Genomic DNA, 109361 nt, shown 5'->3' with positions numbered 1-109361 from the left:
GTTCCGCAATCCGGCATCGCGCTATGCGATCGTCGGCGTCTTCGTGGCCAAGGGCAAGGACGGGGTCAGCGTTGCCGTCACTGGCGCCGGCGATGACGGCGTCTTCCGCTCGAAGGAGATCGAGGCGGTATTGGCCAAGAACTTCGCGGCTTCGGCGCTGGAAGGCGTGAAGGTTTCGGCGAAGAATTTGATGACCGATATCCACGCCTCGGCCGAATATCGCGCCAATCTGATCGCGGTGATGGCCAAGCGCGCGGTGGCTGCGGCCAACGCCTGAGTGTTTGCGAAGGAGAATAGAAAAGGGGCCTTCGCGGCCCTTTTTCATGGAGTTGCGCAGGCATGACCGGTGCTACACGGCCTTGCCTTTGCGCCAAGCCAGATAACGGCGCAGGCCGGCTTCCCCGCGCGGCGTAGTCCACCGATGGTTCCAGGCGAAGGCGGGCCGCAGCAGCGGCGCCAGGAACTTCAGGATCGGCCTTTCGACCGTCACCTGCCAGGTCAGCTTGACATGGGTGCCCGTGCCCGACGGCGACAATTCTGCCCGCCACAACCCGTCGAAATCACCGATCGTCTTGACCCCGACGAGTTTGCCGGGATCCATTTCGACCGCCTCTACGATGAAATTCAATTCATAGGGCAGGGCGCCGCGCGCCCGGGCTTTGGCTCTTGAACCGACAACGCCCTTGCCCTTCTTGTCGAGCGGCACGACCTCTTTGTAGACATCGCCCCACCAGAGCGGCAGCAGCTCGGCGTCGGACAGCACGTCCCAAACCTCTTGCGGCGTTGCCCCCGGAATGTCCCAGCTCTCGTCGAAGCGAAAGACGTTGCTCGGCATGGTGTTTCGCCCTGGCTGGCGGAAACGCTTATTTTAGCCATAGCTTCCTTGCGTGACCAGTGCCGCCGCCGCCTCAGCCAGGGATCTGCCTGACATAGTAGCGCACCGCCTTTTTGCCGCCGTGGATGACCGCGTCGCCGACTTCGACAAAGCCGAGCGCGGCGTGAAATGCATCCGAGGCCGGATTGGGCGGTTCGGCGTTGACCTCGCAAGTGACGATGGTGTGGCCCGCGCGGGCGGCCTCCACGAACAGTTCGCCATACAGAAGGCGGGCATGGCCGCGGCCCCGCGCCGCACCGGCGACGACGACGCGGTCGACATAGACGAAGCGCTGGTAGCGCTCACGGAACCAGAGGAAGTTCGGACTGTCGTAGTTTGCATCCTGGTCGAAGGTCATGATGAAGGCTTCGAGCGCCCCGATGCGGCGGGCGTAAAATGCCTCGCCGAGCAGGAAGGACAGCCGCTCCGGCTCCAGCCACGACAGTTCGGCCGCATGCTCGTTGTTGAGCGCGAGGATTGCCGGTTCGTCTTCTGCCGAGACGCGGCTGATGACCGGAACGGCGGCGGCTGTCATGCCCTCACCGCCGCGATCGTCGCTGCCACCAGCGCCTGGTCGGTGACCGTGGTGCGGTATTCGCGGTCGAGGTCGGTGCCACCCATGCCGACTTGCGGGTTGCGGTAGGCCATCGCGCTCGGCACGTCCGAGAGTGCGGCGAAATGCATCTCCGTCAGCCCGGTTTTTTCCAGCACCTTGGCGATGTTTTCGGGGTCAAGCGCACCGCAGCCGAGGATGATGATGCGGTCGCCGGCCTGGCGGACCAGATCCGCCAGCAGCGCAGCCCCTTCCAGTGCGGTGTCGCGCTGGCCGCTGGTCAGCACGCGGCCCACCTTGCAGCGGACCAGCGCTTCAAGCGCCTCGGCCGGGTCGCGCGTCATGTCGAAGGCGCGGTGGCAAGTAACGTTCAGGGGGCCGGCCGCACGCACCAGTTCGCTCATGCGCTCCTCGTCGATGCTGCCGTCGGCGTTCAGGCAGCCGACGACGACGCCGGCCACGCCGAGGTCTCTGAGCGCACTGACATCGGCGAGCATCGAACGATATTCCGCCTCGCCATAGAGAAAATCGCCGCCGCGTGGCCGCACGATGACATGGAAGGGGATGGTCGCGCGCTCAAGTGCTGCGCGCACCGTGCCGAGGCTCGGCGTGATGCCGCCTTCGACCAGGCTGGCGCAGAGTTCGACCCGATCGGCGCCGGCGGCTTGCGCGGCCAGCAGGCCATCGATGCCTTCGACGCAGATTTCGATCAGCGGCAAGCGAGCGTTGTTGTCGGGGGTCAAAGGGGCCAATCCATTGCTGATTCCAGTCGCCCAAGCGGTAGCATCGGGCCGATAGCTGCGAAAGCCGGATAGTAGGCTGGACCTACGCCGAGGCCGGCCCTGTCTTTGACACCGGCGCCATCAGCACCAGATGGTAGGGAGCATCTTTTCGCCATTGTAGGCTTTGAACGACTCACTCAAACCCTAGTGGTCAATCGCTCGTCTGGTCAGTCCGCCCGCTTCCACGGAGCTTGTTGAATGCCCTTCCAGATCGACCCGGCGACGATCGAGGCCTATCTGGAAGTCATCACCATCAATCTCGTTCTGTCGGGCGATAATGTCGTGGTGATCGGCATGGCGGCCGCCGGCCTGGCGAAGGAGCTGCGCCAGAAGGCGATCATATCAGGCATTGCCGCGGCGGCGGTGATCCGCATCGTTTTTGCCGTGGTGGCTGTGGAGCTGCTGGAAATCTCTGGGATCATGCTTGTCGGTGGCCTGCTGCTGTTCTGGGTGTGCTGGAACATGTTCGGCGAATTGCGCTCCGCCGGGGACAGCGACGACGGCGCCGCTCCTGCGGCAGCGGCAGGGCGGCCGGCCAAGGCGTTGCGGACGGCAATCATCCAGATCATCGTCGCCGACGTTTCGATGTCGCTGGACAATGTGCTCGCCGTGGCGGGCGCGGCCAGCGACGACATGGATGCGCTGATCTTTGGCCTCATCCTATCGGTGGTCCTGATGGCGGTTGCCTCGACGCTGGTGGCGGCGCTGCTGGCCAGATACCGCTGGATCGGCTGGCTTGGTCTGGCGGTCATCGTCTACGTCGCCGGCAGCATGGTGCTGGATGGCGTCAGGCAATTGGCAGCGGTCGACTACCACGCGCTCGTTTTGCAAACCTCGGACCGCCAAGTCGTTGCGCAAACGCCCGCTTGACGCCCGACCTAGCGCCGCCGCCAAACGCTGCCGATCACCTGTCTGGCTGCGCTGGTGCCAAGCGGAGCTATGGCTTCGATGTATTCTATGGTTCGCAATACCGTATAGTGGTCGATCTTCTCGGAGTAGCGCCCCGGTTCAATTCCAGACCCATACAATACAGTAAATATGCGGTTTCTGGTGCTGTAATCATCCTCATCGAACGTCACTATCAACAGGCTGTTGTTTGCCCTTGACCAATTGGCGGCCGCCAAGGTGGCTTTTCAGCCAGACATCCGCATCGCCTATCGTGCCGTCATGCATGTCATTTGCGAGATTGGGAATCACGAAACTGACCGACGGCAGTCTGGTGTAGTCGCGGGGAAAATCGGTCAAAGGTCTGCCAAAACCCTTTGCGTCCGCAAACGATTCCCAAGGATTGTGTTTGCGCGGGGATCCGGCTTCGGCATAGCCGGCAAATGTCTTCCCGTGGGCATGAAGACGGGCGGCAAGGTTCGGCGCTGCGAAGCTATGCAAGCCATCGTCGTGGACGCCTTGTGTCGAGCCGCTAAAGAGCGCGAAATAATTGGGCTGGCTGGGATGGGCAACCCCATAGGAATTGTCAAACAGGGCGCCTCCCTTTGCCTGCTTTCTCAAATAGGCGGCTTCCTTTGTCTGGAAAATTTGATCAAAGGAATGGTTCTCCATGATGACGACAACGATGTGGTCGTATTTTGGAGGCCTCTTCGATGATGCAACCGCCATACCTCCTGACAGCGCGATGCTGCTCGCAAGAAGGACGACGGCGGACAAGAGTCGAAGCGTCCTGTAGCCACTTTGCCTACGCACGGAATTTCCCTTCCCACGATTCCGGTCTGCAAGATGCTACCGAAAACTACTGGCGCAACACCGTGTTCTTGGCGCCTGCTTCGACCTGATCAATCACCAGTAGCTTGACCGGGCCGGTGCCGATATTGGTGGCCTGATGCCACTGTCCGATCATCTCGACGATGAAATCGCCGGTCTGATAGGTGTTGCTCTTGCCGCTCTCGATACCCGTGACTTTCAGTGTGCCGGCCAGGACATAGGCATAGCGGGCAAACGTATGCTTGTGCACCGGCAAGGTCGCACCCGGCGCGATGTCAAAGGTGGACACCAGAACCTGGACGTTTTTCTGCGGCAAGGTGATCGGCTGGCCGGAGGCCGTTTCCTTGCGCGAGGCAAGCGGGGTCACCACCACAGGCGTGCCGCTGGCATCGAGCGCCCAAGCGGGGTTTGCAGATAGCGCGGCTGCGAACAGCAGCGACAATGCCATGATCTTTCGCATCGTTCCTCCCAAGTTTTGCTTCACCATCGCGTAGCCAGGATGCGCGCGCAAGCTGCGCCAAAGCATCATCCGCCCGCACCATCATCCATCATCGTATTGGTAAGCGCCTGATAGAGGCTGCTGCATGTTTGAGAGCGGGGACAGTTTTTCACGATGAGGATCGGCACGGCAGTCAATGCAGCAGCGATCAGGACTTGCAGCAAGAGAGGGACGGGCGCGAAGCGCTTGCCGAACAGGCCCCGGCAAAAGAAATAGAGACTTTGCGCCACGCATGCCCAGGCGAGAATGCGCAGCAGTTCGCTGGTCGCCTTCGCGTATGGCGTTATGTAGCCGTCGGGAAAGCCCAACATGCCAAGGTCGACAAGGCACCGCAGACCGAGCAGGCAAGACAGGCCCGCCCACAACAGGATGGCCGCGCGGATGACGAAAGTTTTCTGCATTCAACGCTCATAACCGTGGATGCCGCCGCCCGCCAAGCACTGCCGGGCGAGGCAAAGGCAATTTATCACTTGGTCGACCAAGCTTGCCTCGATGCGCGAGGCCGCTGGAAACGCGTGCAGCACGACGCCGGCACCGCGCGAAGGGCATGAAGCGGACGTAATGGGTCAAGCCGCGCCTCGGGGCTGGACCTTCAATCGATGATCGACGCGAAGATGTGTCCTGTCCCATTTCGGGAGAGAATTGCCGGCATCCATCTTGCACCGCAAGCTTCGCCGGTTGATCCCGGCCCTGATCGCTACTGCGATCAGGTGTAGGCTCGCCGGGCTTGAGGTGGTTGGGGTCTTCGCCCGGCGAGTTCTACTGCATTGAGCCGGTGCCATTGACGGCAAGCAAAGCAGCAGCGGCCCGACAGTAAGTTGGGGTGCATTCGACTGACCGTCGGGCCTGACCGGCTCGGGCGGGCGAGCCAGCTAAAGCAGACCCTAATATTAGCAACCCTGCAGCATAACCCTGTTCGAACGTTTTCCCCCGCTAATGGCTGTCCCGGTGGCCATCATCCATCTTTGCCATGCGCGCGCCTGGACGCAGCTTTCATCCGATGGAACGGGACGGGGACGGTACCCCCTACGCCTGCGACCACCGATTGGCTTAATTGCGTGGTTGCTAATATGCCGGTAAATTTGCGGTGCGGGAGGAACCCATAAGCCCACCGCAGTGGCCGGTGCGATGTTCGTCCCCGAAGGCTGCAAGCCGCACCGGCCATTCCCCTACGGAGGTGCCGCGCCTGTCTTTTGCAATACCGTCCAGAGCCATCCTGATGTCTGGACGGTCGATGCCGCCGCTGCAAAGAGTGATCAGGCAACGGGCCAGATGCTCGCGCGCGGCCGGCCTGCTCGCAACAGTCGTCTGGAATTCGGGTGAGTGTTGCCAGCTGTGTTTCTTCAGCCGTGCTGCGGAAAAGCGCAACCACGCGGCCTGCCAGCGCGAAGAAGACGGCGACGGAGGATGGCGCCTGGGCGAGATCAAACGTGCTGAGGATGCACACGCCAGATTCATCAAACCTATTTCACCGCGACGACCGTGCCCGCCGCATCGAGGCGACATCCGACCCGTGCCTGCCGAACCTCGATGCCGCCTTGCCTTGCATAGTCTATGCGCACCTCAATCGGTGCGGTGAGGGCGCCGCGACGATGTCGGCGCAGGGACCCTGCGCTGGCTACGTGCACACGCAAGGCACCAAGTGGCGTCGCAGCCGACATGATCGCCTGGCGGCAGACGCGAACCACGGCAGGCGGGGTGCCAGGTATCCCCGTTAACGGCACCTGAAGCCGTAGCATGGGATAACCTGTGGTGCCCAGGCCGAACATGTCGCGACCACCTTTGGAAGGCCTGAGGCTGCGTGGCAGGACGATTGCGTGTGGCGCGCCCTTGGTCACGACCAAGGCGGCCGTCTTCTTGCTGGCACCGACACTGGCTGGCCCCGTGGTACCCCCCAACGCAGTGCTCACTCCACCACTTGTCGTACCGCCGAGGTTGGTGCTGGCTCCAACGTTGGCGCCAAGCGATCCCGTGCCGACCGACCCTCCAACGTTTGCCCCCCCGATTCCGTCGACGCTCGCGCCAACGCCGACGGAGGCGCCGTTCGAGCCAACGCCCAGACCGGCGCTGACCCCGACACCACCGACGTTGCCTCCAACACCTAGGTCAAGAGCAGAAGCAGGCCCGATCGCAACTGCGATCGTCAATGCGCAAGCCAGATACTTGCGCATCACCATATTCCTTGTGCTGGGCGCAATGGCGCCCGCGTCGGGAGCAATGTGGCGGGCAGCGTAATCGTCGTCAGCCGAACGGGTTGCGATGACTTGCGGACCGCCACTTTGCGGATTTCTCGCCCCTGAGGTTCATGGGTTGATCGAGCCTGCTTCCTTGCGAGTGCAACGGTACCTGCGCGATCACTGGCGCGTGCTTTGGGAGCGGGCTCGGTGGTCTGAGCGCGAGGCGCATCGCGAGCTTTCAGCATGTCGATGTCGTTGCGCGCCGCAGTGAGGTCGCGGGCCAGGCCAACGGCCCTTTCGCGCTGTTGCTCCAAAGCAGCAGAAAGCCGGTCGACTTCCTCCTTTGCCGCGTCACGATCCTGGCTGGCAGCATTGAGATCGAGCGCGAGAGCATCTGCTCTCCCGCGTTCCAATACGAGCGCTTCGCCGGCTCGCTTTGCAGCGGCCTCGGCAACCTCGCGGCGCTGAATGCTGTCGAGTTGTGCAGCCGCAGCCAGTTTTCCGCTTACCTCCAGAGCATCGAGAGATTGGTGCGCCGCGGCAAGATCGCGTTCGAAGCGCTCAACTTTCTGCCGCTCCTCGTCAAGCGCGCGCCTCGCTCCAGACAGCGAAACCTCCGCAGCTTGGTGCGCTCCGAGTGCGGCGGCCTTTTCGCGGATAGCGAGAACGGCTTTGGCCTGCAAGCTTTCGACTTTGCGCTGCGCCATCGCCAGATCCCGCGCGAGCAGTTCGGCTCTTTGCTTCTGCTCTTCAAGGGATCGTCCCTGAAGAGCCGTTGCGTCTACAACAGCACGCGCCCGTACGCCTGCGTCGGCTGTGACGCGTCGCATCGTATCGAGTTCTTCGCGCGCTGTGCGAGAACCGTTGATGTCTGGTAGCGCCGCCAGCGGGAGCCCCTCGACTTTGGCGCGGCCCGAAGACGCTGCCGATTGCCTGCGCTGGACGGTCGTAACCGGACGCACGTCGAACCCGCTTCTGGCCTGCAGGCGATCGGTAATCAGCTTTGCCAATTCACTCTCACGCAGACCTGCGGCGGGAACTTGTCCAATGGCCGGAAGATCCAGCTTCCCGGCTGTATCGATCGTAAAAGCACGGTTAAGCTCCGCGCCCTCCGTAACGCCGCCGCGCAAGGCATCCCACCCCGAGACATTTACCTCGACAGTGTCTTGAGGGACGAGCTTGTCGTCAGTCTCCGACTGACCTCTTGCTGAAACAGCAAATAACAGGATGAGGCAGAACGGGATGAGGCTTATCGTGGCGCAGTGTGACCTCTCGCGGGCGCCATGAAACAAGGCTGCCACGGTTGAGAATTGTCGGTTGCCGCGGGGGAATGCAGGGCTGCGGCAATCCGCCTTCGGCCTCTGGGCACGATCCATGACTGGACCTCCACGACTCACCTGGCCACGCGCGATCCTTGCTTCGATCGGAGGCGCAAAACTCGTGCGCACCGCGTTGCCGGATTCCGCAACCACGGCGTGAGCCTAACAAAGTTGACCAGCAGTGGTGAGTACCAAATAGAGCTAAGCAGTATCACCAAATTGAGTTAATCGGTCGCTCAGTTCACTTGCAACTCTTTGGCGCGCCCGGCCTCACGGGTATGGCAGGTTTTCGGCGTGGCAAGTCTCACAACAGCCACAGCAGATACCATGATATCCTCACCAAAGGAGGAAACGATGGTTTCGGTTATTGCAAGTCAGCATCGGCAGATACCGGAAACTCAACTGAAAGCGGTGAAGCCAGAAACAGGCGAAGGATTTGCGCCAGGCAAGAGCGCCGACAGCGTTGGACATCGCGCCAAGGCAATGGTTGCCGAAACGGGCGACACGAGTTCTAGCGCTCAAGGAGCCGCCGCATCGAAGATCGCCAGAATGGACATCACAGTGTTGACGCCACCGCCCGAAGAAACACCTGCGGAGTAAAGCTAGGCCAGACGCGACCCAGAGGCGGCTGCCTTCATGGTGGTGGCTATGCATTGTCTCATTGCACCGGCAGAAATTCGGGCGCGCCTAGGACTAACTCGCCGACCTTGCGTCGCATGTCCTTGGCAAAAACACTATATCGCACTCGCAACAACGCGCGAGCGATAGGCAAGCGGCCAACAGGGCCGGTGAATTAAGCCGCTACTTCCATGCGATCCATGGAACGTCTGTGGCTCGGCGCCCTCCTTTGACACTGAACAAACAAGAGGGGCGCCGAGCCTTTACCGACGGCGCTTTGAGGGAAGCGCGCCGAGTAGTGAGTGTACCGCTCTCGCTAGAGTTGTGGGAATACAGCCTTTTGGACGATGGTCCGCAGCGAGCGCTGGTGAAGACGGCCGGCGCCGCAAGGGCGCTTGTTGGGGTGCCTTAGGTGGGGGGCGCCGGCCAGGGCGGAAATGGGGTCCGCCGCCAAGATAGGCTAACAGACGGGCCGCAGTTGCATATGGTGTGATCGCGGAAGTAAGGGCATGGCCGGCGAGTATGTCGCGCTGCCTGTAGCGCCAGACGGCACCGGCAAGCATCGGGGCGGCGATGTAGAGAGGTACCAAATGCAAGGGCCGCTGGAGGCTTATTGGACAGTAGGTTTGGGTATGAACTTGGTCGATTGTAAATCGTGGCCCAACTTTGTTGCCTGACTGGGCCTAAGTATAATCGGAACAACATCACCTTCGGTCGGGAACAGGAGTAGGGCGACACCGCCAACTGCTTCACTCATCGCTACCTCCCACTTGTCGATGGCGATTGCCGGTTTCTCGATATTGATCTTGCTTGCCATTGATTGCCCCTTGCCCAAGAGGCAGCATCGCGCAACCTGTGCGCGAACGCAAGCTTCGCCTCCCGCAAGGGAGAGCTTCCGGTAACGGCCCCCTTACGTCAGGTAAGGCGCAGATTAAGGAGATCACACCGAAACCGAAGAACCGCTAGGGTTTCCTTTGTTTCGTAAATTAACCTTGATCAAATGAGGTAGTGATCTCTCGCTGGCCATTACTTGCGTGACTGCTAAAATAATGAAACGCTCCGCCCATGTTGGGAATGGGGCGATGGAAGAAAGCCCGGGTAGATTTAGTTGCATTCTTGAACCGACTGGCGGTTGGATGGTTTGGGATGACGTCACTAGCGAGCCCGCAAGCTTGGGCGGGAAAATACTTATGGGCTGCACACGGGAGCGCGCCGAGTCTGCTCGTGACGTACTAGAGCGGATTTACAAAAACGGGCTGCACGCTCGACCGGCTGGCCACTCCCGCTATTGACGGCGGCTTCGGCTTCCGGGCCTTTCTTTATCCAGCGACGGCCAGACCAATGCCGACACCGATCTTACAGGCTGTCCCATCGGACTTGGCGAAACTCTTCTGGACCGAAGACGATTTCACCAACCTTCTTTCTCATATCCTTTGCAAACACCGCGTAGCGAAAACGCAAAGAAGCGCGGTTGACGGCGAGACCTCCAATGAGTTCCGTGGATTTCGTTTCGCTATCGAACACGAAATGGATCTCAAGCCTTTCGGTAAGGCGGGTCTGACCCGGATGAATAACGAATTCCGAATTTCCATATGACATCTGGCCTTCCGGCATTCGCTCTCGATGGACTCCCAAGACATGGTTCGGCCACTCAAGGTGAAAATTCGTGCGGATTTGCAACTCTAGGAATGGGACAAAAGCTGTGGCCTCGCCGACATTGTCCACCCAAAATTCCAAATGAAATTGGGCCTGCCACCCTGACGTTGAAAAGCGTCGCCATCTCGGTTTCACTTCGAGTTCTGGCACTGAAGCCCGCTTGAAAGCATCTTCTATATCGACATGCTCCATCACGTAGGAGGCGCCGCCGGAACGCTTGAAATACTGTTTCTGGTCGGCGGCTTCGCTGCGCTGCGGTCGTCTATCGGAACGGGGCACATCTATAACTAGATAGCCCACGCTTTGGCTTTGGGTGGACGCAAATCCATCGATCCGGATGCCGTCATTTTTGGGCTGCAGCAAATCGCCAACAGCGGAACTGACAGCGCTCAGCGCAGATTTCCAATTAGGCAAAGGGTCAAGGGCGCTCGCACAGTCGACTCCATCGTCGTTCCTTCGGCAGTCAACTCCAATCACCAAAACGCCGCCGGCCGAGTTGCTGAAGGCGGACAGTGCTTTTGCAAGCGCAACCCGACCGTCCTTGGTCAGTTGCCCTTGAGCATTGAAGACGGCACCCTGTTTGCCGACTGCGGGTGCCTTGAAATCGAGGGTCAGACCTTCCTGCGTTTAGAGCTGGATAGCCTGCTGCAAGAATGCCTCCTTGCCAGAAATGATATCGTCGAACTCCATCCCATTCCCCGAGGAAAGAACGCTTCTAACCCGCGCGAGAGTCCAGATGTCGTCGAGCGCGGGGAGCAAGAGGCACGGAATTTGCGACTGCATCATCGTATAGGGAGAGGAGCCAAATGATGCCTCAAGGTGGAACGACAGCGCGAAAAGTGGCAACACGGTACGTGCCAGAATGGCGCTTCAACAAGAGAACGTTTGAGCTTCCGTACCTCATGAAGCTCGGCAACATTGGCCGCCAGGAAGCGCTCGCTTTGATCGCTAGGCATAGGGGGGACAGAGACAAAATCACTGCCGAGCTGTTTTCGCAGAGAGGTCGATCACAATAGCTTTCGCTTCGGCGCTGTAGGGGACAGCGGCTGGCGGAAACGCGCGGCCTTGTGACCTCTATGTGGGCTTGTTCACATCCTGCTTCCCGGATCTGCCGGTATGTCTTTTTTAATTGAAGGCCTACCCGCGCCGGTCAAAAATCGGCGTTTCCCATTGCTTCTAAGGGAGCGGCTGCGATGGATGACGTGACGCTGAACGGCAAGGTGCATCCTTGTGTGGAAGTGGTAGAGGCCTGCGGCGAGTGGTTCGTCCGCGTGGTTGAGGAAGACCAAGAAGTAACCCGATGGTTCGAGATTGAATCTTTCGCTCTGGTCTTCGCGGAAGGCCAGCGGCGACGTCTAGGGCTTGATCGGTTCGCACGAATTTGAGCCGTTTTGCTACGGCCACGCCGCAAGCGCAGGAACCGCGACTGGAAGCCGACTTTCGAAAGCACTTATGGCGGGCGGCCCAGCGGCTTGGTTGCGAGGGGGACTGGCAGCGGAAGGCCGCTGGGCCTGACCGGCAGCGGCCTTGAGGATGGGCGCGCGTCCGGCTGGCTAATATATATACCTTTGCTAATATGATTGGGGCTTATCAGTCTGAACGATGGAAGCAGCAAAAGGTGGAGCACGCGCGTCCACTGGCGGGCGCCAGGACGCGCGGGACGCTTCGGCGGCGTAGGAGAGCGGCCGGCGGGAACGCGTGCTGGCGAGTCTCTGTTGCGTGCTGTTGCCCTACATTGTGATCGAGACATATGACAGCAGGTAAAGGATCGCCACGGCCGCCGTAGCGAGCACGACCAATACGCCAAAGCTGCTCATGCTTTCTCACCTCCGCTTCAAGTACAAGGCGCCGCTTGCCGCGGCCGGCGTCCTCTCCTTGGGGGCAGAATTGCCTGAACAGACGCCGACCTGGCGGTCCCTTGATTTGGGGCTCGCCGCATATACAAATCCGCTAATCTACCTCGAAAGGACATGGTGTGATCGCGTAAGGTCTTGCCAAAGCAGGAAGCGCCTGGGAATATAATCCGCATGTTGTACTTCGCGTACCCAGCGAGTACGATCAGCGGAAGGCGGGTGAGTCGTGACTCCCCGTCCCTCTGGCGATCAGTTTCAACGGCTTGTTGAGATACTGCTCCCGAGCGGAGGCGGTATCGTTATGATGTTCGAAGGATACTTCGATGAAAGCGGTGACTTTGATGATCATCCCGGCATCTTCTGCGTTGCCGGGTACTTCATCACTGCCGACGATGCGAAGATCATGGACGAAAAATGGGGTGCGGCCCTCAACAAGTATGGCGTTCCATACTTTCATATGGTCGATTGCGCTCATGGCAATCCGCCGTTCAAAGACGTCTCTATTGACGACCGGATTGAACTGGTTAAGGAGCTTATAGCTCTGATCAAGCAATATACACAAAGCGGCTTTGCGCTTTTGGCTGAGGCCGCCAGCTATGATCCTCCCCCAAATGATGCGCCCAATATATATACCTACTGTGCGGACGGATGTGTTAGCGCGCTACGTATGTTCTTGGAGCAAAACCGAATAGAGTCGAGCGTTGCCTATATTTTCGAGGCAGGCCATAAAAATAGACATAGCGCATACAATCACATTGCTCGCAAGCTGAAGCGCGAGACCGACTCACTGACATTCGCGGCCAAAGCGCAGGTGCGTCTACTCCAAGCAGCCGACCTTCTTGCGTGGCAATCCTGCAAATACGCAAAGGATTACTCATTTGCCAGGATGCGTGGCGACAGTCCTAAGCGCCGCCCCCGAAAAGACTTCGTCAGTTTAATGGAGCACGACCACACGTTTATGTACATGGGACCATCAAAGGCTATGGGGATTGAATTATGGCCGATGGAAAAGAGATCGCTAGTTACAGCGCAAATAGTCGTTGGCGATGATGGCCCTGTGCCTTACTGGCGCGAGGACGCGGACCCGACTCCGATATTCCCAGTAGATGAAACCTTTGGCTGGAGAATGGGCGGCGGGCGTATGGCGTACGTCGGTTTCAGCGGTTTCAAGCAATAGAAATTCGCCCTAGCGTTTGACGAACCACGACTGTTTGAGGCTGCTAGCGCTTTTCTAAAGGCGACGGCGCTTTTCAAGGAAAGCAATTTGCTCCCAATGGTTTATCCGGACAGTCTCAGTGTCGAGGAAGTGCAAGGCGATAAAATACTACGTGTCAACTTCGCGGACGGTGCCTCGATAGGGATTGATCTCTCACAAGAAACCATCGATCGGTTGAAAGAACTCATCGCGAAAGCGTAGCGTTTATTTCGCTTGTTTCACGGTCACTATTTTGCCGATTGCCCGTTCGAATGCCTCGCCACTTTCATCGGCTTCAAGCTCCCGAGCGGCTTCCTTAAACCGCTCGGATTGCTCTTTCTGACTAAGCTTTCCGGTCTTTTTTCCGGGCGGCTTTGGGGCGGTATTTGGATGGTCGCCAGACGCCATAGGGTGCCTCACCTTGCACTAGTCGTTTCATAGGTCAGGCGCTTGCCGACGACACCATCAAGGATGCGAGCGGCGCGCGCTTCGTCGTTCACGCCAAGGGCTACGCGCGAATTATGGCGGAAGTCGAATTCAGCGAGGTAGCGGTGAAGGTGCTTCTCGGCACAATGCTGATAGGTGCCGCGCATGCCACGCTTGAACACGCTGAAATAGCTTTCGATGTTGTTCGAATGGATAACGGCATCGCCTTCGTAGCGAACGTATTCGCCGCCAGTGTGCTTGGTGGTCTCATGGCCGGCGAAATGGTCCTTCATGCCGCCGTAGAGCTTGCTCTCGTCGGTGTAGAGGATGCTCTCGCGGTGAACGTTTTCAGTGACCAGCGCCGCGACATTGACCTTGGTTGCCTGCACAACATGGAAGGTGCGAACCGAACCGCCGCGCTCGACAAGGCCAACGATAGCGCGCTTGTTCGACGGGCCGGTGCGCCCGCTCTTGGTGAAGGGGCGACCGCTGGTGGTCACAGTGCGCTTCTCTTTGGTCGGGCCGTAATAGGTCTCGTCCGCTTCCACGATCATGCCGTTGCCACCAAGCGGGCCAAGCTTGCCGTCACGCATTGCCTCACGGATGCGGTGCGAGATGAACCAAGCGGTTTTCAGGGTCACACCAAGGGTGCGGTGAAGCTGGTTGCTCGAAATGCCCTTCTTGGACGAAGCGATAAGGAAGATCGCCTGTAGCCAATGGTTGAGCTTGACGTGGCTGGCCTCAAAGATGGTGCCGATCTTCACGGTAAAGGGCTTGCGGCACTGGTAGCACTTGTAGGTGCCAATGCGGGTGCTTTTGCCTTCCATCTTCGAGATGCGCTCGACGCCGCCGCAATGCGGGCAAGTAGGGCCATTCGGCCAAATCCTGGCCTCTACAAACTTGTAGGCGGCGGCTTCGTCGTGAAAGTGGCGGTCTGAAAGCACGGACATCGGTCTAACTCCTTATGGAATCAACCTATTCCGATCATGTGGGTACGTCAAGTATAATATTAGGAATATAATCCTTCGTTGCGGCGAGCCCCTTCAACGGAGATCGCCATTCCCCATGATCATGAAATATCCATTTGTCGAGGACACGCTCGGCAAGAAGCTCAAGGCCGGAACGGGTCTCTCGGTCGACTGCATGACCTGCCATCGAAGTGTGAAGCTCGACGTCAAAGCGCTCGTCGACCGCCTCGGCGAAGATCACGGCTGCATGTACTGGGATCTGATCAAGGTGCTATTTTGTCAGCCATGCCGGGAAGCCGGCCGCGGCGATCGGAACCTCGCCTTCACCAACCATGCCGTGACGCCGGACCAGCGGCGCTAAGCGAATGGGCCCCGGCGCCAGGGTTGAATGCGCCGGGGCCATTTCACCAAGTCCGCCGCAACTTTAGCGATATCTGATTCTTGACCTAACGTCAGGAACTTGACGAAGCCGCGCGGTCAGCAAGCCGCCTCCGGCTGCTCGGCTTGGTTGACTGACCGACTCGGCGCTATATCGGCGGCATGGGCAAGGGCTGGACGTTTCAACGGTTGATAGACGAGAAGATGACGGTGACGGCGCACTGTCATCACGCGCCATGCAACCATAGCCAGAAGCTCGACCTGCTGAATCTCCGCGACCGCTTCGGTCCAGAGGCGCCGGCAATGGCGGATGACCTCATTCCCAGGCTGAAATACGCCAAGTGTGGAAGCAAGAAAGTCGGGCCGATCTACACGCCTGATTCGCGGCCGAACGCATACGGCAGGGCAAAGGACGGTCCGTGACCGGGATCACGGAACCTAACGGCTGGTTCCGCTTTAATGGCCCCATGAGCACTCGCGGAACCATGACGCGGGCGTGGCGGTAGGGGAGCGATCGCATGACCGGGATGCCGGTGACAACCTACATCGTGAGCGTTTTTGAGGCGCCGCACTGGCGGACTGTCTTGACCACGACAGACATAAACCAGGCTCTGGCCAAGGCAAAGGAAATCGGCGACCAGGCGCGGGTCGAGCGGCGCGTTCAATACGGTGGATGACACGCCGTCAAAACCCGATTCTTGCGCAACCTCACCCCGGCTCCGCCGGCCACCAGCAGCCCGCCGCGTGCCCCCACGCGACGGACCTCTGATGGCGGCTACATCCCAAAGGAATCAACCGCTTGTAGTTGTATTGTGAACCGCGGGATCGCGTCAGCCTATGGTGTGATCGCGGAAGCACGAGGAGATCGGCAACAAGGTCAGGGTTGAGGAGATCACGCCGAAGGTGAACCGGCGCTAGGGCCAGCCAGCCACACGCGGGTCATTGGTCAGCACGGTTCATCGTCGTTCGGCTGCTATACCTACGCAGACTTTCTTCAAGCACGATGGCAGTCGAGATCGCGACACCTCTAGGACCAAACTTCCTTGTGGCCTCCAAAAGACCAAGCGTAGCTCCAGCAAATAATCTGCCGTCATTTGATGTTGATGGATCGTTTGCCGCCGACTGTAGATATTCGTCGACGTCGTTGTAGAGCGCATTGGGAGCCGGCATTTTCAGTTGAACAAGCTGATCAACCGTTGCCCTAGTTCGGCTCTCCCTCTCAAAAAACCAGAAGTAAGCCATGTAGCGAGCGATGCCGTGGAGGGCCAGCACCATTTGAGCCAACCAAATTGCGACAGTGGCAGCTGCGGCTACCACCAATGCTGCCGGCCAATCGTTCCAAATCGACGCTATGGCCAGGACGATCGCAAAATCTAGAATCGACCAAAGGATGATGCCTGCCCAAAAGCTGCGGCTCTCAGATGATTGAAATCGTGTCGCCATGATTGCTGCCGCTGTTAACCTCTCACCAGAATGATGACTAACAGGACTAGGACGCAACCTACGAGCCCGACCAAATGCCTTTGAGATTGCTGGATTTCGGGGATTCGGTTTCGCATCATTTCGAGGTCAGTGAGCATGTCGCGCTGGTTCCCGCGCATCCCCTGCAATTCACTCGCAATACTTTTGATTCGCTCTTCTATGGGGTCGGTCATTTCCGCAGCCTCACCCCAGCCCCGCCGCCATTCTCGGCGACGAACTCGACGCCGGCCAATTCGAGGGCGGCACGCAAGGCCGATTTGTCATGGTTCCGATCTCTTCTAAGCCTGCCAGCCTTTGTCGAAGCAAGACACGTCCAGTCAATTTCGACTAGCAGCAGACCGTTCGCAGGTAATAGCTCGCGCCGTCTATTATCATAAAGCCGGCGCTGCTCGCCCCGGTGCACACCGCTAACTGTTATTCGGTCCGGCTTGTCGAAATGTCTTATCGCCTCGCTACGCTGCCGTTCGCGATACTCGATAACTAGGGCGTGGTTGACGTAAAACGCATCTACCGGGAGACATCGCCGCATTCCTAGTCGTCCAGGATCTCCGCGCAAAAAATCAAAGGTGGCCTGACGCTGTGACTGACAACCTAGAAGCTCGTCGCACAGGTCAAGGACGTATGTCTCATCACTATCCTTTCGCACGTTTTTCCCTCTGCATTACCCGACATAGAACCGGGTCCAATGCCGACCCATTTAGCCCGCTGCCTCACGGAGGCGGGCTTCAGTTACAGCGGCGTGGCAGCCGCCCACAGGTCGGCGTAGGCGGAAATCTTGAGCGTTGTAACCTCGGCCGGGGCTACGGTTATGGACGCTGGCGACCTGCCGGCGAGATTCTTGAACGACTGGCTGACGTTCCAGACCTTGGCGTCGTCGACGATGATAAGCCGATCATGCAATAACCGTGGCGCCGTGGCGCGAGCCTCTATGGGTCGTCTGGCTCCATATTGGGCACCCCATCGATGTGCCGCCGGCGCGAGTGTCGCCACCGTCTTCGGTGAAAAGGAATCAGCCAGCAGATCGATCTTGACTCCTTCGGCCGCCATGGCGGCAAAGTCAGTCAAAACAGTATGATCCAGATACGGGTCCACGAAGAGCAGCCTTGACCTCGCCTCCTTCAAAACCTTGCCGATAGCGGTCATCGCGTCCATTGCGCGCTGCCGACAGCTAGGAAAGACCCAGAAGATGCTGCAGGTGCTGCCAGCTCGGCGCGCGCCAGCGCACGCTGCAGGAGGAGCCAAAAGGTGTTCGCGTAAATGTCTGGGTGCTTGCGATACCATTCCGAAGCATCCCTGACTGCAGCCATATCCATCAGGTTGCCGACCGCCTCGACCAGGGCAACAGCCTGGCTGGCCCATATCGCCTTCTCTGCGCTGTATACCGCCATCCCGGCAGGCATTGACTCGATATGGTGGCCGATGCGGACGTACAGTTCTTGCGCGTCGATCGATCGGGTAAGCATGGTCACCTCGACGCCTCTTGTATGTCACGTCCATATCGCATGGACCTAGCGGAGTGTGACAGGGAACCCTTGGAAATCAAACTGCCACGCCGGCCCAGAATCGGATCAGGCTCGCAGTTGTAGCCCACGGTGTAGCCCAAAGTCGAAAAGCACCCAAAATTCAAGGATGCTAAACTTTGTCTAAGTGCTTGAAAAGATTTGGCTCCCCGGGCCGGGCTATATGAGCCAAATCTAACCGCGTGGGATATACCAAATTATCTCAACGATACCAATGCGTTGCACCGTATCCCTCTGCTGACCACATTCTGCTGTTGTGGACCTCTCGCGGGATGAATGTGTACCGCAACGCCGTCCGCTTGCCAAGATGTGGCGGCTTCTCCCGCTTTGCCGCGTGTATGCAAACCTGATCTAGTAGGTTGTACGGTTTCGGTACGAGAGGGGTGCATCGATGGGCGAGGACGACGCGAAATTCTTCCAGCTTCGCAGGGAGGGGAGGACGTACCTCACCAAGGTCTTCACCCACGGCACGATCAATCCTGAAAAGCGACGCCTTGCCCACGGTGTCTTCGAGGGGACCGAACGCGCCTTGCTCGGCGAAATTGAAGGTGCCCTTTGCCTGCGGCTGACCGGTGAACAGCGGAAGACCCAAGTTACGGCGTTGGTCAGTCAGGATGACGCTTCGGTAAGGCGGGTGACCCTGCAAACGTTTCAAAGCCGTGTCGGGGACTGTACCAAGGCTATGCGAAAGATGCCTTCACGTTCCGTTCGGATGAGTTCGAAAAGCTCCTCGAGTTCTTGAGGCGGATCAAGTTCATAGACCTGTCTAACGAAGATCGATTTCAGGTTGAGGACATCTCTGTCACGGCTGGTCCAAAAATCATCACCGACGCCGCCGATCGCTCCCTGATCAACCGCATTAGGGGCATGGATGAGAGCCAGCGTGAGCAATTGTTCCGTTCGTTGCAGGCCAGTCTCTCACCTGAAGAGGTCAACCTTCTCTTAGGTAGGCGACAGGCGTTGGAGGTGTTCCAGGCCAGACTTGAGGACGGGACTTGGACGGAAGGCAGTTGGCAAGATTTTTTCGAAGCCCAGAACTGGGTTTTTGGGTACGGGCTCGACTACCGGATCATGCGCCTGTTTGATCGCGAATTGGTGGTTGGGACGGCGGGGACCGACAACCAGAACAAGCCCACGGTCGACTTCTTGATGAACTTTACGGACTACACGGTATTGGTCGAAATCAAACGGCCCGATACCGAGATATTCCAATCCCGGAAAGGCCGCTCTGGCACATGGCGGTTCAGTGTAGAGTTCATGGACGCAGTTTCACAGGTTCTTGAGCAGAAGGCCGAATGGATGGCTGCGGCCCAATCCAGCGACCGCTTCGACAAATCTGGGAAGCGTCGGCTAGAAGCGAGAACGCGTGACGCGAAGGCCATCTTGGTCATTGGCAGCCGCAACGAATTTGATGCCTCGGGCAACTTGAGGGAGGCGGCGTTGAAGCGTGATACGTTTGAACTGTTTCGGCGGGACACGCGAAATCTGGACATCATCACCTACGATGAATTGTTTGAACGCGCCCATTTCATCACGAGGAGCTAACGCAGGAGCTTACTTTTTGGTGGGCCGGGTCGGCGCGGGGGTGGTTGACGGTTTGCCGGCGTCCGGCTTACCGACGCCGCTAGGAACCCTCGGGGCCGGCGAGGGGCTGGGGGTTCCCCTATGGTCGTAGTTGGGAGTTGGTGGGCGTGCCATTAGGAGCGGTCCTCGTGCTTGTGTAGGCATGAAGTGCTAGAGAAATTACACCAAGGATAAATAGCACAAGCGCCGCGACATTGAGGAGCTTCGTTGTCCCTCGGAACGGGTTTCCACCGCTTTCATAGGCGGTAGATTTGATGACGCATTTGTCTAGCTTGTCGATTTCTCTCTGCGCATCCTCTGCGCCTGTGAAGTAGGACGTGATGTTTGACGATATGGCGGCGCCGAAACAAATCCACGAGGTGAGGAGGTAGCCACTTACGGCTGCGCTGCCCCCTCCAATCTTGTCCATGAAGACGATTGATATGCCGAGGGCACCGCTCGACACGCCCAACAGCGACTTGTCCAGGGTTGTTAGCTGGTCCGACCGCAGCTCAACCATAGCCGCGCGGTGCTTCAAGAGGTCTTCGAAGTACGCCTCCGACAGTTCGCCCTCTTCCTGCTGCATCACCTTGCCCCCTTGCTGTCTCGTCACAATTGTAGGAACATACTCCTAGATGGGGCGACACTCAACAGGAGGTCGTAGTGGTCAGATACAAGCACCCCAAGCAGCTACCGCAAGCGGATTTGCAGCGGTTCCTAGACGCCGCCGAAGGGCTCCATAAGAGCATCGTCAGTCCGCTGATATCGCCGACGTGCGACCACTACAGGTCCATGCAGACGCTTCATGAGGTGCTTTTGAGGACGGTGCGGGAAGTCACCGGGAAGGAAGTGGCTTTCATCCGGTGGAACGGGACGGGACCGGTGCAGAGGTAGCTTACAGCAGGAGGGCCATTTCCTCTATCGCGTCCCACCCATAGATCGAACCGGACTTGGTGACGATGTTGGCGCGTCGGGGCCGGTCCGAGAGCGGCAGGTTCATCGCGTGGACGATTGCCTTTGAGAACGTGTCGAATGGAACACCTTCAGCCCCCGGTTCCGGATACCAGGTGGCGGGCTCAATCAGTCTATGGGGCATTTAGCTTCCCTACCTTACAGGCCAGAAAGCTTGAGATGCTCCACGCGCCGTTCTGTTGGCATGACCCTACGCTCTTGCGCCGTGAACTCCTAACAAAATCGAATTGGGGCTGAAACCAGTGAAGCGCCATCAGGGCTCGCGGAGGTCAAAGGCGACGAACAATCCCAGCACGGTTGATGCTGAAACAATCATGGCCACCAACTCGCAGTCAGTCACGTGGAGGCGCGGGCTCCATTCGCGGATCAATTCGACCGTCGCCTTCACCGATATGATGTCGCCAGCTCGTGCGCTGTTAATGGCTTCCCGCACCAGCTCTCGGGCCGTGCATTCGGGTCGATAGTCGTTTTGAACGTCCATCCCAGCCTCCCCAAAGACAGATATCCAAGGAATAATCTTGTTCCACATTCGCGAGAAAAATCAATGTCCATATTCGCGCCAGGCAGTCGGCCCGAAAATTGCCGAAAAATGCGAGGGGTCGAACTCGACATTTGATGCAGCGCGATACCCCCCGCCGGGGCCGCGCCGCAAGCCCACGCTCGGCCATCGATAGGCCGCCTTTCGGTAGCGGGTAGCCTTGTAGCGGCTGGGAGGGCTGGACGGCCAAGACAGCGGGCAGACCCAAACGCCTCTCTACGGCTCGACCGGACTGGGCCGGCAATTGGGGATTTGTCTGCCACAACGTTCCGTGACATTGGACAGGGCCTATGCTTTGCCGTCCCCAATTTTTTCGGCATCTGTCACCGATGAGGATGCTCTTGGCGAACGCACAGCGATCTCCTCATAAAGGTAGCGAGCGAACATCGAGCCCGCGCCGAGCACCACCCACAAGGGCACCGCAATGGCACCGCCCAGCGCGGCAATGCCTGCGCTATGACCGCCGAAGACCGCAGCGCCAAGGCCGGCGACGGTGAGGCCCAATCGTTGCGCGTTGGAGCGGTTATCCCAACCGTGGCCCTTGATCTGCACCGCGACACTCTTCACGACCGGCCAAATGACCTTGCTGGAGAACGTCGCCTGCACCGCCAGCCTCGCCTTTTTAGGAGCGGACAAATCTGAGCGGCGAATGGCGAGAAGCTTCACCGCCCATGCCTGAAGCGCCCGACCTTCTGTGGCCGATACGCCTTGCGCGATGCGAACCGCCAGCTGGCGTGACTTCATTTCATTCATTGCGTGACCCCACTGCCCCCGCAGGGTCGTAGCAGAACCTCACCGCAAACGATACAGGTCCGCTAGGGTATAGCCCAGCGTACAGCGATGGCACCGTCCGAAAGAGTGTCCGTTAGGGTTGACATGCATCAACGGACAGTTTAGTCAACGTACATCATGCTAACGGACACCAAGGAAGTGCTATGTCCAAGACCATTCTCTATGCCCGCGTCTCGACTGTCGACCAGACGCTCGACCACCAGCGGACCCATGCGGAGGCCGCCGGGTTCACCATTGACGACGTAGTGGCCGACCACGGGGTCTCCGGTGTGAGCACCACGCTTGCCGAGCGCCCCGAGGGCCGCAGGCTTCGGGACATGCTGCGCCGGGGGGATACGCTTGTGGTGCGCTGGGTGGACCGGCTGGGCCGCAACTATCAGGACGTGTGCGACACCATTCGGGAGCTGATGCGCAAGGGCGTGGTGGTCCGGACCGTCATCAACAACATGACCTTCGACGGGGCAACGAAAGACCCGATGCAGCAAGCCGTGAGGGACGCGCTCATTGCCTTCATGGCCGCGACCGCCCAAGCACAGGCCGAGGCCACGAAAGAGGCCCAGCGGGCAGGCATAGACGCCGCTCGGGCACAGGAGGACCGCTACCGGGGCCGTAAGCCGAGCTACAGCCGAGCCACTCTACGGACCGTGAGCGAGATGCTTGCGCAGGGGGAGGGAGCGTCGGCTATCGCAAAGGTGTCGGGCCTAACTCGCCAGACGATCTTGCGCATCAAGGACGACCCGATCTCTGCGGAGCGGGCGCTTGCGGTTTGGGGTCTTTGATGGGGAAACACAGCAATGGTTGAGACAACGGCAATGGCTTTTCTGATAGGCTATGCGGCGCTCGGCGTCGGCGCTCTGCTTTGGAACTGGTTTCTGCGGTGGCTGTGACCGGCGGGCCGCTGCGGGGCAGACTGTTAGCTAGGAAGACAGGCAAAATTGCCCCGAATGCGGGCGTTGTAGAACTTCCCAAGTGACGGGGCCTTGAGAAGACCCTCAAACGTCCGTTGGTCGACGTTGCAGTATTGATACCATTTCGAGTTCAGCCGAAGCAGCAGCAGCTGGGTCGAGAAGCGGGTGTCCTGGAAGCAAACCCGCTTGATCAAACTGCTCTCGTCGGAAGTTGGGAGACAGGTAAACTTCGCGAGATCAACAGCCCCGACGTGCGTGCCCTGGACAACTTCGCCGGAGGCCGCGTCTCGCTCAATGTGTGAGCTGTCTACCAGCAGCGGGTCTTCCCCTACCGTGACTACGGCAAGGACCAACCCCCGTTCGTCAGTAAACAGAAACTTGCACTGTCCAAGACCTGTGCCCGCACAGTCGTACGTTTCCGGATACGCAGCACATACGTCCGGCCGGCCGACGCACTGCCCCTTCGGGAGGGTGGCGGGCTTCCATCCCCGGCTTAGGAGCGTTTGGCGGGCTTCCGGGTACGTCATCCCACTCACCAGATTTCCGGCCAAATCCTTAGCGACGGCAGGCTCCCCGGCACCGAAGCTTGTAAGCGCGAGAACGATAAGGGCGGAGGTGATCTTCAACATCATATCCTTCTGAACTGCGCCCCCTGAAGGGTGTCATGGCAAGGCCGTTCCTATATTGAGTAGGCGGCAACTGTGCGCCGCCCTCCTATTTCGGGCACAGCAGCGATGTAAACCCCTTGCAATACAAGGCTCCGCACTGGATTAGGGTTCCTGTGCCAAATAATGTAACGAATTCAGTGGCATAGTCGTTGACATTGTATCCGGATGGCCCCATATTGGCGCTACGCATACCCGAGTGGTGGGCTAGACCCGACCACTGAACCACCCTGAAGTCCAACCCGCTCAAAGCGGCCTCCGGCCCAAGAGCCCCAATCCAAAACCAGTTTGGCTGTACTGCGAACAGCCCGGTCGATTGCAGCCATGCCTGACGTGCCCTTAGGGGCCGCAGCGGGACCGTACGGGGCAAGACGATGATCCCCGGCCGAACCATAGAATGGAAGCGGGCTTGCACCCGGGACCGGCACACCCGCCGGATGTGCAAGTACCGCATAAGCCGCCAATCCGGATTAGTCTCCGGAGCGGGAGCGGAACCAAGGGGTTATTTTCCCCAAGGGGGAACCGTGAACCGGGCAGGTCAGGACGACACCCGGCGGCGACTAGACACCATCAAATCATGGTCGGGGAAACTCGACCTTTTTTCAACTCATCCATCCCTCTGTGCTTGGGGGCGGATACAAACATTAGGAGAAATGAATGCGAACATGTCGCGCTGCACACTGCGGCGCACCTACCACTTCCCGCTTCAGCCCGCACTGTCGGCGCCACAAGAGCCGACTACGGCGCCAGGGCGACGTCGAGCAGACCGCCATCAGGCGGAGTGAGCTTGCGCCCTACGTTGCCCGTGTGCGGGAACGTATCGCGAAGAACGCCCATAGTCCCCTTTGGGACCACTTGGATGCCCGCTGGGCTGCTCTGGCAAGCTCGGCAAAGGACACTGCCGGCAACCGGGTTCAAAGCCGATACCAGCGGCAGGCGGCGCATGAAGTGCTGAACCTCGACGCCGAATGCTCTGCAAGGGACATAGCTGTCACTGCCTTGGCGATGTTCATGTTCTGGAGCGAGAGACCGGAGCGGTTCCTGTCCGACGCCGCATTTCGCCTCCAGCTTGCGAAGCGGGTGCGGGCACTTTCCAGCAGGCATTCGGGCCTGCGCTACGACCACCGAAGGGGGGAACAGGAGCGCGTCTACCGGGAGCTTAGTCCCAAGTCTGGAATGATAGTCGCTCGTGATCTGGCCGCCGCTTTTGGGGGTGCCGGACTACAACTCGCAGAACTCGAAAAACGTGATCAAGAAAGGAAACAAGCAATGACCGATGAAATCAACCAAGCCCTTCGGGAGCTCGTGTGACGACGAGCCTCGAAGCACCACGAGACCAAATGTTCCGCTTTGAGCTGACCACTCAAGGCCCACTTCAGGAACTTGCGGATGACGTCGCGACGCTGGTCTTGACGCATGAACAGCGCAGTGGGTCCCGCAAACGTCAACGAAGGCCGGCAGACGCAAAGGCGTTCGAGAGTGCTGTAAACACCATCGTCGCCAATCTAGCCCACTACGCCCTGTTCCCGCCCGAGCAGGGCCGCATTACGCTGCCGCTGGGCCACCGCAAGCGGGCCACGGTTGGGAGGACCGTTGACGGCTTCGGCAAGCCTCTACCGGCTCTTCTAGGGGCGCTGGAGGCCGTAGGGGTGGTGACAGTGGCAAAGCCCCAGGAGGCCGGGTACGCCACTACAATCGCTCCTACGCCGGCGTTTGCAGGAGAGGTTCGGTCAAGGGGCATCAACAGTCCAGAATTCGTGAGAAGGACGGACCTGCCGGCGCTGGTCCTAACGCGGAAGGACCAATGGGGCAGACGAGAGCACGTCCCAATCCCGCAGACCGACGACGCTGCATCAAAGGCGGCACAGGTGCGGAAGTTCAACGAACGGCTTGCGGTTGCCGATTTCGCTTACGTGGGGAACCAACCCACTGACGCTCACGACCGAAGATTGGTCAGACGCTTCACGCTGCCTCCAGGCGCAAGATCCACGAAGCTTGTATACAGCGGCCGTCTTTTCGGAGGCTTCTGGCAGCAGATGAGGAGGACTGAACGCAGGCACATCAGGATTGGAGGCGAGTGGATTGGGGAACTCGACTATGGCCAAATGTTCCCTCGGCTCGCCTATGCCAAGGTTGGTGCTGCTCCTCCCGAGGGAAGCCCGTACGACTTGCCTGGGACTGAAGAGTTCACCGACGAACAAAGGCGTGCTGTGAAGAGCGGCTTCAACGCCTTCCTCTTCAAGGCCACGACAATGCGCAAGTGGCACCCGGACATCTTGCAAGGGTTGCCTCCGGAGTGGACGGCGGGTCGCTTCAAGCAAGCGATGTTGAGGAAGCATCCTCTGCTGGCACCGGTGCTCAACTGCGGGATCGGCTATGAGCTGATGTACACGGAGAGTGAAATCCTATGCCGTGTGTTGGAAAGGACTTTGCTGGAGGACTTCGCCGTTCTTCCTATCCACGATGCTGTTTTGTTACCGGTCACTAAGGCGACAGTGATTGCGGAGATCATGGCAGAGGAGGCAGAACGAGTATCGGGATCACGTATCAGGGTGGCCCTCAAGCGTAGCCTTTAGGTGGTGTTTACTGTGTAGAGAGTGGGGGAGGAGCGTCTCCCTACACCTCTACAACCCTCCACTCCCCCCATCTATCTTCCATTGTGGGACCCGTAAGACAGCAGCTAGTGGTCGGCTTTTCAGCTGCCGGATGGATCGCGTTGGATTGAACTGGTTCCACGCGGCGCGAAGAAACAAGTCCACCGCATTCTGTATCTGCCAACGCGAAACGTCGGATAGAGCGTCTCGCAGATATGATACTGATCGTCCGGGGCGGCTTGGACGCGATCCCTCGGGATGAACCACTCCCCCGTTGGCGGATCGTTGCGGGAATAGGGCTGCGGTTGTTTGACGTAGTATCCTTCTCTACTCGATCTGACATCATTGGGATCGACAGGGTGACAATCTCGATTGCCACAACATCGCCAATGAAGAACGGGGTCAGTCTTGGCCGTGTACCAACCGTGAGCATTGGCATCGCCGGCCAAGGTAATGGCGAGCAAGGCCAGACGCAGCTGCAACCGCCCCATGGATTTGAGCCCCTCAACTCTAAATCCTACGTATCATATTAGTGATCGCTAATCAATTGACAGAGGTCGCCACCGGCCGACGCAATGGTCCCATTTGGTCGCTTTAGCACTAGCTAAAGGAACGCTTGCGACTGTACAATATCCAATAAAGGAACGCTGCGTAGGTGCTGCATATTCCGGCAGCATGGGCTTTGTCTGCCCGTGGTCGTTGCGGGTCAGTTGTGGTGGCCGTGACCGTTGCGCTGTGAGGTGAAAATTATGGGGCGTTTCACTCTTCTTCTGCCTGTGCTCGGATTTTGGCTCGCGGCGTTTGTTACGCCTTCAAATGCTGAAGACTATACCAAGCCCGGTCCGTTTGCGGTTGGTCTCCAGAAGTTCACGTTTTCCGATACGTCCGGCAGCCATTCCATGGCAGCCATGATCTGGTATCCTGCCGCTGGTCCCGCGCCAGCCCCCACCGCGATCCTGCATGAAGCGATGGATGCGCCGGCAGCGACCACCGGTCCCTATCCGCTGGTAGTCGTGATCCATGGGCTTTCAGGCGTCGGCTCCATTTTCGGTTCGGTAGGTCGGCACCTCGCGTCCCATGGCTTCGTCGTAGCGGCTGCCGATTACGATACCGGCCCTTTCGATGATGACGGAGGTTTCTCGGCAGATCGGCATCTGGTCTGGTTGCTCTACAATCGCCCGGCCAATGTGGTGCGAGTGATTGCCTATGTCGACGAGTTGAGCGTCTCGGGTGGAAAGCTCGCCGGGGTCGTCGACACCTCTCGCATTGGCGTCTGGGGATTGTCTACCGGTGGTACCACCGCGTTCCAGGCGGCGGGCGCACAAATCGACCTAAAGGCGCTGGATACTTGGTGTGCTGCAAACAAAGAGGATAGCGGAGCTACTGAAGCCTGCCAATTCGTCGGCCACGAGCAAGCCATCGCGGCGCACTATGGCGTTGCAGATCCCTTTGCGGCACCAATGCCGCCCATTTGGGACAAGCGCGTTTCGGCTCTCGTCGCCGCAGCTCCGGGCGGCGAGCTGCACGCGTTTGGAGACAAAGGCATTGCGGCGGTCAGGCTGCCGACGTTGATAATGTTCGCTTCCGACGACAGGGTTGTCTCGCCTAAACTCAACGCTTTGTGGGCGTATGACGGCATCGGTAGTGCAGACAAGGCATTGGCCGTGTTTGACCATGGCGGGCATACGTTGTTCATGAACCCATTGAAGCCCAACTTCTATGAGGCGACAGCACTGGCCACCGCGTTCTTCCTCGCCATTCTCAAAGGCAGCTCCGAGGCCAGCACAACGCTGACGCATGATGCGGTAGCGTTTCCGGGCTTAAGCTATCGGTCGACGCTACACTAAAAGGACCTCCGCGAGGCGTGACAAGGATCACATCGCTGGTTCGGGCGCGAAAAAGCAATTCTCATCCTCTTCGGCGGGATGCAGACATATGTGAAAATTGTCGTCGCCGGATGGGATTACCGCATCGTACGGCACGAAGTAGCGGTTCTGATGAGTGACTTTTGGATGGTCGCCTGGTCGCAGGATAATCACGTAGCCATCTGGCCGGGGCGTCACAGTTGAACCGGCAATTTTCCCGCAGTCCCCAGTGACGGGATCGCCGTGGCAACAAGCGGGTGGATAGCCCCAATTCCGAGCCGGGCCGTGGGCTAACGCCGCGCCTCCCTCCAGCGCAGCAGCCGTGGCGATCACGCCTGCAAGGCACGTCACCTGTCTTGTCCCGACCGCATGCATTGATTGGGGGCCGCCTCAAGGGCAACTGATGTCGTCAAGGTCATCATACACCATTAGCCTGCACTAATATATGCTGGAAGTGGCCACCTGTTGGGTGTATCTTCCTCCTTATCGGCGGAGGGATGCCGAAATGCGGGGTTTATTCGCGAGCTTCCTAATCTTGTTATGTGCCGTCACAACAGCGAACGGCGGTGCGCTCCACGACGCGGCCAAGAGCGGCGATCTCAAGGCAATCACGGCGGCGCTTGATGCTGGCGCCGACATCGAGGAGCAGGAGAAGGGAGCAACACCGCTCTTCCTCGCGGTGCGCAGCGGCCACGTCGAGGCAGCGCAGCTGCTGATCAAACGCGGTGCCGATGTCAACAAAGAAGCGAAGCTCGGCCGGCCAATAACCGTGGCCGTGCTGAAAAACGCCGCCGACATGATCCGGCTGCTACTGGCGCATGGTGCCGACGCCAACGGCAGGACGCGGGGAGAGCCGATGCTGACCCTCGCGGTTGCCAATGGCTGCCTCGATTGCGTCAAGGTGCTGGTCGAGGCAGGTGCTGACGTCAACGCCATCTGGGTCCAGGGCGATGCCAATCAACGGCCGGGCATCATCACGGCCTATCATCTCGCAAAGCACGACGACCATCAGGACATAGCCGCCTACCTTCTGGCGCATGGCGTCGTCATCCTGAAGCCGGAACCGATTTCCGGCCGGCTCGCGAAGGGCGACCCCCCCAAAGGCGCGGCCTTCTTTGCCACCACGTGCGCCCCCTGCCATGTCGTGCGGCCAAAAGATAATTCCACCATAGGGCCGAACCTGTGGAACGTCGTCGGACGCGACAAGGCCTCGACGAACTTCGAGCGCTACTCCAAGACCCTGCTGGCCTTAGACGGGACCTGGACATACGAGGACCTCAACGTCTTCCTCGCCGGACCCACGCTCACCACGCCCGGGGTGAACATGGACTTCCGAGGCGTGCCCGACGAAGCCGACCGGCTGAACGTGATCGCCTATCTTAGAACGCTCGCCGACACACCGGTGCCACTGCCGTAGGGGTGTGCGTTTAGCACGGCCATGTGTAAGTTGATCCTCACCCTTGCCTTCGTGCTTACCTGTGGCCCTGTGTCCGCAGCAGAGCATTGGTTTGCCGAGGACGGCGACACGCTGTGGCATGACAAGAAACGAATTCAATTGCTCGGTTTTGATGCCCCCGAACTTTCGCAGGCGTGTTTTGATGCCGCTGGCAAAATCTGGCCCTGCGGCAAGTATGCGCGTGACCACGTTCAACATCTTATTGCCTCGGGCGATGTATCTTGCATCATCGAAGGCAAGGACCGTTATGACGACGACGTCGGCGTCTGCTTCGTGGGAGGCATCGATGTCGGACGGGACCTGGTGAAACACGGATTGGCGGTAGCCGACACTCGATACCTTGCCGAGGAGCAAGAAGCCCGCATTGCCAAACGCAACTTGTGGGCAGGGAGCTTTATCAAACGGCGATAGCAGCTACGGGCGTCCACCCCCCGATCCATACCCGCCGGGATCAATGCGATTAGTCTCATGGCTTCCTCAACCCCACACCCGGGCCACCACCATTCTCGGCAATGAACTCAACGCGAAGACGACGGGAACCTGGCCTTCAGAGCGTGCTTCGGGTCCGAGCGGTGCTTCCTACCAGCCGGACCCGCGAAGCCCCTCAAACCGCCCCGACCGGACATAGAACAGGGCCTATTGGCTTTTGCCAGTCAGCCCCAGGGCAGCTTTGAGCGCCCGCTGGGCTACCTCCAGCATGGCGTCTTGTCCATGACCATAGTCCTCTCCGACGCTCCCCGACGAGTGACCAAGCACGATGTCTTGATCCGCCTTTGAGACACCAGCCAGCCGAAAGCGGTCCTTCATAAGGTGGCGAAGGGAGTGCGTAGTGACTTTGGGATCGGTGACCACTACCCGAACGTGCTTGCCAAGGGCAGCGGAAGCGGAGGATGCACCATTCGGCCGCCCGTACGCAGGGAACAGCATCGCCGAACCGCCCGCAGCCTTCACGGCCGCTTTGGCAGCATCCAGCGCAGTGCCAACCAACGGGACACGACGTCGGGACACGGCGTTCTTGATGCGCCTGTCATCGTGCCACTCAACCGTTATGTGGGGGATGGCATGGTCTAGGCGAACGTCCGACACCCGCAAACCCGCCACCTCCGCCAGACGGCACCCGGTACCCTCAAGCATCTGCCAAATCCGCTGGAGGGCAGGGTTGGCAAGGAACAGGATGCGGGCCGTCGTGTGTTTCAGCTCATCGGCCTGGAAGGGGCGGCGCCTGTCCCTGTCGGGTTCAGCCTTGTCTTTCGGGGCGGCCTCAAGGTTCATGAAGGGGTTAGCCACGCCGGCTAGGTCATATTCCCGGATTGCGTGGTTCACGACCGCGCGGACCACATTCAAATAACGATCTACGGACGACGCCTTGCGCCCATCCGCCATATGGACGCGGACCTCTTTGGCATCTTCACGCTTGAGGCTCGCCAACGTCCGATCACGTTGGAGCGCCTCGCTCACCAGCTTGAAGACGCGATCCAACTCCATAGTCTTCTTAGCGTCATCTCCCACGCGTTCTTTGAGATAGAGCTTCCGGGCGTCCTCTATCGTGGGGGCAGGGCGGGACAGCTTATCCCTGCCAGAAAGGATAGCCACGGCGCGGCCTTCCACCGGGTCTTCGCCCTGTTCGGACCTCGATAGGTAACTCTCCCGGATCACGTCAGCGGCATCGGGGTGGCTTCCGGGCAGCGTACGGCCGCCAATGTGGACCATCGTACACGCCAGCTCTTGCGCCCGCAGCTCTGCCAGCCTGTGCAACTCCATGGGCGTGACCGTAGATAGGTCAGGCCCGCCGCTCCGCCGCCGCGTCTCGGCCACGAGCCGCTCAAACTCACCGCTGACCTTTGGGTAGTTGCGCAGAGCCTCTCGCTCTGTAGATCCGAGAAGGCGCTTGAACTCCCCCTGTCCGAGGAGCGGCGCTACGTCGCGGGGAAGCCTTCTACGGTAGTGCCAAGTGCCAGCTTTAGTCTTGAGAACGTTCTTCAATACAAGCCCCATTGTGGACCTCCGGTGTACCGGAATGTGGACCGCTAGAAAAGGCTCGGCCTTGAAAACGTTGAGAAATATGGACTTTCGTGTGGAAAGTGGCTCCCCGGGCCGGATTCGAACCAGCGACCAACCGGTTAACAGCCGCTTCAGGGATAGCCAACCAGACCGCATTACCGGTTGGTCAAACGGCCAAAGTTGCCTTATTTTGGAAGGGTTTTATCTTGGTCATTGCATATTAGAGCACACTAGGGCTACATAAGCAGGAGGGTTCGATTGTAGCCCTGATGTAGCCCGGAGGCTCCTATGCCGAAAGTTTCCCTGACGGACTTCAAGGTAAAGAGCCTCAAGAAGGCCGCGCCAGGTAAACGTTATGATGTGATGGACGCCGACGTGCGCGGGCTCGGGATTCGCGTCAATGACAAGGGCGAGCGAACCTTCATCTTTTACAGCCGCTTCCCTGGTAAATCGGCGCCGGAGCGCAGGGTTATCGGCGAATATGTCGAACCTGATGATGCCGGCCACCACCCCGCGATGTCGCTATCAGCCGCCCGCAAGAAGGCTGGCGCATGGCGCGACCTGATAAAGCAAGGGATCGATCCGAAGGCGTTGGYCGATGAGGAACGGGCCGCTGCGGCCAAGGCAGAGGCCCAAAAGCGCGACCGAGCTTTTGAAACCATCCTTGACCGGTTCATCAAAGCCCGGCGCCGGGATGGAATCCGCAAGGCCGACGAGGACGAGCGCGATCTCAACCGCGAATGCTTGCCGAAATGGAAGGGCAGGGACGTCGCCACCCTCACCAATGCCGACATCATGGAGGTGGTCGTGCCGATCTATGCGCGCGGCAAGCAGCGACAGGCGCTCAACATCGCGCAGAAGATCGGAACGTTCTTTGGCTGGTGTGTAGATGACGACCTCATTACCGCGTCGCCATACCGAGCAAAGAAGGTGCGCACCACGATCGGCGAGAAGTCATCAAGGGACCGGGTTCTGACCGATGCCGAGATCAAGGCGCTCTGGAAGGCCACCGATGGCACGGCCAAGGGCCTGGGTGCTGTTGAGTGCGCGTTCTATCGGTTGTTGCTGCTGCAAGGCCAGCGCCTAAACGACATCGCGCAAGCGTCATGGTCCGAAGTCGACTTGGAGCGGAAGACATTGACCGTGCCGGCGGCGCGCTTCAAGTCCGGAAGGGATCATGTCGTGCCGCTGACCGACGAGGCGGTGGAGATCATCGGCAAGTTGCCGAAGTTCAAGAAATGCAATTGGCTCTGCTCGCTCGACGGCGAGGGGCCGGTGACAATCGGCCATAAGGTCAAGCTGCGGATCGATGCCGCTATGCTCGCGGCTCTGCAGAAGGATGACCCCGAGGCAAAACTGCCGGCCTGGGTCAACCACGACATCCGCCGAACGGTCAGAACCCGGTTGTCCGAGCTCGACGTCATGGACGAGGTGGCCGAGGCTGTCATCGGGCATGTGCCTACGGCGCTCGTCAGGACTTACAACCAATCAGACCGGCTCAAGATCAAGCGAGACGCGCTGACGCGATGGGAGGGCGCCCTTGTGGCGCTGACGGGCCGCGAGAAGGCCAGCAATGTCATCCAGATCAAGGCGGCCGGACAATGACTCTCGACTTTAACTATCAATATGATTTCTCAGAGCAGGCCGAACGAGAAATCCTGTCGATGCTGGAAGCTCAAGGGTTTTCGTTGCCTAATGAAAATTGGTTGAGAGACAAGCTTCACGATATCGCAAACCGCTTTCACTGGTCGGCTGAGCGGAGAAAGAAGGACACGCATCAAACCAATGTCGATGGATGGAAAAGGCTCCAGGTAGCGGTGACGTCCACCATCCAGTATTTGGATAGCCAACAGCTTGAGCTATCTAGCGCTACGACGTTCGGCGATGGCGCGCGCCTGCCAGATAGTTGGGACGACGAACCCCCGATCCCCATGTCCGACGAGGAATTAGAGGCGTGCCTCGTTCCTGCAGAATTCACAGCCGGTGACGTCGAGACCGCTAAACGGGTGCTCCACCATCTGCTTGCGAGCGCGGCCGATATGGCCGATGGGATGGAAAAATGGTTGGAAGGCCGCCCTGTGAAAAATGAACAACCGGAAATCGATGGGCTCATAAGAGGCCTGACGCGCCTTTGGTGCATGGCGTTCAAGATACCCGTTGCGCACGTCCGAATTTCTGCCAGTGCCGGCAGCCCGGCAATGAATTTCATCGAAAGGGCGATAATTTTGTTCATGGAGAAAGCGCTATCGAGAGCTTCCATAGAAGCCCGCGTCATCGCCTACAGAGACGAGGCGAAGGCGAGACTGTCCTGATTTGACAGCGCCGAACGCGTGCAAAGCAATGTCCAGCTTTGTTCCCGACAAATTCCCTCAAAGAGGTGTATTTTCCAAGGCGGAAATGCATATGATCGGAAGCCTTCGTTAGCAACGTAAGGCACTCAAATGCAAACTCTGATCGCTTTCAGCGAACTCCCCTCCAAGGGGATCGTCTACTCCCGAAACTACATCGACCGGATGATCAAGGAGGAGCGGTTTCCAAAGCCGGTCTATTTGTCGCCGCGCCGTCGCGCATTTGTCGAATCGGAACTTGATGCGTGGATCAAGACGCGCGTCGACAAGCGGGACGAGGTGGCCCAATGACCGCCCCCGACCTCTCCCCGCCCGAGCACGAGCATTCCGCCGTTATCGAACAGGCGATTGATTTCTACGTGTCGAACTATGGCGCCATAGAGCGGCCGATCGTGCCGGCACTGCAGCGTCGCTTCGGCCTCACGCCTCACCAAGCCGTTGTTGTCATCCGAGAAACCACATTGCGCCGGGCGCGCGCCGCATGACGAAAGACAGCGACCAGCGCGCTTTTACCTCATGGAAGCTCGACATCCTCGACGCCATGTCGGTGGACGAGGACCTGACCGACGCAGAGTTTCGCGTCGCCTTCCGGGTGATGCAGCATATCAACAGCGTGTCGCGGGTTGCGTGGCCTTCCGTCGATCGGCTTGCCGCACAACTGTTTCGATCTAGCGATGCCATAATGGCCGCGACGAAGCGATTGAGTGCTCTCGCTCACAAGGACGGTCGCCCGCGCCTTGCCTGGTTGCGAAAGAGCCGTCCTCATAAGCGAGCGTCCAACGAATACACCTTCGGCGAGGAACGCATGAACATGGTTCTGGACGCCATGCGGATGCGCATGGACGCGCTCGAAAACGAGCAGTTTGAGGTGGCAAACTTACAACCTCAAAAACCGGTTGAGGTGGCAAATGGAGGGGGTGTTGAGGTGGCAAATGCACCCTCTGTTGAGGTGGCAAACTTACAACCTAAACACCTTAAGGGAACTACCTTAGAAGAACACCTTCATTCAAAGGGCTCCGAAGGTTGTGACGTTAGTGCTTACGCGCGAGCCAAAAGGAGGACTGCATGAAGCAGCTTAACCTTCTGGATTGGAACTCGCCTTGCATGGTGATCGCCTTCCCGATGGCGAAGCGTGTCGGCAAGATCCGGCGTGTTGCGGAGATGCTTTCGGCAAAGCGCGGCGCCGCTGCCACAAACTACTGGAAGCAGACGGTTGCGACCTTGGGCGGGCAGATGCAGCGCGCCGGTTTCGATCGAGACACCATCAACCGGGAGCTGCGCGACTTCTACGATGCAGTGCAGCGTGAGCTTTGGCTCCGATCGGGACAGAGCCAGCGACCGGGTGGTGATGTTGCATGACTAAGTGTTTCCGCACCGACACGATTTCCACGGGGAAACACTTATGAGCCGTGGTCCTGGCCGCATCCAACAGGTGGTCGTTGCTCTGATCGAAGACGCCGACGGCGCTTGGACAACGAGGGACATTTGCGGCCGCGTGTATGCCGGCGCCAATCGCATTGAGAAAAAGCACCGGGTCGCAGTATCGCGCGGGCTCCGCACAATTCGCCTGCCTGAAAATTGGTGGGTCGAGAGGTTGGAACGCCAAGGCTCGGAGCACCTGCTGTACAACCGGCTCAGCATTGTAAGCCAGATCACCAAGCGATGGCTCTCCGGCTTCCAGATGCACCCGCGCGAAAAGTTCGTTGAGCACTGGTCGCATCACGTCGATAAGGCACGCGAGGATGTCGAGGAGTGTCGCCGATACTTCGATGCCGATGAGATCGGGCGGATCGAAATACAAATCGCTGATAGGCAGAAAGCCGCCGGCCTAATTCGCGCATTCGGAGCAACCAGCGAATTCAGCACCGAGTACCTGCGCCGTGCCGGAGATGAAATCGCCCGCCTGTCAGAACGCAAAGCCACCTTGGAAGCGGAGCGCTTAAGTGTTTCCGCGCCCTCAGAGTGTGGAGAAGGAAACACTTACGAAGGCAGGGCAGCATGACCGCGTACCGCGCCGCTGCTGTCTGCTGGATTGACCAGGCGCACGGGTGTCGGGCCGAGGCCGTCGAACGCATGCCCGAGGAGCGGTTGTTAGCCGAGCACCAGGCCGCCAATGATCGCGAACAGCTTTACACGTCCTCCCCCGGATACACGAGATCGGCGAGTTCTGCGCCGTGCCGTCTGAGCTTCGCAAGATGACGAGCCAGGAGATCAGCCGCATTTACATAGCGCCGTGCGTCGTCCTCGAACTTGAAGTTGACGAAGTAATTGTCCCTCGGTCTCTGACCTGCTTTGCCCCCGTGTACCGGRCCACCATGAACGATGAGGTTGCGCTCTGTGCTAAGCTTTCGGAGGTTCTTCAAGACCGCGATGAACGCCTTTGACTCGTCATCCAACGGCTTGGTGGAGAGGAGGCTGACGATGAACTCGAGCCGCCGTTCCTCGCCTGCGAAACCCATCAGAATTGCGTCGGCCTTCAGAGGATCGCAATCTAGGATCCGCGAGACCAGATGTCGCAAAAGGTTGCTTATGGCGCCCCAGACCGACACTACGCGCCCGATTTCAAGCAACACGTTGGGGTGCCGCTCAAAGGGCGACGCCAAGCCTTCGTCTTCTTTGAATGAAATCATTGGTCACACCTCCCCGGTTGGTCGTCGAACAAGGCACCGGGTGGGTGGGGCCCGTCAAGAGACCGGTTATTCGGATGCCTAAAGCGGCTGGCACCATACGCTGGGAGCGCCGGGCTGCTCGGCAGCCGGCCGGGGAGAGGGTTAGGCGTCGCGCACCACGGCGAGTATGTCGTGATGGTATTCTGGTCGATGCAACGTCTGGTGCTTCTGCAGATGCGACGAGGGGCAAATGAGCCTCGACCTCGCCGCCGCCTGCTCAGTCGAGATCTGTCGCCTGTTCTACATCGACCGAGGAGTCGTAGCCGTCGATCCAATCGATGTGGGCATCCGTCCCGAACGGATAGGGGTTGTCGTCCCTGTCTATCCCCATGCGGGCCGCGAAGACGCCACCTTGGAAGGCCCTGGAAATAGGCGGTTTGGCGACCTTTGCGGAATGTCTGCCGTAGAACAGCGATCTTCCGAGATCGATCAGTTCGGTCCGGTTCGGAAACGTGAAACAGCCTCAGCGCGGTTGAACTTCACCACTCGAAACATTCGCGCGCTGCAAATGGTTCCAGCCCGATGCGTGACAGGGGTTTTGTTCCGGCGGGGTGTGCATCTCGTGGAGCCTGTAATCCGGCGGTTCAGACCGCACCGGACCGCGATATCGAACTGGCGGCGCAGCCCCTACGAGGTCACGGATCGGCGGCGGCTGCTCAACCACGCGCACGTCCACGTCGACGGCCTTTCGGCTGAGCCAGGCCGGCAAGAGTTCCCGGATAACCGCTCTGAGGTAATCGACCATGGAAAGGCAACGCACGTTGCCATCTGCGGGTTCCGTCGCCTGGCAGCCGACAATGGCAGGCAACCCGTTGGAGGCGCTGCATGACGCTAGCCCAACAGGATCCGCACTTGGTGAGGTTGGTGGCGGAGATCAAAGCGGCTGAGGCCGCACTTGCTGCTAGGCTGGCCGATCTGCACGTCTACATCGGGCAAGGCGACCATAGTGTTCCAACTGCGCCCGCGGCCTCTGCTTTTGTCGAGCCAGAAAGGCGGGCAGACCTCATCGGCAAAGAGTGGATAGAGGTTTCAACGGCGGCGCAACGTTTCGAAATATCGAAGGAAGTCGTTCGGTCGTGGTGCCAACGGAATAAGGATTTCGGCTGGCGTCCAGGCGGTCGGTGGTATGTCTCGATTTCGAAAGTGCAGGCAAAGTTAGGCATCCGATAGCCTGTCGTGTTTGTCGCGTTTGTCGTGTTTCGAGCCCTTCGTCTGTCGTGTTTCGTTCGGCATCTTCGGTGCATGTCCACAGCCCGAGAGATCGAAGTCAGATGAACATTCAAACCATCGTCAAGTCGTTGCGGGGAGGTCAGACGAACACGGCCGACCAGCTTCGGCAGACCCTCGATCAGATCGACATCGAGGGGCTGGAGGCTGCCGCCGAGACGCTGGAAGCCGAACGGCGCCGCGTTCTGCTCGATGGCAGCGACAAGGAACTCGAAGCGATCGAGACCAGGATCGCCGCGGCAAACCGGGATATCGAACGCGCCTATGCTGCCAAGGCCGAACTCGAGAAGCGCCTGGAGGCGGCTATCGCGGCCGCGACCGAGGCCGAGCTCGCCGGAATCTACAACAGCGCGAAGGCCAAGGCCGACGCTGCGGCCAAAATGCTTCGGAAGGAATATCCCGACCTCGGCCGCCGCTTCGTCGACCTGATCCGAGCAGTCGCCGAAGCCGACGTCGCGGTCGAGGAAGCGAACAAGCGCTTGCCCGCTGATGCTGCCCCGCTGTGGCCTGTCGAGGTAACAGTGCGCCGGCGCCCAGGCTCAGAAGAGAAGACGATCAGCGAGAAAGAAGTCCAGCTTTGGTGTCACGCCGGCAGCTGGGATGTCCTGCCAAATGACAGACAGGCCGAAGCCGAGAGACGGGCGGCGGAGGTCAAGGCCGGCGGGCACGTGCCACCGGATGGCGTTATCCACATTCACGGAGGCACCCGAGCGGTGAAGCGCCGCTTCATGCGCCGGACGTATCTGCCCCGGACCAACCCAATCCACTACACGCCGCTGGCCAGTGTCGTGCTGCCCGGTCTCGTCGCTGGCGAGCCTCCCATCTGGGAGCACAGGAACAACAGCACCGACATGCCCAGGCTTGTCCTGGCCAGGATGAGCGACCTCGCGGCCATGAAGCCTATGCCAGCCGATGCTGATCAGGAGCCGGTCACGCAACTGATCGCTGTTGCCGATACGCCGGCAAAGGCCAAGGAAGAACCTGCCACCATCGACATGGCCGAGGAGCCGTGATGATGACGAGTGTTAGCCAAACGCTCGGATTGAATACGCCGACGACCTGGACAGTGGTCGGCGTTGCCCTCGGGATGGTCGAGCGGGTCAGCCACCCGAGGGCGTTACCCCACCCCCTACTAAGGTTCCCCACCTCTGTTTCGCCACGGATACGGGGCCGCGTAGCCCGTGAAGCGAGTGTGTTCCGCGACTTTGAAATCGCAGTTTCACTTTCACACGGGGGCATCTAGTGGAAGACGCCGAAGCCCCTGTGTCGACGGCCTTCTTGGCTGATCTTTTCGCCATCTCGAAGCAGGCAATCGCTCGGCTGGCGGGCGCTGGTGTCTTCCCGAAACTTTCGCGTGGCCGGTTCCCGCTTGGCGAGACTGTTCGAGGCTATCTTGATTTCAAGGTCGCTGGCGAAGCGGCGCGCCGCGGCACCGGCTCGTCGGATCGTGTTCGCGATGCAAGGGCCACCCAGATCGAGATGCGCATCGCCCGCGAAGATCGCGAACTGGTCACGATGGAAGAGGCGACCGCGACGCTGGACGAGATCGCAGGTGCATTCATCACCCTGGTGTCCGGCCTACCGCATCGGATCACGCGCGATCCGCGTGAACGCCAGCGCATCGAAGCGATCATCGACGCCGAACGGCTGAGGCTGTCGGACACGTTCGCGAAAACTGCCAAGAAGTTGAAGGCCGGCCAGGCGCTCGTCGACGCCGACGACGAGGAGGACTGAATGCAGATGCGCCCAGCCCGCATCACCAATTGCCTGACCGTTCCTGTCAGTCCGGTTGAGGCAAAGAGCCGGAGCCTTTCACAGCGGTTGGGTTCCGGCTCACTCCTATTCACCAAAAGGCGCGGTCGCGGGTTCAGAGAGACGTGGCAGCGCCGCGCGGCCAGGATTGATGTTGGTTCCGTCCTGGCCGCACCGTTCAGAAGGATTTGTAACATGATCCCCTCGACCTTCTCCCCAGCATGGCGCGCGGCAATCGAGCGCGGCGATGCCTCACACTTCGAAAGCCAGGCCGATCTCACCGCCTTCTTCCGCGCGACCAGTATGATTGGCGGCTGTTTCCTGGATCTTCCCGAGAGCCAAAGAGACAAGGTCGTCGGCCTGCGGGAGCGTTTCCCTGCGGCCATTGCCGAGGCTAGGACAGAAGCCACGAGAGAACGTGAGGTGGCCGATGTTGCCCCGCGTTTCATCGGCCGGACAAACACTGACCTCATACCAACGCTGGCCGATCTTAAGCCTGAGCTGATCGCGATCGAGGCCGAGATCGGCAAAGTGGCACCGCCTATTCCTAGCGCTAAGGACATCTATGCCCGACGCGCCAAAGCCCGCGGTGCGTGGGACGAGGTAATCGCGGTGCGCAATGCGAAGTTCGACGCCTTCCTGAACCGGAAACCTGGCTGATGCAGAGCGTCGAAGGGGTCCTGGGAAATTCTTGGTTCTGGATACGGATCGGCTACGCGCACAGTGTCCCTAGCCACAGACTTGCAAAACTTGTGCATGAACAAACGCAATTACGACGGTTTCTTGCGTATGCAAGGCTTTGAGCCGCAAATCTGTGCAAATGCGAGTTGCTGAAAATGACGCTGATGTCCCCAACTGAATATGCTCACACAATCGGCGTCTCGCCGTCGACAGTCAGCCGCGCGATTGCCAAGGGTCGCATTCCGACGGTGACAACGGCCGATGGTAAGAAACTGGTCGACCGGCAAACTGCCGACTCGGCAAGGCGACGGGACAGCAACATACAAGGCGGACATGGCGGCCGACCAGATCGCGCCATCCGGAAGGCTTCGCTTTGGAAGGCGCAGAGCGGGAACGGTTACGATCCCCAAGTGCTAGCCGCCCTCAGTGTCATGGTTGCCGAGTGGCCAAAACTTATGCGCGAAGCGATGGAGATTCTCGGCGCCGACGAGATGAACCAGGCGCGCGCGGTGTTGGCGCTGGAGGACCTTACCGCGACGCTGGCGTGCGCGGTGCATCAAGATATCAACCGGGCGCGCATTCACGATTATCGCATCCCGCTTCCTGACAGGCCCATTCTAGCGTGGTCCGCCGAGGTGCAAGCCTTCGTCGAGCGTGTTGGTGACGATGGCAGCGGCGGGCAGTGGACAAGCGACGACGACGAGGGCCTGCCAGGCGGCACGGAATGGGCTGATCGCTCGATGTCGGCGTGCTGGTCGGCGAAGCCCTGAGAACACAAGAAGGATTGTTGTTGAAATGGCCGGCAAAAAAACGATTTCACAAAGAATTAGCCTGGAGGGCGGTGCGGAGATCATCGCCCAACTCAAGGCAATGGGCAGCGCAGGCGAGAAGGCGCTCGAACAGATTGCCGCCGCTGCCCGCAAGGCCGACCTGGACAAGTTCGGCGCCAGCTTGGGCAAAGTCGGTTCCGATCTCGCTACAGTCGGCCGTCGGTTTGCGCTGATCGGCGCCGGGCTGGCGGCTTGGAGCCACGGCTGCCGGCGCGGCACTGTTCGGCTTGGCAAAATCCAGCGGCGAACAGGCCGACCAGGCGGGCAAATCGGCAGAGAAAACGGGCCTGCAGGTCGAGGCTTACGGCAAGCTCGCCTTCGCCCTGGCCGCTGGCGTCGTGCTGGCGATGACGTGGCCCTTTTGAGCTAGGCAACAGCATGGTGGCATCGGCGGGCTAAGTGGAGCGTCTGGCCATGGGAGTTGGCAGAATTGTGAGATCATCCACCTTGATGATTGTGGGTTTACCATCAAACAAGGCGGCGCCATCCTTTCTGCTCAAAAGATAGATGAATGGCGTCGTATGGAAACTATTATCAACTGAGAACAAGTAGCCGACATATCCGGCAATGAAACCGGATTGTGTAGACGAGATGGGACCTTCCTCGGGCAGTGTGAGGAAACCAACATTCTGATCTGGCAGGATTTGGCCCGGAAAAATTGTCGTGCCGACGTTTCGGAGCGCCCGCTCCGTTCCACCGGAAAACAGCACAGCTTCGCCGATTTGTTCAAACGTGAAGAACTTTGTGTAGGGAAAGACATACTCTGCCGGAGAGTTTCCGAAGTTTCTCAATTCGAAAGAAAGCGTCCCAGTAACGCTCGTCTCACTGATGTTGAGAGACCCGCCCATTTTTACGCTGACTATCCCCGTCCAGGGTCGCCTGCTTGCGATAAATTCCTCGCGTCCGGCCCGCCACAGTTTATCGGTGGATTTCCAGAGAGTGGCAGTGAAAGCAGCGATGACAATCGTAGCCAGCGCGGTAATAAGCCCGTCGTTTTTGTCGACAGTTTCTTTGATCTTAATGAGGTAGAAAAGCGCAAGGTTATAGGGAGCGCAGTGTTCCTCACCGCCCTTTGTCTGCTCGCATATTATTTCTTGAAACCCGGAGGTCCAGGCGGCGACTAGGAGCACGGCCAAAAACAAAAAAGGCGCAGATATTATGCGCGCCAGAGTAGGTTTGTGCATGCCCAAGCCCCCGAAAGCCTAGATGATCTTGTAGTGTTGTTACGCTCTCTCGACCAGCGGCAGCAAGTGCAGCCAGAAAGAAATTGCGCTGGCAGGGTTGCGCGCAAGCCGGTAGCCAAAGGGCGCTCGCCAGGGCGCTTGGGGCGCTTCGGCGGCATAGGACAGCGGCCGGCGGGAACGCGCGCTGTGGCAAGGCTGTTTGTAGATTTCAACCCTTGTAACCGGTCGGCAGAGCGGCCACTGCATCTCGGTAGCGTTGTCCCACTGCCGTCGTATATATCCCTTTGTTGAACAGCCCATCCCAGAGGAAAAAGCAGGCCACCAGGGCAATCACTACGAGTATTGGACGCAATAGTTACACCTCCGGATAGGGCGACAGATGTCGCGCGATTTCATCGTGGTACCTTTCTTTGTCGAAGGTCCGCTTTGATCTGTCCCATCGGAGGTCGCGCGAGCAGGCTATGACAGTCAGAAAATGTTCATGATGTGGCACCGTCTTCGGGCGCGTCGCTGGCATTGCCCAGCATGCAGCTCGTCTTGGATAAGATTCAGCCTGTCCATTCCCAAGCGCCTCTCCGGGTGGTTTGACCTCGATGTGTAGCCCGAGGCGGCTACCCGACGTGAACTCGAAAATTAAAAGGATATCCGTCTCGATTCCGGTTCCAATCCGGCACGGACAGTTGGAGTCCTTGCCGCAAAAACAGTTGAACCAGAACGGGTTCTTTATGTTGGGGCTTCTTAGTTTTCGATGCTCCTCCACAAGAGCGCGAGCTTCGAATGCACCAGCCTCATATGGCGTGTCCCGCATAAACCACTCGCGAAAATCGCCGCGGTCGATCAAGGCGTTTGCAATCGGCCGGGCATACTTGAGTTCGGAAGCCGAGTACGGAGCCATGTCAGACCCTGCCATCGATATCGGCGCAGATCCAAGCAGCTGAAGCAAACTGGTGCAGATTGATGATTGCGTGCCACTTGCTCTTTTGCACCGTCCCAGAGAACTGTGCGCAGTCCTGTAAGGAGAGACTCGATCGCGCCTTCATGTGAGGCACCTGATCTGAAGCAGGGAAGGAATAGTCGCGGTGATGCAGGATCTTGTTGCAACTTTCCCGGAAATGTAGCGGTGTGGGCTCTCGCCCATCGGTGGAAAGCCACCCAACATCTCTTTCGGCGAGCCGACGCCATTCGTCACTTCTCATCTCTGATGTATATTTTTCAAATACCAGGTTCCGGATCATCCCAGCTGTGGCCAGTAGCCTTTTCAGCAGCATACTCTCGATGCTGGTCTGGCAATCGTCCAAAAAGTTATCGACCTCTGGATTTCTATTGATTGCCTGTTCTGCGTTCTGGAGCGCGAGAACCAGGCATGAGATGAGGAAAGCATCCTCGATGATGCTTGAGACGACAACCGGATTGCTCTCCATCACCTATCGCCTCGCTCTGCGCCAGCCTGCGGCTCGCGCCTCGTCTTCGCTGCAGAACCAGCGTTCGCCGTATTCCGGCCGGATGATGGTCTGTGAATAATATCTTTGGCCTGGCACGTGATAGATGTGCTCACCGCTGTCGATGCTGATGTTACCCTTTATTGTGCAGCCACCCGAAAGTAGGGATGACGGGTCGGGTACGCTCTCTATCCGTTCGGCAGGGATGAACTTCGCTAGCACGTCGAGGCTGCCTGGGTTCATCGTGAAGAAGGCCGCCACGGGAACCATCACCAGTGCGAAAAGGTATTGAGGCCGCCACCGGCTCCGACGACGCTTTTTCCTTGCGTTCTTGCGCCACCGGTCAGCCTGGTCGGCGCCAATATTCAGCTGCAGATGGCTTTTGCCCACATCCCCTCACTCCCCGAGGAAAGAATGCTTCCAAAGCGGCAGTGAGTCCAGAGAGGTTAGCTACGGCTAATGGGTAGCTCTGCTCCGGCCATTCTTTTGCGCATATTGGTCGATACGAACGGCCGATGGACATCTCGATGAAGCGCGCGACTGTTTCATGCCTATTGATCCTTGCCTTCAACGCTGACACAGCGAAGGCTACCGACAACACGGTTGGGCAGGGGGTCATCATTCGCGAGCCCTGGACTGCTGATGCCTTCATCGATGGATTCACAAGGGAGATCGTAGATCTGCCGTTCATCAGGGCATACGCTTACGCCGAAGCGATCGACAGGTATTGCTTTCCTGAGAAGCCTAGTGTGGGCTTCATCTTGAGGGAGACAGCTCGCTCTCAGGATTCATTCACGCCGGGAACGCTCGCGAGCGCTGAGCGTGATGCAGCAGACCATCTCCGAGGCGAGTATCTGGCTTGCGCTCCGGCTACGAAATTCGTCGAGCGAACGGTCGCTCAAATACCAGAACTGGCAAACAAGTTCACACTACTGATGAGTCAACTCGCCCACGCCAAGGAATTGAAAGCTGCTGGTCATTGACGCTCCGTGCCTCTCGGCCGGCGGTACCGTCTCGCAGGAGAGCATCGCTGAAATGCGTCGACAGATGGCTCTTGCTGGGTGCGGCATGGTCGATAGAAGCGCAGACCGCTTTCATTTAGGCCCATTGAGGTAGGCCTTCGCCATACCTAATTCAGGCTTTCCTCCCTCGTAAATGTCCTTCCACCAAGGCGGATCGCCAGCAGGCCGGGTCGGAATTCCCGGACCTTTCCTGCGCCCATGGCAGTGTCGAAATTGCGCCCCGCTTCCGCACTGACATTTGGATCCTCGACGGAACATTGGAGGCGCTTGAAAAATAGGCAAATCGCTGGCCCAGACCTTTGCGTCCTTGATTATCATCCCCTCGGAAATGAATGTCGGCGAGAAGACTGCGGTCTCTTTTAGAGTGTGATGCTGGTAGTCCGCGCCTTCAAACGCGCGTATAATTACAGACGAAAAATCGGGACCAATCGCGCCGATTAGGGCTTTCTGGCCCCTGCGCACGGGGATGGCGGCTGCCTCTTCTTCCAATCGTTCGGCGGCTAGCCTCATCCGCTCGACCGCCAGTTCCCTCAAAACGAGGAGCGGCTTATCCTTCTCCAGAAAGGACCCGATTATGTCTACATCTGTGTTTCGGATGCCCTCCTCCGATCCCCACACCCCGAAAGCTTTGCCGCGAAGCACCTTGACCTCGTATCGATAGGTGCCCTTCGGGAATACTCCCTTGGGGTCGCCCACCGGGGCGTTTTCGATAATTCCCAAAAAAGGAATTGCGACGGCACGCCCGAGGATATCCGTTTGAAAACCGAACCCGCTAATAACTACGGTGAGATTCTTGTTTTTGTCGCTGAGTGCTCTGAAATTGGGGTGCTTGGTCGACTGCTCGTTCAAAGCGCCACATAGACGGCTGGTGAACTCATCCGACCTGAGGCCTAGTTGGACCAGCTTTTCGGTCTCTTCCTCGAGGAAAAGCTGAGTGTTCCATCGACTCGCCTGTGCGAGACCCGTGAAAGCAACATGGCATTTGAAATGATGGTTCGCGACAAAGATCGCTTTGTTGAAATCGTCGTCGGCCAATTGGCCATTTGCCGTAAGCCGGCGATCGGACGCTATGATCCATTCCGAGCTCGACTTTGTTAGCAGCGCGAAAATCAATGTCATTTGCGAACCCAATTAGGTGCCGCTCATGAGCAGTTCAACCCCCCAGTTTTTGGGTTTTGGGAACAATTTAAGCGCAAGCTAATTGAATCGCCGGGCGTGGGTCAGTGCATGCGTTTGAAGTTCGTCGAGCCGTTGATGCCAACCCTCGTGGAGAAGCCTCCAGAGGGCGACGGCTGGATTCACGAAGTCAAATTCGACGGGTACCGCTCGCAGATGATTATCTGCGATCAAGGAACGCGCATTTTTACCCGGCGCGGCCTCGACTGGACGTCCAAGTATCGCGACCTGGCGGCCGCTGGCGCATCGCTTGGTGTTGAGAGCGCGATCATCGACGGCGAGATCATCGTTCTCAACGACAAGGGCCTGTCCGATTTCGCGGCCCTGCGCAAAGCCATCACCCGCCGCCAGCATGACCTCTATTTCGTCGCCTTCGATCTCCTGCACCTCAATGGTCACGATCTGCGCGTCATGCCGCTGGAGGACCGGCGCGAGATCCTGGCCGAGATGATCCCGAAAGGCGGTCGCATCCAATTTAGCGAAGCGCTGCCCGGCACTGGCGCAGCGGTGTTTCACCTCGTCGACCAGGCCGGGCTTGAGGGGATGGTGTCAAAGCGGAAGGACAGCAAATATCGCAGCGGCCCATCGACCAACTGGCTGAAGGCGAAGTGCTATGCGATTGACGAGTTCGATCTGCTCGGCGTCGAGCGAGAAGCGGGAAAACCGGCATTCGCCCTGATGGCAGAGCGCGGCACCGGGCGCTATGTTGGCTCGGCTTTCATCACCTTGAACCGGGAATTGCGCGAACGGCTCTGGAAGTGTGTCCAGGACCATGCAGGGACGGCGCCCAAGGGCATGAAGCGGCCGGCGACGCAATGGGTCAAGCCGGGCCTTGTCGCCACCGTGAAGCACCTGCGCGGCGAGGAAGACCTGCGCCACGCCTCGCTGCAGGATTTCAGGGAAGAGGATTGATTGACCCTTACTTGTGCTTCTCGACGAATGCTTTGCATGGGAGTGATAGCTGATCGATCATGCTTTGAAGATCACATTGGCCGATCGGTTTCCCTGGGCAAAGACGTTTGTAGTCGTTTCTGCACTCTTTGCCTTGGAAGCTTTTGAAGGCTTTTGCTTCAGCCATGCTGCTCGAAAGCATTCCTGAGCACGCTAACATCACGCCTAACCACAGATGCTTCCCCATCAGGCCTGTCCCCTTGTTGCTTCAAAATATCGGCTCAATAGATTAGGATACGCTAATGAGTACAGCGCTGCAAGTTGGCGCTTCCACACTGTAAGACAGCGGCCGGCAGAAACGCGCGCTGGTGAGGCTGCTTATGCGCTCTGTGGCTTGTCGAAGCGAAGTCGGCTAGACGAGTAGGTTAGGCGGATCGATACGGTCCTCCAATCCAAGAGGGATTACATGACAGGTTTGCTTGCAGGGCGCTTGATCGCGATCATAGCGGTGGCTTGGTCAACAAGCGCCATGGCAGAGGATGATCCCTGCTTTTCCAAGGCTGACATCTGTGCGTATGCCAAGGAAGTGCAGGCCACGCTGGCGCCGTCGCTGCCAATGGTTGTGAGCTCGAACATCACGTTGAGGAACGTCGCTGCCGTCGGTCCGAGGATCGTCTTTGGTGCAATGTGGGCGCAGACCAATGCGGAAGTGGAAGCCAGGATACTCGATGCCGGCGTGTCACGGGACGTATACGTGCAGAAGATGTACGAAATTACTCGAAACTATGTATGCAACGCCGAGGCAATGGCGGCCTTCGTCGGCGACGGCGGAGAGGTTCAATACGTCTACATGACCCGAGACAACTTCCCGGTTGCAAGCCCGCTTGTGGCGGCTTGCCGCTGACAAAAGCCGCCCCCCCGCACGAGGGCGGTGTAGGCGAAAAACATCACTCGACCCCTTGCTGGCCCGCACGGCGCAAGGAATTATAGTCCTCGTTGCGGCGACCCTCAAACGGAGTTCGCCATGCCCCAGAAAACCCTCGCCGACACCCTAGCCACCCGCGAAAGCCTCTATGTCAATTGCGGGCATCCGATGTGCTGCAAGTCGACAAAGCTCGATGTCCAGGCGCTAGTCGACAGGCTCGGTGCCGAGCATGGATCGATGCATTGGGATCTGGTCGGGCTCTTCGGCTGCACCAGATGCAAAGCTGCCGGCCGCGACCGTCGGCCCGTGTTCTTCACGTTCATTCCCGACTACGCAGGTGACCAAGAGCGCAGAAACCGCGATTGGAAGCCGACCTTCGATAGAGCAAAACTGTAGCGCAAAAGCAGCGCCAGACGGCCCAGCGGCTTGGTTGCTAGGGGGACTGGCAGCGGAAGGCCGCTGGGCCTGACCGGCAGCGGCCTTGAGGACGGGCGCGCGGCCGGCTGGCTAATATATATACCTTTGCTAATATAATTGGGGCTTATCAGTACGAACGATGGAAGCAGCAAAAGGTGGAGCACGAGCCTGCCACAACCTACATCGTAAGCGTTTTCGAGAAACCGCATTGGCGCAGGTTGCTGACCACGAAGGACAAGGCGCAGGCAGAGGCGCTTGAACGGGCCATGATTTCAGGACGGGGTCAAGGCGCAGATCGAGGAGATCACGCCGAAGGTGAAGGGGCGCTAGCTCAACAGCAGATAGGCGCCCAGCACGGCCATTCAGGAGCGAAGGCGGCCATGCCGACCATATCGCGCCACCGGCAAGCTTTCGACCCCGAAGCGGATCTCGTAGCCGGTTGTCCCTGGTGGAATGAGGCCAAGGCCTGAGCGCCGAACGCCCTTCTTCCAAAAAGGGAAGAGGGGCGGTCGCACATCAATAATCGCCGTTATAGTAGCGATCGTCACAGGGCGCGGTGTAGATGCGGCCGTAGCGGTCCTGGTAGCGGCAAAGCTGCTCGCCACGCCGCTGCGGCGTGGTCGACTGGCCGATGACGGCACCGAGCAACGCGCCGCCGGCGGCACCGACCACAGTGCTTTCCGTGTTGCCGCCTAGTGCCTGACCGGCAAGGGCTCCGACACCGCCGCCGATGAGCGCACCGGTGGTCGCCCTCTGCTGCTGTTCGGTCTGGGTCGCGCAACCTGCCAGCGCGGCAGTCATGAGAATGGCGGCAATGGCCTTCTTGATGATCATCTTGGAACTCCTTTGAGGCCCCAAACGCGGTTTGAGGCGAATGGTTGCCTGTTGCTGTCTCATTGCGGCCAAACGGCGGCGCGGCCGCTCACGAAATGAGACATGGTTTCTCGACCCTTGAGGCCAGACTTCAGAAGGAAGTGGAGCTGTTCGCAGCTCAAAGAGGTCAGCAAGCGCTACCATTCGACATAAACTGTCCAGCTATTGCTAATCAGATTGCAGGTCGCCGCTCCGCAAATTGTCACCCTCTGACAACGCGAGGTCCCATGGCCAAAGCCCCAGCAGCCCACCCCGTTCCGCCCAGGCTTCGCGCAGCGCAATATCTGCGCATGTCGACGGACCACCAGACCTACTCGATCGACAACCAGAAGGACGCCATACGCGACTATACGGAGATCATGGGCTACGAGATTGTCGCCACTTACGAGGACGCCGGGCGCAGTGGTCTCAACCTCGGGGGCCGCCCCGGCCTTCAGCAGTTGCTAGCCGATGTCGAGAGCGGGAGAGCCGATTTCGAGACGGTCGTGGTTTACGATGTCAGCCGCTGGGGACGGTTCCAGAATATCGATGAGAGCGCCGCCTACGAGTACCGGTGCCAGATGGCCGGCGTCCGGATCGAATTTTGCGCCGAGCAGTTCGCAAACGACGGCAGTATCGGATCCGATGTGCTCAAGGCCATCAAGCGCAGCATGGCGGCCGAGCATAGCCGCATGCTGTCGCAGAAAGTGTTCATAGGCCAGGTAAGGCTGATCCGTATGGGGTTTCGCCAGGGCGGAAAGGCCGGGCTTGGCCTGCGACGCTTGCTTGTCGACCGACAGGGGCGTCCAAAAGGCATTCTTTCGTCCCACGAATACAAGAGCCTGCAGACGGACCGAATAGTTCTGGTCCCCGGGCCGCCGGACGAGATCGCGACCGTGAGATGGATTTTCGAGCACTTTGTCAAAACACGGAAGACAGAGCTTCAGATCGCAAGACTGCTAAACAAGCGCGGCGTGCTGACCGACCGTAGGCGTCCATGGACCCGGGAGTCGATGCACTCGGTGCTGACCAACGAAAATTACGTCGGCAACAGCGTTTGGAACAAGAGCTCGACCAGGCTCAAAGGCAATCATGTCAGCAATCCCCCGGAACAGTGGGTGCGGGCGGAAAACGTCTTGGAGCCGATCGTGGACCGCAAGCTGTTTAACCGAGCGCAGGGTATCCTCAAAACTATCTATCGCCACATGACAAACGACGAGATGTTGGCGGCCCTCAAGGCGCTCCTGGCCCGTCGCGGCGCCTTGTCCGCCTCTATTGTGGACGCCGCACCCGACTGCCCTCCGTCCACACGCTACCACTCGCGTTTCGGAAGCATCGTCAAAGCCTATGAACTGATCGGATACCAGCCACCCAAGAGTTGCCGCTTCATCCATGTGAACCGGCGCCTGGAAACGATGAGGCAGGAGGCGATCGAGGATCTCCTGGCCGCGGTTGAAAAGCACGGCGCGCTTGCGATCCATGACACCGAGACGGACCTCGTGCGGATTAACCGTGAGTTCACTGTGGCGATCGCAGTGGGACGCTGCAGGGTTTCCGGCCTCGGCTATCCGCGCTGGTTTTCGAAGGCTGATCTTCAGCTGCTGCCGGACATTTTTGTCCTGATCAGGATGAATCCCGGCGACCTCACCGTTCGGGACTACCTGATTGCCCCCGCGCGTGAGTTCGCAGCCAAACGGGAACTGCTAGCCAACAACGGAGCGCGTCTGGATTCATATCTGTTTCCCACGTTCGAGCCGCTTATTGCCTTGGCCGAGCGGGTATCCGTCGAGGGCGCAATATGAATGTAAAGCGCCTGAGCCGTGAAGCCGCTTATGAGGCTCTCCTGCACAGCGAACGCAGAAATGCTGGGCGTTTTGCGCCTAACCAGCAAGGGCCAACGATGCGTCGGTTCGGCCCCCGGCTCCTCAAAACCTATGACGCGGAGTGCAGACGCAAGCGTGCCTTCATTGAAGAATCTCAAGAACTGGAACAGAGCCTGGACAATATCGCCGTGGCGGTTCGCCTGATGACAGGCGACAGGCAGTTCCGCATGCTGCTGGCATCCGAAGGCCTTGCGACGATGCCAAATGCATTAGCAAAGAGAATCCAAGGCCCGCCGCCCGCACGGGACTTACCTCAACCCGCCTCTGTCGTGAGCGCCCCCTTGCTTCCCGCCGGCGAGGTTTGCCCGGAAGTTCTCGATCTGCTGCAGGACTGCACTGGGCCCGCGAAGCTTTTCGCTTTGCTGCGGCTGGTCGTTCCGGCCAGGCAAATTGAGATTGCGCGGCTGATGGTTGCCATGGAGCGGGTCAGGTTCAACTACGTGAAGATGCTCGTCGCTCTCACGCCACGGCCGCTACTAGTCAAGGATATCGATCCGCGAAAGCAAATCGCCGGTCTTTCCGAAGACCAGCTAATGGAGATGGAGCCAGAGTTAGCCAAGCTTAGCCTGGCATTTCTAAGCGCGGTCGAACGACGTGGGCCCGCGAGCCTGGCGCTGGTCGCGGCCAGCCGCTATTTTGACCGGCTAATGGATAATTCCAAGGTGGTGCGATATCTGGCGCGCAATTTTCCTGGCCATTTTGAAGAGTTTCACAATTTGTCGGTGCCTTTCCTCAAATAAGTGACGGCGCGTTGAACAGCAGGAAGTCGAGGGGCGGCGCTATCCCACCATGTCGCGCTGCCTGTAGCGCCAGACCGGGCTGGCGAGCATCGCAGCGGTGATGGCGGCGATGTACAGCGGAACGAAGGTCACCTAACCAAGGACAGAAATGTGACGCCGCCAATTACGAGGCACACGATAGATGCAGTTACGACGATGATACCTGCCCACCGGAACATCGATCCCAGCCGGGCCAGCGGATCGACTTCGGTGTGTCACGTACAAATGGCTGCTCCCACCCCATATTCCTCCGCAGCATACGATTCCGAAAAGCAAATCTGACCGAAGTAAGCCAAACCTGGTGCAACCACGGTCAAGAGGAGGCTCGCGAACAGCCAATAAAGCACGGTGTTGAAGGCAATCAACGCCTCCGGATGCGCCGCCAATCGCGCATAGTTTGCGCTATAGAAACCCAGAGCAGCCGCCACGCCGCCTGCAGCTACGAGCGCAGGCGCTCGCATTGCGCCGTTCGAAAACGACAGTACCTGGGAGCTGGTATTTGCAATCATCGCACGCCTCGCGTCGTGGGCGCGCTCAGCGGCACGGACTCGCAGATCGAATTGCTTATCAGTCTCTGGGGTTTGTTGCTTGTCACCAGTCAACGGAGCTCTCCATTGGGACGACCGAGAAGCTGTTCCATGCCAATCGGGATCTGAAGACAACCACGCCAGGTCGAACCGTCGAGACCATCGCTCGAATGCCGGAGAGCGGGAGTTCACAGAGAGGCCCCAAAATCACCTCTGCCAGGGAAAGATCCGGGCCGAAATCCTTGAAGAAAAGACCACCCTCTCTCACGACAGTGTTGAGGGGAATCAACATTCGGGTTTCCTGCTCATATTCCCAGTGCCGAAACTTTGTCTGCGACAATTTCTTGAGAAGATCCTCCGACGCTGAAGGCGGTCCAGATGCACCGGGACGAGACTCGAGGACTCGCTCGTCGGCATAATCAACGTTAAGCAACGTGTTCCGATCGACATTGAACCCGAGACAAACGCCGCGGTGCTTCGCTGCGTAGTGGCTCCATAGCGTCGGCGAAATCCAATTCTTGCTGAAGCAGAGCAGCCCGGTCGATTGATCGTACTGCTCCCGCAGTGACCGGGTGAAGCTACGCACCTGGGGGTCGCTATTTCTAAGGGCTAGAAGTTCGAAAGGGTCATTGAGGTCCGAAAACCTCGAAACCTTCAGCCGCCCCAGTGCGATATTGCTGATCGCAAATTCGGACGACGTCAGATAGTAGGCGCGGAGAAGATCTGGGCTAGGCGGCGTCACCACTTCTGCGCTGCCCATATGCCGATCATAGCCTGCAGTCACCCATCGGGCGCGATATTCCTTTTGCATCATAATCGAGCGTCCCCCTCTTTGAGGAACTCTGCAAAGCTTTGCCCCCGCAAGGGCGTGCTTGACGATTTCAGCGAATGGGCGGCAAAGCGCTCGACCAGGCGGGCGACCGGCTTTCTCACTCGATCAGCATCCTGGCCAATACCTGTGTAAGCAGGCGTTTGCCCATAGGAATGTCATCAACCTGAATGACCATAGGAAGGCCTAATTCTCTTGCGGCTTGCAAGGCGCCCGTCAGTTCCCTCGCCAACCTCAAAACCTTCAGCGCCGCTTCTGTTTGTTGTGCTTCATCGGGAGGTAGGCCACCCCGGCCGACTTCTTTGGCTTCATCCATGACGCGCTGCTCGAAATCTTCCGTCATTTCCTCAACCTCACTCCGGCGGCGCCGTCTTCTCGGGGGGATGAAATCTTGCCCTGTTATTGATGTCGGCGTCTCAGGCGCTCGCTCGCAATCGCGTCACGATCCATCGCCCAAGCTTGGCCATGTTTCGCCAGGACGCCAATTCACGTTCGATTATTTCTGCAACGGCTGCCGCCGGTGCTCCATTGTAAACACCATCCTTTTCGAGCAGCATGAATAGTTTCAATCGAAAGCTGCAACTTTGCATCTTTGGCCCGCTGCCGAGAGGTCGCGGGCTTTTTGCCCCTTAAGCGGCTCCGTCGTATTCCTTAAGAAGGCCTTCGAGTTCCGCCTTCGTACGCTTGTGGTCTGACAGAAGGTTGGCCGTCAAGTCGCTGTCAATTTTGCCATCGCGCATGGAGTAATACCGACCCCGTCCGCTCTCAAGCTGCTCGATCGATCTCGTCACGCTTCCCAGCTCTTTTCTCATCCAGGCGATGTGGTTTTCCCGCATTTCGTCGGTCATAGATTAGATCCTTGTAGAGTTCCGACGGAAACGGATCCATCGCAAGTGAACGCCGGCTTGCTCACGGTGGCGGCTAACCCAGCAGACCGCTTAGAAATGGTAGCAGCTCAACGAGCTTAGTAATTGCATGCGTCGCTATCTGCCCAAGTGCGGTCTCGGCAAAAACTGTCGTCACAAACGTTATCCCGACCACGAGCGCGGCGACAGGTCGCTCGCGGATTGTCTTGGCTGACAAAAGGGTGCGAAGCGCGCCTATTTCTCTTTCGACACGTTCCTTTGCTACTGGTTCGACTTGATTCGATCCACGTACGGCCTCTTCGAGGTCAGCCAGCGCTTGGTCCGCCTCCTGGTAGGTCGGGGAGTTGTGATCTAGTAGAACCACACGGTCTGACGCCGGGATTCGAACCGAAGGCGGCTCATTTTCAGTTTCAGCATCGTCCGGTAGATCGTCGTAACGTCTTTCTATGTACCGGCGAAACTCGTCCTCAAATGGGTCAAATTGCTGGGAACGCAGATCTTCCCACTCCTTTTGATATCGAGAATTCGTATCTGGGAAGTATTCTCCCGCAAACGCCTCAAGATCGATGGTTTGATCTCCCAAGCGACGGAACAACCCAAGGTAATAACCTAGCCGCTTTTCACGAGATCCAGGCTCCTTGATAACCCCAGCACCGATTGCGTTCCGCGGGCCTGGAATAAGGATTGTGCCCTCCACACTGGACCATGGCATTCGCCCCTCAAGCCATCTGACGTGCTTACTGGCCGCGAAGTCGTCGTCTATAAACGTAATCAGTTGGCTAATGCGAGTCGCGGCAAAGCGATATTCGGCGTCGCGCACTCGCCGGGCCAAAGAATCGTATCCATCAAGGAAATTGCTTAGCAAAAGGCTGGCGTCCCCAGATGTAGCCCCGGACGTAGCCCAGAGGCTCTGTTGCACAAAACCTAAAGAAACGAATTTATCAGCTAAGCGCTTGAAAAGATTTGGCTCCCCGGGCCGGATTCGAACCAGCGACCAACCGGTTAACAGCCGGTTGCTCTACCACTGAGCTACCGGGGAACAGAGCTCTCATGTGAGTGGCGCAGCCTATAGCTGCCCTTTTCGGCTTTGCAAAGCAGCATTTCGCATTTTTTCGCGGCTTTTTCGCCCGGCGGTTTCTCGCAATCGTCGACTGCTGCCCTCATATTAGCCGTCTTGGCAGGGGCACGGAACCGAAAAGGCGATTGCAGCCTTACCCGCAGATGACTTTTATTCCTTGGGAAACGGATCAACTTTCGACATGACTGCAGCAGGCGACAACCAGGCACCGCCGCGGAAAATCACGGTGTTCGGCCGTGAGTTCACCATGCCGCGTTCGCGTGGCCTCCGAATCGCGATCGGCGTCGTGCTGGTCTTCTTCGGCATTCTCGGCTTCCTGCCGATCCTGGGCTTCTGGATGATCCCGCTCGGCCTGCTGGTGCTTTCCTACGAGTTCGCCCTGGTGCGCCGCCAGCGGCGCCGGTTCGTCGTATGGTGGGAGCGGCGGCGGCGGCCGAACTGAGAGTTTAGTGGCCCGAGCGCTTTTCCAGGCCCTCGCAGATTTCCTTGAGAACAGCCGCGACTGAAGCCAGGCGCGCGCGATCGTGCGGCGAAAGGCGGCTCGCGCCTTCGATGCTGAGGCGGTCGATGGCGTGACGCGCAAGCTCCTCGCATCGCAGCAGCGCCAATCTGCGCGATGCGGTCGTTTCCCGGTCTGCCACGGCCCGACGCATGGCGGCTCCCTCCTGTTTACCTAACGCAAGATTGCGGTTTCGAGTTTCTCAGCAACCGCAGACCATGCCTTGCATGTTTAACAATTGCCTAAAGTGGCGGTCGCGGCCGGCGCGGTGACAATTCGAGACACGGAATGCGCCGTGGCCGCTTGACGGCATTTTCGCCGCAACCTATTGGAACCGGGTGGAACGCCGGGAGCAACGAGGCCTCGTGGCGGAGTGGTTACGCAGAGGACTGCAAATCCTTGCACCCCGGTTCGATTCCGGGCGAGGCCTCCAAATGCCCGAGCTCCCGCGCGTCAGCGCCGGGAGCTTGAAGTTCCGGTCGAAATGAACCGCGGTCTTGGCGCGGCAAGCGGATTGGTTGGGACATGAGCGCTGATTTCTCCGAACGCCGGGTGAAGATGGTCGACGGCCAGGTGCGCACCACCGATGTGACCAACGCGCCGCTGCTGGACGCCATGCTTTCGGTGCCGCGCGAGGCCTTTGTCGGCGCCGGCCAACGCGATCTCGCCTATATCGACGAAGACATCCGCATATCCGACGGCGCCGATGGTGGCGGTGCGCGCTACCTGATGGAGGCTTCGCCGCTTGCCAAGCTGCTGCAGTTGGCCGAAATCGACGCCAGCGATTCGGCGCTCGATGTCGGCTGCGGCACCGGTTATTCCACCGCTCTGCTGTCGCGGCTGGCAAGGTCCGTGGTCGGGCTGGAGAGCGACCCGGCGCTGGCGGAAGCCGCCGGAGCGACGCTTTCGGCGCAGGGCTGCGACAACGCAACCGTGGTCACCGGGCCGCTGCCGCAAGGTTATGCCGCCAAGGCGCCGTACAATGTGATTCTCATTGGCGGCAGCGTCGAGGACGTGCCGGCGGCGCTGCTTGACCAACTCGCCGAAGGTGGCCGTCTGGTCGCCGTAGAGGGGCAGGGCAATGCGGGCGTGGCCCGGCTGTTTTTCAAAAATGGGGGGGTTGTAACCGGAAGACGCGCATTTAATGCGGCAATTAAGCCACTACCTGGATTTGAACGTGTTCGCGCGTTCGAATTCTGAGTGATTTTGCCTTGCAGCAAAAGCGCTGTCATGTTCGCTTGCATTTGAACCATCGTTGCTGATTTGCATCACCGGGCATTCCGGGGGGCTATCGGCGGGGGAACGATAGATGATAAATGCGCGGCGCCGGCTGATCGTATGAGAGGCTGGTGTGGCGCAGTTCCCATGCAAAACGAATGAGGGAAATAACGTGCCGTCCTTTCGAAAGAGCCTTTTTACCGCCTTTCTCCTTTCCGCGACCGTGCTTTCGCCGTTGGCTGCTTCCGCGGAAACCATCACCGGCGCGCTTTCAAAGGCCTACCAGTACAATTCGCAGCTGAACTCCGCCCGCGCTGGCGTGCGTGTCACCGACGAAGGCGTGGCCATCGCCAAGTCGGGCTGGCGCCCGACCATCAACGGGTCTGCGTCAATCGACTACTCGAGCAGCCACCTCAACGGCACGAACTCAAGCGCGCGTTTGACCACCGGCAATTTTGGCGTCCAGATCAATCAGACGCTGTTCGACGGATTTCAGACCAGGAACAACGTCGCCGCCGCCGAAGCACGGGTCAGCGCCTCAGTCGAGAGCCTGCGCAACACTGAAGAGAACATCCTGTTCAACGCGGCAAGCGCCTACATGGATGTGATTCGCGACCGGCAGGTGGCTGTGCTGACCGAACAGAACCTGCAGTTCCTGACCGAGCAGGCGCGCGCGGCGCGCTCGCGCTTCGAAGTCGGCGAAGGCACGCGCACTGACGTCGCCCAGGCTGACGCCTCGCGTTCGGCCGCGGTGGCGCAGCTGAGCGCGGCCCGTGCCCAGGCGCTGGCCAGTGCGGCGACCTACCACCAGATCGTTGGCGACGAGCCGGGCAAGCTGAAGGGCGCTTCACCACTGGCGAAGCTTTTGCCGCGGAGCCTCGATGCGGCGATCTCGATCGCGGCGGCCGAGCATCCGGCCATCCTCTCCACCCAGCATCTGGTCGACGCGGCGGCGTTTTCGGTGAAGTCGCAGGAGGGCGCCCTGCTGCCGCAGCTTTCCGCCAATGCCGGCGTTTCCAGCGCTTATCGCAATACCGTTCCCGGCGCCCTGAGCACGTCGGATGGCACGACCAATTCGGCAAGCATCGGGGCGACGCTGACCATACCGATCTATTCGGGTGGCCGCACCGAGGCCTTGGTTCGCCAGTCGAAGGAATCGCTTGGCCAGGCCCGGATCGAAGTCGATGTCAGCCGCGACCAGGTGCGTCAGGCAGTGACCTCGGCATGGACGCAATACACCGCCGCGCAAGAGAGCGTCGCGGCCAACCGGCAGGTCATCGCCGCCGCGCAGCTGGCTTTGAACGGCGTCATCGAAGAGCGCAATGTCGGCCAGCGCACCACGCTCGACGTGTTGAACGCCCAGAACGACGTCATCAGCGCCAAGATCAACCTTGCAACGTCCGAGCGCGATGTGGTGGTGGCGAGCTATGCCATCCTTTCGGCCATGGGTCGTCTGTCAATCGATCGTCTCGCTTTGCAGGTGACGAAATACAAGCCTGAAGAGCACTACAAGGCGGTCAAGGACAAGTGGACCGGCCTGCGCACGCCGGACGGTCGCTGACTCCAAGCCTGTTCAAATCCCGCCTCGGATTCAAAGTGTTAGAGCGCTGCGCGTCGTGAAGACGCCGGCGCTCTAATCTGTTGAAATCCAACATCTCCCCAGATTGGGGATTCTCGGATGACGCTCTGTCGGTTACGCTGTCACCATGATTCGTGCCCGGCTTTGCCGGACAGGAAATCTGCAACGAGTCACAAGGGCGGCGGATGTGACGATGGCGACGGCAAGCAGCGCACAGCGCGAACCTTCCATGGAAGAGATACTGGCTTCCATCAGGCGGATCATCGAAGACAGCGACAGCGGCCGCAAGCAGCCGGGTGAAGCAGAGGAATTGCGCCAGGATCTCGAGCCGGCGCCGCCGGTCGGGCCGGCATCGGATGTGGATACATTCCGCAGCGAGCTGCATGCCGAAACCGGCACCAGGAAGCCGGTTACGCTGGCGGAGGTGCAGGCGCAACTGGGCGAGCCGGTGATCGCGCGCATGGAAACACCGGTGCGCTTCGACCTTGCCCCGGTGAAGCCGCCGGTGACGCCGGTACCCAACACTCCCGCTGCAGCGACCGTTGCCCCCACGACCCTGGCCGAGGTGAGCGCCAGGATCGCCGCCGAGTCCGCCCCGGCAGCAGGCGCAGAGGCGCGCGTGACAGCAAGGGTTGCGGAGACGAGCGACAGCATCGTCACCGACTGGCGGCGCGAGATCGCCGCCGTGGGCGAGCAAAGAACTGCAGTGGTGGCCGGGCCGGACAAGGTCGAGACGCGGCAGATGCCCGATGCCGAGCCGGAGGTCGAGTTTTTTGCGGAAGACCTGGTAGATGAGCCCGCTTTCGAGCCTACATCTTCGCACAGCGAGCCAACGCCTTCGCGCAGCGAGCCGACGCATTCGCGCAGCGAACCGACGCAGTCGCGCAGCGAGCCGACGCAGTCGCGCAGCGAGCCGACGCTTGCGCGCGGCGAGTTGGCGCGCCAGGCCGGCGGCGACGCACCTTCCGCCCGTGCGGCAATCCTTTCGGAGCGCGCTGGCCGGCAGGTTGCCGCGGCCTTTGGCGAGCTTTCCGATGCGTTTGCCAGCCGCAGCAAGAAAACCTTCGACGAGATGGCCGAAGAGATGCTGAGGCCGATGCTGCAGGATTGGCTGGACAACAATCTGCCGACGCTGGTCGAGCGGCTGGTGCGCGAAGAAATCGAGCGCGTGGCGCGCGGCGTGCAGTAACACGCACGCCGGTCACGGATGAAACGCCGCCCTAGGGCGGCGTTTTTCGTTTGTCGGGCGGGCAGCTTGTGCTGGCTTCAAGGCAGGCGCCGGACGCCGAGGGCGAAGTTTTGCGCCGAGTGTGGACACGGCCTTCCGTTGAAATGACCAGGACCGCGCCTATTTGCCTGTGATGAACCAGGACGGCCCTTGCGGTTGACTTGGCCAAAACCTTCCGATTTACACCGAACCCAACAAACTCCCGACAGTGCGGACCATTTCCCATGCTCGAAAAAACCTACGACGCCAAAACCGTCGAGCCCAAGATCGCCAAAATCTGGGAAGAAGCCGACGCGTTTCGTGCCGGTGCCGGCGCCGAGGAGGGGGCTGAAGCCTTCACCATCGTCATCCCGCCGCCGAACGTCACCGGGTCGCTGCATATGGGGCACGCGCTCAACAACACTCTGCAAGACATATTGGTGCGCTTCGAGCGCATGCGCGGCAAGAACGTGCTGTGGCAGCCCGGCATGGACCATGCCGGCATCGCCACACAGATGGTGGTCGAACGCCAGTTGATGGAAAAGCAGATCCATCGCCGCGATCTGACGCGCGAAGAGTTCATCGACAAGGTGTGGGAGTGGAAGGCCGAATCCGGCGGCGCCATCTTCAACCAGCTGAAGCGGCTCGGCGCCTCGGCCGACTGGTCGCGCGAACGTTTCACCATGGACGAGGGCCTGTCCAAGGCGGTGCTCGAAGTGTTCGTGACGCTCTACAAGGAAGGGCTGATCTACAAGGACAAGCGCCTTGTGAACTGGGACCCGAAGCTGCTGACGGCGATCTCCGATCTCGAGGTCGAGCAGCAGGAGGTCAACGGCAATCTCTGGCACTTCCGCTATCCGATCGAGGGCGAGGTCTTCGACCCGGAAAACCCGAAGACGTTCATCACCGTGGCGACGACGCGGCCCGAGACGATGCTGGGCGATACGGCAGTCGCCGTGCACCCGGATGACGAGCGCTTCCGGCGTCTGGTCGGCAAGAACATTGTGCTGCCGATCGTTGGCCGCAAGATCCCAGTGGTGGCGGATGAGTATTCCGATCCGGAAAAAGGCTCGGGTGCGGTCAAGATCACGCCGGCGCACGACTTCAACGACTTCGAGGTCGGCAAGCGCCACAAGCTGCCGGCGATCAACATTCTGACCATCGAAGCGGCGGTGACGCTCAGGGACAATGAAGATTTTCTCGCCGGCCTCGAGGTGACGCCGGAGCGCCAGGCGATCTGGGACGAGCTCAACGGGCTCGACCGTTTCGTCGCGCGCAAGAAGGTCATCGAGCTGATGGAAGCCGGCGGCTTCCTGGAAAAGGTCGAGCCGCATCGCCATGCTGTGCCGCACGGCGATCGTGGCGGCGTGCCGATCGAGCCGTTCCTGACCGAGCAATGGTATGCCAACGCGGCGGAACTGGCCAAGCCGGCGATCGCCTCGGTGCGCGAGGGGCGTACCAACTTCGTGCCGAAGAATTGGGAAAAGACCTATTTCGACTGGATGGAGAACATCCAGCCCTGGTGCATCTCGCGCCAGCTGTGGTGGGGTCACCAGATCCCGGCCTGGTACGGCCCCGACGGGCGCGTCTTTGTCGAGAAGACCGAGGAAGAGGCGCTGGGCGCCGCGGTCGAATACTATCTGGCCCTGGAAGGGCCGTGGAAAGCCTGGGTCGAGGACAAGCTTGAGAATTTCAAGCCGGGCGAGATCCTGACCCGCGATGAGGACGTGCTCGACACCTGGTTTTCTTCGGCGCTGTGGCCGTTCTCCACGCTGGGCTGGCCCGACCAGACGCCGGAGCTGAAGACCTATTACCAGACCGACGTGCTGGTGACTGGCTTCGACATCATCTTCTTCTGGGTCGCCCGCATGATGATGATGGGCCTGCATTTCATGGATGAGGAGCCGTTCCACACCGTCTATGTCCATGCGCTGGTGCGCGACAAGAACGGGCAGAAGATGTCGAAGTCGAAAGGCAACGTCATCGATCCACTCGACCTCATCGACGAATACGGTGCCGACGCGTTGCGCTTCACGCTGACGGTTATGGCGGCGCAAGGGCGTGACGTGAAGCTCGATCCGGCGCGCATCGCCGGCTATCGCAACTTTGGCACCAAGCTGTGGAACGCGACGCGCTTTGCCGAGATGAACGAAGTCTCGCGCAACGACGACTTCTGGCTGAACGACGCCAAGCTGGCGGTCAACCGCTGGATCCTGACCGAGCTGACACGGGCCGCGCGGGAAATAACCGACGGCATCACCTCATACCGTTTCAACGAGGCGGCGGGTGCTGCCTACCGCTTCGTCTGGAACCTGTTTTGCGACTGGTACCTGGAACTGTTGAAGCCGGTGTTCATGGGCACGGACGAGGCCGCCAAGGCCGAGAGCCGGGCCTGCGTCGCCTTCGTGCTCGACGAGATCTACAAGCTCTTGCATCCGATGATGCCGTTCATGACCGAGGAACTTTGGGCGCAGACCGCCGGCGAGGGCAAGGAGCGCCCGTCGCTGCTGTGCCACGCCAGGTGGCCATCGCCTGATTTCGAGGATGCGGAAGCGGCCGCCGACATCAACTGGTTGGTCGACCTCGTCACCGGCATCCGCTCGGTGCGCTCGGAAATGAATGTGCCGCCAGCGGCGATCGCGCCGCTGATGGTGATCGGCGCCAACAAGGTGACGCACGAGCGGCTCGAACGCCAGGCATCGGCGATCAAGCGGCTGGCGCGGGTCGGCGACATTTCGCTGGTCGACGCGGCGCCCAAGGGCTCCGCCCAGATCGTGCTCAACGAGGCGACCATTTGCCTGCCGCTCGGCAGTCTGATCGACGTCACTGCCGAGGCAGCGCGGCTGCAGAAGGAACTGGCGAAGGTGACCGAGGAAATCGCACGCCTGCACAAGAAGCTGTCCAACGAGAAGTTCGTCGCCAGCGCGCCGGCCGAGATCGTGGACGCCGAGCGTGAGAAACTCGCCGAATACAGCGACGCTCAGGAGAAGCTTTCGGTGGCGCTGACCCGGGTGCGTGAGGCCGGTTGAGCGGTCAAGATTCGCGTGTCTTGCGCGCCGCTTCGGAACAGTCCTTTTGCTGCAAAAACAGGCATTCCGTCGCGTAAATGTTGACGTAAACGGAAAGTTTGAGCCCCATTGTTGCCATAATGTAACAATGGGGCTCAATACCCGCAAAACGCCGTGTTTTTGGGCCGTTTTGGGTAAGTTCCGCTGATTTTGTCGGTCAATTTGTGCCCAAAAGCGGGTCTTTCGGCCTTGTGGCGAGCGACGACACTTTATCGAAAATGCGTTCGGATCAACTGTACGTGTACGCCTTTTGAATTCGTTGTTGCGCCATTAACCCGAATTGGTTCTAGCTTGATCCACGTGAATTCGGGGAGGACAATCATGAACAATTCGCGACTGAAAGCGCTGCTCGGGGCGGGGTGCTTTTCGCTGGCTTTGATCGGGACGGCGCATGCTGGCGGCTTCTCGCGCGGCAGTGCCGACACCGACATCATTTTTGAAGACGGCAACTTCAATATGCGGGCGGGTGTAACCTACGTCTCGCCGCACCGGGAATTCACCAAGAACCCGAATCCGGCCCTCGTCGGAACCGAGTACACCGACGACTACGTTATTCCGTCGGCTGCAATAAAGTTCAACCTGACCGACAATTTCCGCTGCGCCGGGACTATGGTTGACAACAATGGTGGGTCGGCGACGTACGACTTTCCGAAAGTAAGCGGAAAGCTGTCAGAAGATTTCACGACCAACGAGAAAGCGCTTACCTGCGCGGTCAAATTCAATGCCGGCCCCGGAAGCATCTGGCTGCTCGGTGGCGGTTTCATGGAGGATTTTGACTACACCCGCGTCAATTTCACGCCGGTTGGTCTTGCTCATTTGCAGTTGGAGGGGCAGGAGTTTGGCTATCGTGTTGGTGCGGCCTATACGATTCCCGACATCGCGTTCCGCGCCCAGTTGATGTACCGTTCCGGCACCTCATATGGTGCGACCGGCACGCTGACGGTGCCGGCTGCGATCTTGGCACAGGTTGGACCTCCTATCGCGCTGCCGGCCGTCGGAACCGGCAATTTGCCGCAAAGCGTCGAGTTCAAGCTTCAGTCGGGCATAGCGCCGGGCTGGTTGGCGTTCGGCTCGGTCAAATGGATGGACTGGAGCGTGCAGAAGCAGCTTCTGGTAACCACAAATACTCCGATAGGTAGCCAGGACATCTACAACTGGAAGGACGGCTGGACTGTGACCGGCGGCGTTGGCCATAAGTTCAACGACCGGGTTTCCGGGCTTGTGAGCCTGACCTGGGATCAAGGCGTGGGGACGGGCTGGGATTTGTCGAGCGACACCTACACGCTCGGTATTGGCGCCTCCGTCAAGGACAACTTCGGCGGTGAGCTTCGTGGCGGCCTCGGCTTCAGCTATCTGACCTCGGCAACCGAGACTCAATACGCAGAGGTTCCGGGTAAATCCGGCAACCAGGCGGTCAAGGCTGGCTACGCTGTTGCGCTCAACCTTGGTTATGCCATCAAGTGGTAAGCTCTTCCACAAGCTGAACAAAAGGCCGGGCATTGCCCGGCCTTTTTCTTGTCTGGCGTTTCCAGTTGCCTTCAGGGTGGCGGCACCCACTCCGTTGATCTTGACGTAAACGGAAGTTTTTGCCCCGTTGTTGCCGTAATGTGACAGTGACGCCGATTGTCTTGCAAAAGCATCATTTTGGGCCCTTTCAGGCAGTTTTTGCTGATTTTTTTGCCGTTCGATTGCACTCAGGCGGGCGTTTTTTGGCGCGAGGGCGTCGCCAGCACTTCTGTCGAAAATGCACGGCCAACGTGTACATGTACGCCCCCGCAAATTCGTTGTTGCGCCATTTCGTCGAATTGGTTCTAGCTTGGTGCATTGGTATTTCGGGGGAAAGAATCCATGCGCAATTTGCGACTGAAGGCACTGCTGGGGCCGGCGTGCTTTTCGTTGGCTTTGATAGGAACAGCGATGAACGCGGCGCACGCTGGCGGCATCGAGCGGGGCGGCTACGACATCGACCTGCTGTTCGATCCGGCTCCGTTCGCCACGGACGCCGAGGCGACCTATGTGATGCCGCAGCGCAAACTCAAGAACGCGGTAGACCCCAGCGGAACTCTGACGGGTATGAGCACGGCCCACGACAGCGAGAGCTACTGGGTGCCGCGCATCGGTTTCAAGGCGCAGGTCGTTCCGGGCGTCGACTGCATGGTCGACTATTCGCAGCCCTGGGGTGCGCACACCGCGCCTGGTATTTGGAACGGCTCATTTTCCAATATCGAAACAGACATCAAGAGCAACAACTACGCGGCGACCTGCTCCTACAAGATGGATGCGGGCAAGGGGCAGGTTCGTTTTATTGGCGGCGTATTCTACCAGGAAGTCTATGGCTTCAAGGAAAGCTATGTGGATCCACTCTTTGGAACCGCGATCGGCCGTGTCGATCTGAATGGCAATGGCTGGGGCTGGCGTGCCGGACTCGCGTACGAAATTCCCGAGATCGCCTTGCGAGCAAGCCTTGTTTACAATTCGCAAGTCAAGCTCGACAACATTTCGGGCAGCCTCGACCTGTCAAGTATTGGTATGGGTAGCATTCCAGTCTACGGCGCCGCCTCAATGCCCGATTCCGTCGAATTGAAGCTGCAGTCGGGTATTGCGCCCGATTGGCTTGCTTTCGGCTCGATAAAATGGGTGAACTGGAGCATTTTGCAGAGTATTCCGATCTGCACTGAGGCGTCCAAAGGTCTTGCCCAGTGTACGTCAGTTTCGCCCGGGCTGCTTTCCGGCACTCCGGTCAGGGCGACTTCGCTCGACTTGATGTATCGTGATGGTTGGACGGTCACCACCGGCATTGGCCACAAGTTCAACGACCAGTGGAGTGGTGCTGCCCAGATTTCCTGGGATCGCGGTACCTCGCACGGCTATGGTTCGCAGAGCGATACCTGGACGCTGGGTGGCGGCGTTGCCTACACGCCGACCCCGAATGTGGAAATTCGCCTGGCCGGCGCGATCGGCGTCCTGACCAGCGGCCATTCGGGCACGTTGACCGATGAGAACGGCTATGTGGCCGGCACCGACGTCAGCTACGACTTCGGCAACGATCTGGTGACGGCCATTTCAGGCGGCGTCAAGATCAAGTTCTAAGTCTCTGAAAATTATAGTAAAAGGTCGGGTATTGCCCGGCCTTCTTCGTTTGCAGAGGCAGCGTCGTGCCAAGCCCCGGCGCGCCTGCGCTGCAAATCCGCGGCACAACCTTGGCCCCTCGCGATTGTGACGTTTTGGCAACAGTTTCTGGACAACCCTCGCGCCGCAAAGTGACTCTGGGGAATTGCCTATTTCCCGCCATAAACCCGGCGCACCTCGAATTTGTCTCGGGACACGCGCCAGAAGGCTCGGCGATGGGACAGGCCGCACCGCCCGCGGCAAGGAAGAGTATGGACGCCAGAGTCATCTCCAAGGCCAAGCTGCCTAGCCGCCATGTGACCGTTGGTCCGGCGCGTGCGCCGCACCGTTCCTATCTCTATGCGATGGGGCTGTCGGCGGCAGAGATCGCGCAGCCTTTGGTTGGCGTCGCCAGCTGCTGGAACGAAGCAGCACCTTGCAACATTTCGCTGATGCGCCAGGCGCAGGTGGTCAAGAAGGGCGTGGCCGCCGCCAACGGCACGCCGCGCGAATTCTGTACCATCACCGTCACCGACGGCATCGCCATGGGCCATCAGGGCATGAAGTCGTCGCTGGTGTCGCGCGATGTCATCGCCGATTCCGTCGAGCTCACCATGCGCGGCCATTGCTACGATGCGCTGGTCGGCCTCGCCGGCTGCGACAAGTCGCTGCCCGGCATGATGATGGCCATGGTGCGGCTCAACGTGCCGTCGATCTTCATCTATGGCGGTTCGATCCTGCCCGGCAGCTATCGCGGCCGGCAGATCACCGTGCAGGACGTGTTCGAGGCGGTCGGCCAGCATTCAGTCGGCACGATCAGCGACGCTGAACTGCTCGAGATCGAACAGGTCGCCTGTCCGTCGGCCGGCTCCTGCGGCGCCCAGTTCACCGCCAACACCATGGCCACCGTCGCCGAGGCGATCGGCTTGGCGCTGCCCTATTCCTGCGGCGCGCCGGCGCCTTACGAGATGCGCGACCGTTTCAATTTCGCCTCGGGCGAAAAAATCATGGAATTGATCGCCAAGAACATCCGGCCGCGCGACATCGTCACGCTGAAGGCGCTGGAGAATGCCGCGACCGTGGTTTCGGCGACCGGCGGCTCGACCAACGCGGCGCTGCATCTGCCGGCCATCGCGCATGAGGCGGGGATAAAGTTCGACCTCTTCGACGTCGCGGCGATTTTCGAGAAGACGCCCTACATCGCCGATCTCAAGCCGGGCGGCAAATATGTCGCCAAGGACATGTTCGAGGCCGGCGGCATTCCGCTGTTGATGAAAACCTTGCTCGACCACGGCTATCTTCATGGCGATTGCCTGACGGTGACCGGCCGCACTTTGGCCGAAAATATGGAACACGTTGCCTGGAATGAGCATCAGGATGTGGTCCGTCCCGCCAACCGACCAATCACCCAAACCGGCGGTGTTGTGGGCTTGAAGGGAAACCTTGCCCCCGAAGGCGCGATCGTGAAGGTCGCCGGCATGTCGGAGCTGAAATTCTCAGGCCCGGCGCGCTGTTTCGATTCGGAAGAGGAATGTTTTGAAGCGGTTACGCACCGCAACTACAGGGAAGGCGAGGTTCTCGTCATCCGCTACGAAGGTCCGCGTGGCGGCCCGGGCATGCGGGAAATGCTGTCGACGACGGCGGCTCTCTACGGCCAGGGCATGGGCGGCAAGGTGGCCCTCATCACCGACGGTCGCTTTTCCGGTGCGACGCGCGGTTTCTGCATCGGCCATGTCGGGCCGGAGGCAGCTGTTGGCGGCCCGATCGGGCTGCTGAAGGACGGCGACGTGATCTCGATCGATGCGGTGAACGGCACGATCGAGGTGGCGCTGTCCGACACCGAACTGGCGGCGAGGGCGAAGGAATGGAAGGCGCGCACGACAGACTATCAGTCGGGCGCGATATGGAAATATGCACAGACGGTAGGGCCTGCCCGCGATGGCGCGGTCACCCATCCGGGTGGTGCGAAAGAAACACATTGTTATGCGGATATCTGAGGTGTTGAGGTCGTCTGTCTTTTCGGCACTGGTCGCGGTTGCGACCTTGGGCGCCCTGGGCCAGGCCATGGCCTTCGACGACAAGGTGTTCGACGACAAGACCGGCGTGAAGCCGCAGTCCAGCCCCTGGGCGGTGTTCCAGTTCGGCTTCTCCGCCTACAAGAGCGGCCACAAGGAACAGGCGGCCGAAGCCTACAAATACGCCGCCGAGAACGGCCAGATCGGCGCCACCTGGAAGCTCGCGCGCATGTATGCCGAGGGCGACGGCGTGGCGCGCGACGATTATGAGGCCTTCAAGTTCTTCTCCGAAATCGTCGACCAGGATGTCGAACCCGGCTCGCCGGAGGAAAGCTATGTTTCCGACGCGCTGGTGGCGCTGGGCGACTATCTGAGGACGGGCATTCCCGGCAGCCCGGTCGAGGAAAACGAGGTCGCGGCGCAGGAATATTACATGCGCGCCGCCGCCAACTACCGCAATCCGAATGCCCAGTTCGAAATGGGCCAGATGTTCCTGAAGGGCGAGGGCGGCGTCAAGGCCAGCGTCAAGCAGGCCGGACGCTGGTTCCAGCTCGCCGCCGAAAAGGGCCATGCCGGCGCGCAGGCGACGCTCGGCAACCTGCTGTTCCAGAGCGGCAAGATCGTTCGCGGCCTTGCGATGATGACCGCGGCGCTCGAACGCGCCTCACCGGCCGATCAGCCATGGATCCGTGGCATGCAGGAAGAGGCGTTTGCCGCTGCCGGCGAAGCCGACCGCCGCACCGCGATTTCGCTGGCCGACGACATCCTCACCAAGGGCGGCGGCGACCAGTAGGCCGAACTGCCGATCTCCCCCCTCGTGGGGGAGATGCCCGGCAGGGCAGAGGGGGGCGCTGTCCCTCCGGGCCTGTCAGTCGATTGCACATTGCTGCTGGCGTAAAAGTCTCGGCGCTCCGCAGCTTGGACCAAAGGTAGCGATCCTTCACGCCCCCTCTGTCCTGCCGGACATCTCCCCCACAAGGGGGGAGATCAGCGCTCAATCAATCAGTTCGCGGTCGGCTCACTTGGTTCGGCCAAGGGCAGGGTTGGCGCCGGCGTCGAGATCGGCGTGCTTTGCAGGTGTGGCGCCAGGGTGTTTTCGGGACAACCATCCTGGATCTTTGTCCATGATGTGTTGTTGAGCACCATGTCGCAGCGGGCGAGGTGACTCTGACCGGCGATCGTCAGGCAGGCGACCTGGCCGAGCTGAAACGATTTCCCGTTGGCAAGGCATTCCTGCGCGGCAAAAGCCGGCGTCGCGGCAGCCATCGCCAGCGCGCAGCCTATCGGGCAGAAAGCAAATCGAATGGTCATGGGAACCCCGGCCGCCATGATAATCGCGCGATTAAACGCGCGATTTGTGGCGATATCAGGATTCAGGCGCCGGGTCGATCAAGCCGGCAGCAGCGCCAGGTCTATCGCCACCGGCACGTGGTCGGAGGGTTTTTCCCAGGCGCGCACATGCTTTTCGATCGAGGCCGAGGAAAAGCGGTTGGCGGCTTCCGGCGACAAAAGCAGATGATCGATGCGGATGCCGTTGTCCTTCTGCCAGGCGCCGGCCTGATAGTCCCAGAAAGTATAGACACCGGCGGCTTCGGTGACGGAGCGCACCGCTTCGGTGAAGCCGAGATTCTTCAGCCGGCGAAACGCTTGCCGCGTCTGCGGCTGGAAGAGCGCATCGCCCAGCCAGTTCTCCGGGAATTTTGCGTCGATCGGCTCGGGGATGACATTGTAGTCGCCGGCCAGCACCAGCGCCTCTTCCAGCAAGAGCCGTTGCTCGGCCCAGCGCTCGAGCCGCGCCATCCACGACAGTTTGTAGGGAAACTTCTTCTCGTCATCGATCGGGTTGCCGTTGGGCAGATAGAGCGAGACGACACGCAATGCACCCTTGTCTGTCGAGAACACGCCCTCGATGAAACGCGCCTGCTCGTCGGTGTCGTCGCCCGGCAGGCCTCTGTTGACCTCGTCGAAGCGTAATTTCGACAGGATGGCGACGCCATTGAAGCCCTTCTGGCCATGGGTTTCGACGTTGTAACCTAGCGCCTCGATCTCGGCGCGCGGGAACTGCTCGTCGACCGTCTTGATCTCCTGCAGGCAGACGATGTCAGGGGCGCTTTCGCTCAGCCAATGGGTGAGGTTGCCGATGCGGGCGCGCACGCCGTTGATGTTCCAGGTGACGATTTTCATGACGGCCTCAATGATCTTCCGGCGCGAGACGTTCGACGAGGCCGACCGTATTGCCTGCCGGGTCCTTTAGGAAGGCCATCCATTCGCTTTCCCCCGCTGGACCGAACTGGCCTTCGGTATCGTTGTGCACCAGCGTTGGCGGCGCGGTGAAGGGAACACCGTCGGCTTTCGCCGCGGCGTGGAAGGTTTTGAGGCCTTGTATGTCGAGATAGACGGTGCCGGCCGGCACACCGTCGGTGAAGAACAGACGCACGTCGCCGGCCATGATGAAGGCGATGCCCGGCGGATCGTAGCGGGCGTGAACGCCCAGGCCGAGCACGTCACGCCAGAACGCCAGCGTGACATCAAGATCGCGCCCGGCCGAGAGCGCGACCTGACGGACCGCGCCGATGGCAGGCATGGCTATACGGAGAAGCTGGTGCCGCAGCCGCAGGAGGCGACCGCATTCGGGTTCCTGATCTGGAACGACTGGCCCATCAGATCGTCGACGAAATCGATCACCGAGCCGCCCATATAGACCAGGGAGAGATCATCGATCAGCACGGTGGCGCCATCCTTCTCGATGGCGACGTCGTCGTCGTTGCGCGTGTCGACCAGGTCGAACTTGTAGGAAAAGCCCGAACAGCCGCCGCCTTCGACCGAGACGCGCAGAGCCGTCTTGCCGGCTTGCCCCGAAACGATTTTCGCGATCCGCCGGGCGGCAGCTTCGGTCATATCGACTTTCATGGCAGTCTTGGCATCAGCGCCCATGGGCGTCACCTTGCTTTCGGTTTCTCATGATAGGTATGAAGCGGGAAGGGGCAAGTCAACTGCGGCGGCATCGGCCATGACAAATGAGCTTGGCGACATCGGATTCGGCTATCGGCCGCGCGCGGCCTATGCCAGCGATCCGGCGCTCTCGCGCGGACGGCTGTTCGACGAGATGGAGAGCCCGACCCGTACGCCGTTCCAGCGCGATCGCGACCGCATCATCCATTCGACGGCATTCCGCCGGCTGAAGCACAAGACGCAAGTGTTCGTCGCGCATGAGGGCGACCATTATCGTACCCGGCTGACGCATTCGATCGAGGTGGCGCAGATTGCGCGTGCTCTTGCGCGGGCGCTGCGCGGCGACGAGGATCTGGCCGAGGCGGTCGCTTTGGTGCACGATTTCGGCCACACGCCCTTCGGCCATACCGGCGAGGAGGCGCTGAACGAGAAGATGGCGGCGTGGGGCGGTTTTGATCACAACGCGCAGTCGCTACGCGTGGTGACGCGGCTGGAACGCCGCTACGCGGAGTTCGACGGACTTAACCTGACCTGGGAGACGCTGGAAGGGCTGGTCAAGCACAACGGACCGCTGACCGACGCCAGCGGCAAGGGCCTGAAAGGCCCGGTGCCGCAGGCGATCCGCGACTATTCCGAGCTGCATGACCTCGAACTCTACCGTTTCGCCGGCATCGAGGCGCAGTGCGCGGCGATTGCCGACGATATCGCCTACAACACGCATGACATCGACGATGGCCTGCGCTCCGGCTTCCTGACGCTTGAGATGCTGGAAAAGGTGTCGCTGCCGGGGTCGATCCTCGCAGGCGTGCGCGCTCGCTATCCGGCGCTCGATGCCGTGCGCACCGGTCACGAACTGCTGCGCCGGCAGATCACCCTGATGGTCGAAGACGTCATTATCTCCACCACCGCCAATTTGGTGCGTATCAAGCCGGAAAGCGCCGATGCGGTACGGGCGGCTGGCGAGACGCTGGTGACTTTTTCCACGGAGATGGCGGCCGCCGAGAAGGAATTGAAAGCCTTTCTCTACAAGCATCTCTACCGGCACAGCGAGGTCATGCGGGTGCGCACCGACGCCGAGCAGATCGTCCGCGACCTGTTCGATGCCTATTTCGCCGATCCGCGCGCCATGCCCGATGGCTGGCGGGAGGGGCTCGACCGGGCCGAAGACCGCATCAAGGCGCGCAGCGTTGCCGATTTCCTCGCCGGCATGACCGACACCTACGCACTCAAGGAGCATAGGCGTTTGTTTGACCACACGCCCGATTTGAGCTAGGGCGGGCTCGATTTTGCCGGCCAACGAGCCGGATTCCCTTAAAAGCCGCCAGAGCCAGACCCCAGAGTCAGACATGAACATCTTCGCCGATTTCAACGCGCGAATCATAAAAGCCGTCGAAGCGCTTGATTTGAAAGACAGTGATGGCGTTTCGCCCGATCTGTCGCGCATCGCCGTAGAGCCGCCGCGCGACGCCAGCCATGGCGATCTGGCGACCAATGCGGCGATGGTGCTGGCCAAGCCGACCGGGCAGAATCCGCGCGCGCTGGCCGAAAAGCTGGCGCAGGCGCTGCGCACCGATGCCGATGTCGCCGCCGTGGACGTGGCCGGTCCGGGTTTCGTCAATCTCAGGCTCAAGGACGGGTTCTGGCAGGCGCATCTGACCGCGCTGCTCGGCGAGGGCCGCAACTACGGCCGCTCGACGGTCGGCGGCGGCAGGAAGGCCAATGTCGAATATGTCTCGGCCAACCCGACCGGCCCGATGCATGTCGGTCATTGCCGGGGTGCCGTGGTCGGTGATGCGCTCGCCAACCTGATGGCCTTCGCCGGCTACGACGTGACCAAGGAATATGTCATCAACGATGCCGGCTCGCAGATCGATGTGCTCGGGCGTTCGGCCTTGCTGCGGTATCGCGAGGCTCTGGGCGAGGACATCGGCGAGATACCGGCCGGGCTTTATCCGGGCGACTATCTGGTCCCGGTCGGCCAGGCGCTGGTCAAGGAGTTCGGCCGCAAGCTGCTGCAGATGCCAGATGACGAGGCGCTGGCCATCGTCAAGGACCGGACCATAGACGCGATGATGGTGATGATCCGTGCGGATCTGGCGCTGCTCAACGTGCATCACGACGTGTTCTTCTCGGAACGCACGCTGCATGCCGACAATGCCAAGAAGATCCGCTCGGCGATCAACGATCTGACGCTGAAAGGCCATATCTACAAGGGCAAGCTGCCGCCGCCCAAGGGCGAGAAGCCGGAAGACTGGGAAGATCGTGAGCAGACGCTGTTCCGTTCGACCGCGGTTGGCGACGACATGGACCGGGCGCTGGTCAAGTCGGACGGCACCTTCACTTACTTCGCCGCCGACGTCGCCTACCTCAAGGACAAGGTCGATCGCGGCTTCGTCGATCTGATCTATGTGCTCGGTGCTGATCATGGCGGCTACGTCAAGCGGCTGGAAGCGTTGGCGCGCGCGGTTGCCGGCGACGAGGTCAAGCTCACCGTCCTGCTGTGCAATCTGGTCAAGCTTTTTCGTGATGGCGAGCCGGTGCGCATGTCGAAGCGGTCTGGCGAATTCGTGACGCTGCGCGAAGTGGTGGAGGAGGTCGGCCGCGATCCGATCCGCTTCATGATGCTCTACCGCAAGAGCGACGCTCCGCTCGATTTCGACTTCGCCAAGGTGACCGAGCAGTCGAAGGACAATCCGGTGTTCTACGTGCAGTACGCGTCGGCGCGCTGCCACTCGGTGTTCCGGCAGGCGAGCGAGCAGCTGGGCGAGGCCAATTTCGACCGCAACAGGCTTGCGGCCGGGGTGGCGGCTTTGACCGATGAGGGCGAGATCGGGCTGATCCGGAAGCTGGCGGAATATCCGCGGCTGGTTGAATCGGCGGCCCTTGCGCTGGAGCCACATCGGCTGGCATTCTACCTCTACGATCTTGCTTCCAGCTTCCACGGACACTGGAACCGGGGCACTGATAACCCCGACTTACGTTTTGTTAAGGTTAACGACCGACAATTGACGCATGCCAGACTAGGGCTGGTGCAGGCTGTTTCGGACGTCTTGACGTCCGGCCTGACGTTGATCGGAGCTGATGCGCCCACCGAAATGCGTTAGGTTTGACTAAATAACCTGTCACCTTTTGCCCACATTGCGCTGGTAAGGGCCAACCCTACGCGACGTCCATGGCGTCCGAATGAGTGCGAGTTCGGGAACAATAATGGCAGACAGAACCCAGCTGAAAGCAGCCGACCACAGCGACATCTCCGACGATGATCCGTTCGCGGAACTGACCAGGATCATGGGTTTCGATCCGCGTCAGCCGGTCAAGCCGCAGCCACCAGCTGAGCAGAAGGCCGCACCCGCCGATCAAGCCGCGGACGAGGGCGATTTCGACATCGACCTCGAGAAGGAATTGATGGGCGAATTCGGCAATGACGACTTAAGCGCTGTTGCCGAGATTCGGGAACCTGTTGCCGAGGTTCAAGCGCCGGCTGCCGAGGTTCAAGAGCCGGCTTTCGAAACGGCCGATGCGATGGACGATGCGCTCGCCGCTTCGCTCGAACAGGATTTCCTGCTCGACGATGATGCGGCTAACGAGGCCGTTCATGGTTTTGCCGCTGCTCCCGAGGTTCCGGCGCCAACCGTTGAAGCCGCCTTCGATGATGATTTCGACAATGCCGTAGCCAGTTCGCTGGAAGATGTGTCGCCGTTCGAAGACGATTTGCCTGTTGACGACGAGCTTGCCGCGTCGCTCGAGCAAGGGTTCCTGCTTGATGACGATGCGACTGACGACAACGAGCGCAGCATCGCTGCCGCCGATGTTTCCGCGCCGGTCACGGAGGCTGCGGTCGACGATGATTTCGACCATGACGATTTCGACAATGCCGTCTCGATGTCGCTCGAAGACGAGCTGACGCTCGACAGTCATTCACCTGACGACGACCACTATGCCGGTCCCGCCGCCACCGAGATGGCCGCATATCAGGCCGCACCGGTCGAGGCCGCCGCCGATGCGGATCAAGGGACTTCCAACGAGGATTTCGCCGGCCATTTCGACGATGCGATGGCCGATGTCGACATGGACTTCGAGGTTCGCGCCGATCAGCCGGCCGCGGTCGATGCACCGTTGGCAGACGAAACACCGGCCGCCGAGCCCGTCTATGCAGAGGACCACGCCTACGACGTCGCTCCGCAAGAGGCACAAGACGTCGCTCCGCAAGTAACCCACGACGTCGCTCCGCATGAAGCACAAGAAGCATTCGATGATTTCGACCTGACCTTTGACGATGCGCTTGCCGATGAGATCGAAGCGCCTGTTGTGCAGGTCGCCGCCGTTCCGACCGAGCCGATCGCGGCTCCAGCCGTTGTGGTCGAGAGGGCAGAAGCTCCAGTCGCCGCGGCAGATGAACGGACATTGGAAGACGAGCTGAACGCGCTGCTAGGCACGATGAAGGCGCGGACCGCTCCTGTGGTCAAGGAGCCTGCTATGGTTCAGCAGCCAGTTGCACCGGCGCAAAGCACCGCCGGTCAGCCGACGGATACTGTCGCCGATCTGGACTGGGACCTCGACGAGCACCAGCCTGGGCAGCCGCTTCACGCTGAAACGGCCCAGGCAGCCGATGCTGGTCTCGACAATCTTGTGCTCGACGAGCACGAAGGCCAGGATTTCGAGGCTGATGCTGCAACAGCGTCCGCGACCCGGGCTGCCGCCGACATTCATTTCGATGACGATGCGTTCGACGCCGCTTTTGCCAAGGGTATCGATCTGGGTGCCGGCGTAGCCACCGGCACGGTTGCGCAGGCCGCTTCCGGGCAAGCGCCGGCCGGCGATTGGATGACGGCGCGCTCGACGCCGCCGGAGCCAGCCCGTTCGTGGAGCCGGATGACGCCGGTCGCCCAGTCGCAGCCGTCGTTTGCAGCCCAGCCGATGGCTTCGCTGCCGCCGGTCGCGGCAGTACCGTCCTATCGGCAGCAGCCGGTTGAAAACGTCCCTGCCTATGCGGAGCCCGCACCGGCACTGCCCGAACAGTCTCAGCGCTACGACGAGATGCCGGATGTCGAGACGGTCGATGTGCCCGAGCGCGTCGTCGCGCTGGCGGACGACCTCGATATTCCGGAACTCAACTTCGATGAGGACGAGCCGGCATCAACGGCCTATGACGATCTCGACGCCGAGTTCTCCAGCCTGCTCACCGATATGAACGCGACGGAGGTGGCTGCGGCGCCTCAGCGCAACGCGGCCTATGACGATGATTCCTACAGCGCCGGTTTCAAGCCGGGCTATGAGCGCAACGATCAGCGCGCCTATGCGGCGCGGCCGGCGGAAGTGCCTGCCAAGGCAGCGGCCGGTGCTTATGCCGACGCCGCAAACGGCTTCGACATCGACGATCTGCCCGGCAGCCAGCCGGTTTCACAGGCCGACGATTTCGCTGTCGACGAACTCGACTACGATCCCGAGCTGGACGAAGCGATGGCGGTGCCGGGCCTGGCCGGGCAGGATACTGCAAGGCAGCCGCGCCGAAGCGGCCTGCTGATTGCCGCGGTTGTCGGTGCGGTAGCCATTGCCGGCGGCATTGGCGCCTTTGCCTTGTCCGTTGGCGGCAAGGGCGGCAGCGATGCGCCGGTGATCGTCAAGGCCGACAACGCACCGATCAAGGTCAAGCCGGAAAATCCGGGCGGCGCCGTGGTGCCGAACCAGGACAACAAGGTCTATGACGCGGTGGTCAAGGGCACCAAGCCGGCCGAGCCCGTTCAGGAGAAGCTGGTCACCAACACAGAAGAGCCGGTGGATGTGACCGCCAAGGAGCCGCAGAGCCGTGTTGTCGATCTTTCACCCGACGAGACCGACGCTGCCACTGGCAGCGATGCCGCCGGCAACACCGCCGCGGCACCCGCACCCAAATCCGAGGACCGCATAGCGCAGGTTCTGCAGGAAGCCGACAAGGGCACGAACTCGGATGTTGTCGCCATTGCGCCGCGCAAGGTGAAAACCATGGTGGTCAAGCCCGACGGTTCATTGGTTGCACGCGAGGATCCGGCACCTGCACCAGTGGCGGCCGCTGAGCCTGCCGATCCGGCGCCGCAGCATGTGGCCCCAGCCGGCCAGGCCGACGCGGAGCAGACCGGCACCGTGCCGGCCGCGGCCGACCAGGCCAGCGATGATCAGGCAAGTGCCGATCAGGCCGAGACCGCCAAGCCGGTCAAGCCGGCAGCCGAGCCCAAGGCGGAAGCCAAGGCCCAGTCCGCCAACACGCCAGCGTCAGTTCCGCTCGCACCGCAACGCCCGTCCGACCAGCCGGTCGACGTGGTTGGCGAGGTCAAGCCCGACCAGGTTGCTTCCATTCCTGCGGCGGCTTCCACCGCCGCCGGTGGCTCATGGTCGATGCAGATTGCGTCGCAGCCGACGGTTGAAAGCGCCCAGGCCAACTATGCGGACCTGCAGCGCCGCTATGGCAGCGTGCTCGCCGGTCGCACCGCCAACATCGTCAAGGCCGAGATCGCCGGCAAGGGCACCTTCTACCGTGTCCGGGTGCCTGCGCAGTCGCGCAACGATGCCATCAATCTGTGCACCAGCTACAAGGCCGCCGGCGGCAACTGCTTCGTGTCGCGCTAAAGTCTGGTCCAACCAATCAAAACCGGCGCGGTCCCAGACCGCGCCGGTTTTTTTATGTGAAATGGGATTTGGCCTTGCAAGGCTTGCGGCTCGACACGATTCCCTTTGTCGCCGTGAAGCTCTAAACTGCTCTCCATGACCGAATCAAAATCCATGATCCTCGGCTGCGCCGGGAAATCGCTCACCCGCGACGAAATCCGTTTCTATCGCAACGAATGCCCGTGGGGCTTCATCCTGTTTGCGCGCAACATCGGCGAGACCGAGCAGATCCGCGATCTGGTGGCTTCGATGCGCGACTGCATCGGACGCCCGGATGCGCCGGTGTTCATCGACCAGGAAGGTGGCCGCGTGCAGCGTCTGCGGCCGCCGCTGGCGCCGAACTATCCCGCCGGCGGTGCGCTTGGCGCGCTGTGGCGCGACGACCACGATGCCGGCACCCGCGCCGCGTGGCTGATGGCGCGGCTGCATGCCTTCGACCTGCTGCGCTATGGCATCACGGCGGATTGCCTGCCGGTGCTCGACGTGCCGATCGAAGGCGCCAGCGACGTCATCGGCGCACGCGCCTATGGCAAGGAGCCTCGTCCGGTCATCGAACTCGGCCGCGCCGCGGCAGAGGGGCTGATGGCGGGCGGCGTGCTGCCGGTCATGAAGCATATTCCAGGGCATGGGCGGGCTTTTGCCGACACCCATTTCGAGCTGCCGACCGTCGATGCCTCGATGAGCGAGCTGCAGCGGCATGATTTCGCCCCGTTCAGGGAGCTCAACCATCTGCCAATGGCAATGACGGCGCATGTCGTCTACAGCGCCATCGACCCGAAGAACCCGGCGACCACGTCCGGCAAGGTGATCGACGAGATCATTCGCCGCGAGATCGGCTTTGACGGGCTGTTGATGAGCGACGACACCTCGATGAAGGCACTTTCTGGGGATTTCCCGACAAAGGCGGCCTCGATCCTTGCGGCCGGCTGCGATCTGGTCCTTCACTGCAATGGTGTTTTCGAGGAGATGGCCGGCATCGCATCGCGGACCACCGGGCTTGAAGGCAAGTCGCTCGAGCGTGCAAAGCGGGCGCTGACCTATATAAAGAACCGCGATCGGGCCGACGAAACAGAGATACGTGCTGAATTTGCCACCTATTTCGACGCGGTGGCCTAGACCGAGAGGGAAAAAGGGCAAGTGGCGGAGACATTGGAAAGCAAGGCCGGGAAGGCTGCACCGATGGACCGTCTGTGGGCCGAAAATGACGATTCACGCGTCACCGGCGATCCGTCGCTGGTTGTCGACGTGGCCGGCTTCGAAGGCCCGCTCGATCTGCTGCTGCATCTTGCCCGCAACCAGAAAGTCGATCTGTCGCGCATCTCGATCCTGGCGCTGGTCGAGCAATATCTGACCTTTGTCGAGACGGCGAGGGCGTTGAGGCTCGAGCTTGCCGCCGACTATCTGGTGATGGCGGCGTGGCTAGCCTTCCTCAAATCGAAGCTTTTGATCCCTAAGCAGCCCGGCGACGATGGCGAGAGCGGCGAGGAACTGGCGGCGGTACTGCAATTCCGGCTGAAGCGGCTGGAAGCCATGCGCGACGCCTCGGCACGGCTGGTCAACCGCAACCGGCTCGGCCGCGACGTGTTTGCGCGCGGCATGCCGGAAATGGTCATCGTCGAGAAGCGCAATGCCTATTCGGCCTCGCTCTACGACCTTTTGACCGCCTATGCCCAGCAGCGCCAGAAGCAGGCCATCACCAATGTGACAATCGCCAGGCGCGGTGTGTGGTCGCTCAAGGATGCGCGCGATATCCTGACCAGGCTGATCGGCTCGCTGCGCGACTGGACGGCGCTCGACAGTTTTCTGATCAACTATCTGACCAGCCCGGAAGAGCGGCGCACCGCGATTGCCAGTTCGTTTGCGGCGTCGCTGGAACTGGTGCGCGAAGGCAGCATCGAAATGCGGCAGGACGAGGTGTTCGCGCCGCTCTATCTGCGCGGCCGCGCGCCGGGCATCAGGGCAGTCGAGGTGGCATCATGAGCGAGCGCGCCAACGCATCGGTCATTCCGTTCAAGGTCGACGAAGAAACCGAGGAGGGCGCCGTTGCCCAGGATTTGGCTGAGACTGTGACCCAGAATCCTGGCGAGCGGCTGCATATGGCGGAAGCCGTGCGAATGGCCGAGGCGATCGTCTTTGCCAGCGCCGAGCCGGTCAGCGAAAAGCAGCTTGCCGCGCGGCTGCCCGACGGCATCAACATTGCCGCCGCCATGGCTGAGCTGCAGCAGATCTATGCGCGCCGGGGCGTCAATCTGGTGCGCGTCGGCGATGCCTGGGCGTTCCGCACCGCGGGCGACCTTGCTTTCCTGATGAGCAGGGACACCGTTCAACAAAAGAAGCTTTCGCGCGCCGCTCTCGAAGTGCTGGCGATCATCGCCTATCACCAACCGGTGACGCGCGCCGAAATCGAGGACATCCGCGGCGTCGAGACCTCGAAGGGCACGCTGGACACGCTGATGGAGACGGAATGGGTGCGCATGCGCGGTCGGCGCCGCACGCCGGGCCGCCCGGTCACCTACGGCACCACCGACACCTTCCTCGACCATTTCGCGCTGGAGGAGATCCGCGATCTGCCCGGGATGGACGAGTTGAAGGGCGCCGGGCTGCTTTCGGGCCGCATGCCGTCGAATTTCTCCATTCCGATGCCGCCGTCCGATCCGGATGCGCTGACCGACGACGAGGATCCGCTGACCGACATCGACCTCGAGGAACTCGGCCTGTTGACGCCGCGCGTCACGGAAGATTGACCGCAAGGCACTGTCAAAAAGCTGCTTGCGGCTGTAGATGCGCCGATTGGTAGCGGACCGCATCGCTGAAAATGCGTGACATCTGCCGCGCCTTCATAAACTTTGTCGCGGTTGTGTTTGAATCCCAACGCGAAAACGCATAGATCATCGCCAGGGAAAACATTCGAGAGAGAGTTACAATGGGTTCATTTTCGATTTGGCACTGGATGATCGTGCTGGTGATCGTGCTTCTGGTGTTCGGCCGTGGCAAGATTCCCGAGCTGATGGGCGACATGGCCAAGGGTATCAAGAGCTTCAAGAAGGGCATGGCCGACGACGACGTTGCCGAAGACAAGCGCACCGTCGAGCACCGCGCCGACGAGACCGTCTCGGCGGTGAAGGAAAAGGCCAGCAAGAGCTGAGCCCAAGGTTCTAGTCGGAACAGAGTGCCATGTTTGAAGTCGGCTGGACCGAAATGCTGGTGATCGCCGTCGTCATGATCGTGGTCGTCGGACCCAAGGATTTGCCCAATATGCTGCGCACCTTCGGCCGCACGACGGCGAAGCTGCGCGCCATGGCAGCCGACTTCCAGAAACAGTTCAACGAGGCGCTGAAAGAGGCCGAACTCGACGACGTCAAGAAGTCGGTCGATTCGCTCAGAAGCCTCAATCCGGCGGCCGAGATCCGCAAACAGCTCAATCCGTTCGAGCAGGCCGCAGCCGACGTTCGTTCCGGCGTCGACGCGGCGATGAAGCCGAAGCCGGCTGTCGATCCGGCAACGCCTGCTGCAGACACGCCGCAGCCGGCGGAGCCGCTGAAGAACGGCGCCACGGATATGCCGGGTCTCAACGTGGCGGAAGCGTTGCCGCCTACGCCAATCTTTCCAGCGATGACCGACAGCTCGGTCACGGCACCGGCCGCGCCGCAAAAAGTGTCGGCGGCCAGGAAAACCGCCAAGCCCGCTGTACCCAAGCCAGCTGCACCCAAGGCAACCAAAGCCGCGGTCGCTGCTTCGACGAAGGCCACACCGGCAAAGGCTGCGCCCGCAGCGAAGGCACAGGCCAAGGTGGCGACGGCCCCGGCAAAGGCGACCAAGCCGGCCGCGACTAAGGCCGCAGTCAAAAAGGCTGAACCAAAGCCTGCGCCGGCAGCGGCGAAAAAGCCTGCAGCCAAGAAGACGGCGGGAGCCGCCAAGTGAGCGTTTCGGATACGGAAAAGGACGAGATCGAAAAGTCGTCAGCGCCGCTGATGGAGCATCTGATCGAGTTGCGCCGGCGGCTGATCTGGTCGATCGGCGGCTTCTTCGTTGCCTTCCTGGTCTGCTTCTTCTTCGCCAAGCGTCTGTTCAACCTGTTGGTCATCCCGTTCAAATGGGCGACCAAATGGGCAGGGCTCGACCCGCACAAGGTCGAGCTGATCTACACGGCGCCGCAGGAATTCTTCTTCACCCAGGTCAAGCTCGCCATGTTCGGCGGCATGGTCATCGCCTTTCCGCTGATCGCCACGCAGATCTACAAATTCATCGCGCCCGGCCTCTACAAGAATGAGCGCAACGCCTTCCTGCCTTTCCTGATCGCCTCGCCGATCCTGTTCCTGATGGGCGCGTCTCTGGTCTATTTCTTCTTCACGCCGATGGTGATGTGGTTCTTCCTCGCCATGCAGCAGGCCGGCACCGACGATCAGGTGCAGATTTCGCTGCTGCCGAAAGTGTCGGAGTATCTCAGCCTGATCATGACGCTGATCTTCTCCTTTGGCCTGGTGTTCCAGCTGCCGGTGGTGACCAGCCTGATGACGAGGGTCGGCATGCTGTCGTCGAAGGCGCTGGCCGAAAAGCGCAAATGGGCGATCGTCATCGCCTTCGTGGTGGCGGCGGTGCTGACGCCGCCCGATCCGATGAGCCAGATCGGTTTGGCCATTCCGACCATCCTGCTCTACGAGGTGTCCATCTGGGCGGCCCGGCTGATCGAGCGCGACCAGAACAAACAGAAGCTGGCGCGCGAGGCCAAGGACGCCGCGGACGAAGCGGCGGAGAAGGCGGGCACGCCTCCGACGCAGACTCCCTAGTAGGCGATAGCGTTCACGCCAGCGGAAAAAGGCGACGGTCGCTGAGCCCTTGTCTTGCATCGATCAAGGATGCGGTTTACGCCCTCTGGCTGAAACGCATCGCCATCAGAGCGATGCGTTTCAGTTTTGTTTGAAGCATGTCGTTGCCCCAAAACCGCTGCGCACTTTTGGGCGACATGCTACCCAGGAGCGTTCAAACCATGCTTGACATCAAATGGATTCGCGACAACCCGAAGGCCCTTGTCGAAGCGCTGCAGAAGCGCTCGTGGTCGGCCGAGGCTGCGCAGTCCACGGTCGATGATTTGATAGCCAGCGACGAAGCGCGGCGCGAGCATGTGACCGAGCTGCAGACCAGGCAGGAGCGCCGCAACGCCGCCTCGAAGGAGATCGGCAACGCCATGCGTTCCGGCGATGCAGCGCTTGCCGAAAAGCTGAAGGCCGAAGTCGGCGAGATCAAAACCTTCATCCAGAATGGCGAGGCGCGCGAACGCGAACTCGACAAGGCGCTGAACGACGCGCTGGCGGTGCTGCCCAACGTGCCGTTCGACGATGTGCCGGTCGGCAAGGACGAGCACGACAATGTCGTCAAACGCACCGTTGGCAAGCTGCCGACGCGGCCGAATTGGGTGAAGGAGCACTTTGAGATCGGCGAAGCGCTCGGCATGATGGATTTCGAGCGGGCGGCAAAGCTGTCGGGATCGCGCTTCACTGTGCTGAAGGGCGGGCTGGCACGCATGGAACGCGCGCTTGGCCAGTTCATGCTCGACCTGCACACGACCGAGCACGGCTACGAGGAAATCATCCCGCCGCTGATGGTGCGCGATGAGGTGCTGTTCGGCACCAATCAGCTGCCGAAATTCGAAGAGGATCTGTTTTTTGTCCAGCATGGCGATGGCCGGCTTGGCCTGATCCCGACCGCCGAAGTGCCGCTGACCAACCTGGTGCGCGAGGAAATCACCGCTCACGAAAAACTGCCGCTGCGCTACACGGCGCTGACGCCGTGTTTCCGCTCGGAGGCGGGCTCGGCCGGGCGCGACACGCGCGGCATGCTGCGCCAGCACCAGTTCTACAAGGTCGAGCTGGTTTCGATCACCGACCAGGACTCGTCGCTCGCCGAACACGAGCGGATGACTGAGTGCGCCGCGGAAGTGCTGAAGCGGCTGGAGTTGCCGTTCCGCACCATGACGCTGTGCACCGGCGACATGGGTTTTGGCGCGCGCAAGACCTACGACATCGAGGTCTGGCTGCCGGGCCAGAACGCCTATCGCGAGATTTCGTCCTGTTCGTTGTGCGGCGATTTCCAGGCGCGGCGCATGGATGCCCGCTACAAGGACAGAGACGGCAAGGGCAACCGCTTCGTGCATACGCTCAACGGCTCCGGTACCGCCGTCGGCCGCGCGCTTATCGCTGTCATCGAAAACTACCAGAATGAGGATGGCAGCGTAACCATTCCTGAAGCGCTGCGCTCTTACATGGGTGGCCTGACAAAGATCGAAGCGAAGTAATGCGCATTCTGCTGACCAATGATGACGGCATCCATGCCGAGGGCCTAGCGTCGCTCGAACGCATCGCCCGCACGCTGTCGGACGATGTCTGGGTGGTGGCGCCTGAGCAGGACCAGTCCGGCTACGCGCATTCGCTGTCGATCTCGGAGCCGCTGCGCCTGCGCAAGATCGGCGAGAAGCACTATGCCGTGCGCGGCACGCCGACCGACTGCGTCATCATGGGCGTGAAAAAAATCCTGCCTGGCGCACCCGATCTGATCCTGTCCGGCGTCAATTCCGGCGCCAACATCGCCGACGACGTCACCTATTCGGGCACCGTCGCAGGCGCCATGGAGGGTGCGCTGCTCGGTATCCGCTCGATCGCGCTCAGCCAGGCCTACTCCTATCTTGGCGAGGATCGCGTCGTTCCATACGAGACCACGGAGGCGCTGGCGCCGGCGCTGCTCAAGAAGCTGGTCGCCATGCCCCTGCCGGACGGCGTGCTGCTCAACGTCAATTTCCCGAACTGCCTGCCGGACGAGATCGTCGGCACGGTGGTGACCTCGCAGGGCAAGCTGGTGCACAGCCTGTGGGTTGACGAGCGTCGCGACGGCCGCGGCCTGCCTTATTACTGGCTGCGCTTCGGCCGCGAGCCGGTCGAGGGCAAGCACGGCACCGACCTTTATGCGATGCGCAACCGATTGGTGTCGGTGACGCCGCTCCAGCTCGACCTCACTGCGCACGAAATCCGCGACCAACTGACCAAGGCGCTATCAGAATAAGGTTTTGGCATGAACATGGCTGTCGACGACCGCGAAGGTTTTGCCGCTTTCCTGCTCCGCTTGCGTGGCCAAGGCGCAGTGCCGAAGGCGCTGATCGCCGCTTTCGAGGCGACGCCGCGGCGCGGTTTCATCTCCGGACAGTTCCACTCGATCGCCTGGTCGGACGGCATGCTGCCGATCGAATGCGGGGAAGCGATCGAAGGCGCCGACCTGCAGGCGGCGGTGATCGCAGCCCTTGCTATCGAGCCGGGCAACCGTGTGCTCGAGATCGGTACCGGGTCTGGCTATACGGCAGCGGTGATGTCTCGGCTGGCATCGCGGGTGGTTACCATCGACCGCTACAAGACGCTGGCCGAGCAGGCGAGGCAACGTTTTGAGGCGCTCGCCATCGGCAACGTCATCGTGCGCCAGGCGGACGGTTCCAACGGGTTGGCCAATGAAGGGCCGTTCGACCGTATCGTCGCCTGGGCGGCGTTCGACAGCCTGCCGCGCTTCCTGCTCGACCAGCTTTCGAGCGGCGGCATCGTCATTGCGCCGATCGGGCCGGAGGAGGAAGAGCAGGTGCTGGCCAAGCTGACCAAGGTCGGCAGCCGTTTCGAGCGCGAGGACATCGGCAGCGTGCGCCTGCAGCCGATCCTGCGCAGCGTCGCGGCGGTCATTTGAGCCCACCCAAAATATTTTAAGAAAATTTGCGTCTGATTCTAAGGGGTTAACCGACCAGTAACATTAACGCGCTTTAATCATGCCTAGTTTGTACCGGGTATGTGCGGGTTAGTGCGATGCAATTCAGTGTTTTGAAGGCAAACGGGCGTAATCTGGCGCGTGGCTGCGCCGTCCTCATGGTCGCAGGCGCCGCAGCAGGGTGCAGCTCCCAGGTCGCGCGGTTCAACGGTGTCGACGACGTCTTCACCTCCTCGACCAACAATCAGCGCGCCATCATCGACAAGCAGGATGCCGCCCAGCCCTATCCGGGCGATGTCGCGGCTGCGCCGGTCGATGGCAGCCACACCCAGTCGGTCAGCCGTTCCAGCCTGGAACCGGTTACAGTTCAGCAACTGCCGCCTGTCGCCCAGTCGCAGCCGGCAATGGCGCCTGCCGCCAATCCGGTCCGCACTGCCACCGCTCCGGCCTTGGCGCCCAGGCATCTCGACAAGACCGCGACCGGCACCATCGCTCCGGCGGCAAAGCCGTTCAAGAACGCGCAGCCCGATGCGCCGAAAATGGCGACGACGGCAGGAACGCCGCATGCTACCGAGATCATTGTCAAGGACGGCGAGACCATTAACGGCATAGCGCACCGCTATCACGTGCCGTCGGATGTCATCATTAAGGTCAACGGCTTAAGCGCCACCAAGGGGCTGAAGACCGGCCAGAAGCTGGTCATCCCGGCCTATGCCTATTCGAGCAAGGACCCGGCTTCGGCACCAAAGACTGCCGACGCCAAGCCTGCAAATGGCAAGCACGACCAGCCGGCCACTGCGCCGGACAAGGTGGCCGTGCTGCCGCAGCAGCCAAAGGTCAAGGACGGCAAAGCCGTCGCACAGGTGGATGCGTCCGCGGCAAAGCCGAAGGATGGCAAGCCCGCAGCACAGATGGCTTCGGCCGCGCCCAAGGCAGGAGCCGGTACCTATACGGTTCAGTCGGGTGACACGCTCTCGGCCATCGCCAGGAAGACAGGCGTCAGCACCGTTGCGCTGAAGCAGGCGAACGGCATGCAGGACGGACTGCTCAAGATCGGCCAGACGCTGAAGGTTCCGGCCGGCGGTACCGCGACGGTTGCCAGCGCCAAGCCGGCCAAAGTTGACCCGGTGACGACGGCCACCACCCAGCCGGCGGCCAAACCGACGGAAACGCTCGCCTCCTACACGCCGCCGAAGAAAGACTCCAAGGTCATCCAGCAGGCTGAGGACGACGATGCAGTGGCACCGGATGCCACCGGCATCGGCAAGATGCGCTGGCCGGTGCGTGGCCGCGTGATCTCCAATTTTGGCGGCGGCAAGGACGGCGTCGATATCGCCGTGCCGGAGGGAACGCCGGTGAAGGCGGCCGAGAACGGCGTCGTCATCTATGCCGGCGACGGTCTCAAGGAATTCGGCAACACCGTGCTGGTGCGCCATGAAAGCGGGCTGGTCACCGTCTACGGCCACACCAGTTCGATCGAGGTGCAGCGCGGCCAGAAGGTCAAGCGCGGCCAGGAGATCGCGCTGTCCGGCATGAGCGGCACCACCGACTCGCCGAAACTGCACTTCGAAGTGCGCAAGAACTCGGCCCCGGTCGACCCGTCTGGCTATCTCGAATAGAAGAAAAAAAGCATTTGCAGGCCGTCTGACCTCCAGTCCGGCCCGCCGGCTCAGCCCGCTCCGCTAGGAGCGGGCTTTTTCAGTGGTTTTGTTTCGACCATGATCCTATCCGAAAACCGGCTTCCACTTTTCTGGATCGTGGTCTGGCTCAGTTGTTGAGCGGCTTGCCGAGCCGTCCCGCCAGATCCTGGGTGAACTGCCAGGCGACGCGGCCGGAGCGGCTGCCGCGCGTCGTTGCCCATTCCAGCGCGTCGGCGCGCAACGTTTCGGGGTCGATGGCCAGACCGTGATGGCGGACATAGCCGTCGATCATGTCGAGATACTCATCCTGCGAACATTTGTGGAAGCCGAGCCAGAGGCCGAAACGGTCGGAGAGCGACACCTTTTCCTCGACCGCCTCTGACGGGTTGATGGCGGTCGAACGCTCATTGTCGATCATGTCGCGCGGCAACAGATGGCGCCGGTTCGAAGTGGCATAGAAGATGACATTGGCCGGCCGGCCCTCGACGCCGCCTTCGAGCGCTGCTTTCAGCGATTTGTAGGAGGTGTCGTCATGGTCGAATGACAGATCGTCGCAAAACAGGATGATGCGAAAGGGCGCCGCCTTCAGCAGACCCATCAGCTTGGGCAGCGTGTCGATATCCTCGCGATGGATCTCGATGAGCTTGAGCGGCAGATCGAGTTTCGAAGACGCGTTGATCGCGGCGTGCACTGCCTTGACCAGCGAGGACTTGCCCATGCCGCGCGCGCCCCACAACAAGACGTTGTTGGCGGCATAGCCGGCGGCGAAGCGCTCTGTGTTGTCGACAAGGATGTCGCGGACGCGGTCGACGCCGCGGATCAGGCCAATGTCGACGCGATTGACCTTGAGCACCGGCTCGAGATAGCCGGGATCGGCCTGCCAGACGAAGCAATCGGCTTCGGCAAGGTCGGTTTTCGGCACCGGCGGCGGGGCGAGGCGAGAGACCGCCTCGATCAGGCGATCGAGCTTGTCGTTCAGGGCGTCGATGGTGCTGTCGGTCATTTTTGCGTCTTTGTTTTTGCATTCAGGAGCGTGCGAGGCGGAAATCCGGTCGATGTCGGCGGCGTAAAAACCGGCTCCAACCTTTTGTTTGTGCGTGTTCTTTTCCGGAAACCTGACACCACTGTTCGGGCTAAAGCTCTAACACGGGTCAACCGGTCGGAAAAGCAGCCGATTTGCCGGCTCGCGCAGTTGCATTGGCAACTTTACCGACTATATTCCGGCCAAATTTGGCGGGGCCGCTTTGTGGCCTTTTTTCCGTATTCAGGAGTTCTTGATGTTCGTCACACCGGCATTCGCCCAGGCTGCGGCACCCTCGCTGACCCCGCTCGGCCCGATGTTCGACCTCATCGTGCCGTTTATCCCGATTTTCGCGATCTTGTATTTTCTGATCATCCGGCCGCAGCGCGCGCAATTGAAAAAGCGCGCCGACATGCTGGCGGCGGTTCGCCGTGGCGACACGGTCGTCACCGGCGGTGGCTTTATCGGCAAGGTGACCAAGGTGATCGATGACCATGAGCTCGAAGTCGATCTCGGCGGCGGAACCAAGGTGACGGCGCTGCGCTCGACGATCGTCGATGTGCGGGTCAAGGGCGAGCCGGTCGCGAACCAGAACGCCAAGAAATAACCGAATTGTAGGCGGAACGCAGCCGCTTGTACGCCTGAACGGACGATAGACAATGTTATATTTTTCGCGCTTCAAGATGATCCTGATCTGGGTGGCCGTGGCCATCACAGTGCTTCTCGCGGCGCCCAATCTCTTCCCCGCCAGCACGCTGGCCCAACTGCCCAACTGGGTGCCGAAGCGGCAGATGACGCTCGGTCTCGATCTGCAGGGCGGTTCGCACATCCTGCTCCGGATGGATCCGAACGATCTGATCAAGGACCGGCTGGAGACGACGCGAGACGAAATCCGGACGCTGCTGCGCGATGCCAAGCTCGGCTATACCGGCCTTGCCGGATCGGGCCGGACCGTGCAGGTCCGCATCACCGATCCCGCGCAGGTGGAAGCCGCCAAGACGGCGTTGAAGTCCTTGACCGATCCTGTTGCCGCGGGCCTGTTCAGCGGCGGCTCCATCCAGGAAATGACGCTGGACGACAGCGAGCCCGGCCTGCTCAAATTCACCGTCACCGACGCCGGCATCAAATACCGCACGGCGACGGCGCTGGCGCAGTCGATCGAGGTCGTCGAACGCCGCGTCAACGCGCTGGGCACGACAGAACCGATCGTGCAGCGGCAAGGCGATGACCGTATCCTGGTCCAGGTGCCAGGCCTGCAGGATCCGCAGAAGCTGAAGGACATGCTTGGCACCGTCGCCAAGCTGAACTTCCAGATGGTCGACCCCTCGATGTCGGTGCAGGACGCGCTCAACGGTCGTCCGCCGGCAGGCTCCTCGATCCTTTACTCGCAGGACGATCCGCCGGTTCCCTATCTGATCGAGAAMCGCGTCATCGTTTCGGGCGAAAGCCTCGTCGACGCGCAGGCGACATACAATTCCCAGACCAACGAGCCGGTGGTTTCGTTCCGCTTCGACTCCAAAGGCTCGGCGCGCTTCGGCCAGGCGACGTCGCAGAATGTCGGCAAGCTGTTCGCCATCGTGCTCGACGACCAGGTTATTTCGGCGCCGCAGATCCGCGAACCGATCCTCGGCGGCACTGGTCAGATTTCAGGCAGTTTTACCGCCGAGACCGCCAACAACCTCGCCGTGCTGCTGCGCGCCGGCGCGCTGCCGGCCAAGCTGACGGTGATCGAAGAGCGCACGGTTGGTCCGGGCCTTGGTCAGGATTCCATCCATGCCGGCAAGGTTGCCGGCATCATCGGTTCGATCCTCGTCGTCGCCTTCATGTTCGTGGCCTACGGCTTCCTTGGCTTCCTGGCCAACATCGCGCTGGCGGTGCACGTGGCGATGATCGTCGGACTGTTGTCGCTGCTTGGCGCGACACTGACCTTGCCCGGCATTGCCGGTATCGTGCTGACCATCGGCATGGCGGTCGATTCCAACGTTCTGATCTATGAGCGTATTCGCGAGGAGCGGCGAAACGGCCGCTCTGTAATCCAGGCGATCGACACCGGCTTCACCAAGGCGCTGGCGACCATCGTCGATTCCAACATCACCTCGCTGATTGCTACCGTGGTGCTGTTCTATCTCGGCACCGGGCCGGTGAAGGGCTTTGCCATCACCTATGCCATCGGCATCCTGACCACGGTCTTCACCGCCTTCACCTTCACCCGTCTGCTGGTGTCGATCTGGCTGCGCCGGGCGCGTCCGAAGGAGTTGCCGCGGGCGCCGGTCACGTTCATTCCGGCCGGCACGAAGATTCCGTTCATGGGCATTCGACGCTGGACATTCGCACTGTCGAGCGCGCTTTCGATTCTCTCGGTCGTGCTGTTCCTGACCGTCGACATCAACTACGGCATCGACTTCAAGGGCGGCTCGCTGATCGAGGTGCAGGCCAAGACCGGCAATGCCGATCTTGCCGATATCCGCGGCAGGCTGACGGAACTCAACATCGGCGAAGTTCAGGTGCAGCAGTTCGGAGAGCCGAACGACGTGCTTATCCGCGTCGGCACGCAGGACGGCGGCGAGAACGCCGAGCAGACCGTCATCGACAAGGTGCGCGGCGAGTTGCAGGACCAGTACGACTTCCGCCGCGTCGAAGTGGTCGGGCCGACTGTCTCGGGCGAACTGGCCAAGCAAGGCACGATCGCCATGCTGGTCGCGCTGCTCGGCATCCTTGTCTATGTCTGGTTCCGTTTCGAATGGCAGTTTGCGGTCGGCGCCATCGTCGCGACGGTCCACGATGTGGTCATGACGCTCGGCTTCTTCGTCATCACCGGGCTTGAATTCAACCAGTCATCGCTGGCGGCGATCCTGACCATCATCGGCTATTCGCTGAACGACACGATCGTCGTCTATGACCGCGTTCGCGAGGATCTGCGAAAATACAAGCGCATGCCGCTGCCGCAATTGTTGAACAACGCCATCAACGAGACGCTGTCGCGAACGACGCTGACCTCGGTGACGACGATCCTGGCGTTGCTGGCGCTGGTGCTGTTCGGCGGCGAGGTGATCCGCTCGTTCACGATGGCGATGCTGTTCGGCGTTGTCTTCGGCACCTATTCGTCGATCTTCATCGCCGCGCCGCTGCTGATCCTGTTCAAGTTGCGGCCGCAGGCCACGACGGCTGACGACGAGAAGCCGGTCGGCAACGGCAAAGCCGTGGCGACCTGACGAACGCTGCGCTCGTGGCAAAAGGCATCGTCATCCGCGAGGCGCATTTCCCCGGCCGCGCGCCGATCGAGGCCTATGGCAATGGCGGGTTCCGCTTCGCCGACATGTCGCATCGCGGCTCGCTGCTGTGCCTGCCCTCAGGCATTTACGGCTGGGAGCCGGCCGACCCCTTGGCGCTGACCGCGGCGGATTTCGAAAAGTTGCTGGCGGAGGCCGGCACGGTGGAGATCCTGCTGGTCGGCTGCGGTAAGGATCTCAGGCCGTTACCGGCAGCGCTGCGCGCGGCACTGAAAGCGGCGGGCATTTCATCCGATCCGATGTCGACCGGAGCAGCAGTGCGGACCTACAATGTGCTTCTGGCGGAAGACCGCGCCGTGGCCGCCGCGCTGATCGCCGTCGACTGAAATGGCTGATGCCGGCAACATCGTCATGGACGCGGTGCGCGCCGCCGACCACGACCGCTATCTCACAGCGCTCTATGCGCCGGCGGACAGGCGCGACGCGCTGTTTTCGCTCTATGCCTTCAACGCCGAGATTGCAGGCATTCGCGACCGCATCCACGAGGCGTTGCCGGGCGAAGTGCGGCTGCAATGGTGGCGCGACGTCATTGCCGCGGACGATGATGGCGTTGGCCATCCTGTCGCCGACGCGCTGAAGGCGACGATTGCCACCCATCGCCTGCCGAAACCGGCATTCGACAACATGCTCGAAGCGCGCATCTTCGATCTCTATGACGACCCGATGCCGTCGCGCACCGATCTCGAAGGCTATTGCGGCGAGACGGCAGCCGCCCTCATTCAGTTCGCAGCAATGGTGCTCGACCCCGTCGAGGCGCCGCGTTTTGCCGACCTGGCGGGCAGAGCAGGTTGCGCGCAAGCGATGACCGGCCTGCTGCTCCTGCTGCCGCTGCACCGCAAGCGCGGGCAGTGTTTTGTTCCGGCCGATATCCTGGCGTCGGCAGGCTCGTCGCCGGAAGAGTTTGTTGCCGGCGATGGCGGGCCGGGAGCGCAGCGCGCCGTGGCGGCGATGATCGCACTGGCGCGGGAGCATCTTTCAGCCTTCGAGCAAGGGGCGTCGGCGTTGCCGGTCTCGCTGCGCCCGGCATTCCTGCCGCTGACGCTGACACGCGCTTATCTCGGCAAGATGGAAAGTCATTCACCGCTCAACGGTGTGGCGCGGCTTTCGGCGTTGCGCCGGCATTGGCTGTTGTTGCGCCGCGCGTCGCAAGGCTGGCCAGCCAGACGTCAATCGTAGCTGGAATTCTTCAAGCTGCGGCCAGCATCAAGGCTGCGGAGTAGCGAACCTTACTCCGCCGGTTCGGCTGTTTCCGCTTGCGCCGGCAGCCCCAACCATTGCCGGCAATCGGCGCGAGCGCGCGATGTGATGGCATGTCTTTTGGCGACGGTCTTGTCCTTGCCGCGCATGCGCTTGCCTTCGGTCTTCGGCGCCTCCACCGGTGGGAACAGGCCGAAATTGACGTTCATCGGCTGAAAGGAGCGTTTTCCCGGCTCGTCGTCGGAAACGATGTGGCCGCCGGTGATGTGGTTGAGCAGCGCGCCGAAGGCGGTGGTCAATGGCGGCAGCGAGGGTGCATGGCCGAGCCGTTCGGCGGCGGCGAAGCGGCCGGCGAGCAGGCCGATGGCAGCGCTTTCGACATAGCCCTCGCAGCCGGTGATCTGGCCGGCGAAGCGCAGGCCGGGCCGCGACTTCAGCTGCAGCGAGGCGTCGAGCAAGGTCGGTGAATTGATGTAGGTGTTGCGGTGCAGGCCGCCGAGGCGGGCGAAGTCGGCGTTTTCCAGGCCCGGTATGGTGCGGAACACGCGCACCTGCTCGGCATGCTTCAGCTTGGTCTGGAAACCGACCATGTTGTAAAGCGTGCCCAACGCATTGTCCTGGCGTAGCTGCACGACGGCATAGGCCTTGACCGTTGGGTTGTGGGCATTGGTCAGCCCCATCGGCTTCATCGGTCCATAGCGCAGCGTCTCGACGCCGCGTTCGGCCATGATCTCGATCGGCAGGCAGCCGTCGAAATAGGGCGTGCCTTCCCATTGTTTGAATTCGGTTTTCTGGCCGTCGACCAAGGCCTGGACGAAGGCAAGATACTGCTCCTTGTCCATCGGGCAGTTGATGTAATCCTTGCCGGTGCCGCCGGGGCCGACCTTGTCGTAGCGCGACTGGAACCAGCAAATGTCCATGTCGATCGTGTCGAAATGGATGATCGGCGCGATGGCATCGAAGAAGGCGAGCGCATCGGCGCCGGTCGCTTCGGCAATCGACTGAGCAAGGCCAGGTGCGGTCAGCGGGCCGGTGGCGATGATCGCCTGATCCCAATCCGTCGGCGGCAGGCCGGGAACTTCCTCGCGCTCGATGGTGATCAGCGGATGCGCTTCGAGCCTTTTGGTCACCGCTTGCGAAAACCCATCGCGGTCGACGGCCAGCGCGCCGCCGGCCGGCACCTGGTGCGCGTCGCCGGCGCTCATGATCAGCGAGCCGGCCAGCCGCATTTCGGCGTGCAACAGGCCGACGGCGTTGTTTTCGGCGTCGTCCGAGCGGAAGGAATTGGAGCACACGAGCTCGGCCAGGCCGTCCGTCTTGTGCGCATCGGTGCCGCGCACCGGGCGCATTTCATGTAGCACGACCGGTACGCCCGCTTCAGCCGCCTGCCAGGCGGCTTCGGACCCTGCGAGGCCGCCGCCGATGATGTGAATGGGATTTTTGCTCATGAGCGCCGGAATAATCGCTTGCAGCGGCGATTGCAATTGCCGCGCGACAGAGCGGTGAGGGGAAAGCCTACCCCTGAAAACAACAACACCCGCCGGGGGAGGAGGTCCGGCGGGTGTCGTTTTTGGGGTCGATCCTCGGGAGGAGGTGAAGATCGACCGTATTCGTCATCGCCGGGGAGGAGGTCGGCTTTGACGAAATCTCTTTTCGCCATTTTTAAAAGGGGCGAAACCCTTTGGAAGACGAACTGCGTTCGCTTCCGGAAACAACGCCCGCCGCGGGAGGAGGTGCGGCGGGCGCCGTTTTGGTGGTCAACCCTCGGGAGGAGGTGAAGGCTGACCGTATCCGTCAGGGTCGGGGAGGAGGTCGACCCTGGCGAAATTCCTTAACTTCAGATCGCCTTGCGGGCGACGTGCTTGATCTCGTCGCGGACGATGCCGAGATCATGGAGCTGGCGGTTCGAAAGGCGACCCAGCTCGTTAACGGTGTCGCGATAAACGCGCCAGTTACGATAGTTGCGGATCAGGTTCATTGTCGTTCTCTCTTAGAATTGGTTCGGACCATTTGCGGCCCGAAAGGATTAGACCGCCTTGCGAGCGACGTAGTGGATGTCGCTGCGGCTGATGCCGAGGTCAGTCAATTCACGGGTGCTCAGGCGGCTCAGCTCGGAAACGGTGTCCCGGTAGCGGCGCCAGTTGCGGTAGTTGCGGATCAGGTTCATGGTATTTCTCGTTTCGTCTTTCTTTCGGATCATTCCGTCTTTCAGTACGACCTGAAGATAGGTGGGCTAAAAACGATTTAAAAGCGCTATTGGTGCATGGCAGCAATGCAAATTGTGCAATGCAACATTAACGCGCGTTCACTGCTTCGACACAAAGAAACCCGAATCGGAAAATGCCGTTGCGTCAACGGCTTGGCCGGATCGGCTGAAAAAAGACCATGCTGGGGGAGATGGGGTAATGGCGAGCTATTCGTCACGGGTCAGGGCGGATATCGTGCGCTGGCAGCAGGGCGGCCTGATCGACGCGCCGACGGCCGATGCGCTGGCACGCGACGTCGAAGCAAACGAGCGCAAATCGCTGAGCTTCGGTTCGATCCTGGCGATGATGGCGGCGCTGTTGTTCGGCGCCGCGATCCTGATTTTCGTCGCCGCCAATTGGGAAGCCATTCCCCGGCTGGCGCGCGTCCTGGCCCTGTTTGCCATCATCCTCGCCGGCTATGTCGGTGGTGCTGTCCTGAAAACGCGCGACCATGCAGCGATCGGCGAGGCGCTGTGGATCGTGGCCGCGGCGGCGTTCGGCGGCTCGATCGCGCTGATCGGCCAGATGTATCACTTGTCCGGCGACGAAGCCTCCGCCCTGATCACCTGGGGTGCCGGTACCGCGCTGGCCGCAGTCGCGCTGCGCTCGAACCCGCTGACCGTCGCTGCCGTCGGCATTGCCGATGCCTGGCTGTTCCTCAAAGGGTTCGACTATTTCCGCAAGACGGAATTTCCGCATTTCTTCGTCGTCATGGCGCTGGTGCTGTTCGCCATCTCGTACTGGACGCGCAGCCAGGCAGCGCGGCATTTGATTATCCTGTCGGTACTCTTCTACCTTGTGCTGTTTGTCATGGACTACGATACGCTGCAGGTCGCCATTCCGCTGGTGGTCGCCTCGGCGCTGCTTTTCGCGGCGGCGACCTTCTTCGCCGAACCCGTCGACAGGATCGTGCAGCTTGGCGGCCGGCTGCCCTTGCACGCCTTGATCGGCTTTCTCACCGGTCTGGCGATGATCCAGTTCGAAGTGGCGGATACCCATAGCAGCGGCTTCGCACTTGCCTCGGTCGTTGCGCTCGCCGGCATTGTCGCCGCCATCATGCTGGGTGGCCGCGAGAGCAGGGGCCTGCGCTGGGTGGCCTATGCCGGCTTCGCCTTCGAACTGGCCATCATCTATGTCGTGATGCTGCAATCGATGCTCGATACGGCGGGCTTCTTCCTGGCGGCGGCGGTTCTGCTCGGCATCCTGGCGCTGATCATCATCCGCATTGAAAAGCGCATGAAGGCGCCGCGCGTTGAAGGAGCGAACGCATGATGACTGGCAAGAAACTCATCATCTCGGCGCTGGTGCTGGCGCTCGTCCAGATCGGTTTTTTGAGCTGGATCATCGCCGGACGGGCGGCGATCCTGCGCAATGGCAAGGAAGTCCTTTTGAAGGTCGAGCCGATCGATCCGCGCGACCTCCTGCGCGGCGACTATATTTTCCTCGGCTATGAGATTTCGGGCATACCGGTGAAGCTGATCGCCAACATTCCGGCCGGCAAATTCTCAACCGACGACACGTCGATCGTGGTCAGGCTGAAAAAGGGCGCTGAGGGCTATTGGCAGCCGACCGCCGCCTGGTTCGGGCAAGCGCCGGCGCCGGCTGCACCCGACGAGGTCGATATTGTCGGCCATGTCGCCGAGGGCTGGGACCTGCGCGAGAGCGGCGCGACGATCAGGCCGGACTACGGCATCGAGCGCTTCTATCTTCCGGAAGGCGAGGGGATGGCGATCCAGAACGACATGCGGGTGCGGCCGTTCGGCATCCGCGCCGCCATCGCGGCCGACGGCACCGCGCAGATCAAGGCGCTGATGGACGGCGACAAGACGCTGTTCGAGGAACCGCTCTACTAGACGAATGGATGTCTGTTTGCCGAGCTTTCGACGCTTGTGCCGCTAATCGGCACTGACCACGTGCTGGGGCCCGAGTTGGCGAGGCTGGTAGAGTGGCTTACCAGGCAGGTGTTTGAAGCGTAAGGCGTCGCCGCCAGTCCTCCCACGCCAAGGCTTCGAAGGACATTCCTTCGTCCAACGAGCTTCTGGTGGACTGCCACCCCAAGCTCGAAGAGCGAAGGGTGGTGCGGGTAGAGGGACTCGAACCCCCACGTTTTCACGCCAGAACCTAAATCTGGTGCGTCTACCAATTCCGCCATACCCGCGTGGCCCGGCAATCCCATGTAGCCATCATTCTGTCAATGTCAGCGGCAAAATGGCGGTCGTTCGCTGCAACGCGAAGATGGTTGAAAATTAGCCGCGCCTGTGACAAAAGGCGTGTCAAATGTGACGGGACGCGACGATCCGCTTCTGCAGAATGTGATAAGAAGTAGGAAAAACAAAGACTTATTCACATTTTGGAGCGCAGTTTGGGAGAATTTGAGCCGCTTTTGCGGTCAAATCGCCAGGTTCCGTACCAAAAGCCATTCCCGGCAAGATTATACCGGCAGGCTGTAAACGGCAGGGGCCGTTTTGCAGCCTCATTGGTGAAAAAAAGGTTTTACGATGCAGGTCACCGAAACGCTCAACTCCGGTCTCAAGCGCGAGATCAAGATCACCGTGCCGGCGGGTGACATGGAAGCCAAGCTGATGGCGCGGCTGTCGGACGCCCGCAACAAGGTCCGCATCAACGGCTTCCGTCCCGGCAAGGTGCCGGTGCAGCACCTGCGCAAGGTCTATGGCAAGTCGTTCATGGCCGAAGTGGTCAACGAGATCCTCAACGATTCGACCCGTTCGATCATCACCGGGCGCGGCGAAAAGGCCGCCATGCAGCCCGAAGTGATCATGACCGAGGACGAGAAGGAAGCCGAGAAGATCCTGGCCGGCGGCGCCGACTTCGAGTTCAGCATCAATTACGAGATCATCCCGTCGATCGAGATCAAGGATTTCTCCGACATCAAGGTGACGCGTCAGGTGTTCGACGTGCCGGATACCGAGATCGACGAGCAGGTCCAGCGCGTTGCCGAATCGGCGCGCAGCTACGAACCGAAGACCGGCAAGGCCGCCGAAGGCGACCGCGTGTCGATCGACTATGTCGGCAAGATCGATGGCGAAGCCTTCTCGGGCGGCGCGGGTACGGATCAGCCGCTGGTGCTCGGCTCCAAGGAATTCATCCCCGGCTTCGAAGATCAGCTCATCGGCGCCAAGGCCGGCGACGAGAAACAGGTGACGGTCACCTTCCCGGAAAACTACCAGGCGGCGCATCTGGCCGGCAAGGAAGCCACCTTCGACGTCACCGTCAAGGAAGTGTCCAAGCCCGGCGCGCTGGAGATCAATGACGAGACGGCCAAGAATCTCGGCCTCGAGTCCCTGGAGCGCCTGCGTGAAATCGTGCGTACCCAGATCGAAAACCAGTTCGGTTCGATGACGCGCCAGAAGGTCAAGCGCCAGCTGCTCGACCAGCTCGACGCCTCCTACTCGTTCGAGGCACCGTCGAAGCTCGTCGATGCCGAGTTCAACAACATCTGGACCCAGGTCAATCGCGATCTCGAAGCTGCCGGCCGCAGCTTCGCCGACGAAGAGACGACCGAAGAAGAGGCGCGCGCCGAATATCTGCGGCTTGCTGAGCGCCGCGTGCGTCTCGGTCTGGTTCTCGCCGAAATCGGCGAGAAGGCCGGCGTCGCCGTGACGGACGAGGAATTGCAGCGCGGCCTGTTCGAGCAGGTGCGCCGCTATCCGGCCGCCCAGCAGCAGGAAGCCTTTGAGTTCTACCGTAGCAATCCGGAAGCGCTGAACACGTTGCGCGCGCCGATGTTCGAAGAGAAGGTGGTTGACCATCTGCTCGGCCAGATCTCGGTCACCGACGTCAAGGTCAGCAAGGAAGAGCTGATGGCTGACGACGACGAGGCCGAGACCGCCAAGGCAAAGCCGGCGAAGAAAGCCGCTGCAAAGAAGGCTGACGCCAAGCCGGCCGACGACGCGGAAGAGCCCAAGAAGAAGGCCGCGCCGAAGAAAAAGGCGGCCAAGGACGCCGAATAAGCGCCTGACGACAAAACAGAAAAGGCCGCCCTTGAGGCGGCCTTTTTCGTTGTGGCGGCCGGGATCAGAGCGCCTTGATGATGATGCACCCGGCTAGCAGTAGAACGACGCCGGCGAGCCGCATGCCCGATACAAGCCGCTGCGGCAGGCGGAACCAGCCGAACGTGTCGACGAAAATGCTTGCGACCTGCTGGCCGGCCACCGTGAGGCCGACGGCTGCCGCCGCCCCGATCACCGGGATGGCAGTGAACACGGTGGTGACATAGGTCGCGCCGGCAAATCCGCCGAGCCAGCCCCACCAGGGCATCGAGGAAAGGCCTGCAAGGCGAGGGCGGGGCGTCTTCGCAAGCGCAAGTGTGACCAGAAGCATAGCGGCCATGGCCAGCGTCGCCACCAGGAATGAGATGGTGCCGACGGCGAACGGCGCGCCGCCCAGGTCATGCCGCAGCAAGGCGTTGACGGCGCCTTGCACCGGCAGTACGGCGCCGGCCAGCAGCGCCAGGCCGATCCAGCCTGGCTTCGTCGGCGCCAGATTGTCAGCCGCACCCTTCTGGCCCAGAACGATGAGAGTCGCACCCGCAAGCACGATGAGCATGCCAAAGGCGGGGCCGGCTTGCAGGCCGACTTCAGGAAGTCCGAGCCAGCCAAATGCGTCGAGGGCAAACGATGCAAGCATCTGCCCGGCGATGAACAGGCCGACTGACACGACGGCGCCGAGGCGTGGGAAGAGCAGGATGGTCGAAACGACATAGAAGGCCGAGGCCGTGCCGCCGACCGCGTGCCACCATTCGGCCTTGCGAATGGCCAGCACGGCCGGCATCGTTCCTGTGACGATTGTGATCGAGAGCAGCACGATGGTGCCAACGGACAGCTGAAGCATCGTTGCGGCAAAGGGAGAGCCGACTGCCTTTGAAAGTTGCGCGTTGGCGCCGGCCTGCACGGCGAGCAGGCCACCAGCGACCACTGCCAGGGGCATGAACAGGATTTCCAAGATATCGTTCCTTGATTTTGGGTCGCGCGACTGTTGTTGCGATGACTTATATGGCCTGCGCGAATTCGCAGATCGATCTGCCGATTTGCCCACCTATTGTGCGTTTTTGCAGAGGTTTGTTCTGTGTTGGCTCGCCAACTGCCGATCGTTCGCCTACCTTGCTGCGGAAATGCACAGCTCACGCGGCCACATCGACTGGGAAGATTTGCGCATGGTGCTGGCCGTCGCCGACGGCGGTTCACTGGCGGCGGCGGCGCGGATCCTTGATGTGAACCACACCACCGTGCTGCGGCGCGTCAACGCGTTCGAGAAGCGGCTTGGCATTCGCCTCTTCGACAGGCTGCCGTCGGGCTACGCGCTCACCGCCGGCGGCGAGGAATTGCTGGGTGCGGCGCGCAAGATGGCTGAAACAGTCAATGAACTGGCGCGCAAACTGTCGGGACAGGACCTCAGGTTCGAAGGCACGTTGCGGGTTACCACCACGGACACGCTGATGGTGTCGGTGCTGCCGCCGATCCTGGCGGCGTTTCGCGATCTCCATGCAGGCATCCGGGTGGAAGTGACGACGCAGAATTCCATAGCCAATCTGACACAACGCGACGCGGACGTGGCGATCAGACCGGTATCCCAACCGCAGGAAATTCTGGTCGGCAGGCGCATTTCGGGCGTCGCCTTCGCCGCCTACGCGGCGCCGTCCTATGTCGAGACGCTGCCGCCGGAACCGGAGTTTGCTGTGTTGCGCTGGATCGCCCCCGACGACAGTCTGGCCAATACGGGCGTTGCCCGCTGGATGCGTTCGTCGCTGCCGGACGCCGACATCGTTTTCCGCGCCGATTCCCTGGTGACGATGTCGCATGCCGCGCGCGCCGGAACGGGGGTGGCCGTACTTCCCTGTTATCTCGGGGATGGTGCTGCAGGACTGGTGCGGGTCGGCGGCTTGATCGAGGAGATCGGCTCGGCCTTGTGGGTGCTCGTGCATGATGATCTGCGCCGCACGGCGCGCGTGCATGCCTTCACCAAATTTGTCTCCGACGCCTTGCAACAGCGGCGCGATCTTCTGGAAGGCAGGTTGGGGGCCGTGGCGCAAGGCTGACATCTCCTATCTGCCGGCCAGATTCTGTGGTACTAGGATGTCGCAGGGTCACAAGGGAGGAGCGGATATTCCGTTCTGTGGCCCAGTGCGCATGTCGGCGTATCAACATGCCGGCGCGCGCAGATCGTCTTGGCAATATTGGCGATCAGTGAGGAGATGCCATGCGTGCAATAGCATTCCTAGCCACCATATCCGTTGCAACCTTCATCTCGAATTCATCGCAGGCCCAGGATGCTGCGGCAGGCGAGAAGGTCTTCACCAAATGCAAGGTCTGCCACATCGCAGAAGAGGACACGAACAAGATCGGTCCGTCGTTGCACGGCGTCATCGGTCGGACAGCCGGAACGCATCCGGATTTCAAATACTCCGAGGCCATGATCGCGGCCGGCGCATCCGGGGTCAAATGGGATGAACCGACGCTGACGACCTACCTTCATGATCCCAAGGCCATGGTCAAAGGCACGAAGATGGCGTTTCCCGGCCTGAAGAAGGACGAGGACATCGCCAACGTCATCGCCTATCTGAAGCAATTCTCGAAATAGCCTGGCTCTTCGGCCGGCTCGGCTGCCGGTTTCCATTGCTGGTCGTCTCAAAATGTCGGTCAAGGAAAGCCTCAAGGATACCGACGTCCGCCTTTCGGAAGCGACGGCTGGTGATTTCTTTGCGCTGTTGAAGCCGCGGGTCATGGCGCTGGCCATCTTTACTGCTTTCGTCGGTCTGATGGTGGCGCCGGGCGGGATGAACCCGGTCATCGCCGTGATCGCCATCGGCGCCATTGCGGTTGGAGCAGGCGCGGCCGGGGCGCTCAACATGTGGTACGATGCCGATATCGACGCTCTGATGTCGCGCACCTCAAAACGGCCGATTCCGTCGGGCCGTGTCATGCCGGGCGAGGCGCTCGGCTTCGGTCTGGTGCTTTCCGCATTCTCGGTGATGACGCTCGGCCTGCTGGTGGGTTGGCTCGCTGCTTCGCTGCTGGCCTTCACCATCTTCTTCTACGTCGTCATCTATTCGATGTGGCTGAAACGCTCGACGCCGCAGAACATCGTCATCGGTGGCGCCGCGGGCGCGCTTCCTCCTGTCATCGGCTGGGCGGCGGCCACCGGCGCCGTCGGCATTGAAAGCCTCATCCTGTTTCTGATCATTTTCCTCTGGACGCCACCGCATTTCTGGGCGCTGGCGCTGTTCAAGGCCGGCGACTACGCCGCGGCCGGCATCCCGATGATGCCGAATGTGGCCGGCCAGGCTTCGACGCGAAGGCAGATCTTCGCCTATGCATTGGTACTGGCGCCGATCGGCGTGCTGCCCTGGGCGTTTGGGTTCGCCAGCGGATTCTACGGGATTGCTTCGGCTGCCTTGGGCGCGGGTTTCATCTGGCAGGCCTGGAAGGTTCTGGTCATTGCCGACCAGGACATGAAACCGGCAAAGGCGCTGTTTGCCTATTCGATTTTCTATCTGTTCGCGATCTTTGCCATCCTGCTTGCCGACACCATCGCCATGCGCGCCTTCATGCCGGTTGCAGCCGGTGCATGACCCTGCCGGCCCTTCCGACAAAAGGGCGACAAACCCCATGCAAAAGAGTATGTTGATCACGGTGCAGGTCGCGGTTTGCGTGGCCAGTCATGCAAAACGGCGGCACCGTGAAACCGCGACCTAACCGGACCTGATCTGGAGGAACGGGCATGACTAGTTTTCACGTGATAGCAGGCGCCAGCGAGACGCTGGAACACACTAAAATTCGAAAAATCGGCGTTTCCGACCTTTTTGATGCGCTCAAGCGCGGCGTCGACGATTTTATGGTCAAACCGTCTCACATCGTTTTTCTCTGCCTGATCTATCCGCTGGTCGGCGTCGTGCTGGCTGCCTGGACGTCGGGCGCCAATGCGTTGCCGTTGTTGTTTCCGCTGGTGTCCGGTTTTGCGCTGATCGGTCCGTTCGCGGCGATCGGCCTGTATGAAATCAGCCGCAGACGGGAAGCCGGGATCGACGCCTCCTGGAAGCACGCTTTCGAGATCAGGAATTCTCCGGCGCTGCCATCCATCGCGGCGGTCGGGATCATGCTGTTTGCGATCTTCATCGCCTGGCTTTTGACGGCGCAGCTGTTCTACCAGTCTCTCTTCGGCCCGGCGCCGCCGACATCGATATCCGGTTTCATCAATGAGATATTCGCCACCGGCCGGGGCTGGACGCTGATTATCCTGGGTCATGCCATCGGCTTCGTCTTCGCCGCCGTGGTGTTGTGCACCACAGTCGTCGCTTTCCCGCTGTTGCTCGACCGCGACGTGGGCGCCTATGAGGCCATCCACACCTCGGTGCGCGTGGTCCTGGCCAACCCGATTGTGATGGCTGTCTGGGGGGTGATCGTCGCCGTCTGCCTGATCATCGGCTCGATACCGGTGTTCGCGGGTCTGGCGGTGGTGTTGCCTATCCTCGGTCACGCCACCTGGCATGTCTACCGCAAGGTCGTGGAATCCCCGGCGCCGGTCAGGCCGACGAGTTGACGATATCCGGCTCGGCTGCACCGGCGAGAGTTCCGGTGCAGCCGGTTGATTTTTCAGTAGGCAGCGTGGCTGAAGCGGGCGTGACGTGCGTCCATGGTCAGGTTGCGGAAATCCTTGCCGCTGACATGCACCAGAGTCCTGTGGTCGCCGCCCTCGAAATAGATGTCGGCGGCCTCGCCGAGGCTGTCGTCGAGGATCACCGGGACATCGTAGGTCGCGCCGATCGGCGGAATGGCGCCGGTGTCGCAATCGCCGAAGAGTGAGACCACCTCGTCTTCGGAGGCGAGCCCAAGACGCCTGTCCATCACGTCCTGCAGTGTACCGAGCTCGATTCTGTGCGTGCTTGGGACCACGGCCAGCGCATAGCCGAGTTCGTGGTGAACGACCACCGATTTGGCCATCATGCTGCCGGGCACATGCGCGGCAATGGCGGACTGCCTGCTCGTCGATGTGCGATGGTGGGCGACGGTGTCGTAGGAGATTCCTCTCCCGTCAATGTAGTCCTTCAGTCTGTTTGCGATCGTCATCTTCGGCCTCCCTGCCGGAGTTCGCGGCGCATCGGAAACGAGGGCAATCATTCTCCTCCGATCGTTTCCGACAATAGCAAGATGGATCAGGCGCCCTTTGTTTCAAGGCAGCGCGGCCCGACCCCAACTGCAGGCAGCCTCGGTCGACCAAGCCCCAAATCCAGTTTGCGTATCAGGGCCCGGCGCCGAAAAACGTCACACGGGTGAGAAGCGTGTGATCCGCTTCGAACAGCATCAGTGCCACGAACACCAGCACGAAAACCGGCGGCAGGATGATCGCGTACATCAGTGCCAGCCGCTCCCAGGCCATGTGCATGAACACGGCGACGATCAGCCCGGCCTTGAGGATCATGAAGATCAGGATCAGCGACCATCTGAGATAGCCGTGCAGGCCGAAATAGTCGACCAGATAGGAGCAGGTGCTGAGGATGAACAGCCATGCCCAGACCACCATGTAGAGCTTGATCGGGTGTTCCTGGTGAACCTCTGCATGGGCGCCGCCGGTTGCTGCCGCGTCATGAGCAGGGTGAAGAGCGTGTTGCCCCAGGCCGTTTGCGGTTGCTTCAGCCATATCGTCCTCTCACCAAAGATAGAAAAATGCGAAAATGAACACCCAGACCAGGTCGACGAAGTGCCAGTAGAGCCCCATGATCTCGACATTCTCGTAGCGGCCCTTGCGGCTGGTGAAGAAGCCGGGCCGCTCGGTGTCGTAGTCTCCGCGCCAGACCTTGCGCGCCACGATGAGCAGGAAGATCACCCCGATCGTCACATGGGTGCCGTGGAAGCCGGTGATCATGAAGAAGCACGAACCGAACTGTGCGGCACCCCATGGATTGCCCCAGGGCCGCACCCCTTCGGTGATCAGCTTGGTCCATTCGAAGGCCTGCATGCCGACAAAGGTCGCGCCAAGTGCTGCGGTCAAAACCATGAGGATCGCCGTCTTGCGGCGGTCGCGGCGGTAGCCGAAATTGACCGCCATGGCCATCGTTCCGCTGCTCGAGATCAGCACGAAGGTCATGATGGCGATGAGGATCAGGGGGATTTCCTGGCCGCCGATGCGCAGCGCGAAGACCTCGCTGGGATTTGGCCACGGCACGCGGGTGGAGATACGCGCGGTCATGTAGGAGATCAGGAAGCAGCCGAAGATGAAGGTGTCGCTGAGCAGGAAGATCCACATCATGGCCTTGCCCCAGGACACGTTCTTGAACGCCCGCTGATCCGAAGACCAGTCGGCGGCAATGCCTTGCCAGCCCGCCGGCCGCGGCTCCGTCTGGCCGATATGCGTCAGTGTCGTCTCTGCCATGCTCCCAGACCTCCTAGGTCAGTAACTGTCGGCAAATGTCGATGAACGTCGCGGCCCAGCCGGCCAGAAGAACGAAGATGGCGAACCAGACGAAAAGCAGGAAATGCCAGTACATGGCGCACAGTTCGACGCTGAGACGCAGCCGTTGCGGCCGTGCCCCGTTCCAGGCACTCGCGGTTGTTCTGCTCAAGCCCACCAGTCCGCCCACGATATGCAGGCCATGCATTCCGGTGATCAGATAGAAGAAACTGTTGGCAGGATTGGAGGCCAGCCAATAGCCGTCGGCGGTCAGTTCCCGCCATGCCATAAGCTGTCCGATCAGGAAGGCGAGGGYAGTCAGCCCGGCCGTGGCGAGGCCGAGCCGGACCGTATCCAGTTGGTCCTTGCGCGCCGCGACCGAGGCGCATTGCAGCGCAATGCTGCTCAGGACCAGCACACTGGTGTTGAGCCAGAGGATGCGCGGCAATGGCATTGGCTGCCAGTCCGACAGTGCCATGCGCATGAAGTAGGCGCTGGTGAACAGCGCAAACAGGCAGCCGACGACGGCAAGGAAGACGCCGAGGCCGATCTTGGCGGTCGGCAACGCCGACCGGTCGAGGGCGATATAGTCGCCTGCCATGCCTTGCTCGAGCCATGGCTTTGCCATCAGCCGCTGGTGGGAGAGCCACCACCCGGCAATGCCGAAAATCACAGCCAGGAAGACCAGGATGACGCTCATGCCGGCTCCCTCGAGGGACCGCCCGGCATGTTCTGCGGGATGAAGTCCTCCTTGGCGCCCGGCACGCTGTAGTCATAGGCCCAGCGATAGACGATCGGCAGATCCTTGCCGAAATTGCCATGCGCCGGCGGTGTCTGCGGCGTCTGCCATTCGAGTGTGGTCGCCCGCCATGGATTGCCGCCGGCATCGCGGCCGTGGCGGATGCTCCAGATCAGGTTGAACAGGAAGACGATCTGAGCAAAGCCGACCATGAACGCCATGATGCTGATGAAGGAGTTCAGGTGATGGGCCGACTCCGTCATGATCGCCATGTCGGTCAGTTCGTTGTAGCGCCGCGGCACGCCCATCAGGCCGAGATAATGCATGGGAAAGAAGATCAGATAGGCGCCGAGGAACGTGACCCAGAAATGGAACCGGCCCAGCGTCTCGTTCAGCATCCGGCCGGTGACCTTCGGGTACCAGTGGTAGATCGCCCCGAAAATCACGGTGATCGGGGCGACGCCCATGACCATGTGGAAATGGGCGACGACGAACATCGTGTCCGACAGCGGAACGTCGACCACGACATTGCCGAGAAACAGCCCGGTCAACCCGCCATTGACGAAGGTGACGATAAAGGCCATGGCAAAAAGCATCGGAATGGTGAGATGGATGTCGCCGCGCCACAGCGTCAGCACCCAATTGTAGACCTTGATGGCGGTGGGGATGGCGATGATCAATGTCGTGGTGGCGAAGAAGAAGCCGAAATAGGGGTGCATGCCGCTGACATACATGTGGTGCGCCCAGACCACGAAACTCAGCGCGCCGATGCCGACAATGGCCCAGACCATCATCCGGTAGCCGAAAATATTCTTGCGCGCATGGGTGCTGATCAGGTCGGAGACGATGCCGAAGGCCGGCAGCGCCACGATGTAGACCTCGGGGTGGCCGAAGAACCAGAACAGATGCTGGAACAGGATCGGGCTGCCGCCATTGTGCTGCAGTTGTTCGCCCATCTCAACCACCGCCGGCATGAAGAAGGAGGTGCCGAGCACGCGGTCGAGCAGCATCATCACGCAGGCGACGAACAGCGCCGGGAAGGCGAGCAGCGCCATGACGGTGGCGGTGAAGATACCCCAGACGGTCAGCGGCAGGCGCATCAACGTCATGCCGCGCGTGCGGCCCTGCAGCACGGTCACAACATAGTTCAGGCCGCCCATGGTGAAGCCGATGATGAACAGGATCAGCGACACGAGCATCAGGATGATGCCCCACTCCTGGCCACCAGGTGTGCCGGTCATGATGGCTTGCGGCGGGTAGAGCGTCCAGCCGGCCCCCGTCGGTCCACCGGGCGCAAAGAAGCTCGACACCAGAACCAGCACGGCGAGCAGATAGATCCAGTAGCTCAGCATGTTGACATAGGGAAAGACCATGTCGCGGGCGCCGACCATCAGCGGGATCAGGTAGTTGCCGAAGCCGCCGAGGAAGAGTGCCGTGAGCAAGTAGATCACCATGATCATGCCGTGCATGGTGATGAACTGGTAGTAGGCTTCAGGGGTGATGAAGTTGAAGGTGCCGGGGAAGCCGAGTTGCAGCCGCATCAGCCAGGACAGCACCAGCGCCACCAGGCCGATGGCCGTAGCGGTTGCCGAATACTGGATGGCGATGACCTTGGCGTCCTGCGAGAAGACATACTTCGTCCACCAACTGTGCGGATGGTAGAGTTCCATTTCCGCGACTTCGGCGGGCGGTACGGCATCTGCAGGCGTGATATCGACCATAGGAGCACCTCCGTGCCCTTTTCAGCGGGACCCGACAGTTTCGAGTTTTGCCGCAACTTCTAGAGCTGACACCGTCGCGTTGCCCGGCGCCGGTTGTGTCGAGCCGGTTTGCAGGGGTGCCGACAATTGCGCGAACGTCTGCTGCTGGCCGAGCCAGGCCATATAGTCCTGCTCGGTGTCGACCATGACGACGCCATGCATCATCGGATGACCCTGCCCGCAAAGCTCGGCGCACAGGACCTGGAAGGTTCCGGTCTTGGTCGGGGTGAACCAGAAATAGGTGACCGAGCCCGGGATCATGTCCATCTTGGCGCGGAATTCCGGTACGTAGAAATCATGCAGCACATCGATCGAGCGCAGCAGCATCTTGACCGGCTTGCCGACCGGCAGATGCAGGTCGGCTGCTTCGACCACAACATCGTCCTGGCCGTTGGGATCCTTGGCGATCACGCCCAGCGGATTTTCTGCGGTGACGTCGCGCGTGTCGGATGTGCCGAGCTTGCCGTCCTTGCCAGGCAAGCGGAAACTCCACTGCCATTGCTGGCCGACGACTTCGACCATGGTTGCGTCGCTGGGAACGTTGACGAACTGGCTCCAGACGAACAGGCCGGGAACCAGCATGGCGGTGACGCCTGCTCCGGTGACGATCGTCAGCCACCATTCGAGCCGCTTGTTCTCCGGTTCGTAGGCCGCCCGGCTGCCTTCCCGATGACGGAAGCGGAACACGCAATAGGCCATGAACAGCACGACAGCGGAAAAGACGATGCCGGTGATCCAGAAGGTGATGATGATGGTGTTGTCGATGTAGTCCCAATTGGAGGCAATCGGAGTCCACCACCATGGGCTCATGAAGTGGAACAACACCGAGCCCACGACGATCAAAACGAGTACAAGCACGATGGCCATGTCCCGTCCTCCCCGGCATTCGAGGGGGCGCGAAGCCGTCCCGGCGAATGCCACGTGCATCATAGCGTGATTTGCGATCGAAATTCTAGAGCCGGCTGTGGAAGGCGCGAAAAATCGCTTTTTGTGGCTCGCCCGCACATTGGCAGAGCATGGGGGCAGGTCTCAAGCATCAAGGTTGTTAGCCGGTACCTGGCGATGCGAGAGAGTGCGTAAAAATGGCCGCTATTCGCAAAGCACACGGTTTCCTCTACTGGAGAAACGTCGGGCGCCGAGGCCGATATGCCTCAATTTTCGATATATTCGTGCTCGAATCCAGCAAACTTCGTCAGGCCCGGTTGATCGAGCACGCGAACATGGCCTTGGCGGAATTCGAGCAACTTGCGCTCGCGCAGTTCCCGCAGCATTCGATTGACATGGATCGGAGTGAGGCCGAGAGCGTCCGCGAGATCGTACTGGGTGAGAGGGCATTCATAGCTGTTACGGGTGACAGAGCCGATTCGCTCCAGACGCGCCCTCAGTTCGAGGAACAGATGCGCCGTCCGCGCCAAAGCGCTGCGTCGTCCCACATTGGTGAGATGTTGAGCGATAACCGCTCCGTGATACACGAGGGTGTCGAGAATAAGGGAGAAGAGGTGGGGCGACTTCATGGCAGCAAGGGTAAATGTCTTGGTCGAAGCCACCAGCACCAAAAGGTCGGTTTGAGCCACAAACGTTTCAAGAGCGCTGCCTGGGTATGACTGAGGCAGGACGATATCGCCTCTCAGGGCAAAATCCAGAATTTGCCGCTGCCCGCCCGCGAGCTCATGAGAAATGCAACCCCAGCCCGACTCGACAATGAATACGCGATCGCTGGCCTCGCCCTGACTGACGATGACCGTCTCCGCTGGATATCGCTTCGGCGTGAACCCCAGTGCCTTGATAAGTGCCATATCGTCGTCGTTGAGTCCGACGTACGGTGGACGATTTTCACTTCCGCGCAAAGGGGGATGTGAAGCATACGTCATTTACAACCCCGCCCCAAATTCCCTTCCCCTCCGATGGAATGTACATCAGATTTGATGCGATGAGTATACGGTCAATGGTAACTTTCGAGTGCATGGTATCGTGACCGCCACTTTTCGTTGAAGTTTACAAGTTCGGCTTGCTTGCGGAAGCCGCGATTCGAAATCGCTCCGGGCGCTGGTCAGGTTTTGTTTCTCTTGAAATTTTCCCGCATGGACTCGACTATTTCGCTGGCAACGGCACAGCTGCGGTTGTCCACTTGATCGGCGGCATTGCGTAGCGTCGTTGACGCGTCCTTGAGCAATCCTCTGATCTCTGCTGCTGACAACAGCTGGGATGCCTCGAGTTCCAGCAGCACGGATTCACTCACGTGCAGCGCAGCAAGCGCAACCGCTCTCGGCCTGGTAGCAAGCAGTTTCAGCAGATCA

Annotated in this window: 120 protein-coding genes and 3 tRNA genes (2 of these 123 cut by a window edge); 71 read left to right on the top strand and 52 right to left on the bottom strand. The window is 60.5% G+C overall.

The features are described 5' to 3' along the window. Window positions 1-277, top strand: the 3' portion of a protein-coding gene (locus tag AC1DVW_RS17720) for an FAD binding domain-containing protein (protein WP_477324721.1). The gene continues 521 nt to the left of window position 1, outside the view; only the last 277 of its 798 coding nucleotides appear in the window; its start codon lies off the left edge, out of view; its stop codon occupies window positions 275-277. Window positions 278-349: 72 nt separating this feature from the next. On the opposite strand, the gene AC1DVW_RS17715 is transcribed toward AC1DVW_RS17720, so the two are convergent. From AC1DVW_RS17715 to AC1DVW_RS17705, 3 genes are all read right to left on the bottom strand, one after another. Then, window positions 350-835 carry an SRPBCC family protein gene (locus tag AC1DVW_RS17715; protein WP_477247918.1) on the bottom strand — a complete coding sequence of 162 codons (486 nt, stop codon included), beginning with the start codon at window positions 833-835 and terminating at the stop codon, window positions 350-352. A 73-nt stretch (window positions 836-908) separates the two neighbouring features. Further along, entirely contained in the window at window positions 909-1409 is a 501-nt protein-coding gene (locus AC1DVW_RS17710; protein ID WP_477247920.1) for a GNAT family N-acetyltransferase, read from the bottom strand. Then, window positions 1406-2170, bottom strand: a complete 765-nt coding sequence (locus tag AC1DVW_RS17705) for a copper homeostasis protein CutC (RefSeq protein WP_477247922.1) — start codon at window positions 2168-2170, stop codon at window positions 1406-1408. The genes AC1DVW_RS17710 and AC1DVW_RS17705 overlap by 4 nt, the downstream gene beginning before the upstream one ends. A 237-nt stretch (window positions 2171-2407) precedes the next feature. Between AC1DVW_RS17705 and AC1DVW_RS17700 the strand changes: the two genes are divergently transcribed. Continuing rightward, window positions 2408-3079 (top strand): YjbE family putative metal transport protein, encoded by a 672-nt coding sequence (locus AC1DVW_RS17700; RefSeq protein ID WP_477324719.1) that lies wholly within the window; start codon window positions 2408-2410, stop codon window positions 3077-3079. Between the two features lie 8 nt (window positions 3080-3087). Here the strand turns inward: AC1DVW_RS17700 and AC1DVW_RS17695 are convergent, their stop codons facing one another. The 5 genes from AC1DVW_RS17695 to AC1DVW_RS17675 all read right to left on the bottom strand — a co-directional run bounded on the left by AC1DVW_RS17695 (window position 3088) and on the right by AC1DVW_RS17675 (window position 7977). Then, window positions 3088-3288, bottom strand: coding sequence for an alkaline phosphatase family protein (locus AC1DVW_RS17695; RefSeq protein ID WP_477324717.1), 201 nt, complete (start codon window positions 3286-3288; stop codon window positions 3088-3090). Continuing rightward, the gene (locus tag AC1DVW_RS17690; protein ID WP_477324715.1) at window positions 3275-3871 is read right to left on the bottom strand and encodes an alkaline phosphatase family protein; all 597 of its coding nucleotides are present in this window, start codon (window positions 3869-3871) and stop codon (window positions 3275-3277) included. Before AC1DVW_RS17690 ends, AC1DVW_RS17695 begins: the two co-directional genes overlap by 14 nt. Window positions 3872-3953: 82 nt before the next feature. Beyond that, window positions 3954-4385, bottom strand: a complete 432-nt coding sequence (locus AC1DVW_RS17685; RefSeq protein WP_477324713.1) for a cupin domain-containing protein — start codon at window positions 4383-4385, stop codon at window positions 3954-3956. Between the two features lie 65 nt (window positions 4386-4450). Beyond that, entirely contained in the window at window positions 4451-4825 is a 375-nt protein-coding gene (locus AC1DVW_RS17680; protein ID WP_477324711.1) for a hypothetical protein, read from the bottom strand. 1769 nt (window positions 4826-6594) lie between these two features. Continuing rightward, entirely contained in the window at window positions 6595-7977 is a 1383-nt protein-coding gene (locus AC1DVW_RS17675) for a polysaccharide biosynthesis/export family protein (protein WP_477324709.1), read from the bottom strand. 297 nt (window positions 7978-8274) lie between these two features. Here AC1DVW_RS17675 and AC1DVW_RS17670 point away from each other — a divergent pair, with 297 nt between their 5' ends. Next, window positions 8275-8520, top strand: coding sequence for a hypothetical protein (locus tag AC1DVW_RS17670; protein ID WP_477247933.1), 246 nt, complete (start codon window positions 8275-8277; stop codon window positions 8518-8520). A gap of 628 nt (window positions 8521-9148) precedes the next feature. Here AC1DVW_RS17670 and AC1DVW_RS17665 read toward each other — a convergent pair. Both AC1DVW_RS17665 and AC1DVW_RS17660 read right to left on the bottom strand, forming a co-directional pair. Continuing rightward, on the bottom strand, window positions 9149-9355 hold the full coding sequence (locus AC1DVW_RS17665) for a hypothetical protein (RefSeq protein ID WP_477324707.1): 207 nt from the start codon (window positions 9353-9355) through the stop codon (window positions 9149-9151). A gap of 539 nt (window positions 9356-9894) precedes the next feature. Then, window positions 9895-10743 (bottom strand): AlbA family DNA-binding domain-containing protein, encoded by an 849-nt coding sequence (locus AC1DVW_RS17660; protein WP_477324971.1) that lies wholly within the window; start codon window positions 10741-10743, stop codon window positions 9895-9897. Between the two features lie 6 nt (window positions 10744-10749). On the opposite strand from AC1DVW_RS17660, the gene AC1DVW_RS17655 reads away from it, so the two are divergent. From AC1DVW_RS17655 to AC1DVW_RS17645, 3 genes are all read left to right on the top strand, one after another. Beyond that, the gene (locus AC1DVW_RS17655; protein WP_477324705.1) at window positions 10750-11004 is read left to right on the top strand and encodes a hypothetical protein; all 255 of its coding nucleotides are present in this window, start codon (window positions 10750-10752) and stop codon (window positions 11002-11004) included. 383 nt (window positions 11005-11387) lie between these two features. Beyond that, window positions 11388-11579, top strand: coding sequence for a hypothetical protein (locus tag AC1DVW_RS17650; protein ID WP_477247937.1), 192 nt, complete (start codon window positions 11388-11390; stop codon window positions 11577-11579). 769 nt (window positions 11580-12348) lie between these two features. Next, window positions 12349-13224: a DUF3800 domain-containing protein gene (locus AC1DVW_RS17645; protein ID WP_477324703.1), complete on the top strand. Its 876-nt coding sequence runs from the start codon at window positions 12349-12351 to the stop codon at window positions 13222-13224. 243 nt (window positions 13225-13467) lie between these two features. On the opposite strand, the gene AC1DVW_RS17640 is transcribed toward AC1DVW_RS17645, so the two are convergent. Together AC1DVW_RS17640 and AC1DVW_RS17635 are read right to left on the bottom strand one after the other, a co-directional pair. Beyond that, window positions 13468-13650: a hypothetical protein gene (locus tag AC1DVW_RS17640; protein WP_477324701.1), complete on the bottom strand. Its 183-nt coding sequence runs from the start codon at window positions 13648-13650 to the stop codon at window positions 13468-13470. Between the two features lie 8 nt (window positions 13651-13658). After that, window positions 13659-14618: an IS1595 family transposase gene (locus AC1DVW_RS17635; protein WP_477324699.1), complete on the bottom strand. Its 960-nt coding sequence runs from the start codon at window positions 14616-14618 to the stop codon at window positions 13659-13661. Between the two features lie 115 nt (window positions 14619-14733). On the opposite strand from AC1DVW_RS17635, the gene AC1DVW_RS17630 reads away from it, so the two are divergent. From AC1DVW_RS17630 to AC1DVW_RS17620, 3 genes are all read left to right on the top strand, one after another. Next, window positions 14734-14997: a hypothetical protein gene (locus tag AC1DVW_RS17630; protein ID WP_477247939.1), complete on the top strand. Its 264-nt coding sequence runs from the start codon at window positions 14734-14736 to the stop codon at window positions 14995-14997. A gap of 179 nt (window positions 14998-15176) precedes the next feature. Next, window positions 15177-15437, top strand: coding sequence for a hypothetical protein (locus AC1DVW_RS17625; RefSeq protein ID WP_477247941.1), 261 nt, complete (start codon window positions 15177-15179; stop codon window positions 15435-15437). A 95-nt stretch (window positions 15438-15532) separates the two neighbouring features. Further along, complete coding sequence (locus tag AC1DVW_RS17620) at window positions 15533-15691, top strand: hypothetical protein (protein WP_477247943.1); 159 nt, start codon at window positions 15533-15535, stop codon at window positions 15689-15691. Between the two features lie 262 nt (window positions 15692-15953). Here the strand turns inward: AC1DVW_RS17620 and AC1DVW_RS17615 are convergent, their stop codons facing one another. The 3 genes from AC1DVW_RS17615 to AC1DVW_RS17605 all read right to left on the bottom strand — a co-directional run bounded on the left by AC1DVW_RS17615 (window position 15954) and on the right by AC1DVW_RS17605 (window position 17965). Continuing rightward, window positions 15954-16457, bottom strand: coding sequence for a hypothetical protein (locus tag AC1DVW_RS17615; protein WP_477324697.1), 504 nt, complete (start codon window positions 16455-16457; stop codon window positions 15954-15956). A 768-nt stretch (window positions 16458-17225) separates the two neighbouring features. Then, window positions 17226-17648, bottom strand: a complete 423-nt coding sequence (locus tag AC1DVW_RS17610; RefSeq protein ID WP_477324695.1) for a hypothetical protein — start codon at window positions 17646-17648, stop codon at window positions 17226-17228. Beyond that, complete coding sequence (locus tag AC1DVW_RS17605) at window positions 17636-17965, bottom strand: hypothetical protein (RefSeq protein WP_477324693.1); 330 nt, start codon at window positions 17963-17965, stop codon at window positions 17636-17638. Before AC1DVW_RS17605 ends, AC1DVW_RS17610 begins: the two co-directional genes overlap by 13 nt. A 442-nt stretch (window positions 17966-18407) precedes the next feature. Between AC1DVW_RS17605 and AC1DVW_RS17600 the strand changes: the two genes are divergently transcribed. Further along, window positions 18408-18758 (top strand): hypothetical protein, encoded by a 351-nt coding sequence (locus tag AC1DVW_RS17600; RefSeq protein WP_477324691.1) that lies wholly within the window; start codon window positions 18408-18410, stop codon window positions 18756-18758. Then, window positions 18755-19561 carry a Shedu immune nuclease family protein gene (locus tag AC1DVW_RS17595; protein ID WP_477324689.1) on the top strand — a complete coding sequence of 269 codons (807 nt, stop codon included), beginning with the start codon at window positions 18755-18757 and terminating at the stop codon, window positions 19559-19561. The genes AC1DVW_RS17600 and AC1DVW_RS17595 overlap by 4 nt, the downstream gene beginning before the upstream one ends. A 118-nt stretch (window positions 19562-19679) precedes the next feature. On the opposite strand, the gene AC1DVW_RS17590 is transcribed toward AC1DVW_RS17595, so the two are convergent. The 4 genes from AC1DVW_RS17590 to AC1DVW_RS17575 all read right to left on the bottom strand — a co-directional run bounded on the left by AC1DVW_RS17590 (window position 19680) and on the right by AC1DVW_RS17575 (window position 21842). Beyond that, window positions 19680-20165 (bottom strand): hypothetical protein, encoded by a 486-nt coding sequence (locus AC1DVW_RS17590; RefSeq protein WP_477324687.1) that lies wholly within the window; start codon window positions 20163-20165, stop codon window positions 19680-19682. Window positions 20166-20474: 309 nt separating this feature from the next. Then, window positions 20475-20675, bottom strand: coding sequence for a hypothetical protein (locus tag AC1DVW_RS17585; protein WP_477324685.1), 201 nt, complete (start codon window positions 20673-20675; stop codon window positions 20475-20477). 129 nt (window positions 20676-20804) lie between these two features. Further along, window positions 20805-21032: a hypothetical protein gene (locus AC1DVW_RS17580; protein WP_477324683.1), complete on the bottom strand. Its 228-nt coding sequence runs from the start codon at window positions 21030-21032 to the stop codon at window positions 20805-20807. Between the two features lie 345 nt (window positions 21033-21377). Continuing rightward, on the bottom strand, window positions 21378-21842 hold the full coding sequence (locus AC1DVW_RS17575; protein ID WP_477324681.1) for a hypothetical protein: 465 nt from the start codon (window positions 21840-21842) through the stop codon (window positions 21378-21380). 182 nt (window positions 21843-22024) lie between these two features. On the opposite strand from AC1DVW_RS17575, the gene AC1DVW_RS17570 reads away from it, so the two are divergent. Continuing rightward, the gene (locus AC1DVW_RS17570) at window positions 22025-22660 is read left to right on the top strand and encodes a recombinase family protein (RefSeq protein ID WP_477324679.1); all 636 of its coding nucleotides are present in this window, start codon (window positions 22025-22027) and stop codon (window positions 22658-22660) included. A 134-nt stretch (window positions 22661-22794) separates the two neighbouring features. On the opposite strand, the gene AC1DVW_RS17565 is transcribed toward AC1DVW_RS17570, so the two are convergent. Continuing rightward, on the bottom strand, window positions 22795-23418 hold the full coding sequence (locus AC1DVW_RS17565; RefSeq protein ID WP_477324677.1) for a KTSC domain-containing protein: 624 nt from the start codon (window positions 23416-23418) through the stop codon (window positions 22795-22797). Between the two features lie 891 nt (window positions 23419-24309). Here AC1DVW_RS17565 and AC1DVW_RS17560 point away from each other — a divergent pair. The 5 genes from AC1DVW_RS17560 to AC1DVW_RS17540 all read left to right on the top strand — a co-directional run bounded on the left by AC1DVW_RS17560 (window position 24310) and on the right by AC1DVW_RS17540 (window position 29780). After that, entirely contained in the window at window positions 24310-24765 is a 456-nt protein-coding gene (locus tag AC1DVW_RS17560) for a hypothetical protein (RefSeq protein WP_477324675.1), read from the top strand. A gap of 29 nt (window positions 24766-24794) precedes the next feature. Further along, complete coding sequence (locus AC1DVW_RS17555) at window positions 24795-26030, top strand: hypothetical protein (RefSeq protein ID WP_477324673.1); 1236 nt, start codon at window positions 24795-24797, stop codon at window positions 26028-26030. Window positions 26031-26797: 767 nt separating this feature from the next. Next, on the top strand, window positions 26798-27895 hold the full coding sequence (locus tag AC1DVW_RS17550; protein ID WP_477324671.1) for an alpha/beta hydrolase family protein: 1098 nt from the start codon (window positions 26798-26800) through the stop codon (window positions 27893-27895). Between the two features lie 463 nt (window positions 27896-28358). Continuing rightward, window positions 28359-29330 carry an ankyrin repeat domain-containing protein gene (locus AC1DVW_RS17545; protein WP_477324669.1) on the top strand — a complete coding sequence of 324 codons (972 nt, stop codon included), beginning with the start codon at window positions 28359-28361 and terminating at the stop codon, window positions 29328-29330. Window positions 29331-29360: 30 nt separating this feature from the next. Beyond that, window positions 29361-29780 carry a thermonuclease family protein gene (locus tag AC1DVW_RS17540; RefSeq protein ID WP_477324667.1) on the top strand — a complete coding sequence of 140 codons (420 nt, stop codon included), beginning with the start codon at window positions 29361-29363 and terminating at the stop codon, window positions 29778-29780. Between the two features lie 225 nt (window positions 29781-30005). Here AC1DVW_RS17540 and AC1DVW_RS17535 read toward each other — a convergent pair whose 3' ends face one another. After that, on the bottom strand, window positions 30006-31364 hold the full coding sequence (locus AC1DVW_RS17535; protein WP_477324665.1) for a tyrosine-type recombinase/integrase: 1359 nt from the start codon (window positions 31362-31364) through the stop codon (window positions 30006-30008). 294 nt (window positions 31365-31658) lie between these two features. On the opposite strand from AC1DVW_RS17535, the gene AC1DVW_RS17530 reads away from it, so the two are divergent. From AC1DVW_RS17530 to AC1DVW_RS17500, 7 genes are all read left to right on the top strand, one after another. Beyond that, window positions 31659-32975, top strand: coding sequence for a tyrosine-type recombinase/integrase (locus AC1DVW_RS17530; RefSeq protein ID WP_477324663.1), 1317 nt, complete (start codon window positions 31659-31661; stop codon window positions 32973-32975). Further along, window positions 32972-33682, top strand: coding sequence for a hypothetical protein (locus AC1DVW_RS17525; RefSeq protein WP_477324661.1), 711 nt, complete (start codon window positions 32972-32974; stop codon window positions 33680-33682). Before AC1DVW_RS17530 ends, AC1DVW_RS17525 begins: the two co-directional genes overlap by 4 nt. A 129-nt stretch (window positions 33683-33811) precedes the next feature. Next, a complete protein-coding gene (locus AC1DVW_RS17520; RefSeq protein ID WP_477324659.1) occupies window positions 33812-34009 on the top strand; it encodes a helix-turn-helix transcriptional regulator in 198 nt (65 codons plus the stop codon). After that, on the top strand, window positions 34006-34203 hold the full coding sequence (locus tag AC1DVW_RS17515) for a hypothetical protein (RefSeq protein WP_477324657.1): 198 nt from the start codon (window positions 34006-34008) through the stop codon (window positions 34201-34203). Before AC1DVW_RS17520 ends, AC1DVW_RS17515 begins: the two co-directional genes overlap by 4 nt. Next, window positions 34200-34787, top strand: a complete 588-nt coding sequence (locus AC1DVW_RS17510; protein WP_477324655.1) for a hypothetical protein — start codon at window positions 34200-34202, stop codon at window positions 34785-34787. Before AC1DVW_RS17515 ends, AC1DVW_RS17510 begins: the two co-directional genes overlap by 4 nt. After that, complete coding sequence (locus tag AC1DVW_RS17505) at window positions 34784-35077, top strand: DUF6074 family protein (RefSeq protein WP_477324653.1); 294 nt, start codon at window positions 34784-34786, stop codon at window positions 35075-35077. Before AC1DVW_RS17510 ends, AC1DVW_RS17505 begins: the two co-directional genes overlap by 4 nt. Before the next feature lie 43 nt (window positions 35078-35120). Next, window positions 35121-35720: a hypothetical protein gene (locus AC1DVW_RS17500; RefSeq protein WP_477324651.1), complete on the top strand. Its 600-nt coding sequence runs from the start codon at window positions 35121-35123 to the stop codon at window positions 35718-35720. Window positions 35721-35847: 127 nt separating this feature from the next. Here the strand turns inward: AC1DVW_RS17500 and AC1DVW_RS17495 are convergent, their stop codons facing one another. Next, window positions 35848-36348 carry a hypothetical protein gene (locus tag AC1DVW_RS17495; RefSeq protein WP_477324649.1) on the bottom strand — a complete coding sequence of 167 codons (501 nt, stop codon included), beginning with the start codon at window positions 36346-36348 and terminating at the stop codon, window positions 35848-35850. 229 nt (window positions 36349-36577) lie between these two features. Here AC1DVW_RS17495 and AC1DVW_RS17490 point away from each other — a divergent pair, with 229 nt between their 5' ends. The 7 genes from AC1DVW_RS17490 to AC1DVW_RS17460 all read left to right on the top strand — a co-directional run bounded on the left by AC1DVW_RS17490 (window position 36578) and on the right by AC1DVW_RS17460 (window position 41247). Next, on the top strand, window positions 36578-37216 hold the full coding sequence (locus tag AC1DVW_RS17490; protein WP_477324647.1) for a hypothetical protein: 639 nt from the start codon (window positions 36578-36580) through the stop codon (window positions 37214-37216). Beyond that, window positions 37213-37557 (top strand): hypothetical protein, encoded by a 345-nt coding sequence (locus tag AC1DVW_RS17485; RefSeq protein ID WP_477324645.1) that lies wholly within the window; start codon window positions 37213-37215, stop codon window positions 37555-37557. Before AC1DVW_RS17490 ends, AC1DVW_RS17485 begins: the two co-directional genes overlap by 4 nt. 101 nt (window positions 37558-37658) lie before the next feature. Next, window positions 37659-38627: a hypothetical protein gene (locus AC1DVW_RS17480; protein ID WP_477324643.1), complete on the top strand. Its 969-nt coding sequence runs from the start codon at window positions 37659-37661 to the stop codon at window positions 38625-38627. A 265-nt stretch (window positions 38628-38892) separates the two neighbouring features. Further along, window positions 38893-39348 carry a hypothetical protein gene (locus tag AC1DVW_RS17475; RefSeq protein WP_477324641.1) on the top strand — a complete coding sequence of 152 codons (456 nt, stop codon included), beginning with the start codon at window positions 38893-38895 and terminating at the stop codon, window positions 39346-39348. A 213-nt stretch (window positions 39349-39561) separates the two neighbouring features. Continuing rightward, on the top strand, window positions 39562-40026 hold the full coding sequence (locus tag AC1DVW_RS17470) for a hypothetical protein (RefSeq protein WP_477324639.1): 465 nt from the start codon (window positions 39562-39564) through the stop codon (window positions 40024-40026). 176 nt (window positions 40027-40202) lie between these two features. Beyond that, complete coding sequence (locus AC1DVW_RS17465) at window positions 40203-40817, top strand: hypothetical protein (RefSeq protein ID WP_477324637.1); 615 nt, start codon at window positions 40203-40205, stop codon at window positions 40815-40817. A gap of 25 nt (window positions 40818-40842) precedes the next feature. Further along, window positions 40843-41247 (top strand): hypothetical protein, encoded by a 405-nt coding sequence (locus AC1DVW_RS17460; protein WP_477324635.1) that lies wholly within the window; start codon window positions 40843-40845, stop codon window positions 41245-41247. Window positions 41248-41272: 25 nt separating this feature from the next. Here the strand turns inward: AC1DVW_RS17460 and AC1DVW_RS17455 are convergent, their stop codons facing one another. From AC1DVW_RS17455 to AC1DVW_RS17445, 3 genes are all read right to left on the bottom strand, one after another. Beyond that, window positions 41273-42061 carry a hypothetical protein gene (locus AC1DVW_RS17455; RefSeq protein WP_477324634.1) on the bottom strand — a complete coding sequence of 263 codons (789 nt, stop codon included), beginning with the start codon at window positions 42059-42061 and terminating at the stop codon, window positions 41273-41275. An 896-nt stretch (window positions 42062-42957) separates the two neighbouring features. After that, window positions 42958-43482 (bottom strand): hypothetical protein, encoded by a 525-nt coding sequence (locus AC1DVW_RS17450; RefSeq protein ID WP_477324633.1) that lies wholly within the window; start codon window positions 43480-43482, stop codon window positions 42958-42960. A gap of 3 nt (window positions 43483-43485) precedes the next feature. Beyond that, window positions 43486-43890, bottom strand: a complete 405-nt coding sequence (locus AC1DVW_RS17445) for a sunset domain-containing protein (protein WP_477324631.1) — start codon at window positions 43888-43890, stop codon at window positions 43486-43488. 125 nt (window positions 43891-44015) lie between these two features. Between AC1DVW_RS17445 and AC1DVW_RS17440 the strand changes: the two genes are divergently transcribed. Then, window positions 44016-44483 (top strand): hypothetical protein, encoded by a 468-nt coding sequence (locus AC1DVW_RS17440; protein ID WP_477324629.1) that lies wholly within the window; start codon window positions 44016-44018, stop codon window positions 44481-44483. Between the two features lie 111 nt (window positions 44484-44594). On the opposite strand, the gene AC1DVW_RS17435 is transcribed toward AC1DVW_RS17440, so the two are convergent. Continuing rightward, window positions 44595-45641 (bottom strand): hypothetical protein, encoded by a 1047-nt coding sequence (locus tag AC1DVW_RS17435; protein WP_477324627.1) that lies wholly within the window; start codon window positions 45639-45641, stop codon window positions 44595-44597. A gap of 108 nt (window positions 45642-45749) precedes the next feature. Here AC1DVW_RS17435 and AC1DVW_RS17430 point away from each other — a divergent pair, with 108 nt between their 5' ends. From AC1DVW_RS17430 to AC1DVW_RS17420, 3 genes are all read left to right on the top strand, one after another. Beyond that, window positions 45750-46610 (top strand): ATP-dependent DNA ligase, encoded by an 861-nt coding sequence (locus AC1DVW_RS17430; protein WP_477324625.1) that lies wholly within the window; start codon window positions 45750-45752, stop codon window positions 46608-46610. A gap of 445 nt (window positions 46611-47055) precedes the next feature. Continuing rightward, a complete protein-coding gene (locus AC1DVW_RS17425) occupies window positions 47056-47493 on the top strand; it encodes a hypothetical protein (protein WP_477324623.1) in 438 nt (145 codons plus the stop codon). Between the two features lie 120 nt (window positions 47494-47613). Further along, complete coding sequence (locus AC1DVW_RS17420; protein WP_477324621.1) at window positions 47614-47910, top strand: hypothetical protein; 297 nt, start codon at window positions 47614-47616, stop codon at window positions 47908-47910. A 537-nt stretch (window positions 47911-48447) separates the two neighbouring features. Here the strand turns inward: AC1DVW_RS17420 and AC1DVW_RS17415 are convergent. After that, window positions 48448-48765 carry a YMGG-like glycine zipper-containing protein gene (locus AC1DVW_RS17415; RefSeq protein WP_477324620.1) on the bottom strand — a complete coding sequence of 106 codons (318 nt, stop codon included), beginning with the start codon at window positions 48763-48765 and terminating at the stop codon, window positions 48448-48450. 266 nt (window positions 48766-49031) lie between these two features. On the opposite strand from AC1DVW_RS17415, the gene AC1DVW_RS17410 reads away from it, so the two are divergent. Together AC1DVW_RS17410 and AC1DVW_RS17405 are read left to right on the top strand one after the other, a co-directional pair. After that, window positions 49032-50585 (top strand): recombinase family protein, encoded by a 1554-nt coding sequence (locus tag AC1DVW_RS17410; RefSeq protein WP_477324618.1) that lies wholly within the window; start codon window positions 49032-49034, stop codon window positions 50583-50585. Then, the gene (locus tag AC1DVW_RS17405) at window positions 50582-51406 is read left to right on the top strand and encodes a plasmid partitioning protein RepB C-terminal domain-containing protein (RefSeq protein WP_477324616.1); all 825 of its coding nucleotides are present in this window, start codon (window positions 50582-50584) and stop codon (window positions 51404-51406) included. Before AC1DVW_RS17410 ends, AC1DVW_RS17405 begins: the two co-directional genes overlap by 4 nt. Before the next feature lie 254 nt (window positions 51407-51660). Here the strand turns inward: AC1DVW_RS17405 and AC1DVW_RS17400 are convergent, their stop codons facing one another. The 6 genes from AC1DVW_RS17400 to AC1DVW_RS17375 form a co-directional block, all read right to left on the bottom strand. After that, the gene (locus AC1DVW_RS17400) at window positions 51661-52047 is read right to left on the bottom strand and encodes a hypothetical protein (RefSeq protein WP_477324614.1); all 387 of its coding nucleotides are present in this window, start codon (window positions 52045-52047) and stop codon (window positions 51661-51663) included. After that, a complete protein-coding gene (locus AC1DVW_RS17395; RefSeq protein WP_477324612.1) occupies window positions 52037-52786 on the bottom strand; it encodes a DUF2971 domain-containing protein in 750 nt (249 codons plus the stop codon). Before AC1DVW_RS17395 ends, AC1DVW_RS17400 begins: the two co-directional genes overlap by 11 nt. 115 nt (window positions 52787-52901) lie before the next feature. Next, window positions 52902-53144 carry a hypothetical protein gene (locus AC1DVW_RS17390; RefSeq protein WP_477324610.1) on the bottom strand — a complete coding sequence of 81 codons (243 nt, stop codon included), beginning with the start codon at window positions 53142-53144 and terminating at the stop codon, window positions 52902-52904. Between the two features lie 286 nt (window positions 53145-53430). After that, a complete protein-coding gene (locus tag AC1DVW_RS17385) occupies window positions 53431-53649 on the bottom strand; it encodes a hypothetical protein (RefSeq protein ID WP_477324608.1) in 219 nt (72 codons plus the stop codon). Between the two features lie 73 nt (window positions 53650-53722). Further along, window positions 53723-54487, bottom strand: a complete 765-nt coding sequence (locus AC1DVW_RS17380; RefSeq protein ID WP_477324606.1) for a hypothetical protein — start codon at window positions 54485-54487, stop codon at window positions 53723-53725. A 144-nt stretch (window positions 54488-54631) separates the two neighbouring features. Beyond that, a tRNA-Asn gene (locus tag AC1DVW_RS17375) sits at window positions 54632-54706 on the bottom strand. Window positions 54707-54926: 220 nt separating this feature from the next. On the opposite strand from AC1DVW_RS17375, the gene AC1DVW_RS17370 reads away from it, so the two are divergent. Beyond that, entirely contained in the window at window positions 54927-55187 is a 261-nt protein-coding gene (locus AC1DVW_RS17370; protein WP_477324604.1) for a hypothetical protein, read from the top strand. A gap of 4 nt (window positions 55188-55191) precedes the next feature. On the opposite strand, the gene AC1DVW_RS17365 is transcribed toward AC1DVW_RS17370, so the two are convergent. Next, on the bottom strand, window positions 55192-55398 hold the full coding sequence (locus tag AC1DVW_RS17365; protein ID WP_477269978.1) for a hypothetical protein: 207 nt from the start codon (window positions 55396-55398) through the stop codon (window positions 55192-55194). A gap of 205 nt (window positions 55399-55603) precedes the next feature. Between AC1DVW_RS17365 and AC1DVW_RS17360 the strand changes: the two genes are divergently transcribed. From AC1DVW_RS17360 to AC1DVW_RS17320, 9 genes are all read left to right on the top strand, one after another. Next, a tRNA-Cys gene (locus AC1DVW_RS17360) sits at window positions 55604-55677 on the top strand. Window positions 55678-55769: 92 nt separating this feature from the next. Continuing rightward, complete coding sequence (locus tag AC1DVW_RS17355) at window positions 55770-56444, top strand: protein-L-isoaspartate O-methyltransferase family protein (protein ID WP_477324602.1); 675 nt, start codon at window positions 55770-55772, stop codon at window positions 56442-56444. A gap of 190 nt (window positions 56445-56634) precedes the next feature. Next, a complete protein-coding gene (locus tag AC1DVW_RS17350; protein WP_477324600.1) occupies window positions 56635-58023 on the top strand; it encodes a TolC family outer membrane protein in 1389 nt (462 codons plus the stop codon). 211 nt (window positions 58024-58234) lie between these two features. After that, a complete protein-coding gene (locus AC1DVW_RS17345; protein ID WP_477324598.1) occupies window positions 58235-59230 on the top strand; it encodes a PopZ family protein in 996 nt (331 codons plus the stop codon). A gap of 263 nt (window positions 59231-59493) precedes the next feature. Then, window positions 59494-62277, top strand: coding sequence for a valine--tRNA ligase (locus AC1DVW_RS17340; RefSeq protein ID WP_477324596.1), 2784 nt, complete (start codon window positions 59494-59496; stop codon window positions 62275-62277). Window positions 62278-62637: 360 nt separating this feature from the next. Then, entirely contained in the window at window positions 62638-63783 is a 1146-nt protein-coding gene (locus tag AC1DVW_RS17335; protein WP_477324594.1) for an OmpP1/FadL family transporter, read from the top strand. Between the two features lie 381 nt (window positions 63784-64164). Further along, the gene (locus tag AC1DVW_RS17330) at window positions 64165-65406 is read left to right on the top strand and encodes an outer membrane protein transport protein (protein WP_477324592.1); all 1242 of its coding nucleotides are present in this window, start codon (window positions 64165-64167) and stop codon (window positions 65404-65406) included. Between the two features lie 290 nt (window positions 65407-65696). Beyond that, complete coding sequence (gene ilvD, locus AC1DVW_RS17325) at window positions 65697-67421, top strand: dihydroxy-acid dehydratase (RefSeq protein WP_477324590.1); 1725 nt, start codon at window positions 65697-65699, stop codon at window positions 67419-67421. Continuing rightward, entirely contained in the window at window positions 67408-68232 is an 825-nt protein-coding gene (locus tag AC1DVW_RS17320; protein WP_477324588.1) for a tetratricopeptide repeat protein, read from the top strand. Before ilvD ends, AC1DVW_RS17320 begins: the two co-directional genes overlap by 14 nt. Before the next feature lie 209 nt (window positions 68233-68441). On the opposite strand, the gene AC1DVW_RS17315 is transcribed toward AC1DVW_RS17320, so the two are convergent. The 4 genes from AC1DVW_RS17315 to erpA are packed head-to-tail and all read right to left on the bottom strand — an operon-like array spanning window position 68442 to window position 70373. Next, a complete protein-coding gene (locus AC1DVW_RS17315; RefSeq protein ID WP_477324586.1) occupies window positions 68442-68768 on the bottom strand; it encodes a hypothetical protein in 327 nt (108 codons plus the stop codon). A 60-nt stretch (window positions 68769-68828) separates the two neighbouring features. After that, window positions 68829-69623 (bottom strand): exodeoxyribonuclease III, encoded by a 795-nt coding sequence (xth, locus tag AC1DVW_RS17310; RefSeq protein WP_477324584.1) that lies wholly within the window; start codon window positions 69621-69623, stop codon window positions 68829-68831. A 7-nt stretch (window positions 69624-69630) separates the two neighbouring features. Beyond that, window positions 69631-70023 carry a VOC family protein gene (locus tag AC1DVW_RS17305; protein ID WP_477324582.1) on the bottom strand — a complete coding sequence of 131 codons (393 nt, stop codon included), beginning with the start codon at window positions 70021-70023 and terminating at the stop codon, window positions 69631-69633. Between the two features lie 2 nt (window positions 70024-70025). Further along, on the bottom strand, window positions 70026-70373 hold the full coding sequence (gene erpA, locus AC1DVW_RS17300) for an iron-sulfur cluster insertion protein ErpA (protein WP_477324580.1): 348 nt from the start codon (window positions 70371-70373) through the stop codon (window positions 70026-70028). A gap of 76 nt (window positions 70374-70449) precedes the next feature. On the opposite strand from erpA, the gene AC1DVW_RS17295 reads away from it, so the two are divergent. The 13 genes from AC1DVW_RS17295 to AC1DVW_RS17235 all read left to right on the top strand — a co-directional run bounded on the left by AC1DVW_RS17295 (window position 70450) and on the right by AC1DVW_RS17235 (window position 86386). After that, the gene (locus tag AC1DVW_RS17295; RefSeq protein WP_477324578.1) at window positions 70450-71664 is read left to right on the top strand and encodes a deoxyguanosinetriphosphate triphosphohydrolase; all 1215 of its coding nucleotides are present in this window, start codon (window positions 70450-70452) and stop codon (window positions 71662-71664) included. A gap of 73 nt (window positions 71665-71737) precedes the next feature. Further along, window positions 71738-73495, top strand: a complete 1758-nt coding sequence (gene argS, locus AC1DVW_RS17290; protein WP_477247577.1) for an arginine--tRNA ligase — start codon at window positions 71738-71740, stop codon at window positions 73493-73495. 103 nt (window positions 73496-73598) lie between these two features. Next, window positions 73599-76994, top strand: a complete 3396-nt coding sequence (locus tag AC1DVW_RS17285) for an SPOR domain-containing protein (RefSeq protein WP_477324576.1) — start codon at window positions 73599-73601, stop codon at window positions 76992-76994. A gap of 135 nt (window positions 76995-77129) precedes the next feature. Beyond that, entirely contained in the window at window positions 77130-78149 is a 1020-nt protein-coding gene (gene nagZ / locus AC1DVW_RS17280; RefSeq protein ID WP_477324574.1) for a beta-N-acetylhexosaminidase, read from the top strand. 63 nt (window positions 78150-78212) lie between these two features. Then, window positions 78213-79013, top strand: coding sequence for a segregation and condensation protein A (locus AC1DVW_RS17275; RefSeq protein ID WP_477247572.1), 801 nt, complete (start codon window positions 78213-78215; stop codon window positions 79011-79013). Continuing rightward, a complete protein-coding gene (scpB, locus tag AC1DVW_RS17270) occupies window positions 79010-79777 on the top strand; it encodes an SMC-Scp complex subunit ScpB (RefSeq protein WP_477247570.1) in 768 nt (255 codons plus the stop codon). The genes AC1DVW_RS17275 and scpB overlap by 4 nt, the downstream gene beginning before the upstream one ends. Before the next feature lie 179 nt (window positions 79778-79956). Then, entirely contained in the window at window positions 79957-80178 is a 222-nt protein-coding gene (locus AC1DVW_RS17265; protein WP_013895102.1) for a twin-arginine translocase TatA/TatE family subunit, read from the top strand. Window positions 80179-80207: 29 nt separating this feature from the next. After that, window positions 80208-80954 (top strand): Sec-independent protein translocase protein TatB, encoded by a 747-nt coding sequence (gene tatB, locus AC1DVW_RS17260; RefSeq protein ID WP_477324572.1) that lies wholly within the window; start codon window positions 80208-80210, stop codon window positions 80952-80954. Further along, window positions 80951-81820, top strand: a complete 870-nt coding sequence (tatC, locus tag AC1DVW_RS17255) for a twin-arginine translocase subunit TatC (protein WP_477324570.1) — start codon at window positions 80951-80953, stop codon at window positions 81818-81820. The genes tatB and tatC overlap by 4 nt, the downstream gene beginning before the upstream one ends. Window positions 81821-82020: 200 nt before the next feature. Further along, window positions 82021-83325 (top strand): serine--tRNA ligase, encoded by a 1305-nt coding sequence (gene serS, locus AC1DVW_RS17250; protein WP_477324568.1) that lies wholly within the window; start codon window positions 82021-82023, stop codon window positions 83323-83325. Then, window positions 83325-84086 (top strand): 5'/3'-nucleotidase SurE, encoded by a 762-nt coding sequence (surE, locus tag AC1DVW_RS17245; RefSeq protein WP_477324566.1) that lies wholly within the window; start codon window positions 83325-83327, stop codon window positions 84084-84086. Before serS ends, surE begins: the two co-directional genes overlap by 1 nt. A gap of 9 nt (window positions 84087-84095) precedes the next feature. Beyond that, window positions 84096-84749, top strand: a complete 654-nt coding sequence (locus tag AC1DVW_RS17240) for a protein-L-isoaspartate(D-aspartate) O-methyltransferase (RefSeq protein ID WP_477324564.1) — start codon at window positions 84096-84098, stop codon at window positions 84747-84749. A 116-nt stretch (window positions 84750-84865) separates the two neighbouring features. Next, window positions 84866-86386: a peptidoglycan DD-metalloendopeptidase family protein gene (locus AC1DVW_RS17235; protein ID WP_477324562.1), complete on the top strand. Its 1521-nt coding sequence runs from the start codon at window positions 84866-84868 to the stop codon at window positions 86384-86386. Between the two features lie 148 nt (window positions 86387-86534). On the opposite strand, the gene AC1DVW_RS17230 is transcribed toward AC1DVW_RS17235, so the two are convergent. Next, a complete protein-coding gene (locus tag AC1DVW_RS17230) occupies window positions 86535-87410 on the bottom strand; it encodes an ATP-binding protein (RefSeq protein ID WP_477247558.1) in 876 nt (291 codons plus the stop codon). A 274-nt stretch (window positions 87411-87684) separates the two neighbouring features. On the opposite strand from AC1DVW_RS17230, the gene yajC reads away from it, so the two are divergent. From yajC to AC1DVW_RS17210, 4 genes are read left to right on the top strand one after another with little or no spacing between them, the layout of a single operon-like run. Further along, on the top strand, window positions 87685-88035 hold the full coding sequence (gene yajC / locus AC1DVW_RS17225; protein WP_477247557.1) for a preprotein translocase subunit YajC: 351 nt from the start codon (window positions 87685-87687) through the stop codon (window positions 88033-88035). Between the two features lie 52 nt (window positions 88036-88087). Beyond that, on the top strand, window positions 88088-90640 hold the full coding sequence (gene secDF / locus AC1DVW_RS17220) for a protein translocase subunit SecDF (RefSeq protein WP_477324561.1): 2553 nt from the start codon (window positions 88088-88090) through the stop codon (window positions 90638-90640). A 14-nt stretch (window positions 90641-90654) separates the two neighbouring features. Further along, window positions 90655-91044 carry an Mth938-like domain-containing protein gene (locus tag AC1DVW_RS17215; protein WP_477247554.1) on the top strand — a complete coding sequence of 130 codons (390 nt, stop codon included), beginning with the start codon at window positions 90655-90657 and terminating at the stop codon, window positions 91042-91044. Between the two features lies 1 nt (window position 91045). Beyond that, window positions 91046-91894, top strand: coding sequence for a phytoene/squalene synthase family protein (locus tag AC1DVW_RS17210; RefSeq protein ID WP_477324559.1), 849 nt, complete (start codon window positions 91046-91048; stop codon window positions 91892-91894). Window positions 91895-91944: 50 nt separating this feature from the next. Here the strand turns inward: AC1DVW_RS17210 and trmFO are convergent, their stop codons facing one another. The 3 genes from trmFO to AC1DVW_RS17195 all read right to left on the bottom strand — a co-directional run bounded on the left by trmFO (window position 91945) and on the right by AC1DVW_RS17195 (window position 94082). Beyond that, window positions 91945-93363, bottom strand: a complete 1419-nt coding sequence (gene trmFO, locus AC1DVW_RS17205) for a methylenetetrahydrofolate--tRNA-(uracil(54)-C(5))-methyltransferase (FADH(2)-oxidizing) TrmFO (RefSeq protein ID WP_477324557.1) — start codon at window positions 93361-93363, stop codon at window positions 91945-91947. A 389-nt stretch (window positions 93364-93752) separates the two neighbouring features. Then, entirely contained in the window at window positions 93753-93893 is a 141-nt protein-coding gene (locus AC1DVW_RS17200) for a DUF1127 domain-containing protein (RefSeq protein WP_477247548.1), read from the bottom strand. A 48-nt stretch (window positions 93894-93941) separates the two neighbouring features. Beyond that, window positions 93942-94082, bottom strand: coding sequence for a DUF1127 domain-containing protein (locus tag AC1DVW_RS17195; RefSeq protein WP_091596947.1), 141 nt, complete (start codon window positions 94080-94082; stop codon window positions 93942-93944). A gap of 238 nt (window positions 94083-94320) precedes the next feature. Here AC1DVW_RS17195 and AC1DVW_RS17190 point away from each other — a divergent pair, with 238 nt between their 5' ends. Together AC1DVW_RS17190 and AC1DVW_RS17185 are read left to right on the top strand one after the other, a co-directional pair. Then, on the top strand, window positions 94321-95433 hold the full coding sequence (locus AC1DVW_RS17190) for a DUF2157 domain-containing protein (RefSeq protein ID WP_477324555.1): 1113 nt from the start codon (window positions 94321-94323) through the stop codon (window positions 95431-95433). After that, on the top strand, window positions 95430-96014 hold the full coding sequence (locus AC1DVW_RS17185; protein WP_477324553.1) for a GDYXXLXY domain-containing protein: 585 nt from the start codon (window positions 95430-95432) through the stop codon (window positions 96012-96014). The genes AC1DVW_RS17190 and AC1DVW_RS17185 overlap by 4 nt, the downstream gene beginning before the upstream one ends. Window positions 96015-96236: 222 nt before the next feature. Here AC1DVW_RS17185 and AC1DVW_RS17180 read toward each other — a convergent pair. After that, window positions 96237-96319: transfer RNA gene (locus tag AC1DVW_RS17180), tRNA-Leu, on the bottom strand. A 340-nt stretch (window positions 96320-96659) separates the two neighbouring features. On the opposite strand from AC1DVW_RS17180, the gene tig reads away from it, so the two are divergent. Further along, window positions 96660-98132, top strand: a complete 1473-nt coding sequence (gene tig, locus AC1DVW_RS17175; protein ID WP_477324551.1) for a trigger factor — start codon at window positions 96660-96662, stop codon at window positions 98130-98132. A gap of 64 nt (window positions 98133-98196) precedes the next feature. Here tig and AC1DVW_RS17170 read toward each other — a convergent pair whose 3' ends face one another. Next, complete coding sequence (locus AC1DVW_RS17170) at window positions 98197-99108, bottom strand: DMT family transporter (RefSeq protein WP_477324549.1); 912 nt, start codon at window positions 99106-99108, stop codon at window positions 98197-98199. A 184-nt stretch (window positions 99109-99292) separates the two neighbouring features. On the opposite strand from AC1DVW_RS17170, the gene AC1DVW_RS17165 reads away from it, so the two are divergent. From AC1DVW_RS17165 to AC1DVW_RS17150, 4 genes are all read left to right on the top strand, one after another. Beyond that, window positions 99293-100216: a LysR family transcriptional regulator gene (locus AC1DVW_RS17165; RefSeq protein WP_477324547.1), complete on the top strand. Its 924-nt coding sequence runs from the start codon at window positions 99293-99295 to the stop codon at window positions 100214-100216. Between the two features lie 161 nt (window positions 100217-100377). Further along, complete coding sequence (locus AC1DVW_RS17160) at window positions 100378-100758, top strand: c-type cytochrome (protein WP_477324545.1); 381 nt, start codon at window positions 100378-100380, stop codon at window positions 100756-100758. Between the two features lie 52 nt (window positions 100759-100810). After that, a complete protein-coding gene (locus AC1DVW_RS17155; protein WP_477324543.1) occupies window positions 100811-101749 on the top strand; it encodes a heme o synthase in 939 nt (312 codons plus the stop codon). 149 nt (window positions 101750-101898) lie between these two features. Then, window positions 101899-102717 (top strand): DUF2189 domain-containing protein, encoded by an 819-nt coding sequence (locus AC1DVW_RS17150; RefSeq protein ID WP_477247531.1) that lies wholly within the window; start codon window positions 101899-101901, stop codon window positions 102715-102717. A gap of 53 nt (window positions 102718-102770) precedes the next feature. Here AC1DVW_RS17150 and AC1DVW_RS17145 read toward each other — a convergent pair whose 3' ends face one another. The 8 genes from AC1DVW_RS17145 to AC1DVW_RS17110 form a co-directional block, all read right to left on the bottom strand. Further along, window positions 102771-103244 carry an aminoacyl-tRNA deacylase gene (locus AC1DVW_RS17145; protein ID WP_477324541.1) on the bottom strand — a complete coding sequence of 158 codons (474 nt, stop codon included), beginning with the start codon at window positions 103242-103244 and terminating at the stop codon, window positions 102771-102773. 172 nt (window positions 103245-103416) lie between these two features. Continuing rightward, window positions 103417-103815, bottom strand: a complete 399-nt coding sequence (locus AC1DVW_RS17140; RefSeq protein ID WP_477269924.1) for a cytochrome C oxidase subunit IV family protein — start codon at window positions 103813-103815, stop codon at window positions 103417-103419. 9 nt (window positions 103816-103824) lie between these two features. Beyond that, window positions 103825-104547 (bottom strand): heme-copper oxidase subunit III family protein, encoded by a 723-nt coding sequence (locus tag AC1DVW_RS17135; RefSeq protein ID WP_477247526.1) that lies wholly within the window; start codon window positions 104545-104547, stop codon window positions 103825-103827. Between the two features lie 13 nt (window positions 104548-104560). Beyond that, entirely contained in the window at window positions 104561-105265 is a 705-nt protein-coding gene (locus AC1DVW_RS17130; RefSeq protein WP_477324539.1) for a cytochrome c oxidase subunit 3, read from the bottom strand. Further along, on the bottom strand, window positions 105262-107025 hold the full coding sequence (locus tag AC1DVW_RS17125; RefSeq protein ID WP_477269920.1) for a cytochrome c oxidase subunit I: 1764 nt from the start codon (window positions 107023-107025) through the stop codon (window positions 105262-105264). The genes AC1DVW_RS17130 and AC1DVW_RS17125 overlap by 4 nt, the downstream gene beginning before the upstream one ends. Before the next feature lie 21 nt (window positions 107026-107046). After that, window positions 107047-107931, bottom strand: coding sequence for a cytochrome c oxidase subunit II (locus AC1DVW_RS17120; RefSeq protein ID WP_477247520.1), 885 nt, complete (start codon window positions 107929-107931; stop codon window positions 107047-107049). Between the two features lie 284 nt (window positions 107932-108215). Continuing rightward, window positions 108216-108860 carry a Crp/Fnr family transcriptional regulator gene (locus AC1DVW_RS17115; protein WP_477247518.1) on the bottom strand — a complete coding sequence of 215 codons (645 nt, stop codon included), beginning with the start codon at window positions 108858-108860 and terminating at the stop codon, window positions 108216-108218. Window positions 108861-109114: 254 nt separating this feature from the next. Continuing rightward, window positions 109115-109361 carry the 3' portion of a hypothetical protein gene (locus tag AC1DVW_RS17110; protein ID WP_477324537.1) on the bottom strand. It continues 35 nt past the right edge of the window, so 247 of the gene's 282 nt are visible here — the last part of the coding sequence; the start codon falls outside the window, past its right edge; its stop codon occupies window positions 109115-109117.

The sequence above is a fragment of the Mesorhizobium sp. P3_B5 genome (assembly GCF_056402815.1).
The sequence above is the reverse complement of the archived record's forward strand: the minus strand, read 5'-3'. Positions and strand labels throughout refer to the sequence as shown.

What these genes read in the sequence shown, in the direction of transcription:
- AC1DVW_RS17710 (WP_477247920.1), bottom strand. Translation starts at nt 1,409, where the DNA reads ATGACAGCCGCCGCCGTTCCGGTCATCAGCCGCGTCTCGGCAGAAGAC.
- AC1DVW_RS17520 (WP_477324659.1), top strand. Translation starts at nt 33,812, where the DNA reads ATGCAAACTCTGATCGCTTTCAGCGAACTCCCCTCCAAGGGGATCGTC.
- AC1DVW_RS17535 (WP_477324665.1), bottom strand. Translation starts at nt 31,364, where the DNA reads ATGGGGCTTGTATTGAAGAACGTTCTCAAGACTAAAGCTGGCACTTGG.
- AC1DVW_RS17570 (WP_477324679.1), top strand. Translation starts at nt 22,025, where the DNA reads ATGTCCAAGACCATTCTCTATGCCCGCGTCTCGACTGTCGACCAGACG.
- AC1DVW_RS17275 (WP_477247572.1), top strand. Translation starts at nt 78,213, where the DNA reads ATGGACCGTCTGTGGGCCGAAAATGACGATTCACGCGTCACCGGCGAT.
- AC1DVW_RS17390 (WP_477324610.1), bottom strand. Translation starts at nt 53,144, where the DNA reads ATGACGGAAGATTTCGAGCAGCGCGTCATGGATGAAGCCAAAGAAGTC.
- AC1DVW_RS17335 (WP_477324594.1), top strand. Translation starts at nt 62,638, where the DNA reads ATGAACAATTCGCGACTGAAAGCGCTGCTCGGGGCGGGGTGCTTTTCG.
- AC1DVW_RS17625 (WP_477247941.1), top strand. Translation starts at nt 15,177, where the DNA reads ATGGGCAAGGGCTGGACGTTTCAACGGTTGATAGACGAGAAGATGACG.
- ilvD (WP_477324590.1), top strand. Translation starts at nt 65,697, where the DNA reads ATGGACGCCAGAGTCATCTCCAAGGCCAAGCTGCCTAGCCGCCATGTG.
- AC1DVW_RS17555 (WP_477324673.1), top strand. Translation starts at nt 24,795, where the DNA reads ATGTTCCGCTTTGAGCTGACCACTCAAGGCCCACTTCAGGAACTTGCG.
- AC1DVW_RS17685 (WP_477324713.1), bottom strand. Translation starts at nt 4,385, where the DNA reads ATGCGAAAGATCATGGCATTGTCGCTGCTGTTCGCAGCCGCGCTATCT.
- AC1DVW_RS17455 (WP_477324634.1), bottom strand. Translation starts at nt 42,061, where the DNA reads ATGCACAAACCTACTCTGGCGCGCATAATATCTGCGCCTTTTTTGTTT.
- AC1DVW_RS17370 (WP_477324604.1), top strand. Translation starts at nt 54,927, where the DNA reads ATGACTGCAGCAGGCGACAACCAGGCACCGCCGCGGAAAATCACGGTG.
- AC1DVW_RS17115 (WP_477247518.1), bottom strand. Translation starts at nt 108,860, where the DNA reads ATGGCACTTATCAAGGCACTGGGGTTCACGCCGAAGCGATATCCAGCG.
- AC1DVW_RS17670 (WP_477247933.1), top strand. Translation starts at nt 8,275, where the DNA reads ATGGTTTCGGTTATTGCAAGTCAGCATCGGCAGATACCGGAAACTCAA.
- AC1DVW_RS17515 (WP_477324657.1), top strand. Translation starts at nt 34,006, where the DNA reads ATGACCGCCCCCGACCTCTCCCCGCCCGAGCACGAGCATTCCGCCGTT.
- AC1DVW_RS17500 (WP_477324651.1), top strand. Translation starts at nt 35,121, where the DNA reads ATGAGCCGTGGTCCTGGCCGCATCCAACAGGTGGTCGTTGCTCTGATC.
- serS (WP_477324568.1), top strand. Translation starts at nt 82,021, where the DNA reads ATGCTTGACATCAAATGGATTCGCGACAACCCGAAGGCCCTTGTCGAA.
- AC1DVW_RS17295 (WP_477324578.1), top strand. Translation starts at nt 70,450, where the DNA reads ATGACAAATGAGCTTGGCGACATCGGATTCGGCTATCGGCCGCGCGCG.
- AC1DVW_RS17490 (WP_477324647.1), top strand. Translation starts at nt 36,578, where the DNA reads ATGAGCCTCGACCTCGCCGCCGCCTGCTCAGTCGAGATCTGTCGCCTG.
- argS (WP_477247577.1), top strand. Translation starts at nt 71,738, where the DNA reads ATGAACATCTTCGCCGATTTCAACGCGCGAATCATAAAAGCCGTCGAA.
- AC1DVW_RS17315 (WP_477324586.1), bottom strand. Translation starts at nt 68,768, where the DNA reads ATGGCGGCCGGGGTTCCCATGACCATTCGATTTGCTTTCTGCCCGATA.
- yajC (WP_477247557.1), top strand. Translation starts at nt 87,685, where the DNA reads ATGTTCGTCACACCGGCATTCGCCCAGGCTGCGGCACCCTCGCTGACC.
- AC1DVW_RS17460 (WP_477324635.1), top strand. Translation starts at nt 40,843, where the DNA reads ATGGCCGGCAAAAAAACGATTTCACAAAGAATTAGCCTGGAGGGCGGT.
- AC1DVW_RS17485 (WP_477324645.1), top strand. Translation starts at nt 37,213, where the DNA reads ATGACGCTAGCCCAACAGGATCCGCACTTGGTGAGGTTGGTGGCGGAG.
- AC1DVW_RS17235 (WP_477324562.1), top strand. Translation starts at nt 84,866, where the DNA reads ATGCAATTCAGTGTTTTGAAGGCAAACGGGCGTAATCTGGCGCGTGGC.
- AC1DVW_RS17565 (WP_477324677.1), bottom strand. Translation starts at nt 23,418, where the DNA reads ATGTTGAAGATCACCTCCGCCCTTATCGTTCTCGCGCTTACAAGCTTC.
- AC1DVW_RS17600 (WP_477324691.1), top strand. Translation starts at nt 18,408, where the DNA reads ATGGGCGAGGACGACGCGAAATTCTTCCAGCTTCGCAGGGAGGGGAGG.
- AC1DVW_RS17155 (WP_477324543.1), top strand. Translation starts at nt 100,811, where the DNA reads ATGTCGGTCAAGGAAAGCCTCAAGGATACCGACGTCCGCCTTTCGGAA.
- nagZ (WP_477324574.1), top strand. Translation starts at nt 77,130, where the DNA reads ATGACCGAATCAAAATCCATGATCCTCGGCTGCGCCGGGAAATCGCTC.
- AC1DVW_RS17440 (WP_477324629.1), top strand. Translation starts at nt 44,016, where the DNA reads ATGGACATCTCGATGAAGCGCGCGACTGTTTCATGCCTATTGATCCTT.
- AC1DVW_RS17610 (WP_477324695.1), bottom strand. Translation starts at nt 17,648, where the DNA reads ATGGACGCGATGACCGCTATCGGCAAGGTTTTGAAGGAGGCGAGGTCA.
- AC1DVW_RS17465 (WP_477324637.1), top strand. Translation starts at nt 40,203, where the DNA reads ATGACGCTGATGTCCCCAACTGAATATGCTCACACAATCGGCGTCTCG.
- AC1DVW_RS17505 (WP_477324653.1), top strand. Translation starts at nt 34,784, where the DNA reads ATGAAGCAGCTTAACCTTCTGGATTGGAACTCGCCTTGCATGGTGATC.
- AC1DVW_RS17450 (WP_477324633.1), bottom strand. Translation starts at nt 43,482, where the DNA reads ATGGAGAGCAATCCGGTTGTCGTCTCAAGCATCATCGAGGATGCTTTC.
- AC1DVW_RS17240 (WP_477324564.1), top strand. Translation starts at nt 84,096, where the DNA reads ATGAACATGGCTGTCGACGACCGCGAAGGTTTTGCCGCTTTCCTGCTC.
- AC1DVW_RS17415 (WP_477324620.1), bottom strand. Translation starts at nt 48,765, where the DNA reads ATGATCATCAAGAAGGCCATTGCCGCCATTCTCATGACTGCCGCGCTG.
- AC1DVW_RS17285 (WP_477324576.1), top strand. Translation starts at nt 73,599, where the DNA reads ATGGCAGACAGAACCCAGCTGAAAGCAGCCGACCACAGCGACATCTCC.
- AC1DVW_RS17590 (WP_477324687.1), bottom strand. Translation starts at nt 20,165, where the DNA reads ATGCAGCAGGAAGAGGGCGAACTGTCGGAGGCGTACTTCGAAGACCTC.
- AC1DVW_RS17185 (WP_477324553.1), top strand. Translation starts at nt 95,430, where the DNA reads ATGATGACTGGCAAGAAACTCATCATCTCGGCGCTGGTGCTGGCGCTC.
- AC1DVW_RS17305 (WP_477324582.1), bottom strand. Translation starts at nt 70,023, where the DNA reads ATGCCTGCCATCGGCGCGGTCCGTCAGGTCGCGCTCTCGGCCGGGCGC.
- AC1DVW_RS17170 (WP_477324549.1), bottom strand. Translation starts at nt 99,108, where the DNA reads ATGCCCCTGGCAGTGGTCGCTGGTGGCCTGCTCGCCGTGCAGGCCGGC.
- xth (WP_477324584.1), bottom strand. Translation starts at nt 69,623, where the DNA reads ATGAAAATCGTCACCTGGAACATCAACGGCGTGCGCGCCCGCATCGGC.
- AC1DVW_RS17640 (WP_477324701.1), bottom strand. Translation starts at nt 13,650, where the DNA reads ATGGCGTCTGGCGACCATCCAAATACCGCCCCAAAGCCGCCCGGAAAA.
- AC1DVW_RS17585 (WP_477324685.1), bottom strand. Translation starts at nt 20,675, where the DNA reads ATGCCCCATAGACTGATTGAGCCCGCCACCTGGTATCCGGAACCGGGG.
- AC1DVW_RS17635 (WP_477324699.1), bottom strand. Translation starts at nt 14,618, where the DNA reads ATGTCCGTGCTTTCAGACCGCCACTTTCACGACGAAGCCGCCGCCTAC.
- AC1DVW_RS17200 (WP_477247548.1), bottom strand. Translation starts at nt 93,893, where the DNA reads ATGAACCTGATCCGCAACTATCGTAACTGGCGCGTTTATCGCGACACC.
- tig (WP_477324551.1), top strand. Translation starts at nt 96,660, where the DNA reads ATGCAGGTCACCGAAACGCTCAACTCCGGTCTCAAGCGCGAGATCAAG.
- AC1DVW_RS17120 (WP_477247520.1), bottom strand. Translation starts at nt 107,931, where the DNA reads ATGGCCATCGTGCTTGTACTCGTTTTGATCGTCGTGGGCTCGGTGTTG.
- AC1DVW_RS17195 (WP_091596947.1), bottom strand. Translation starts at nt 94,082, where the DNA reads ATGAACCTGATCCGCAACTACCGCAACTGGCGCCGCTACCGGGACACC.
- trmFO (WP_477324557.1), bottom strand. Translation starts at nt 93,363, where the DNA reads ATGAGCAAAAATCCCATTCACATCATCGGCGGCGGCCTCGCAGGGTCC.
- AC1DVW_RS17480 (WP_477324643.1), top strand. Translation starts at nt 37,659, where the DNA reads ATGAACATTCAAACCATCGTCAAGTCGTTGCGGGGAGGTCAGACGAAC.
- AC1DVW_RS17700 (WP_477324719.1), top strand. Translation starts at nt 2,408, where the DNA reads ATGCCCTTCCAGATCGACCCGGCGACGATCGAGGCCTATCTGGAAGTC.
- AC1DVW_RS17715 (WP_477247918.1), bottom strand. Translation starts at nt 835, where the DNA reads ATGCCGAGCAACGTCTTTCGCTTCGACGAGAGCTGGGACATTCCGGGG.
- AC1DVW_RS17355 (WP_477324602.1), top strand. Translation starts at nt 55,770, where the DNA reads ATGAGCGCTGATTTCTCCGAACGCCGGGTGAAGATGGTCGACGGCCAG.
- AC1DVW_RS17340 (WP_477324596.1), top strand. Translation starts at nt 59,494, where the DNA reads ATGCTCGAAAAAACCTACGACGCCAAAACCGTCGAGCCCAAGATCGCC.
- erpA (WP_477324580.1), bottom strand. Translation starts at nt 70,373, where the DNA reads ATGGGCGCTGATGCCAAGACTGCCATGAAAGTCGATATGACCGAAGCT.
- AC1DVW_RS17230 (WP_477247558.1), bottom strand. Translation starts at nt 87,410, where the DNA reads ATGACCGACAGCACCATCGACGCCCTGAACGACAAGCTCGATCGCCTG.
- AC1DVW_RS17145 (WP_477324541.1), bottom strand. Translation starts at nt 103,244, where the DNA reads ATGACGATCGCAAACAGACTGAAGGACTACATTGACGGGAGAGGAATC.
- AC1DVW_RS17510 (WP_477324655.1), top strand. Translation starts at nt 34,200, where the DNA reads ATGACGAAAGACAGCGACCAGCGCGCTTTTACCTCATGGAAGCTCGAC.
- AC1DVW_RS17665 (WP_477324707.1), bottom strand. Translation starts at nt 9,355, where the DNA reads ATGGCAAGCAAGATCAATATCGAGAAACCGGCAATCGCCATCGACAAG.
- AC1DVW_RS17675 (WP_477324709.1), bottom strand. Translation starts at nt 7,977, where the DNA reads ATGGATCGTGCCCAGAGGCCGAAGGCGGATTGCCGCAGCCCTGCATTC.
- surE (WP_477324566.1), top strand. Translation starts at nt 83,325, where the DNA reads ATGCGCATTCTGCTGACCAATGATGACGGCATCCATGCCGAGGGCCTA.
- AC1DVW_RS17425 (WP_477324623.1), top strand. Translation starts at nt 47,056, where the DNA reads ATGACAGGTTTGCTTGCAGGGCGCTTGATCGCGATCATAGCGGTGGCT.
- AC1DVW_RS17470 (WP_477324639.1), top strand. Translation starts at nt 39,562, where the DNA reads ATGATCCCCTCGACCTTCTCCCCAGCATGGCGCGCGGCAATCGAGCGC.
- scpB (WP_477247570.1), top strand. Translation starts at nt 79,010, where the DNA reads ATGAGCGAGCGCGCCAACGCATCGGTCATTCCGTTCAAGGTCGACGAA.
- AC1DVW_RS17630 (WP_477247939.1), top strand. Translation starts at nt 14,734, where the DNA reads ATGATCATGAAATATCCATTTGTCGAGGACACGCTCGGCAAGAAGCTC.
- AC1DVW_RS17365 (WP_477269978.1), bottom strand. Translation starts at nt 55,398, where the DNA reads ATGCGTCGGGCCGTGGCAGACCGGGAAACGACCGCATCGCGCAGATTG.
- AC1DVW_RS17545 (WP_477324669.1), top strand. Translation starts at nt 28,359, where the DNA reads ATGCTGGAAGTGGCCACCTGTTGGGTGTATCTTCCTCCTTATCGGCGG.
- AC1DVW_RS17620 (WP_477247943.1), top strand. Translation starts at nt 15,533, where the DNA reads ATGACCGGGATGCCGGTGACAACCTACATCGTGAGCGTTTTTGAGGCG.
- AC1DVW_RS17650 (WP_477247937.1), top strand. Translation starts at nt 11,388, where the DNA reads ATGGATGACGTGACGCTGAACGGCAAGGTGCATCCTTGTGTGGAAGTG.
- AC1DVW_RS17385 (WP_477324608.1), bottom strand. Translation starts at nt 53,649, where the DNA reads ATGACCGACGAAATGCGGGAAAACCACATCGCCTGGATGAGAAAAGAG.
- AC1DVW_RS17405 (WP_477324616.1), top strand. Translation starts at nt 50,582, where the DNA reads ATGAATGTAAAGCGCCTGAGCCGTGAAGCCGCTTATGAGGCTCTCCTG.
- AC1DVW_RS17125 (WP_477269920.1), bottom strand. Translation starts at nt 107,025, where the DNA reads ATGGTCGATATCACGCCTGCAGATGCCGTACCGCCCGCCGAAGTCGCG.
- AC1DVW_RS17575 (WP_477324681.1), bottom strand. Translation starts at nt 21,842, where the DNA reads ATGAATGAAATGAAGTCACGCCAGCTGGCGGTTCGCATCGCGCAAGGC.
- AC1DVW_RS17645 (WP_477324703.1), top strand. Translation starts at nt 12,349, where the DNA reads ATGATGTTCGAAGGATACTTCGATGAAAGCGGTGACTTTGATGATCAT.
- AC1DVW_RS17150 (WP_477247531.1), top strand. Translation starts at nt 101,899, where the DNA reads ATGACTAGTTTTCACGTGATAGCAGGCGCCAGCGAGACGCTGGAACAC.
- AC1DVW_RS17160 (WP_477324545.1), top strand. Translation starts at nt 100,378, where the DNA reads ATGCGTGCAATAGCATTCCTAGCCACCATATCCGTTGCAACCTTCATC.
- AC1DVW_RS17580 (WP_477324683.1), bottom strand. Translation starts at nt 21,032, where the DNA reads ATGGACGTTCAAAACGACTATCGACCCGAATGCACGGCCCGAGAGCTG.
- AC1DVW_RS17410 (WP_477324618.1), top strand. Translation starts at nt 49,032, where the DNA reads ATGGCCAAAGCCCCAGCAGCCCACCCCGTTCCGCCCAGGCTTCGCGCA.
- AC1DVW_RS17550 (WP_477324671.1), top strand. Translation starts at nt 26,798, where the DNA reads ATGGGGCGTTTCACTCTTCTTCTGCCTGTGCTCGGATTTTGGCTCGCG.
- AC1DVW_RS17615 (WP_477324697.1), bottom strand. Translation starts at nt 16,457, where the DNA reads ATGGCGACACGATTTCAATCATCTGAGAGCCGCAGCTTTTGGGCAGGC.
- AC1DVW_RS17525 (WP_477324661.1), top strand. Translation starts at nt 32,972, where the DNA reads ATGACTCTCGACTTTAACTATCAATATGATTTCTCAGAGCAGGCCGAA.
- tatB (WP_477324572.1), top strand. Translation starts at nt 80,208, where the DNA reads ATGTTTGAAGTCGGCTGGACCGAAATGCTGGTGATCGCCGTCGTCATG.
- AC1DVW_RS17420 (WP_477324621.1), top strand. Translation starts at nt 47,614, where the DNA reads ATGCCCCAGAAAACCCTCGCCGACACCCTAGCCACCCGCGAAAGCCTC.
- AC1DVW_RS17265 (WP_013895102.1), top strand. Translation starts at nt 79,957, where the DNA reads ATGGGTTCATTTTCGATTTGGCACTGGATGATCGTGCTGGTGATCGTG.
- AC1DVW_RS17165 (WP_477324547.1), top strand. Translation starts at nt 99,293, where the DNA reads ATGCACAGCTCACGCGGCCACATCGACTGGGAAGATTTGCGCATGGTG.
- AC1DVW_RS17430 (WP_477324625.1), top strand. Translation starts at nt 45,750, where the DNA reads ATGCGTTTGAAGTTCGTCGAGCCGTTGATGCCAACCCTCGTGGAGAAG.
- AC1DVW_RS17140 (WP_477269924.1), bottom strand. Translation starts at nt 103,815, where the DNA reads ATGGCTGAAGCAACCGCAAACGGCCTGGGGCAACACGCTCTTCACCCT.
- AC1DVW_RS17435 (WP_477324627.1), bottom strand. Translation starts at nt 45,641, where the DNA reads ATGACATTGATTTTCGCGCTGCTAACAAAGTCGAGCTCGGAATGGATC.
- AC1DVW_RS17395 (WP_477324612.1), bottom strand. Translation starts at nt 52,786, where the DNA reads ATGATGCAAAAGGAATATCGCGCCCGATGGGTGACTGCAGGCTATGAT.
- AC1DVW_RS17680 (WP_477324711.1), bottom strand. Translation starts at nt 4,825, where the DNA reads ATGCAGAAAACTTTCGTCATCCGCGCGGCCATCCTGTTGTGGGCGGGC.
- AC1DVW_RS17135 (WP_477247526.1), bottom strand. Translation starts at nt 104,547, where the DNA reads ATGGCAGAGACGACACTGACGCATATCGGCCAGACGGAGCCGCGGCCG.
- AC1DVW_RS17330 (WP_477324592.1), top strand. Translation starts at nt 64,165, where the DNA reads ATGCGCAATTTGCGACTGAAGGCACTGCTGGGGCCGGCGTGCTTTTCG.
- AC1DVW_RS17345 (WP_477324598.1), top strand. Translation starts at nt 58,235, where the DNA reads ATGGCGACGGCAAGCAGCGCACAGCGCGAACCTTCCATGGAAGAGATA.
- AC1DVW_RS17190 (WP_477324555.1), top strand. Translation starts at nt 94,321, where the DNA reads ATGGCGAGCTATTCGTCACGGGTCAGGGCGGATATCGTGCGCTGGCAG.
- AC1DVW_RS17210 (WP_477324559.1), top strand. Translation starts at nt 91,046, where the DNA reads ATGGCTGATGCCGGCAACATCGTCATGGACGCGGTGCGCGCCGCCGAC.
- AC1DVW_RS17320 (WP_477324588.1), top strand. Translation starts at nt 67,408, where the DNA reads ATGCGGATATCTGAGGTGTTGAGGTCGTCTGTCTTTTCGGCACTGGTC.